Source organism: Streptomyces sp. NPDC059355, assembly GCF_042752335.1.
Classification (GTDB): domain Bacteria; phylum Actinomycetota; class Actinomycetes; order Streptomycetales; family Streptomycetaceae; genus Streptomyces.
Genome location: NZ_JBHYXN010000010.1, coordinates 112,763 through 221,151 on the forward strand (window position 1 = coordinate 112,763; position 108,389 = coordinate 221,151).

A 108,389-nucleotide genomic window follows, 5' to 3' on the forward strand; every position below is an offset into this window, starting at 1 on the left:
GCCCGCCGCCGGGTGACCGGTCCTGGGGGTGCCTCCAGTACGGGGCGCCTCCCGTACGGGGGCGTTCCCTACGGGGGCACTCCGTACGGGGGCGCCGTCACTCCTCGATGGCGCCGCCCATCCGGCGCAGGTGCCGGCGGAAGGTGTACGAGGGGTCGGCGTCGCGCAGGACCAGGTAGTCGGCGAAGGCCGTCTGGCTGCGCAGGGTCTCGCCCGAGCGGATCCGGCGGGCCTGTTCGCGCTCGGTCTCGCGGATCGCGAGCGCGGTGTCCAGCACCTCCTCGACCCGGTCGGCGGGCACGAACAGCACCCCGTCCGCGTCGCCGAAGACGAAGTCCCGGCCGTCGACGAGGTGCGGCCCGAAACGGGCGGTGACCAGCGCCTGCGGCTCGCGCTCGTCCAGCCGCACCGGTCCCGCCGGATGGCTTCCGTAGCTGAAGACGGGGAAGCCGATCTCGGCCAGCTCGGGCGTGTCACGGTGCAGTCCCCACACGACGAGGCCCGACAGGCGGGCGGTCTCGGCCTCGAGCGCGGTGAGGTCGCCGATGCAGGCCTCGTCCGTACGGCCGCCGTTGTCGACGACCAGGACGTCGCCGGGCTCGGCGGATCCGTAGGCCTCCAGGAACACGTCGACGCTGCCGTAGTGGCGCGCCGGCAGCGCGCGGCCCGCGACCCGGTGGCCGGGCAGCACGGTGCGGATGCCGGGCGGTGCCACGCGCAGCGGCACACCCGTACGGACGCAGGCATCGGCCACGAGCGGCGTGGACAGGTCGGCGAAGGCCTTCAGCATGCCGTCTCCCCTTCATCTCCCGAACGGACGGCTCGGATCAGCCACCGCCCCCCCATGGTGCCCTCCCGGTCGTCCGGGCGTGGGGGTTCGGGACGGGGAGTCACGGGATGTCGGTGTCGGAGGGTTCCGCTTCGTAGGTGTGCGGCTCGTCCCCCTGCCATTCGACGAGCTCCGAGCCGCCGAGGACCATGTCGTCGGGGTCGGGCACGCCGGCCCGGCGCAGGAACTCGATCACGTCGGAGTCCTCGAAGGCCAGGCCGAGGACGGTGTCCCGGCCCTCGGCGCGCAGGGAGACCCGGCGGCCGCCGGCCGGGGCGATCGGGTGGACGAGGATCGGCGTGTGGTGCATGGCCCCAGCCTCCGCCCGGACGGCCGGGCCCGCATCCGGGCACGGGTCCGGGCACAGGTCCGGGCACAGGTCCGGGCACAGGTCCGGCGCCGGGCGGCGAGCCGGTCCGGGCGGGTGAGACCGGTTCACGCGGCCGAGACCGGCTCGGCCGAGGCGGGCTCACGCGGCCGCGACCCGGCCCCGCCGAGACCTGCTCACTCGGCGGCGATGCGGCCGCCGAGCCATTCCAGTGCGGGCGGGATCTCCCGGCGCCACGTGTTGAAGCCGTGGCCGCCGCTGTCGAGCGTGATCGACGAGACGCGCGCCGGCGCCTTCACCTTCGCGACGAACTTCTGCGTGTCCTTGTAGTTCGGCTCGCCCTGCATCGAGCTCGCCACCAGGAAGGAGGACTTGCCCTGCGGCAGGTTGTCCAGGCTCCACAGCAGGTCGGATCGTTTCTCCTCGGCGGTGTTCCCGTGGAAGAGATCACCGGAGTCCTTGTCGAGCTCCGGCTTGTAATCCGTCGACAGGCCCACTCCGGCCGCGTAGTGCTCCGGGTGCTCCAACGCCATCTTCAGCGCGCAGTAGCCCCCGGTGGAGTCCCCGATGACGGCCCAGTTCGAGGGCGAGGTGCCGACGCGGTAGGCGCCCGAGACCGCCTTCGGCAGGTCCGTACCGAAGAAGGTCTCGCTGAGCGGGCCGCCCGGCACGTCGACGCACTGGCTGTTGCGGGTCGGGATCACCGAGGGCTGCATCATCACCAGGACCATCGGCGGCATCTTCTTCTGCTTGGCGAGCCTCCACGCCGTCTTCGGGTAGTCCAGCCCCTTGAGCAGGTTCTCCGCCATCCCCGGGAAGCCGGTGAGCACCACCGTGGCGGGGAACTTCCTGTTCTCGTTCCCCTTCTGGAAGTACTCGGGCGGCAGGTACACGTACGCCTGCACCACGGCCTTGGACCCCTCGCCGCGCACGGTGATCTTCTCGATCTCGCCGCCGATGCGGGGCGTTCCGCCGCCGGGTACGTCCGTGGGCTGCCGGCCGAGGACGCGGACCGCCGCGCCTCCGGGCACGTCCTGGCCCATGGAGGGCATCGACCGCTCCGCCCCGGCGAGGTCCGCCCAGGAACCGTAGAGCAGGAAGGTCCGGTTGGCGGTGAGTCCGACGGAGGCGAGCAGCAGCACCTGGAGCACCACGACGACGCCGACCCGGCCGAGCACCGGCCGCCCGCCCCGCCGGCCGAGGCGTGGCCACAGCCACACCGCGGCGGCGAAGGCCAGCACCGTGGCGAGGAGGACGAGGATCAGGAGCGTGCTGCTGGTGAGACTCACGGATCAGGGGGACTCTCTACGCTGGCCGGTTCGGCGCGGACCTGCGGTCCGGCGGCGCCGCCTGTGCGGGCGCACAAGGCTAGACCGCAACGGGGTCCGATCCGTTCCACACCGTTCACAGGAGAACGGGAATCCGCCGGAATGCTCACATACTTTTCGCCATCCCGGCCTGCGCCGACGGGTGCTGGTCACCCTGTGCGCCCTCGCGCTGCTACGACTCGGCCGGAACCTGCCGGTGCCGGGCGCGGGCGTCTCGGCCATGGCCTCCGCGGCGGACGCGGCGCGGCGAACTCCAGCCAATCGCTTGACATGGGCCTGACATTTCAAGGTCCCTGTGGGACCTTCCCTGGCGTGTCTCGAAAGCTCTCTCCCCGGGCCGGCGCGGAAACCGCCTCCGTCGGGCCGGGCGCACGCCGGCGAGGCCCCCCAAGGCCCCGCTTCACACCCCACGAGGACGTGGCGAAGAGGAGCGACAGCATGAAGATCTCGACATGGCCGGGCGCTGCCGTACTGGCAGCAGCGGTGATCGTCGGCGGAGCGACGTCGGCGACGGCCCTCGGCCCCACCGCGGACCAGCAGCTCGACGGCGTCATCGTCGTCGCCGGCAACACCTGTACGTGGACCAACGCACGCACCAGTGCCAACCCCCCGGGCGCGCTGACCGTCGACCGCACCACCATCAACACACCCGGCGGCAACCTCGCCTGCAACGGCGGCATCACCGCCTCCCTCAACAACAACCCCGCGTTCACCTTCGACGACGCCGCCGGCCTCGCCAGGACGGACGCCATCGACATCACGGGCAAGATGAGCTTCATCTCCTGCCGCTACAAGGCCACGAACATCACGTGGAACCGTGACGGAGCCACCCGCAAGTACGTCAACCAGGCCTTCACCGCGACCAAGACCTCGGGCAGCTTCCTGTGCCCCGGCTCGGTCACGACGGCGGCCGGTGACGCCTCGATGCTGTTCCACTGACCCCGTACGTGCCGCGGCCCCGCCCGGGGTCGCGGCACACCGACGCGGACCGGGACGGTCAGGGCCGGATCTCGAGGGTGCAGCACTTGACGCTGCCGCCGCCCTTGAGCAGTTCGGACAGGTCCACGCCGATGGGGTGGAAGCCTCGTTCGCGCAGCTGCCCGGCCAGCTCCTCGGCGGCCTCGGGAAGCACCACGTTCAGCCCGTCGCTGACGGCGTTCAGCCCGAACACGGCGGCGTCCTGGGCGGATACGAGCAGTGCGTCGGGGAAGAGCGCCTCCAGCAGGGCGCGACTGCCGGGGGCGAAGGCCTCCGGGTGGTACATGATCTCGTCGCCGTCGAGCACGGCGAGCGCCGTGTCGAGGTGGTAGTAACGCGGGTCGACCAGCTCCAGGCTGATGACGGGCCGGCCGAAGAACGCCTGCGCCTCCCGGTGGCCGCGCTCGTCGCTGCGGAACCCGTGTCCGGCCAGGACGTGGGCGGCCGTGACCAGGAAGTCGCCCTCACCCTCGTTGACGTACCGGGGGTCGTGCAGCTCGGTGAAGCCGTTCTCCCGGAACCAGTCCAGGTACGCGGGCCCCTCGGCGACGCGCTCGGCGTTGCGGAAGCGGGCGCCGAGGACGCGGCCGTCGACGACGGTGGCCCCGTTGGCCGCGTACACCATGTCGGGCAGGCCGGGTACCGGGTCGATGAGCTCGACGGTGTGCCCGAGCTCGCGGTACAGCTCGCGCAGCCGCTCCCACTGGAGGACGGCGAGGCCGACGTCGACCGGCTTCCCCGGGTCCATCCAGGGGTTGATCGCGTACACCACCTCGAAGTGGGAGGGGCGGCACATCAGGTACCGGCGCGGGCGCCGTGCGCGCGGCCGGGCGGACGGCATCGGGGCAGAGGTCATGGTCGCTCCCGGGCGGGGGCCACGGTGGTGGCCGGTGTGAGGGGGTCTTCTCAGGCCGAGCTTGCGCGCCCCGGACGAACCCCGGATGAAGGCCGCGCGACCGCCGGGGGCGTACCGTACGAGCTTCCCGAGCGGCTGGGCGTCGGCCGACAACTCCGGGGCGGAGCACCTGGCGGCCCGCACAGCAGCAGCCCCGCCGAATAGGGTCTCGGCAGGGCTGCGTGCTCATGGATTTCCACCTGCCCAAGGCCCGATCCAGCCAGGCTTCAAACCCGCTGATCACCACTTCCAGCCGCGCCTCGAAATCTGCGAGTGAGGACACCACGTCCTACCTGTACTACGCGACGCGTTCGCAGACCGTGGACGGCCCGAGGACCTCAACGGCGACGGGAACCGCGACATCCGGACCGTCGACTCCCGGGGCACGCTGCTCATGTACGCCGGCCAGGGCGCCGCGGTCGACAACCCCGTCGAACTCACCGTCGCCTGCCCCGCCAAGAACCCTGCCATCGGCTGCGACTACGGCGACGACTGGAACGGCGACGGCATCCCCGACCTCTGGCTGCGCGACGACGCCACCGGTGACCTGCTGCGCACCCACCTACGGCAGCAAGGGTGGCGACGGCAACGCGGACCCCACCACCTGGGGCAACGCCGCGGGCCGCGTCAAGATCGCCTCGGGCCTGGAGCAGGCGGCCTTCCCGGCCATCGGCACCTCGGGCGACGTCACGGGCGACAAGCTCGCCGACCTGTGGCCGTCAGCGCCAGCCGGCAGCTCGCCACCCTCGCCGGAACCGGCACCGCCCAGCCGCTGAACGTCACCGGCATCAGCCAGACGCCGGCGTTCCTCGGCAACCTCTCCGCTCCCGCCGCGCAGTGGAAGCTCACCGGGCAGAGCGGCGGCATCACGCCGAGCGCCGTGGGCGACTACCCCGCGACCACGAGCGGGGTCACCCGGCCCACCGCGACCGTCGGCGGTCGCCGCACCGCGTACGCGGCGTTCGGCGGCGGCCAGGCGACCATGACCACCAACAAGTCGGTGATCGACACCCGCAACAGCGCGTTCACCCTCTACACCGACCCGGCCACCAAGCAGTGGCGGTTCGCCCTGGCCAAGGGCGACGTCGACGGCCGGGCCTACGACTGGTCGGACCGCCCTGATGAGCCTCTACGTCAACGGCGCCCTCGGCGCGACCGGCCACCACATGGCCTCCTCCAGCCCGGCCCCCAGCGGTTCGCTCGTGTCCGGCCGCTACAAGGTCAGCGGCGCTCCCGACTACTCCGGGGGCTTCAACGGCGGGATCAGCAGCCTCGCCGTCCATCCCTACGCCGCCTGCCCGGCCGCCCCCGGAGCCACCGGCTCGATGTCCTTGGCGGCCGAGCCGAGCCACTGCCTGGACGACGACAACGGCCGCACCACGGACGGGAACAAGATGCAGGCCTGGGACTGCACCATGAACACCGCCCTCCCGGGCGGCCGACGCCACTTTGACGACACTCCCCAGTGCGCTGCGACGGCTGATGCCGAAAGCACGCGAAACCGCCCCCGGCAGCGGCTGCCGGGGGCGGTTTCACCTGGGTGGCGGGAGGGAGCTCAGGACTGGCAGAGGGCGCGCTCGTGGTCGATCGTGGCCGTCGCGCGGGAGTACTGCCACTGCGGGGCCAGGAGCTGGGCGTTCAGCTGGGCGGCCGCCGCCGGGCTCTCCACCACGTAGCCGAAGTCCTGGAGCCACGCCGGGTAGAGGTTCTTGGAGCCGATGTAGAAGGCCGAGTCGTCGACGGAGACCACCTTGTGGTGCTGCGCGTACGGGTGGCCGTCGGCCCACGTCGGGCTCTGGGAGCTGCGGAAGGTGGCGAGCTGGAGGTTGGAGCACATGGTCGCCTTGGCCGCGCCCTGGTCACCGGTCAGCAGGGCGAGGCGGTCGCGCAGGGTGTCGCTGATCTCCGAGAGCGACTTGATCTGGGAGTAGCCGCCGCTGCCCACGGCTCCGCGGTTGGCGGGGTCGCTCACGACGATGCGGACCTTGACGCCGGCCGCCATCCGCGCGGCGAGGGCGTCGTAGACGCGGATGTCGTAGCGGGGCAGTGGCGGGCAGGTCGCGTTCACGTCCTGCTGGGAGATCTCGATGTGCCGGTTCGCGCTGGAGATCAGCGTCCGCAGGGCGCTCTCCTCCGGGTTGACCGTGTCATAGTCGCGGTCGGCGTTGGTGTTGTCGTGCAGGCCGACGACGCACTTGGTGTCGGGGGCGCTGGGCAGCGTGGGCCGGAAGGCCGACGACGGGTCGTTGCGCTTGATGCCGACGCCGAGTCCGCCGACGGCGACGGCCGGTACGTCGCCCGGGGCCGGCGCGGGCGTGGCGGGGGCGGTGTCCCTGGCCATCGCGGGCATGCAGGCGGCGTTGTTGGAGGAGGCGAACCAGACGCTGGCGATGTTGCTCTTGTTCTGGCAGGTCCAGGACCACAGCTCGTCCAGGTAGCGGCCCGCGGACGCGGCGGCGGGGCCGCGCAGGGCGAGGTCGACGTCGGCGACCGGGTGGGCGGTCTCCAGGTAGTCGTCCTTCCAGTCGTTGATGCCGCCGGTGATCACGGACTGGCCGTCGACCACGAGGAGCTTGGAGTGGTTCCAGGAGAACGCCGTCTTCGAGGTGGTCATCGAGGCGACGTTGAGGTCGACGTTGCGGGCGTCGGCGCCGAGCTTGGCGACGAGCTCGTCCCGGTACTTCGACGGCAGTACGTTCAGGTGGTAGACCGGTGCGGCGCCGACCAGCACGCGCACCTTGAGCTTGTTGCCGCGCGCGGCCGAGGACTTGAGGCCCGAGACGATCGCGTCCTGGAACGCCCCGTTGGGGAACGGCGCCAGGGTCGATATGTCGACGGTGCGCGTCGCCTGGGAGATGTTCTGCGTCATCTTCGAGAGCAGCTGCTCGGTCCCCGGGCGCGTGGTGCACTTGTCATCGCCCCAGCAACCGGGGGTCTGCAGCAGCCAGTCGGCGCCGCCGGGCGTCGAGGCGTCGAGGACGTTGCCGGCGGTGCGTTCCCACACCTGGCCTTCGAGGCCGGGGGAAACCTGGCGCAGGGTCTGCTCCACCGCGTCGAGGTGGGGCGCCGCGGCGGCCCCGGAGCCCGCCGCCGGGGCGGCCGAGGCCGGGACGGCGGCGAACAGCGCCAGCAGGGCCGCCGGTACCGCCGCGCGTGCGGCGAGAACTGACGGTCGGTGAGCGGACGGGCGGCGGAGGGAGGGGGTATGGCGGTGCACGGTGACTTCCTTGCGAGAGGGATCGCCGTCGCCGCGAGGGGGCGACCGGCAAGATCAACTCGCGGAAGTTACCACCGGGTTGGAAGTGCGGGAAATTCGCGTATATCGGATTCGGCCATCACGATGCGGGCGACACGCACGACCCGGCCGAAAGAAGCCGATCTGGCCGGATTGGACAAGTGGTCGATGGAACGACCACGATGATGCGCGCTAGATCGCGGCAGCTCAGGGGGGCAAAACGGATACATGGTGATGTTCCTCCGATCCATCCGCTACGTCCCCGTTTCCGACACCGGAAAGTTTTCGCCATGAGCTTCGGCGACCCGAACAACCCGTACGGCCAGCAGCCCCCGCAGGGTCAGCCCGGCTACCCGCAGCAGGCCCCGCAGGGCGTGCCCCCGCAGTACGGCTACCCGCAGCAGCCTCCGCAGGGGGTCCCGCCGCAGTACGGCTACCCCCAGCAGGCCCCGCAGCAGACCCCGCCGCCGTACGGCGCCTACCCGCCGCCGGGCATGCCGGGCATGCCGGGCATGCCGGGCTCGGGCATGCCTCCGCTCGCGCACTGGGGTCAGCGCTTCGGTGCGTACCTGCTCGACGGCCTGATCATCGCGGGTCCGATGTACGCCCTCGGCTTCATCGACCTGGCCATCAGCAGCGACCCCGCGAACTCCGGCCCCGGCGTGTTCTTCATGATCGGCTGGCTGTACGCGCTGGGCATGGCCATCTTCCAGCTCTACAAGGAAGGCACCACGGGCCAGACGATCGGCAAGAAGGTCGTGGGCATCAGCCTGCGCCGCGAAGCCGACGGCGCCTTCCTCGGGTTCGGCATGGCCTTCGTCCGCAAGCTGGCCCACGCCCTCGACGGCATCCCCTGCTACATCGGGTTCCTGTGGCCGCTGTGGGACGACAAGAAGCAGACCTTCGCCGACAAGGTGTGCAACACCGTCGTCATCCAGGTCCCCAAGGGCTGAGTCTCAAGGGCCTCGTGCCCACGGGGTGAGGCCGCCCCTCCCCCCTCTCCTCCCCCCACCGCCCACCCGGCAGCGGAGCTCCTCCGCCGCCGGGTGGGCGCGTTCGTCGGTTCGGCGGTACGGGCGGCAGGCATCTGGCGCCCCGTCACCTCCCTTCCCCGCCCCGCCCCGCCCCGCCCCGACGGCGTCATCGGGCTGGCCGGATCCCGCCGGTCCGGTCTCCGCCGCGTTCGCGGCCGACCACCACGCCCGCGCAGCGCGCCCGGTTCGGGGACAGCGCGCTGTACCGGACGAGCCGACCGCACGAGGCAGCCGACCGGGCCGAGCGGGTTGTCGGTACGCCCTTGCGCGCCGTCGCGGACGCGCAGCCGCTCGCGGACGCGCAGCCGCTCGCGGGCGCCCCTACGTGAGCGGGGCCGGTCACTCCCCCGGCCGGCCCGGGGCGAGCCGCTCGACGACCTCGGCCAGTTCCCCGCACACCCGCTCGATCTCCGTGCGGATGTTGTTCTGCTCGGTGACCAGCGCGGACAGCAGCAGCGCGGTGAGGGCCGCCGAGCCGTTGAGCGCCTGGAGGTTGACCATGACCTCGACGAGGGTGTGGTCGGCGAACGGACCGGCCTCGTCGGTCGCCGCCGAGATCGCCAGGACGGACACGAGCAGGACGCAGGGCGCGCTGCCGGCCAGTTGGAAGCGTACGGCCGACCAGATCAGCAGGGGGAAGACGAGGAAGAGCAGCGACAGGGAGCTCCGCGTGGCCACGAGGACGACGGCCCCGGCGGCCAGGGTCAGCCCCACCCCCTCGGCGACCCGGTAGGCGTCCCGGGGCATCCGCACCCGGGGTACGACGAGCAGCAGCGGGGTCAGCACCAGCACGCCCATCGCGTCGCCCGCCCACCACGCCGACCACACCGGCCAGAACCCGGAGGGCGCCAGGGTCCCGGTGGCCACCAGCACCGCGGCGCCGATGGTCGCGCTGATCAGCATCGGCACCAGGCCGCCGAGGAACACCAGGGCCAGGCCGTCGCGCAGCCGGTCGATCTCGACGCGGAAGCCCACCCGGCGCAGCAGCAGGTACGCGCACACCGGCGCGAGGGTGTTCCCGGCGATGATGCCGAGGTCGGCGAGATGGAAGGTGGCGAGGTGTTCGATGGCGAGGAACGTTCCGAGGGCGATGCCCGGCCAGATCCGCAGTCCGAACCAGAGCAGAGCGGCGACCGCGATGCCGGTGGGCAGCCACAGGGGCGTCACCACCGCACCGTCGACCACCACGCGCAGCAGGAGGCCGATCCGTCCTGAGGCGTAGTAGGCGGTGGCGACGATGAGGATCCCGAGAAGAGTTCCGCCGACACGTCGCCATTCCTCGGTGCGCACCACAGCATCAGACAACAACCGCCGCCTCCGGGCGGGCCGTGACACGCGCTAGGTCGTGTCCGCGACGTGGCGCCGTGCGCCCGCGGGACTTTGGCGACACCCCCTAACGGCGCGGGGGTCCTGCCGCGTCGTGGCTGAGGACGAGCACCGCCGCGTCGTCCGCGTGGCCGGTGGAGTCCGCCACCTTCATGATTTCGGCGGCGATCTCGTCGGGGGCGGAGCCCGCCGCCTCCCGCACCACGCGGGCCACCCGGGCCAGTCCCACGTCGATGGGGAACGAAGGCCCCTCGACCACGCCGTCGGTGAGCAGGACGATGGAGCCCGCCTGGTCCAGCCGGCGCCGGGTCACCGTGTACCGGGCCCCGGGCTCCACTCCGAGCGGCAGGCCGCCCTCGTCGTCGGTGATGCCGTAGCGGCCGTCGACGGTGGCCCAGACGGAGGGCACGTGTCCGGCCCGGGCGCTCTCGAGCACCCGGGTCTCGGGGTCGAAGCGCAGCAGCGTGCAGGTCGCGAAGAGCTCGCAGTCCATCGACAGCAGGACGTCGTTGGCCCGGCTCAGTACCTCTCCGGGGTCCACGAGGACGGTGGACACCGCACGCACGCCTACGCGGACCTGCCCCATGAAGGCGGCTGCCTCCACGTCGTGCCCCTGGACGTCGCCGATGGAGAAGGCGAGCCCGCCTCCGGACAGCCGGAAGCCGTCGTACCAGTCACCGCCGATGTCCAGGCCGTGGCGGGCGGGTACGTAGCGGGCCGCGCTGCGCAGCCCGGGCAGGGCGGGCAGGGAGCCGGGCAGCATCTCGCGCTGCAGGGCCTCGGCGAGCTCCACCCTGGCCACTTGCAGCTCCGCCCCCGCGCGGGCACGGGCGGTGAGCCGTCCCAGGGTGCTCAGGAGGTCGGCTGCGCTCACCGACTTCGGGGGTCGGCGCGGGGTCATGGACCGCTCGCGGGTGCATCCATAGGTCCTGCTTACGTCCCTGCTCTCGGCACTCGGATCCCGGCTTTCGCGGTGGGCGCTGCGCCGGAGAGCCGAGCACATCATATTTCCGCCGTCCGGGGGTCGCGAGAGATGCGCCCCTGGGCCCGGCACCGGCCCGGCCCGACCACAGGGCGTGAGCTATGTTTGAAGACGAGTGACATGAGAGGGAGGCCCATCGGTGTCATCGGGGCAGCAGGCACGCGCACAGGCGGCTGCGATCACGCCGAGTGGGCAGGCGCCGCCGGTCCATGAACGGGCCCCCGGCGACCGGGTCCGCGCCCTCTTCGACGGCCACCGGCTGTCCCCGGGGCAGCGGCGCATCGCCCAGTACCTGGTCGACCACCTGACCGAGGCGGCGTTCCTCTCGATCACCGAGCTCGCCGAGCGGGTGGGGGTCAGCCAGCCGTCGGTGACACGTTTCGCCACTTCTCTCGGCTTCAGTGGCTATCCGGCCCTGCGCGACGCCCTGCAGCCGATGGCGCTGAGCGCGGTCGCGGGCTCCCCGGAGAGCCGCGAGCAGTTCCGCCGCAACGAGCTCCAGGCGGCCGTGGACGCCGAGATCGTGAACCTGGAGAACGTCCGGCGCCTGCTCGCCGACACCGACCAGGTGCTCGACATCGGCCGCGAGCTGGCCCGCTCGGTGCCGCTGACCGTCCTGGGCCTGCGGATCTCGGTCTCGCTCGCGGAGTACTTCGCGTACGCGGCACGGCGCATCCACCCCGATGTCCGGCTGGTGACACGTGGTGGCAGCGTCGCCTACGACGCGCTGCTCCAGTCCCGGGAAGCCGGCGGGACCTGGGCGCTGGCCTTCGCGATGCCCCGGCACGCCAAGGAGACCCTGTCGGCGCTGCGGGCGGCGCGCAGCGCCGGGCTGAAGATCGCGCTGATCACCGACACCACCCTGGGCCCGCTGGTGGACGAGGCGGACGTGGCGCTGACCGCCGGGACGGGTGCCCGGCTGGTCTTCGACTCGTACGCGGCTCCGGGGATGCTGTCCGCGGCCCTTCTTCAGGCCATGGCCGACGCGGATCCCGAGCGGACGCAGGCGCGGCTCGAAGGGTACGAGCAGGTCGCCGACCAGCACGGCTTCTTCCTGTAAGGCCGATTTTCAACCGGTACGGGACAGTCCACTTTCACGCCACGCAGGCGTATGTAATTTTTCATTCTCTTGTCTACTCGACGGTATATATGTTTACTGAGCAGCGCGCCGGATCCACGGACGCCAAGGAGGGCGACCCCACGCCCTCCCAGAACGGACACCCGCGCGGGACGGCTCCTCCTCACGCCCCGCGCCGGGTGCCCGTTCCCGGCACCGGTATCCACCAGAGCGCTTGTGGCGGCCTCGGTCAACCCCTGGGCCGAGGCCGCCCACCAACGTCTCGATCAGAGTTCCACACCACTCGGAAGCGACGAGAATGCGCCAGACGGCCTCCACCACGCTCAGCCCCGACTGGCCCTGCCAGGTCAAGACCCCGGGCACCCACGACTGGGAACGCACGGCCATGCGCTGGCTGCGGGATCTGCTGCCGGCCCGTTACGGCAGCTACTCGACGCTGACCCGCAGCCCCGTCCTCCTCACGCGGCACGCCCAGCTCCAGCTCCAGCACGAGATGCGCGCGGTCCGGGTCGCCCTGGAGACCAGCCGGGCCGAACTGCCCTCGATGGGCGTGGCCGAGACCGTCATCGAGAGCTCCATCCGGATGTACGCCGTCGAGCTCCAGCAGCTGGGCCGCCTCTCCCGCGCGGTACGCCTGGTCGGCGACGCGCTGCGCGTCACGCAGAGCTGACGCCGCTTCCCCTCCACGGGACCTGACCGCGGCGGGCATAGACAGCCCCGAGGTCGAGCACGTCTTCGGCGATCCGATCACCCGGGCCCGCGCACTCGCCTTTCGCGCCCACCCCGCTGCCGGACCTCGCCACCCCGCGGCTGCGGGTGCACCAGCGGCGCGTGCTGCCGGCCCGAAACAGTGACTTACCTCCCAAGCGTGACCTCCGGAGCGGTCCGTCGTTGAACACGGCGGTCAAGCGAAGTGCACCAGTGAAGTCCCGGGTCTCCCCGCGAGGCCCGGGACTTCGCTTGTGCGGACCCCGCGCCGGCCCCGGACGGGGTCGTCGCCCCGGGCCCGGAAGGTGCCCCGACCCTGTGCGGCCCGGGCCCCTGGGACGGAACTCGCTGGTCAGGGGGGACGGAGGGTGACAGACTGGGACGGCTTCAGGTCGACCCAGGAGGACACATGGCAGAAGAGTCGGACACCCCGCAGGACGAATCGCCGGCCGAGGAGGCCAAGCGCAGGTTCCGGGAGGCCCTCGACCGCAATGCCCGCAGTGCCCACGCACGGCAGGCTCACCAGAGCCGGGCCAAGATCCAGGGCGCCAGCGGTGGCGCCGGCGGCAAGAACAAGAAGACCCGCCGCAAGACGGGCTGACCGCCCGCGGCCGTCTCCACGGCCTGCCCTGAAGATGTCGGACGAAGGGGCCGTCTCCCGCTCACAGAGCAGGAGACGGCCCCTTCGCGCGTCCCCGGCCACGGTGGACGCGCTGGGCCACTCGGGTGACAGCGGATAACCAAGCGCGCGGATTGCAGTTGATCAGCTCGTCCCGCCGGGGGCAGCCATCCCATGCAACAGCGCTACAGAAGGAAAATCCTCATGTTCAAGAAGCTCATGGCCACCACTGCGGTCACCGCCTCCGTGCTGGGCCTCGGTGCCGCGGTTGCCGCCCCGGCGATGGCGATCGGCAACGACAACGGCGTCAACACCGTCAACGGCAACGACTCCGCGCAGATCTACGGCAACCAGGAGACCAAGGGCGCGATGAGCCCGCAGCTCAGCGCGGTCCAGGGCTCCCTCAACAAGGTCTGCGTCGGCCTGCCCGCGAAGGTCAACGCCCAGTCGCTGCTGGCCGTCCTCGCCAACATCGGCGTCCAGGACGTCAACGTCCTGTCCAACCCGATGAACCAGCAGTGCACCGAGAACTCCACCCAGGCCAAGGGCGACGAGTCGCTCTCCCACATCGTGGACAACATCCCGGTCCTCTCCGGCAACCTCTCCGCCGGCAGCTGACCGCTCCTGGTCGACCGGCAGGGCCCGTACGCGCGATGGCGCGTACGGGCCCTGCCCGTTTGCCGGAGCGGGCGCCCCGGATGTTGTCCGAAACGGATGAATGATGGTCTAGACCTTGACAGGTCCAGACCAGCTTCGCTTCAGTGGCCAGGAATGCCCCCCACGGCAATTCCCCCCACTGAAGGAGCAGTTACGTGATACGTGCGCTTCGCCGCCGAGCCCTCGCCCTGGCCGCCGCCGCGGCCGCCACCATCGGCCTCGCGGTCGCCCTCCCCGCCTCGCCCGCCTCCGCCGCAGCCGCCTGCGTCTCCCCGTGGTCCTCGTCCGCCGTCTACACGGGCGGCATGAGCGCCTCGTACAGCGGGCACAACTGGCAGGCCAAGTGGTGGACGCAGGGCGAAACGCCCGGCACCACCGGGCAATGGGGCGTCTGGTCCGACCTCGGCACCTGCGGCGGTGGCGGCGGCCAGGACCCGGACCCCGGCAATCCGTCCGGATTCGTGGTATCCCAGGCCCAGTTCAACCAGATGTTCCCGAACCGGAACCCCTTCTACACGTACAACGGCCTGGTCTCGGCCCTGTCGGCGTACCCCGGCTTCGCCAACACCGGTGACGACACTGTCAAGCGGCGCGAGGCGGCGGCGTTCCTGGCGAACGTCTCGCACGAGACGGGCGGGCTCGTGTACATCGTCGAGCAGAACACCGCCAACTACCCCCACTACTGCGACGCGAGCCAGCCGTACGGCTGTCCCGCCGGGCAGGCCGCCTACTACGGCCGAGGCCCGATCCAGCTCAGCTGGAACTTCAACTACAAGGCCGCGGGCGACGCCCTCGGCATCAACCTGCTCGCCAACCCGTACCTCGTGGAGCAGGATCCGGCCGTCGCCATGAAGACCGCCCTCTGGTACTGGAACACCCAGAACGGCCCGGGCACCATGACCGCCCACGCCGCCATGGTCAACGGAGCCGGGTTCGGCGAGACGATCCGCTCCATCAACGGCTCCCTGGAGTGCAACGGCGGCAACCCCGCCCAGGTCCAGAGCCGGATCAACGCGTACCAGTCCTTCACGCAGATCCTGGGCGTGAGCCCGGGCGGCAACCTCGGCTGCTGAGGCCGCCATCGCCCCTGCCGCCCTGCACGCCCTCAGCGGGTGCGCAGGGCGGTGGCCAGCTGGGCCCGGGAGCGGACGTCGAGCTTCTGGTAGATCCGCGTCAGCCGGGCCTCGACCGTCTTGACGCTCACGAACAGCTTCGCGGCCGCCTCCTGGTTGCTGGCACCCTCCGCGACGAGCAGGGCGAGCCGGGTCTCCGCCTCGGTCAGCGCCGCCAGCACCACGGCCGGACCGCCGCCCGGGGCGGGGGCCGGCTCCCGGTTCTCCGCGGCGAGTTCGGCCCAGGGCTTCGCACCGGCCGCGGTGAACACCTCGGCGGCGGCACGCAGCGCGGCGCGGGCGGGGGCGCGCCGGCGCCGGCGCCGCTCCACCCGGGCCAGGGCGAGCAGCGTACGGCCCCGCTCCACCGGGAGCTCGAGCGCCGCGAACCGCTGCGCCGTGGCCTCCAGCAGGTCCACGGCGGCATCGGCCTCGCCGTGCGCGGACAGGCACAGGCCCCGGGCCCGGTCCAGCGCGGCGACCACCCCGGTACGCCCCAGGCCGAGGGCCACCGTACGGACGGCTTCGAGCAGTTCGGCGGCCTCGTCGGGTGCGTCGGCGGCCACCAGCGCCTCGGCCAGCTCTCCGTGCCAGCGCAGGATCGAGGGGTCGACGACCTGCTGGGCCTCCTCCAGTTCGGCCACGCGGCGCAGGGTGGCCACGGCTCTGGCGGCCTCCCCCGTCGCCAGCTCCGTCAGGCCGAGTGCGTACAGGCTGCGCGAGAGGAAGACCTGGTCGTGCTCCTCCTCGGAGGCCTGGATGCCGCGCCGGGCATAGCCGGCGGCACGGGCGAAGCTGCCGCCCATGGCCTCGGCCATCGCGGAGGCGTACCAGGCGGGGCCGGGCGAGAGGCCCGCCTCGATGGTGAGTTCGAGGCCGCGGCGGGCGTGCGCGGAGGCGGACGTACAGCGGCCGCGGCGCAGTTCCACCTCGGTGAGGCTGCGCAGGACCTCGAAGACGTCCTCGGCGGATCCGGTGCGCCGGACGGCGGGGAGCAGGACGAGGAGCTGACGCCGGGCGTCGTCGAGGCGGTCGTCGAACAAGGCGTGTCGTACGTCGAGGTACTGCGGCGCGTTGCGCATGCCGAGCGGCACCTCGGGGGCGGGCAGGGCCAGGGCCTCGGCCAGGATGTCCTCGGCGTCGGGGTCCCCGAGGATGCGGCCCATCCGGGCCCGTACGGTCAGGGCCATGGCCTCGGCGACCTGGTCGCCGCCGCGGGCGGCGAGCTCGCCGGCCTCGGCCGCGGCGTCGCGGGAGCGGACCGGGTCACCGTCGCTGAGGTTGTACTTCGTGGCGATCCGCAGCTGTACGGCCGCCTGGAGGGCGGGATCCCCGGCGGCGTCGTCCATGGCGTACGCGAAGGTCTCGTCGAGGGCGGCGAGGGCCTGTCCCGCGGCGTCGATCACGGCGAGCCGGGCGCGTACCCGGTCGGCGGGCGAGGCGTCGCGGGCCAGTACCGCGCGGGTGGCGCGGCGGGCGAGGTCGGCGCGGCCGGCCCAGCCCGCGTCCTCGGCGGCGGCGACGAGGCGGGCCAGTTCGTCCCCGGGCCGGTTGGTCGGCGTACGTTCGGCCGCGAGCAGGCCGAGCTCGGCGGCCAGGGCCCGCTGGCCGCGTCTGCGGCAGGCCGCGGCGGCCTCGGTGATCTCGGCGGCGAGCCACTCGTCGGGGGTGTCCACGGCCAGGGCGCGGTGGCGTACGGCCTGGACGGGGTCGTCGACGGCGGCGGCGAGCGCGGAGTGTCCGGCGGCGCGCTCCGGCCAGCCGGCGTCGGCGGCCAGGGCCATGGGCAGGGCCCCGGCGGTGAAGGCGACGGCGCCGTCCTCCCCCACGGTGACCAGCGCGGCCCGTTCCGCTTCGGCGAGTTCGGCCTCGGCGTCGGGGCGTCCGGCCCGGCGCAGCAGTGCGGTGGTCGGGCGGGCCGCGAGGGCGGCGAGCAGCAGGGTGCGGCGGGCGGGGGCCGGGGCTTCGGCCAGGAGCCGGCGGGCGACCTCGCGGGCCTGGCCGGACAGGGGCAGGGGGTCGGCGTGGTGGGCGCTGGCGTCGCGGGCCTCGGCGGCTTCGGCGAGGGAGTGGCCGAGGGCGAGGGCGAGGCGCGGGTTGCCGCCGCTGGCCTGGTGGATGCGGCCGGCGAGGCGGGCGGGGAGGCCGTGGCGGGCGAGGAGTTCGGCGACCTCGTCGGCGCCGAGCGCGGGGACGCGGATCGCGGGGGTGCCGGGGCCGCACAGGGGGCCGCCGACGGGTGCGCCGCCCTGGACGCATTCGGCCACGAGGACCCGTACGCGGGGCGGGGTCAGCCGCAGGGCGAACCGGAGCAGATCGGTGCTTTCCGCGTCCAGCCACTGGGCGTTGTCGAGGACGAGCAGGACAGGGGTGCGGGCGGCGAGGGTGCGCAGGACCTCGACGACGGCGAGGCGCAGCGCGACGTGGTCGCGGCCGGCGCGGGGCGCGTCGGTCTCGCGGCGCAGGAGGGCGATGGCGGTGCGCTGGGGTCCGGAGAGCCGGTCCAGCGCGGCGCCGGGCACGAAGGCGAAGAGCGCGGCGGCGGAGGCCTCCGGTATCCACTGGTCGGCGGCCTCGGGAGCGAGGCGGAGCACGGTCTCGTGGCGGGCCGCGGCAGCGGCCGCGACGGCCCCGGCCACCTCGGTCTTGCCCGCGCCGGCGGGTCCGGTGAGGAGTGCCCGCCCGTGCGCGGTCAGGGCACGTTCGACCTCCTTGATCAGTTCACCGTGTCCGACGGTCGTGTCAGCGTTCCCCGTCGCCGCCACCACGCAACAGCCACCAGCCTCTCGTCCCCACTTCTGTGCATGTCCTGTGAGACGCGACAATACGAGGTCGGATGCCGGGTGGACCCGGATTGTGACGCAGAATTCAGTCAGCTGTCAGGAAACGGCTGCGGACCTGCCGATACGAGGTGTATCGGCAGGTCCGCGGGCTCATCGGTCCGTACTGGCGCGGCCGGCCGGGTGCTGCTGACCGGCGCGGGTTTCAGGTGCTCAGAAGCCGAGGCTCCACGAGTCGATGAAGCCGGTGTCGCCGCCCGCGTTGTCGTTGACGCGGAGCTTCCAGGTGCCGTTGGCGACCTCCGAGGAGGCGTTCACGGAGTACTGCTGGTTGATGTTGGCGGTGCTGCCGCCCGCGCGGTTGTGCAGGGTGTAGACGGAGCCGTCCGGGGCGACCAGGTCGACCTTCAGGTCACCGATGTACGTGTGCACGATGTTCACGTTCACCTCGAGCGCGGCCGGGGCGTTGCCCGCGACTCCGCTGACGGTGATCGGGCTCTCGACGGTCGTGTTGTCGAGGATGTTCACGTTCGTACCGTTCTCGAAGCCCGGGGCGGGCGTCGAGGTGACGGCGGCGATGGTCGCGGCCGCGTCGGCGATGCCGGTGCCGCAGCCGCCGGTGCAGGTGCCGGGCAGCGGGCGGGCGTTGGCCTTGATGGCCGACTCGACCTGCGCCGGGGTCAGCGAGGGCTTGGCGGCGACGACGAGCGCGGCGAGGCCCGCGATGTGCGGGGCGGCCATGCTGGTGCCCTGGTAGGGCTTGTAGATCTCCGAGCCCGGGGTGGTGGCGCCGTTGTTCAGCGTGGAGAGGATGCCGTTCTCGGGGGTGGTGACGGTGCCGGGCGTGTCGGTGGCGCGGCGGGTCTCACCGCCCGGGGCGGAGACGTCGACGCGGCTGCCGAAGTTCGAGTAGAACGAGCGGTCACCGGTGCGGTTGGTGGCGGCCACGGAGACCACGTTGTTGCAGCTGGCGGGCGAGAAGCCGGCCGCGTCCGCGTTGCTGTTGCCGGCGGCGACCACGACGGTGGTGCCACGGGCGACGGCCGCGTTGATGGCGTTCTGGTAGCTGGCGGTGCAGGCGCCGGAGCCGCCGAGGCTCATGTTGATGACCTTGGCGGGGGTGGCGTTCGCCGGGACGCCCGAGACGGTGCCGCCGGAGGCCCAGGTGATGGCGTCGACGATGTCGGAGGTGGTGCCGCCGCACTTGCCGAGCACGCGGACGGGCTGGATCTTCGCGTTGTACGCGATGCCCGCGACGCCCTTGGCGTTGTTGGTGGCGGCGGCGATGGTGCCCGCGACGTGGGTGCCGTGCCAGGAGGAACCGCTGGCCGGGGAGCCGGTGCCGCACTCGCCGGCCGCGCTCCAGTCGCCCGCGTCGGCGGGGTTGTTGTCGCGGCCGTTGCCGTCACGGGCGCCGGTGGCGTCGGAGATGAAGTCGTAGCCGGCGACGATGTTCGAGGCGACGTCGGAGTGGGTCACGTAGCCGGTGTCGATCACGGCGACGGTGACGCCGGAGCCGGTGGTCTTGTCCCAGGCGGCGGGAACGTTCATGCCGCCGGTGGGCTCGAAGAGGTCCCACTGCTTGGCGTACTCGGTGTCGTTCGGGGTGGCCATCGCGTAGGCGCGGGAGTCGGCCTCGACGTACGCGACGTCCGGGTCGGCACGGAACTGGGCCATCACGTCGGCCGCGGCGGCCGGGGCGACGGAGCCGCCCAGGTTGACGAGGGCGGCGCCGGTGCCCAGACGGCGGTCGAACTTCGCCTTCTTGCCGGCCTTCTTGCCCTTGGCGGTCGCGTCGTCGGCGGCGGCCTTGTTGGAGCTGGCCTCGGTGGCCGAGGACTTGTAGCCGACGATCAGGTTCTGCACCGGCGCGGCGTCCGGAGCGGCCGGCGCCCCCGCGGCCGGCAGGGTGGCGGCGGCCGGAGCCGGAGCGGGCTCCGAGCCGGCCAGGGCGACGGAAGCGGTGGCGGAGCCGGCGAGCAGGGTGACGGACATCGCCACCACGGATATGAGCCTGCTTCGTCTCGTTGCGTGCACTGTCTTCCCTTTCGCGGGCCCGGTTCCGGGCAAGCCGGAGCGGGCGGTTGAGCAGTGTGGGAGGTGAACCGGCGGCTACGGGGCCGGGGACGGGTCGGTCAATCCCGTCCCGGCCACCGCTGCTCGCCGCGCTGTCCCGGCCGCTTCGGCGGGGCTGGGGCAACGGCGGTGCGGGCGATCCACCCGCCCGGACGGCTTCACACCATGTGGGGTTGGCGCGGGGTCCGTTCGGAGCGGGAGAGATCGCCGGTGGGCAGACAGTAGGCAACGCGGGGATGAACCCGATACAGGGAAAACCCTTGTCCGCACCCCTGCCGCCCCCCTACACCTCCCCCGGACCCTACCCCCCGCCCCCACGCCCCCGACCCCCAGGTCCCCCGTATCCCACGGGCCTCATGTGAGGCAGGACGAACCACTCGAACCCGGACAGCCGGAAGCTCCCGGCCGCAGCCGGGAGCTTCGGTGCCGCACGGCCGTCCCGGGTTAAGAGAGCGGCCGTACGGAAGGGCGTCCGTGCAAGGTCATGCGCATCGCGGCATCAGCGGGACGGGCACACGCGGCCTCCCGGTCCGCCCTGGAGGTACGCCGCCCGTTCCTTCGCGGTGAGGTCACGGCCGACGGCGTGACAGATCTCTTGGACGGCAGACGCGGGCGAGGGGAGCGAGGCGCTCCACAACCGCACGGAGTCATCGGCGCTGCCGGCGGCGACGGTCCGCCCGTCGGGGCTGAACGCCACCGCTGCCGTCTCTCCGGCAGGATTGGCATACGTGACCAGGGTCTTGCCGGTGGCCACGTCCCACAACCGCACCTTCGTATCGGCGCTGCCGGTGGCGAGCGTCTGCCCGTCCCGGCTGAACGCCACTCCGTACACCGCGTCGGTGTGGCCGGTCAGCGTGGCGCGTACCTTGCGCGTCGCCACGTCCCAGAGCAGCACGGTGCTGTCGTCACTCCCGGTGGCAAGCATGTCCCCCTTGGGCCGGAACACTACTGAATACACCGGTCCGTCGTGACCAGTCAGCTTGGACATCGCGTGGGTGTGTACGTCCCACAACCGCACGATGCTGTCGGTGCCGGCGACGGCTAGCGTGTCCCCGTCGGCGCTGAAGGCCATGGACGTCACCGACATCTCGTCGGTGTCGCGGAATTCGTCACGGACCTCGCGGGCGTCCACGTCCCACAGCAACACCTTCGCGTCACGACCCCCGGTGACGAGGGTGCGCCCGTTGGGACTGAACGCCACGGCGCCCACCGCGTCGTCGTGACCTCTCAGTGGGGGGCGCATCTCGCCTGTGGCCACATTCCACAAACGCACGGTGGTGTCGTCGCTCCCGGTGGCGAGAGTGCTTCCGTCAGGACTGAACGCCACCGCTTTCACCGCCCCGGTGTGGCCCTTCAGGACGTGCAGGACCTTGCTTTTGCCCACATCCCACAAGCGCACCGTGTGGTCATCGCTGCCAGAGGCGAGAATGCCCTTCACGGAGCTGAAGGCCACCGCTTCCACCCCCTCGATGTGGCCCTTCAGGACGTGCAGGACCTTGCTTTTGCCCACATCCCACAAGCGCACCGTGTGGTCATCGCTGCCAGAGGCGAGAATGCCCTTCACGGAGCTGAAGGCCACCGCTTCCACCCCCTCGATGTGGCCGTTCAGCGGAGCGCGGTTCTGCCCGGTGGCCACGTCCCAGAGACGCAGGGTGGTGTCCTTGCTGCCGGTGGCGAGGGTGCGTCCGTCAGGGCTGAACGCCACGGATTGCACCGTGTCGGTGTGCCCGGTGAGAGTGGCGCGGGACGTGGCCGTGGGCACGTCCCACAAGCGCACCGTGTTATCGGCACTGCCGGTGGCAAGAGTCCGGTTGTCGGGGCCGAACGCCACGGATTGCACCGAGTCGGTGTGGTCGGGCAGTATGGCACGGCGCTTGCCGTCGGCCACGTTCCACACCATCGCCGCGTTGTCGTCGCTGCCCGTGGCGAGGGTGCGCCCATCAGGACTGAACGCCACCGAGAGGACCGTGCCGGTGTGGTCGGTCAGCTTGGCGCGGGGCGTACCGGCCTTCACGTCCCACAGCCGCGCCGTCATGTCGAAACTCCCCGTGGCGATCTTGCTCCCGTCGGGGCTGAACGCCACGGCGTCCACCGGCTCGGTGTGACCGGACAGGGTCTTGCGCCATGCGCCCGAGTGCACGTCCCACAGCCGCACCGTCTTGTCGGAGCTTGCCGTGGCGAGGGTGCGCCCGTCCGGGCTGAACGCCACCGAGTTCACCTCCGCACCGTGACCCTTCAGGATGTCGCGGACCTTGCCGGCGGCCGCGTCCCACAACAGCACGGTGCCATCGGCGCCGGCGCTGGCGACGGTCTTCCCGTCAGGGCTGAACGCCACCGACCACACCGTGCCCGTGTGAGCCGGCAGGCGCAGCCGCAGCGGGAGGGCTGCCGCGTCGTGAAGGCTTTCGACGGACTCGGGGGTCGGGCTGGTGCGGTATGCCTGGATGGCCAGCAACGCGGCCACGTCGGGGTTCGTACTCATCAGCGCACCGGCCTTGGTGGCGAGCTGCCGTGACGACGCCGCGTCACCCCTGGCGTCGGCCGTGTGCCACTGCCAGACGGCTCCTCCCACGGCCACGAGGGCGAGGGCGAGCAGCCCGGCCGGGATCATGTTGAGGCGTCTGCTGCGCCGGATGACGGCCTGTTGGCGCTCCTGACTCGCGGTGAGGAAGGCTGCGACGTCGCCGGGCAAGTGCCGCTGGTGCGACCATTCGAGGCCTTCCGCAAGTGCCGTTCCCGCAAGGAGGTCCCCGGGGTTGCTGCCTTCCACCCAGCGCGCGCGCCGTTCACGGGTGTGCTCGAACCACTCCCGGAAACGGTGGTCCTGGCTGACCCACTCGCGCAGCGTTCCCCAGTCCTGGATGAGTGCGTCGTGGATCAGCTCGGCGACGGGCGGCCCGGCCGGGACCTCGGGTCGGCCGGGAGTGCGGGGCGTGTGCGTCGTGATGATGCGGTGATGGGTGAGGGCCGCCATCACCTGGTCGAAGGACTCACCCCCGTCGGGCGGGGCGTCCGGGTCTGCCGCCAGCTCGCGCAGTTCGTGGAGCGGGACCTGGGCGCGGATGGCGGGGATGTGGTGGGCGACGTCCGCCGGCCGCACCAGGGAGGTCAGGATCCGCTGGGCGATCGGCCGGTCCTCCGGGGGCAGCTGGTTGAGGGCCGTGTCGCAGAACGTGGTCAGGCTGCCGGTGACCCCGCCGATCCGCCGGTAGGCGTCGTGGGTGAGGTACCCGTCCTGGCGCCGCTGCCACAGCTGACTGAGCGTCAGCTCCAGCAGGGGCAGCACCGTGACGGGTGCCTGGCGGGCGGCGCCCTGCTCCGGGCTGATGGCCAGGACGTCGCTGATGATCTGCTCGGGCAGCCCGTGCTGGAAGTGGGCCCCCATGTCCTGCGCGGGCAGCGTGATGATGTCGTGCAGGTCCTGCTGGCTCAGGGCGCTCGGCACGTTGAGCAGACCCGGCATCGCCGCCTCCAGCATGCGGGCCAGCGCGGCCAGCTGGGGGTAGAAGTCGTCGCGCATGATCAGGATGACGCTGAGCTCGGCCTGTGACTGGACCGCCGCGGTGATCTGGTTCGTGGCGGCCAGCCGGCGCTCGTGCTGCGGGCCGGCGGCGGACTGGGCGAGCAGCTCCTCGAACTGGTCGATGACCAGGACGACGCGCTGGTACGAGGGTTCGGCCTGCAGCTTGCGGGTGACCGCCGCGGCGATGCCGAGCGTGGTGGTCTCCGGGAGGCCGGCGCGCTCGATCTCTACCAGGAGGTCCTCCCGAGGCCGGGCGAGGACCGGCAGCCACCGGTCGCTCCCCGGCAGTTCACCGGCTGCCAGCGCGGGTAGCACCCCGGCTTCGACCAGGGACGACTTGCCCGAGCCCGAGGGCCCCAGCAGCAAGGTCAGCCGCTGCTGCTGCGCCAGGTTGGCCAGCACCTGCCGCACGGCGTCCGTCCGGCCCTCGAACCACCGGACCTCGTCCGCGGTGAACGCCTCCAGCCCCTGATAGGGGCACACGTCCTGCTCGGCCAGGCCGGGCCAGACCTCCCGCAGCACCTGGACGGGGGTGACGTAGGCGATGCCCTGCCCCCGCTCGTACACGTCCGGGGCGGCGATCTCGGTGAGCATGCCGATGACCAGGCCGGTCACCTCGTCGACCACCGGACCGCCACTGAATCCGGTGGTCAGGTCGTTCGCGGCGGTCAACTGGAGGTGTTCGCCGCCGCCCTCGATGGCCGGCAGCAGGTCGCCGGCCACTCCGAAGCCGAAGTGGCCTCCCGGCGGGGCCTGGGCGGGGAACCCGAACGAGCGCACCTGGTGGCCCCGGCAACCTGCCGCGGAGCCCAACGGCAGCGCATCGACATCCGCCGGGGCGCCGCCCAGGCGCACGATGGCCACGTCCTCGCCCTCGGGAGGCCGCCAGGCCTCCTCCAGAACGTGTCCCTCGACCCGGGGCGCGCCGGCCGCGTGCGGGAAGACCAGCTGCACGCTCGCGCCCGGCCCGGATCCGGCCACGGTGACGACGTGCGCACAGGTGGCCAGGATGTCCTCCGCCACCAGGAAGCCCGCCCCGGCCACCTGTCCGTCGGATCCCAGGATCTGGGCCACGGCGGGCGGCAGCCACGGCCTACCGTCCCGCTCCGGCCCGGGCCCTGCGGTGCCCATCGGGATCAGCCCCCGCCCTCGTGCGGATCCGGAGGGTCGGGATCCTTCCGCGTCCACGTCATGGTCACGTTGAGGTGGCACTGGGCGCCGGTCTTGGTGATCACGGCCCCCGCCTCGACCGCGAGGTCGACGCCGAACCCGACGACGATCTGGTCGGGCCGGGCCTTGCGCAACTGTTCGAGCGTGACACGCGCCGCCTCCGTGACCGGCACCAGAGCCTCTTGCAGGGTCTCCGGGAGTTGGTGGATCGCCTCGCCGAGACGGCCGGCCTTCACCGGCCCCTCCAGCCCGGCCGGGGCCTCGATCAGGAGACTGCCCCCGCCGTCCAATGGAATCCGCGCCAGAGGTGCCACGACTCCTCCTCTGCCTGACGAACGCACCGCGGCCGCCGCCCCTTGGGACGAAGGGCGTCAAAGCGCCCGGCAGCCGAGGGGAACACGCCGTGGGGTCGGAGGCACCAGGTAGCGAGCGGGAGGGCGATGGCCTGCTGGCCGCCCATGCGGTCGACGCTCGCGTACGGACCCTCTACCGGTCGTAACCATCATCGGCGCATCCGTCACGTGCCGCATCCCGGGGCTTACCCGTCCGAGGTCACAGGCCCTTCGGAGCGGCCGCCGCCCGGGTCCGCTACAGCGGCGGGGAGCCGTGGTGGGTGCGGAAGTAGGTCCAGCTCGTCTCGTTGGGCTCCGTCCACTTCTCCGGGGCGTGGGCGTACTCCGGGTGACGGGCCGCGATGTACGCGCGGGTGCGCTCCGGCACCTCGGCGTACGAGCCCAGCTTGTGGCCGCGGCAGTGGAAGGTGAGGCCGCCCTGGCGCTGCCCCTGCTCCATCCACGGCATCCACGGGGACATCCGCGTCCAGGACATGGTGCTCGGGACGCTCGGCTCGTCGGTGGTCAGTACCGTGGCCGGCGCGAAGAACTGGAAGAGCTCCAGCGCCCGGTACGTGTCGTCGGCGGAGTTCAGCGGGTAGTCGGCGACCGGCAGCGGCGACGGGTAGGCGAGCGGGATCTCCAGGCTGAAGCAGACCTGGTCCCCGAGCTCGGTCAGCGGGACCGGGAAGGGCCGCAGCCTCAGATTGGCCGGATCGTTCCAGATGTGGACGACCGGCTTGTCCTCCCAGGTCTCCAGGATCTCCCGGGTCTGCGGATCCAGGAAGAAGGCGGCCTCCCGGGTGAGCAGTTGGAAGCCGTCGGTCTCCGGGTCCAGGACGAGCCGGGCGACGTTGAGCCCCTCGAAGCCGAAGAGGCGCCGGTACGGCTGGTCGGGGGCCCAGGAGTAGATGTCCCCGGACCACCGGAAGGTCACCTCGCCGCCGTCGAGTGAGGCGCGGGTGCGGGCGAACGCGTGCAGGAGCTGGGCGGGTGTCATGCGGGTTACTCTGCGCAGTCCGAGAGCGGCTCGGCAAGGTCGCGGGCCGCCCGGCGGCGGGCCTGCGCCCGGCATCCGGGATGCCAGGTTGACGCTGCGGCGCGCAGCGGCGACCGTGACCCGCATGCGGAACGAACGCCAACTGCTCACACTGCTCGTCTGCCTGGTGCTCGGCATCGGGCTGACGGCCGCCGTGCTGGGCGCCACCCGTGCCTCGGGCCCTGACGGGACCTCGCATTCCGGGACGAACTCCCGCGACTACGTGGACATACGGGACGTACCGTCCGGCCCGCGCGAACCGTCGGCGACCGGACCCGACGCCTCGACGGGCACCGTGACGGTGGACTGCGGGCGCAACGAGGAACGCCACTACAACGAGGACAACATCGTGGTGTCCCCGGGGCTGCGTTCCGGCGCCCACCACACCCACGCGTACGTGGGGAACCTGACCACGGACGCGATGTCGACCGACGCCTCCCTGGCGGCCGCCGCGACCAGTTGCCGCGGCGGTGACCACTCCACGTACTACTGGCCGGTCCTGCGCCGGACGGACCGGGCGGGCAGCAACCCGCACGAGGGCTCCGCCGGGCACGGCAACGCGGGCGAGATCCTGCCCGAGGCGGCCGTCTCCGTGGAGTTCCGCGGCAACCCGGTGGTCAAGGTCGTGCCGATGCCGCGCTTCCTGCGCGCGATGACCGGCGACGCGGTGGCGTACACCGCGCCGAGCGAAGCCGACGTACGCGCCCGCTGGGGCTGTTCCGGCTCCCCGGACCGGTCCACCACCCGCTATCCGCGCTGCCCCACCGGCGAGCGCCTCACCCGTACGCTCGTCTTCCCCAGCTGCTGGAACGGGCTGGACACCGAGAGCCCGGGGCACCGCGCGCACCTCCTCTTCCCCGCGGCCAACGGGGTCTGCCCGCAGGGCACGTTCGCCGTGCCCCAGCTGCGCATCTCCCTCGCGTACGACGTGCCGGCGGGGGCTCCGGTCGCCGTCGACTCCTTCCCCGAGCAGCGGCACAGCCCGAAGACGGACCACGCGATGTTCGTGGACGCCAAGACGGACGCGCAGATGGCCGCCGTCGTCGGCTGCCTCAACGCGGGGCGCGTCTGCCGCACCTGAGCACCGTCACGCACGAGTGACGGGGGTCACATGAACCGGGTCCCGGCGGGGCGCGTGTTCTGACCGCACCAGATGGGCGAGGAAGACGGAGAGGGTGAGATGGCCGGACCAATGTGGCCCCGTACACGGCGGGGATCGACCGATGAGGCACTGATCAGGTCGGTGTACGAGGAGCATGGCCACGCCCTGCTCGCGTACGCCACCCGGCTGACCGGAGACCGGGCCACCGCCGAGGACGTCGTCCAGGAGACGCTCATACGCGCCTGGCGGCATTCCGAGGTGCTGGTCAACGGGAAGGGTTCGGTGCGCGGCTGGCTGCTGACGGTGGCCCGCAACATCATCACCGACCGCTACCGGGCCAAGGCGGCACGCCCCGCCGAGGTTTCCGGGGACGCGGCCGCTCCCCCGGTGGAGCTGGACCACGCGGATTCCATCGTGGACACGATGACCGTGCTGGGCGCTCTCGACCAGTTGTCCCCGGAACACCGGGACGTGCTGAAGGAGCTGTACTACCGCCAGCTGAGCGTGGCCGAGGCGGCCGACAGCCTCGGCATCCCGGCGGGCACGGTCAAATCAAGGGCGCACTACGCGCTGAAGGCACTGCGCGAGGTGTTCCGCCAAGGCGGGACCACGGAGGGCCGAGCGGGCAATCGAATGGGCAGGCCGCCCCGGCAGGGCGCTGGACTGCAGGAGGTGGTGGCATGAACCGGCAGCGGCACGAGGAGGAGGAGCTGCTCGGCCCGTACGTTCTCGGCGTCCTGGACGCGCATGAGATCTATCGGGCCGAGGCGCACATGAGCGGCTGCGTGCAATGCCGTGAGGAGGTGACCGCGTTGCGCGAAATGGAAGCGGCGTTGGGCGAGGTGCCCTCGGAGGCCTTCCTCGACGGACCGCCACAGGGCGGCGATCTGCTGCTCCAGCGCACGCTGCGGCAGGTGCGGGGCGAGGCGGCGGGCGAGCGGCGCCGCCGATGGGGCCTCGCGGGACTGGCCGCGGCGGCCTCGCTGGCCGCCGTGTTCTGGGCAGGGGCGCAGATGGGCTCGGCGGACGGCACGCCGGTGGCCCTGCCGCCGACGCCCTCGCCGTCGGTCTCGGCGCAGCCTTCGCCGCCGCCGGCGGGTACGAAGGTGGCCTCGGCGACCGATGCGCGCACGAATGCGCGCATGACCGTGCAGGTGACACCGGCGGCCAAGTGGGTCCGGGTGCACGCGGCCGTGGCGGGGATCCCGCCGGGCGAGCGCTGCCTGCTGATCGTGGTCGGCAAGGACGGCAAGCGCACGTCCGCCGGCAGCTGGGTCGTCGGCAGCCAGAACGGCGAGGGCAAGGGCGCGTCGCTGGACGGCTCGGCGGCGGTGGACCCGACCGACGTCAAGGAGGTCGTGGTCGAGAACGAGTCGGGCAAGCGGTTCGTGTCGGTGCCCATGCCGGTGTGACCACCAGGACCCGCGGTGCGACCACCGGAACCCGCGGCGTGACCGCCGGCTTTCCCCGCGGTGACGCGCGTACCCGGCATCGCGTAACGGAGCCCGGGCGGCCGTGAGAACGGCCCGCCCGGGCTCCCCGCCGTCTTCGGGCCGGCGCCCCCGGCGCACCCTTCCCCAACCGGACCGATCATCACATTGCGCTCCATGACATCCTGTGACGTCACAACTCGCCGGACGGGATCGGCGGACGTCCGGGGAATATGGGGAAGGTCGATGAGGCTCTGCTTCCTGGTGGAGGAGCACTACCGCCACGACGGCATGCCGAACGAGGTGATCCGGCAGCTGACCGCATGGGGACACCAGGTGGACGTGGTGCGGCCGGGCGGCTCGCTGCTGCGCATGGGCGAGGTGGTGGCCTCGGGCGCGCACGACGCCTGGGTGCTCAAGACCGTGTCCGGCGGGCCCGGGCTGACCCTGCTCGAAGCCGCGGCCGCGGCCGGCATGGCCACCGTCAACGACGCCCGCTCGATCCGGGGCGTACGGGACAAGGCGCTGGCCGCCGCCATCGGCCGGACCGGGGGGCTCCCGATGCCCGCGACGTACGCCGTGGCGCGGCCGGAACTGCTGCGGGAGATACCGGCGGCGGAGTACCCGCTCGTCGTGAAGCCGGCGGACGGCAGCTCCGGGCGGGGCGTGCACCTGGTGTCCGCGCCCGGGGAGCTCGAAGCACTGCTCCCGGAGCTGGCCGGCGAGCACATGCTCATCGCCCAGCCGTACGTGGCCAATTCGGGCACCGACATCAAGGTGTACGCGGTCGGCGGGGAGCTCTTCGCCACCGAGCGCTGCTCGCCCCTGCACCCGGATCCCGCAGTGCGGGAGCGGCGCGTGCCGCTGTCGGCCGAGGTGGCCGCGATCGCCGCGCAGGTGGGGGCCGTGTACGGGCTCGACCTGTACGGGGTGGACGTGCTGCTGGGTCCGGACGGGCCGGTGGTGGTGGACGTGAACGACTTCCCGAGCTTCCGCCAGGTCCCGGACGCGGCGGCCCGGGTGGGACGGGCCGTGCTGGGACTGGCCCGGGCGGGCAGCCCGGCGGCGGCTTCGGCCTGCCGTCCGCCGGCTCACGGACTGCCCCTGGCGATCCCGGCGCAGGCGACCGCGGCGCAGGCTTCGGTGGCTCCCGCCTCGGTGACGCCGGCGTCCGCGCGGGCCGGCGAGGCCGCCCTGTGAGGATCTGCCTGGTCACTCCGGAGCCCGGCCATCCGCTGCTCGCCGCCGCGGCGGCGCTACTCGAAGCGGCCGGGCACCGGGTGGAGTCGCTGGATCCGGATGCTGCGGACGCGGCCCCCGGCGACCTGGCCGACGCATACCTGCTGAAGGCGCGGACGCCGCGGGCGCTGGACCTCGCGCGGGAGCTGGAGCGGCGCGGGGCCCCGGTGGTGAACTCGGCGGCGGCGACCGCGCTCTGCCAGGACCGCACGCGGATGGCGGAGCTGGCCCTGAGCGGCGGTCTGCCCTTCGCGGGCACGCGTACGTACGACTCGCTCGCCGCCTGGGCGGCCGGCGCGGCGCTCGGCGGCTCGCCCCTGGTGGTCAAGAGCCGGCACAGCCGCCGGCACGACCTGGTCGCCCAGGTCGACGACGGCGACCGGCTGCGCGAGCTCGCGGACGCCTGGCCGCAGGAGCCGGTCGTGGTGCAGGAGTTCGCGCCCAACAGCGGCTGGGACCACAAGCTGTGGGCCATCGGCGACCGGGTGTTCGCCGCTCTGCGCCGCTCCGAACTCGCACCGGAGGGCCGGGGTCCGACGCGGCCGCTCGCCCCGGCCGAACTGCCGCCCGGCTGGGCGGACGTGGTCCGCCGCACCGGCGAGGTGTTCTCGCTCGACGTCTACGGAGTGGACCTCATCGACACCGGCGACGGCACTCCGCTCATCGTGGACGTCAACGCCTTCCCCGGAATCCGGGGCCAGGCCGGCGCCCCTGAAGCCCTGGCGGCCCTCGCCCTGGACCGGGCCGCGGCTCCTCGCTGATCCCCTCGTCCGAGGACCGGACAGGGGGAATCCGCCGCACCGGGGCGTGTCGGCGGGCCGGAGCCGGTGCGGGCGCCGTGAGGATCGGCGGATGGGCGTCGTGCTGCCGGTCTTCTTCGCGCTGTTCGCGGCGCTCAGCAACGCGCTGGCCACCGTGCTCCAGCGGCGGGCCGCGCTCACCGTGCCGCAGAGCAAGGGCTTCCGCTTCGGGCTGGTCCTCGATCTGCTGCGGCGGCCCGTGTGGGTCGCCGGCATCCTGGCGGTGATCGCGGCCGGGGTGGGGCAGGCCGCGGCGCTGGCGACCGGCGCGCTGGTCCTCGTACAGCCGCTGTTCGTACTGGAGCTGCCGCTCGCGCTGCTGATCGCCTCGCTGCTGACGCGCCAACGGCTGCCGCGGGCCCTGTGGCTGGCCGTGGCGGGGGTCGTGGCCGGGCTCGGGGTGGCCATGGCAGCGGCCTCCCCCGCCGGGAACCGGACGCACGTCCCGGCCGACCGGTGGATCCCGGCCCTCGTGGCGTGCGCGGCCGTCGTCGCGGCCTTGGCGGTGGCCGGGCTGCGCCGCCCGCCGGGGCGCGCCCGGGCCGGCTGCCTCGGCGCGGCCACCGCCGTCTGCTACGCGATCACGGCCGCCCTGATGAAGCATTCCGTATTCGTGCTGACCGAGCACGGCATCGTCGGGTTCCTGACCGCGTGGCAGACGTACGCCTTCGGCGCGACCGGCATCTGCGCCCTGCTGCTGCTCGAACACGCCATGCAGGGCGGACCGCTGGTCGCCTCGCAGCCCGCGCTGACGCTGGGCGACGCGAGCGTCAGCGTCGCACTGGGCGTGGTCCTGTACGAGGAGCACCTGCGGACGGGCTGGTGGGTGCTGCCCCAGCTGCTGGGCGTGGCGCTGGTCTGCGTGGGCGTGGTCGCCCTGGCCCGGGCGGGTACGGGCGCCCCCTGACGCGGCGCCGCCCCGCGGGGGTAGCGTGCGGGCGGGCAGTCGAGTGGAGGGCGGTTCCCATGCGCGCGGTGGTGTTCGAGCGGTACGGGCGGCCGGCCGAGGTCCGCGAGGTGCCCGATCCGAGCCCGTCCCCGGGCGGGGTGGTGGTGCGCGTCGAGGCGACGGGGCTGTGCCGCAGCGACTGGCACGGGTGGATGGGGCACGATCCGGACATCGTGCTGCCGCACGTGCCCGGGCACGAACTCGCCGGTGTGGTGGAGGCGGTGGGCTCCGCGGTGGTGGGCTGGCGGGCCGGGGACCGGGTCACCGTGCCGTTCGTATGCGCCTGCGGGAGCTGCGCCGACTGCGCGGCCGGGGAGCAGCAGGTGTGCGCGCGGCAGACGCAGCCCGGGTTCACGCACTGGGGGTCCTTCGCGCGGTACGTGGCGCTGGAGCACGCGGATGTCAATCTCGTGGCCGTGCCGGAGGAGCATTCGTACGCGACGGCCGCCGGGCTGGGCTGCCGCTTCGCGACGGCGTTCCGGGCCGTGGTCGCACGGGGGCGGGTGGCGCCGGGCGAGTGGGTCGCCGTGCACGGGTGCGGCGGGGTGGGGCTGTCGGCCTTGATGGTCGCCGTGGCGGCCGGGGCGCGGGTGGTCGCGGTGGACACGGCGCCGGGGGCGCTGGAGCTGGCGCGGGAGCTCGGCGCGGCGCACTGCGTGGACGCACGGGCGGGCGGTACCGCCGAGGCCGTTCGGGATCTGACGGGCGGCGGCGCGCACCTCTCGCTCGACGCGCTGGGCTCGCCGGCGACCGCGGCGGCCTCGGTGGCGGGCCTGCGCCGGCGCGGGCGGCACGTACAGGTGGGGCTGCTGCCGGCAGCGGCGGGGGAAACGGTACTGCCGATGGAGCGGGTGATCGGCTGGGAGTTGGAGGTCCTCGGCAGCCACGGGATGGCCGCGCACGCGTACCCGCCGATGATGGAGCTGGTACGGTCCGGCGCCCTGCGTCCCGACCGGCTGGTCACCGCGACGATCGCCCTGGACGCGGCCCCCGCCGCCTTGGCCGCGATGGGCACGGCGCCCGGGCGCGGGGTCACCGTCATCCTGCCGGGAGCGTCCGCGCAGGGCTGAGCTACGCTCTGCGCGCATTGACCGGATCGTGTTCCAGGAGGTGGCCGGTGGGCGTCAGCCCTTACGGCAGAGTGCCGATGTCCGTGACCGCGCTGCTGGCGGGCGGCCTGCTGCTCGGCGGCTGCTCCGGCGGCACGTCCCCGGCACCGGAGCAGTCCGGTTCACCGACGCCGGGTACGAGCGCCGCCCCGACGGCGACGGCCTCGCCGACCGCGGCGTCGCCCACGGCCACGCCCGCCGCCGCCCCCGCTTCCGCGGAGCCGGCCGAGACCCCGGACCCGACGGCCACCCCCGGCGCCCGCCCGAAGTCCCCGCCCCCGTCGCGCGCCTCGCAGATCCCGCAGAACCCGAACCGCGGCCCCAACCCCCCGCCGGCGCCGACGCACGTCCCGACGCCGAACTGGACGCCGTGGAAGCCCGATCTCAAGGACCCCTCGATCCCGACCTACACCATCGCACCGCTGCCCTAGGAGCCGCCGGGTCAGCGGATTCCGGCGTCGGGGTGCGCGGCGTCCCAGTCCCGGCGGGCTCGCGCGATGGCATCGCGGTGTTCGGCCGACCAGTCGGCGAGGGCCTTCACCAGATGCGTGAGGCTGTGGCCCGTCGGGGTGAGTTCGTACTCGACCTGCGGCGGCACCGTCGGGTGCACGGTCCTGGTGATCAGGCCGTCGCGTTCCAGCCGCCGTACGGTGAGGGTGAGCATCCGCTGCGAGATGCCGGGCACGGCGCGCTGCAGCTGCCGGAACCGGCGCATGCCCTGGGCCAGTTCGACGACGACCAGGACCGACCACTTGTCGCCGATCCGGTCGAGCACGTCACGGATCCCGCAGTCCTCGTGCTCGTCGCCGCAGCTGACGACGGGTGGGGTGGTTACCGCCGTGTGCCCTGCTGACATGCAAGTGCCTCCTTACGCCCTCCGGGGCGAACCCGCAGGATGAACCCGGTTACCGAAGAGAACCTACCGGAACGGGAAGACCCTGATGATCTTGGTTACCGGCGCCACCGGCGCCCTGGGCTCGCTGATCGCCGAACGGCTGTCCGGCCGCGGCGACACCGTCCTCGGAACGCGCGATCCCCGGCGTCTCCCGGCTTCGCTGCCGGTCCGCCGCATCGACTTCGACGACCCCGGCACCCTCGTCGAGGGCTTCGCGGGCGTGGACGTGCTGCTGCTGGTCTCCGCGGGCTACGGCGAGGACGACACCGTCATCGCCCGGCACGGCGCCGCCATCGACGCCGCCGAGAAGGCCGGTGTCGGGCAGGTCGTCTACACGAGCCTGACCAGCGCCGGCGATCACCTCCCCTTCGCCCTGCCGCACCGCTGGACCGAGCGCCGGCTCCGGGAGAGCTCCATGCACTGGACGGTCCTGCGCAACGGTCTCTACGCGGAGTTGCTCGCCGCGATCGCGGCGCCGTCCGAGGACGGCCGGATCACGGCACCGCTCGGCGAGGGCCGGCTGGCAGCCGTCGCACGCGCGGATCTGGCCGACGTCGCGGCACGTGTGGCGGTGGAGGCGCCCGCCCATGCGGGACGCGTCTACGAGCTCGTCGGCGAGCAGGCCGTCGGCGGCGCCGATCTGGCCCGCGCTCACGGGCCGCACGTCACGTACGAGCCCGGGACGCTCGCCGGGGCCCGCGCGCGCGTCGCCGCTTCCGGCGCCGAACTCTTCCAGGTGCCGATGCTGGTGGGCACGTGCTCCGCCATCGCCGCCGGATTCCTGTCCCACACCGCCGGTGACCTGCGCCGGCTCCTGGGGCGCGCTCCCCGCTCCCCCCTCACGGCGGCCCTCGGGTAGCTAGCCCTCCGTCAGGCCGGTGATCTCCTGGACGTGGTGGAGGCTGGGGGTCTGGAGGACCGCGTGGAGCTGCTGGAAGAGCTGGCGGGCCGCCACCGCGTTCCAGTCGGCCGGCAGGAGTTCGCTCGGCAGGCCCGGGTCGAGGTACGGGAGGCGGCGCCACTGCGTGAGCAGCGGCACGTAGTGGCGGAAGGCCTCGGCCTGGTCGGGCTCCCCCTCGGCGGCCAGGCGCGCGGCGACGGGGGCGTACGTGTCGGTGAAGGCCGCGTACTGGGTCTGGATCGCCGGGAAGTCCCACCAGTCGCTCACCGTCTGCGCCAGGTCGCTGAAGGCTGCGTAGTCGGCGGCGAACAGGTGGACGTACTCGCTGAGGCCCAGCCGTACGAGCATCACTCGGGCGTCTTCGAGCAGCCGCCCGGGGGCGAGCCACACACCCGGCGCGATGTTGCCGAAGCCGAGCCAGGTCAGCCGGGTGCGCAGCTGGTAGCGGTGGGAGCGCTCGGACTCGGGTACGGAGAACACCGCCATGGCCCAGCCGTCGGCCAGGTCGGCGGGTTCGAGGCTGGCGAAGATGCGGCGGTCGCCCTCGTCGAAGACGGGGTGCACGGCCGGGCTGAGCCGGTACCCGGTGGCGCCCCGGCGCTCCGGTTCCAGCACGCCGCGCTTCTTGAGCCGCGAGATCGCCGACCGCACCGCCGGGCCGTCGACGTCCAGCTCGCCCATCAGCGTGATCAGGTCCGCGATGGAGATCCAGCCGCCGAGGGGGCGCAGGAACGCTCCGTAGACCGTGTTGATCAACGAGCTGGGCCTGAGGGGGCTGTCCGACATGATCGCCTTCCGTAGTGCGCGGTCGCGATCATATCGAGCGCCTCCCCCCAGGGCCCCGGCCCCTACTGCGGAAGCGGCGTCCGTGCGTACGCGCCGGAGAGCAGATGGCCCGCGCCCGGGGCCACCGCCGGCAGGTCCAGGGCGCGCAGCATCTGGTGGGCGGTGCAGACCGCCGCCGACACCACCGGCTTGCCCAGCAGCTGTTCGGCCTCCTCGATGGCCCCCAGGGAGGGCATCTGCACGCATGCGGAGAGCACCACCGCGTCGGCGTCCGCGTACTCCAGCGCGCGGGCGAGCCCGGGCAGCTTCGCCGGGTCGTGGGCGGCCACGTCGAGATTGTCCGGGATCTCGAGGGCCTCGTAGTCGAGGACCTCGATGCCCTCGTGGGTGAGGTATTCCACGACGGTCCGCGTGAGCGGGCGCATGTACGGGGCGAGCAGGGCGATCTTGCGCGCGCCCATGGTGTGCAGTCCGTGGACGAGGGCGCCCGCGCTGGTGACGACGGGTGCGGGGGCGCCGTTCTCCACCGTACGGGTGTGCAGGCGCCGCTCCGAGGTGCGGTGGTAGCCGAGGCCCATGCTCATGATCGCGACCAGGCAGGCGTACCCGAGCACGTCGACGCGGGCGTCGGACAGCTCCACCGCGCAGCGGTCGGAGTCGGCGTCCATGGCCTTGAGCTGTTCCGGTGTCACATGGGTCATGCGCATCCGGCTGGAGTGGAAGGTGAACCTCTCGTCGGGCAGGACCGCCTGGCGGGCCCGCAGGATGGCGGGGACCTCGGTCTCCATGGTCACGTTCGAGCTCGGCACGATCTGGCCGATGCGGTAGGTGCGGGGCGGCACGGGTACTCCTCGGTGCTTGCTCGGCGTACGGGGATCAGCGGTCGACGGGGATCAGCGGGCGTCGACGACCGGGTTGGCCAGCGTGCCGATCCGCTCGACGGTCGCCTCGACCGTGTCGCCCGGAACCAGGAACTCCGGCGGCACCATGCCGGCGCCGACCCCGGACGGCGATCCCGTCGCGATGACGTCGCCGGGCTCCAGGGTCACGCCGGAGCTGATGTCGGCGATGAGGCGGGCTACGGGGAAGAGCATGTGCCGCGTGTTCGACTTCTGCTTGGTGACGCCGTTGACGCGCAGCGAGAGGTCGAGGTCCATCGGGTCGGGGATCTCGTCCGCCGTGACCACCACCGGGCCGAAGGGCGCGTACGAGTCCTGCCCCTTGGAGAAGAACCACTGGCCGGAGCGGCGCTGGTCGCGGGCGCTGATGTCGTTGACGATGCTGTAGCCGAAGATGTGCCCGTACGCGTCCTCCTCGCTCACCCGGAACGCGGTCCGGCCGATGACGACGGCCAGTTCGCACTCCCAGTCCAGCTGCCGGGTGAGGTCGCCGTTGTGCAGGATCGGCGCGCCGGGGCCGGTGACGGCGGTGGCGGGCTTGCTGAACAGGACGGGGCGGGGCGGGAGTTCCTTGTCGGTGTCCAGGCTGCGGCTGGACTCCTCGACGTGTTCGACGTAATTGAGGCCGACGCCGATGATCTTCCCGGGGCGCAGCGGGGCGGCCGGGGTGACGTCCGCGAGCCGGTGGACGGCCCCGGCCGGGCGGGCGGCGGGGTCGGCGTCGACGAGGCGCCGGGCGGTCTCCTGGGCGGCGGGGCCCGCCTGGACGAAGGCCAGCAGATCGCGCGGGAGGTCGACGCCGGCGTGGTCGGCCAGGACTCCGAGGTCGAGGACGAGGCCGTCGACGTCGGCGCCGAGGCGGGGCGCGGAGTCGCCGGCGGCGGTGGTGGTGGTGAAGGTCAGCAGACGCATGGTGGGGCTCCTCTGGGTGGTCAGGCGGTGGCGGTCGGGGAGGCGGGCGGCATCGGCTGGTGGCCGCCGTTGTCCGGGTACGCCTCTTCTCGGTGGAAGCCGAGCGAGCGCATGACCGGGAAGTCGTTGAAGGAGAACAGGCAGGCGTCCTCGGACCGGTCGAGGTTGTGGTGCTCGTGCCAGGCCCAGGAGGGGACGCAGAAGATGTCGCCCTGGCGCCATTCGAAGCGCTGCCCGGCGATGACCGAGACCCCGTGCCCCTTGGCGGCCGTGTAGATCACCGAGCCGGTGTGCCGGTGGGCGCGGGTGGCCTGACCGGGGCGCAGCAGCTGCATGTGGGCGCCCATCGTGGGCATCACGGAGCCGCCCGTGACCGGGTTGGTGTACTCGGCGATGATCCCGTCGTACGGGGAACCCTCGCTCGCCTTGGCGAGGCCGAGCAGGGCCTCGTACGTGGGCTCCCAGGGGTAGGCGAGCAGCGGCGAGTAGGGCCGGCTCCAGCGCTCCGAGCCGTACGGGAGCAGGTTCGCGGCGTACTCGAGCACGGAGGAGTTGACCACCTTGCCGGGCGTCTGGTGGAGCTCGGGGTGGACCTCGTAGAACCCGGCGTCCAGGGCGTTGACGAGCGGGATGTCGAGGCCGTCCTGCCAGATGACGGGCCCGTCCTCGCCGTCGTTGCCGTGCTCGTGCCAGGTGCCGTTGGGGGTGATGGCGAAGTCGCGCGGGCCGACCCGCAGCTTCTGGCCGTCGACGATGGTCCAGGCGCCGGTGCCTTCGTGGACGAAGCGCAGGGCGGCGGCCTGGTGGCGGTGGGCGGTCATGGCCTCGCCGGGGCCCATGATCTGGAGCCCGGTGTAGAGGAGGCCGGCCGCGGCGCTGACGTCCTTGCGGCCGGGGTTCACGAGCATCACGACGCGGCGGCCCGCGTCGTCGGCCTTGACCATGCCGAGGGCCTTGTGGACGAGGGGCCGCAGCTCCTCGTAACGCCACAGCACGGGAACGGACTTGGGCTGCGGGTACCAGGGCTCGATGTCGTTGGCGACGGTCCACAGGGCGCCGGCGTCCAGGGCTTCGAGCTCGCCGTAGTACGCGGTGAGCTCGGGGGTGTCGGAGACCCGGGCGCGGCCGAGCATGGTGTCGTCCTGCTCGATGGTCATACGTCCTCCTCAGGCGTGGTGATCCGGGGGCCGGCGGGCGGCGCGGTGAACGTCACCGGCAGGCGGGGGCGGTTGTCGACTTCGAGGCGGAAGATGTCGAAGCGGTTGTAGTGGCCGGTGATGTCGTGCATCTGCTTGGGCTGGATGCACCGGCCGAGGTCGATCTCGCCGTAGACGATGCCCTCGTCGTCGACGAGCGGTTCGGTGACGGGGCGGCCGTCGGGGCCGAAGATCCCGGACAGGGCGCTGCGGGGCCGCCGGAACAGGGCGCGCAGCTCCTCGTCGTCCCCGGCGAGCAGGTCCACGATCTCCGGGGAGACGGTGGAGCAGGCGACGACGGAGAAGACCTTGCCCTCGAAGCTGTGGGCGGCGGTACGGACGGCGATGGCGTCGGCCATGTCGTAGTCGGCCGGGGCCACGGGCAGGGCGATGTAACAGGAGGCGTGGACGAGTTCACCCTGCGCGAGGAGGGCGAACCGGGCCAGCGTGTTGGTGTTCTCGCCGCAGGCGAGGGCGCCGACCGGGCCGACGGAGGTGGGGTGCACGCGCAGGGAGCTGCCGTCGCCGCCGGTCCACGTGAGCTTCTCGGCCCAGGTGGGCACCAGTTTGCGGTGCACGCCGAGGAGCCGGCCGTCGGATCCGATGGTGAGCAGGGTGTTGTAGAGGACTCCCAGGCTGTGCGCGGCTCGCTCGTTGACGCCGATGACGAGGACGACCCCGTACTGGCGGGCCGCCGCGCGCAGGGCGTCCACGTACGGGCCGGGGACGTCGACCGAGGCCCGCTGGAGGCGCTCGAACCAGGGCGAGCCCTGGACGGGGTTCATCGTCCAGTTCCAGTACGGGTAGCCGGGGACGAACACCTCGGGGAAGACGACGAGTTCGGCGCCGTTCCCGGCTGCCTCGGCGATCAGCGCGATGGCCTTGTCGACGGTGGCGGCGGGGTCGAGGTAGACGGGCGAGGCCTGGACGGCCGCCGCCGTGAAGCGGGGCAGGTGGCTCAGGGGCAGGGGCGGGCGGCCCGGGGCCGGGGCCTTCGGGTGCGTGCCGTTCGGGGGCGGGGTTTCCATCGGGGGTCTCCTCAGTTGGCCGGCGCGGTGGCGGCGAGGCGCGGCAGCCAGCGCTGGTGCACCGGCGCGGCGGGCCGGCGCAGCAGCTCCAGGCGCGGCGGGACCCGGTCGGTGCGGGCTGCGGGCGGTCTGCCGCTGCCCGCCTGCCAGCCGGGCGCCCAGGGCGCGGCGGGCCCGCGGTAGCCCTGCGCGGCCGCCGCGTGCAGGGTCCACAGCGGGTCGTGGAGCTGGGCCCGGCCCACCCCGCAGAGGTCGGCTCGGCCGGCCAGGATGATCGAGTTCACGTCGTCGTACGTGGAGATCGCGCCGACGGCGATGGTGGGCACCCCGGTGGCGTTGCGGATCAGGTCGGCGTACGGGGTCTGGTAGCTGCGGCCGTAGCGGGGCCGCTCGTGGGAGACGACCTCGCCGGTGGAGACGTCGATCCCGTCGGCGCCCGCGTCGGCGAGGGCCCGGGCGATCGCCACGGCGTCGGCCTCGCCGAGGCCTCCCTCGGCCCAGTCGGCGGCGGACATCCGGACGAGCAGCGCCTTGCCGGCGGGCCACACCTCCCGTACCGCGTGCAGCACTTCGAGCGGGAAGCGCAGCCGTCCGGCGAGGTCGCCGCCGTACCGGTCGGTGCGCAGGTTGGTCAGCGGCGAGAGGAACCCGGAGAGCAGCTGTCCGTGCCCGTACTGGAGTTCCAGTACGTCGAAGCCGGCCCGGTCGGCGCGCTGGGCCGCGCGTACGAAGTCCCGTACGACGAGGTCCATGTCGGCCCCGGTGGCTTCGCGGGGGATCGGGCTCCGCTCGTCCCAGGCCACGGCGGAGGCGGCGATCGGCGGGCCGTCCCCGGCGGCGGCCCGGCGGCCGGCGTGGGTGAGCTGGACCCCGAGGCAGGTGTCGGACTGGCCGTGGACGAAGTCGGTGATCCGCCGCCAGGCGGCCTCCTGCTCGTCGGTGTACAGGCCGGGGCAGCCGGGGGTGGCCCGGGCCCCGGCGCTGACGGCGGTCATCCCGGCGAGGACGAGGCCGGAACCGCCGAGGGCCTGGGTGCTGAGGTGGACGAGGTCGAAGTCCCCGGGGACGCCGTCGCGCGCCGTGCCGAGGGCGGTGGGCGGCACCACGACCCGGTTGCGCAGCAGCAGTCCGCCGAGGGGGAAGGGACGGAACATCGGCGGCACGGGAGCGGAGGAGTTGACGGCGGTGGTGAACTCCTCGTCGCGCACCCGCAGGTTGTCGTAGGTGACGCGGCGACTGCGGGTCAGCAGGTTGAAGGCGAACTGCGGCGGCTCCTGGGCCGTGTAGCGGCCGATGTTCTCGAACCATTCGAGGCTGGCCTGGGCGGCGCGCTGGGTGGATTCCACCACCGGGCGGCGCTCGCCCTCGTACGCGGCGAGCGCGCCCGGCACGTCCGGGTGCTCGTGCAGACAGGCCGCCAGGGCCAGGGCGTCCTCCATGGCCAGCTTGGTGCCGGAGCCGATCGAGAAGTGGGCCGTGTGCGCGGCGTCCCCGAGCAGGACCACGTTCTCGTGCCGCCAGGTGCGGTTGCGCACGGTGGTGAAGCGCAGCCACTTGGAGTTGTTGGGGAGGAGCCGGTGCCCGTCCAGGTGTGCGGCGAGCAGCTCCTCGCAGCGGCCGATGCTGTCGAGGTCGCTGGTGCCGGGCGGGTGGTCGCGGTCCGCGAACTCCGCGAAGCCCGCCCGCCGCCACGCGGCCTCGTCCATCTCCACGATGAAGGTGGAGCGGGTGGAGTCGTAGGGGTAGGCGTGCACCTGGAGGGTGCCGAAGTCCCGCTCCTCGACGAGGAAGGTGAAGGCTTCGAAGACCTTGTCGGTGCCGAGCCACATGTAGCGGCCGGACCGTTCGTCCAGGTCGGGCCCGAAGGTGTCCGCGTAGGCGGCGCGGGTGGCGGACCTTACGCCGTCGCATGCGACGACCAGGTCGTACGAGGCCGCCAGCTCGGAAGCGGGCGGGGACTGCGTGCGGTAGCGGACGTCCACGGCGAGGGCGGCGCAGCGCTCCTGGAGGATCCGCAACAGCTGCCGGCGGCCGAGGGCGGCGAAGCCGTGGCCGCCGGAGGTGAGGGTCCGGCTCCGGTGGGTGACGTCGATGTCGCTCCAGCGGGCGAACTCCGCCGACATGGCCGCGTAGATCTCGGGATCGGCCTGCGCGATGCCGTCGAGGGTCTCGTCGGAGAAGACGACCCCGAAGCCGAACGTGTCGTCGGGGGCGTTGCGCTCCCAGACGGTGACGTCCCAGTGGGGGGAGAGCTGCTTGGCCAGGGCTGCGAAGTACAGCCCGCCGGGCCCTCCTCCGATGACTGCTACGCGCACGGCGTACCTCCTAGTGGTTCCGGAACAACATATGGCGCGGATTTAGCGACCGTCAACAATGCTCTACATCTCTCGTGGGGCGGGCGAAGAGCTCGGGCGCCTGCGGGCCCGATTTCGTCAGCACCTCGCGTACGTCGGCGGGCCAGGGGGTGGTCCCGGTCGCGCGGGCGGCGGAGTGGGCGATGACCATCCGCCCGGTGGCGGCTTCGACGCCCTCCTCGCCCTGGACCGTGAACACGTACGTCAGGGAGCTGGAGCCGACCTTGGCGACGCTCAGCTCGATGCGCACGGCCTCGCCGAACCACAGGCGGGCCCGGTAGTCGGCCTCGAAGTGGACGCGCGGGGTGCTGCCGAAGAGGTGCGCCAGACCCAGGCGGCGCAGCAGCACGGCCTCGGCCGCTTCGACCCACCGCACGACGGTGGAGTGGTGGTAGTGCCCGGCGGCATCGGTGTCGGGCCATTCGACGCGGCGCTCGATGACCACCCCGGGCAGGTGCGGGACGAGGGCCTCGGGGCAGCCGGCGGCGCAGCCGGCTTCGGCGGCGGGTTCGGCGGCGGGTTCGGCCGTGTCTTCGGTCGGCGCCTGAGCGGGCGCTTCGACGGGTTGCGGGTGCTGCGCCCGGGCCGGATGCGCCGGCGCCGAGGCGGAGGCCCGGGCCCACTCGCGCAGTTCGCCGCGCTGGAGCTTTCCGTTGCCGGTGCGCGGGAGCCGCGGGACGAACTCCACGGCACGGGGGTACTTGTACGGGGCGATGGCCCCCTTGACGTGGGTCTGGAGCTCCCGGGCCGTCGCCTCGTCGGCCGGGACCCCGGCGCCGAGCACGACGTACGCCTTGACCAGCATGCCGCGCCGCTCGTCGGGGGCGCCGACGACCCCGCACTCCTCGACGTACGGATGGGCGGCGAGGGCCTTCTCGACCTCCGGGCCCGCGATGTTGTACCCCGAGGAGACGATCATGTCGTCGCTGCGGGCGACGTACCAGTAGTAGCCGTCCGCATCCCGGACGTAGGTGTCGCCGGTGATGTTCCAGCCGTTCCTGACGTACGCCGTCTGGCGCGGATCGGCGAGGTAGCGGCAGCCGGTGGGACCGGTGACCGCCAGCAGGCCGGGCTGCCCGTCGGGGACCGGATCGCCGTACCGGTCCACCACCGCGGCGCGGAACCCGGGTACGGGCCGGCCCGTGGCTCCGGGCCGGATGTCCCCGTCGGCCGCGGAGATGAAGACGTGCAGCATCTCGGTGGCGCCTATGCCATCGATGATGCGCAGCCCGGTGGCGGCGTGGAACTCCTCCCACACGGCGGCGGGCAGCGCCTCACCGGCGGACACGCAGCGGCGCAGCCCGGCCAGTCGGCCCACCGCACCGGCCGCCATGATCGCGCGATAGGCGGTGGGCGCCGTGAACAGGACGGTCACACCGTGCGCGGCGACCAGGTCGGCCAGCTGCTCCGGGGTCGCCTGCTCGATCAGCAGGGTCGCGGCCCCGACGTGCAGCGGGAAGACCACGAGCCCGCCGAGCCCGAAGGTGAAGGCGAGCGGCGGCGTGCCCGTGAAGACGTCGTCGGGGCGGGGCTTGAGCACGTGCCGCGAGAACGTGTCCGCGTTGGCGAGGACGTCGCGGTGGAAGTGCAGGGTCGCCTTGGGCCGCCCGGTCGTGCCGGAGGTGAAGGCGATCAGCGCCACGTCGTCCGCGGCGGTGGGGACGGCGGCGAACACGCCGCTCTTGGCCGCGCAGCGCGCGGTCAGGTCCATGACGCCGGGGCCGCCGTACGTGAGAACCGGCAGGCCCTCGGGGCTCCGGGCGACAGCGGTGGCGAGTTCGTCGACGTAGCGGTGGTCGCACACGGCGACGGTCGGGCGGCTGATCTCGGCGAGCTCGACGAGCTCGGCGGCGCGCAGCAGCGGCATCGTGGTGACGGCGACGCCACCGGCCTTGAGGACGCCGAACCAGGCGGCCACGAGCCAGGGGTTGTTGGGGGCTCGCAGCAGGACGCGGTTGCCGGGCACGAGGCCGAAGTCCTCGGTGAGCACCTGCGCGACCTGGTTGGCGCGCTGCTGGAGCTCGCCGTACGTCCAGCGCTCGGTCGGGGTGAGGAGGCACGGGCGGTCGGGGCCCCAGCGCTCGACGGCTTCGTCGAGCAGGCGTGCGGCGCAGTTGAGGCGGTCCGGGTAGTCCAGTTCGGGAAGGTCGAAGTGGAGTTCGGGCCAGAGGGGGAAGGCCGGCAGCCGGTCTCTGCAGAAGGAGTCGGCGTGGGCGGAAGGGGAGAGCTCCATGGGGCGGCACCTCAATCAGGGAGCAGCGGGGGAGATGCATGGAAGTTATCTCGATATTTTTACGTCCGTCAACATTCCTCGATATCTGGATGCGCACCGGAGCCCTGCCCGACCCTCGCCAGACCCTCGCCAGACCCCTGCCGAACCGGCTCCGGGAGGCTCCGGCGCACGCGCGGACAGGTTCAGGCGACGGGCAGGAGCACGCACGCACAGGCGCCGAACTCTCCTGCCACGACGTGGAGTTCACCGCCCGCCTCGACCGCGAGCAGCTGGACGATCAGCAGTCCGCGACCGCTTTCGGAGTCCGGGTCGACCTCCTCCGCGGGATTCGGCAGCCGGGGCGGCCGGACACCCTGATCGGCGACCTCCAGCCGCAGCCACCCCCCGTCGAGGGCCAGCCCGATCCGCATCCGGCCACCGGCGGCGGCGTGCTGGACGACGTTGCCGGCGAGCTCGCTCACGGCCAGCAGCAGGACGTCCGCCACCTCGGCGCGGACCGGCCAGCCCGCCAGGACGGCCCGAACGCGGGTTCGCAGCAGCGGGACGGCGGCCGGGGTGGGCTCCGCCACCCAGTGGGCGGAGGCCCGGACGCGGAGCGCGGTCGGGGCGCCCCCGATCGGGACGCCCCAGGCCGGGGTGCCCGCCGGGGCACCGGGGGCCGACGCACTCGCGGAGGCGCCCGCGGCGCTTGTCCCGACGGGGAGGGTGGCGGTGGTGAGCATGACGTGCTCCCGGAGAGGGAAGGCGACGCCGCTGCGAGTGTCTCGTGTAACTACGTGGAAACTCAGATGCCCCGTGGGCTTGTGGTCAGCGGAAATGCGTCGCTAGAGTTGTGATTACACGTGTAACACGCTAAGCCTCCCCCGGTGCCCGCGCAAGCATTTCGGACAAAACGTTACGAAGCCTGGGCCGCCCGCACCGGACCCGCCGGCCGCCGAGGCCGCACACCGAATTGGGAAGAGCTCGATGACGCAATCTCCCCCGGCCGAGTTCGACATCGCCGACATGACCTGGCCGCCCCCGCCGTACCAGCGGCCCGTCCCGCCCGTGACCGGCGCGGACGGCATACGCCGCTTCGACGGGATCACGTACGCGACCACCCCCGGCTACCGCCCCCGCCTCCTCGACGTACAGCTCCCGGCGGGCGAGGGCCCCTTCCCGGCGGTCGTCTGGATCCACGGCGGCGGCTGGCTGGACGGCGACCGGCGCTACCCGCCGCCGACCGTGCCCGCCGCCCTGCTGCACGGTGCGGTCCTCGGCGCGGGGCTGGCCCTCGTCTCCGTCGACTACCGGCACAGCCTCGAAGCCCCCTTCCCGGCGCAGCTGCACGACGTGAAGGCCGCGATCCGCTACGTGCGGCAGTTCGCCCCGACCCTCGGCATCGACCCGGAACGGATCGGCGTCTGGGGCGAATCGGCGGGCGGTCACCTGGCCGCGCTCGCCGGCCTCGTCCGCCCCGGCGGCACCGACGCCGAGACCCTGGCGGCGCTGGAGGGCTCCCACGGGGTCGGCTCCGGCGACACCGGCGTCCTGGCCGTCGTCGACTGGTACGGGGTCCACGACCTGCCCGCCCTGGCCGCGCACCCGCTGCCGATGCCGACCGGCGCCGAGTTCCCGAACCCGTACGACGCCCTGCTGGGCGTTCCCGCGGCCGAGCAGGCGGAGCCGGCCCGGGTCGCGAGCCCGGTCACGTACGCCGTCCCCGGCTCGAACCCCCCGCCGTTCCTGCTGGTGCACGGGACCGCGGACGGGCTCGTCCCGTACAGCCAGAGCGAGACCCTGGCGGAGGCGCTGACGGGCGCGGGGGGCGAGGTGACGCTCCAGCCGGTGGCGGACGCCGACCACATCTTCCTCGGCTCCCCCGACATCCCCGCGATCGTCGCGCAGAGCGTGGCGTTCCTGGCCCGCCACCTGGGTGCGGGGGCCTGAGCCCCACCCCGATCCCGCTGGTGTCCCTCGTGGGGGCGCGGTCCGGCCGCGCCCCCACGCGTACGTCGAAAGGCAGTCATGTCCCGGCACACACTCACTCCGCCGCGTGCCGCCGCGGGCGGGCCGCAGGCGGCGGACCCGCGCCGCCGGCCCGGCACCCTGCTCCTGGCCGTGCTGTTGCTCGGCTCGGCCGCGGCACTGGCCCTCACCGTCCGCGCGGACGTCGTGAACCCGCCGTTCCAGGGCGCCGACGAACGGTGGCTGGACTGGATGGGCGGCCCGCACGACGGGTTCCCCGCGGCCGTCGCGGCCGTCCTCAACTGGTTCGGCGGCCCGTTGGGCGTCGTCGTACCGCTCTCGCTGCTGGTCTTCCTGCTCGTCCGCAGGCGCTGGGTCTCGGCCGGCTTCCTGCTCGGGGTCTACCTGGTGGGCAGCATGCTGGTGGTGCAGGGGCTCAAGCACCTGGTGGACCGCCCGCGCCCGGCGGACCCGATGGTCCGCGTCGACCACGGCTCTTTCCCGTCGGGCCATGCGGCGGGGGCGGCCCTGCTCGTCGTCCTGGTCGGCGTCCTGCTGGTCCCGGCCGCCCGGCGGCGGGCATGGTGGGTCGGCGGCACGGTGTTCACGCTGGCCATGATGTGGAGCCGCACCTGGCTGCACGCCCACTGGCTCAGCGACACGGTGGCGGGAGCGGCGGCAGGCGCCGGGGCCGCACTGCTGGCGTGGTGGGCCTTCTCCCCCGCCCTCGCCCGGGAACACGACCGCATGCCGCGGCCCCGAACCTGATCCGCCGGACAGGCCCTCAGGCCCTCAGGCCCTCAGGCCGTCTCGCTCCTGGCGCGCCCTTCTCCGGCCATGAACCGCCAGACCAGGGCGTGCCCCAGGACGATCAGTCCGATCAGCAGCAGGGCTTCGGCCTGGATGGGGCGCAGGCCGACGTGGCCGGCGAGTTCGGGACGGGCGCCGACGACGGCGATGAGGGCGTAGAGCAGTGCGGCGCCGGCCTGCTGCCAGGTGACGAAACGGTCGCCCCGGGCGCGGGCCAGCAGCCGCAGGGTGCACACGCAGCCGACCGCGGAGAGGGCGACGAAGGCCGCCCGCCAGACCTGCGGCTGCTCGGTGCCGCCGACCTGCGCGAAGAGACCCATCAGGGCGGGCAGCAGGAACGAGAGGTAGATCCCGCCGACGACGCGCCGCGGGGAGGGGTCGCTCATCCAGGCCGCATGGCTCTGGACGACGTTCCACCACAGGCCGACCAGAGTGAAGCAGGTGGCGGAGAAGAGGGCGTAGAAAGTACTGACATCCATGGACCACGAGGGTGGCAGCGGGTCCGGGCGCGGCGGGCCTTACACGCCCTGAGACGGCCCCGCCCGCGCCGGGACGGCCTACCCGGCGTCACCCGGAACCCGCCCCGACGGCGTCCCGTGCCGCGCCGACGGCGGGCACGCGGGTCCGTCAGGAGGTGTCGCGGTGGACGAGGAGCGCCTCTACGGCGGGGACCGGGGGCGTCGTCCCCGTCTCGATCAGCTCGTGCAGGGCGTCGGCGACGCGCGTCGGCGAGGGCAGGTCCAGGCGGACCGTGGTGAGGGCCGGCTGCTGGAGGGCGGAGAGGACCAGGTCGTCGGAGCCGACGATCGCGACCTCGTCCGGTACCGCGATGCCCTCGGCCTGGAGGGCGTGCAGCAGCAGCGTCGCGTACTCGTCGTTGTACGCGAAGACGGCGTCCAGGCCCAGGCTCGGCCAGCGCCGGGCGAGGGTGGTCGCGGACTCCCGGGTGTACGCGAGCTCCACCGGGGTCACCGTCGCCATGTGCCGGGCGGCGACCGACTCGGCCCCCGCGAGGCGCGGGCGGGCGAGGGTGCCGAGACCGCGTTCCTGGGGCAGGACCACGCCGATCCGCTTCCGGCCCCGGGCGATGAGGTGCTCGGCGGCGGTGGCGCCGATGTCGGCGTGGTCGAAGCCGATGGTGTGGACGCCCGCCACCGGGCGGGCGGCGAACGCCAGCAGGCCGCGCACCCCGGCGCGGCTCAGCAGTTCGGCGGCCTGGGGGGTGAAGCGGTCGCCGTCGAGGGCGATGACGGCGGCCGGGCGCAGCTCGGCCCAGGCGCGGGCCGCGTCGAGGGGATCCTCGAAGCGGCCCGCGTGCAGGACGGCCGTGTAGCCGTGCCGGTCGAGCTCGCTGTGCAGGTCGTCGACCCAGTCGCTGACGAGGCGGCCGATCGCGGAGATCGAGGCGGGCATCAGGACGAGGTTGCTGCGCCCGGCGCGCAGGGACCGGGCCGCGGCGTGCGGTACGTAGCCGAGCTGCCGGGCCGCGTCGAGCACCCGCGTACGGGTGGCGGCGCTGACGCGGTGGCCGGGGGTGTCGTTCAGCACGAACGACACGGTGGCGCGTGACACCCCGGCCAGCCGGGCGACATCCGCGCTGGTGATCGACACCGGTGACGCGGGGCTGCTCGTCACGCCGGCCTTGGGCTCCCTGGGCATGGTCCTCGGTGCTCCTCGGGTAGACCGTCCACCTTTCTCCCCAGGTTACACGAGTTAGATCATTGGACCCCGCGGGCTTCGTGCAGGCGGCGCGAGGCTCCGGCGAGGTCGTCGAGGGCGGTGACGGCCGAGTCGAAGCGCATCGTGGTCCGCGTCTTCGCGTCGTACTGCGGCCACTGCGGCATGCCCGGGTGGTTGGGGTCCCCGGTGCGGACGAACGCGATCCACGCCCGGTGCATGGTGCGGGCGAGGCCGTCGCGTACCGCGGGCGCGAGCCCGGCGAGGAAGGGCGCGTGCGACCACTGCTCGAAGTTGTCGAAGACGAAGGGGAGTTCGAGGCAGTGCGCGGCGCCGAGCCGGCCCTCGTAGGCCGCCGCCTGGAGGTCGAACTGGTAGGCCCACACGGGGTGCTCCGATTCGGCGCGGGCCTCGGCCAGCGCGACGGAGGGGACGCGGAAGAGTTCGTCCGTGATCAGGTCCATGAGGACGTCGGCCGGGCGGGCGCCGGCGCGGGCCGCCTCGTACGCGGCGTAGACCGCCGGTGCGGCCTCGGCCCCGAAGGTCTCGGCGATCCGGCCGGTCACCTGCTCCCTGGTGGCGGCCGCGTACCCCTCGTCGAGGCCGAAGCCGAAGTTGACCTCCTCGCGGGTCCAGCCGATCATGACGTCGACGACGGCCGCGGCCCCGTGCAGCAGGGCCTCGACCGGGTGGCGCCCGAGGGTGACCCCGTCGACGACGGGCAGGAACGGCGTCGGCCAGTAGCCCCAGCGCATCGTACGGGCGAAGAGGCCGCCGGTCGCGCCGATCAGGGCCGGCCAGGGCAGGGCGCGCAGCCCCTCCGCCGTCTCGGCGCCGGCCAGCTCGCGGAAGGCGGCGGTGCGCTGCCGGTAGGCGTCGGGGTCGGGGAGGTCCAGCCCGAAGGGCGGGCTCTGCAGGATCACCCGGCGGATCAGCCCTGCGGCCCGGGGGTGTCCGGCAAGGGCGGCGGTGGAGACGGCGCCGCCGGACTGGCCGGCGACCGTGATGTTGTCGGGGTCGCCGCCGAAGGAGGCGATGTTCTCCCGCACCCATTGCAGGGCGGCGAGCTGGTCGGAGAGCCAGGGGTTGGCCGCCTCGTCGTCCTCGTCCGGGGAGAAGTAGCCGAGCGGCCCGATGCGGTAGTTGATGCCGACGAACACCAGGTCGCCGTCGCGCGCGAAGGTCGCGCCGCCATAGCCGGGCAGCGAGCCCGATCCGGACACGAAGCCGCCGCCGTGGATCCACAGCAGCACCGGCCGGCGGGCGTCGTCCGCCCCGGGCGTCCAGACGTTGAGCGTGAGGCAGTCCTCGTCGAAGGGGGGTGACCCGTGGCCGCCGAGGACCGGGTCCCCGCCTTCCGTGTACATCTGCGGGGCGCTGGGGCCGTCGGTGCTCGCGTCGCGGGTACCGCTCCAGCCGGGGTGCGGGCGGGCGGGCCGCCAGCGCAGGTCGCCGACCGGGGGCGCGGCGTACGGGACGGCCCGGAAGACGGAGAGCCCGTCTTCGAGCGCCCCGCGCAGTCGCCCTGCGGGGAGGTCGACTTCGACCACGGGCGGCGGAGTGCGGTGCTCGGTGTGTGCCATGGGGCCCTTCCTTCGTCGTTCCGGGGGCCGGCGGCTGCGGTGGACGCGCGCCGGCCCCGGTCACGAGACTATGGCGAATATTGGACGACCGTCAATGATTCTCGATATCCATGATGGCCTCCGGCACTCACAGCCACAGACTGTCGGCCGCCATCCGTTCGGCCTCGATCCTCAGCAGCGGCTCGAACGCCCTCCACAGCAGCATGCAGCTGCCTGCGCCGGCCAGCGCCCCGGCGACGGTGTCGCTGAGCCACTGGGCGTGCAGCCAGGTCCGGCTGAACATCATGGTGACGACGTACAGCACCGCGAAGAGCCACCACCAGCGTCGGGCCCGCGGGGGGAACACCAGGACGCCGGCCACGAACACCAGCGTCACGGCACTGAACACCTGACCGGAGGGGAACGAGCCGTCGGTGACCAGGACCCACGGATGCGGCGGCCGGGGACGGTCGACGAACTGCTTGAGCGGGAGCACGACGAGGACGTTCGTCACGATGCCGGCGGTGAAGGCGAACAGCCCCGACCGCCAGCGCCCGTAGACGCAGAGGCAGCCGATCAGGCCGAGCGGGAGGACCGTGCCGAGCGGGCCGCCGAGCCGGTCGAGGACGCCCGCGAATCCGGAGAACACGTCGCCGCGCGAGCTGTGCAGGGACGCGGCCCAGCGGTCGTCGAGCCCCTGGAAGGAGGGCCGTTCGGCGACGGCGATCACGAAGCCGATCAACAGCGCGCAGAGGAGGAGGGCGGCCCCGACGGCGACCGAGTGGCGGGGCGGGGGCGCCGGGAGGTGATGCCGGCGAGCGGGGATCAGGGAACGGGAAGCGCGGTGCGCGGGCGGGGGCACGGCGGAGGGACGTGGCATGACGGGCCTTTCACGGTGGTCTCCCCGGGCGGTGGGGGCACGCGGGGAGCAGGCAGGCACGGAGCGGGGTCGGGGCTTCGGGGGGCTGGAGCGGGGGCCGGGCCCGACAGCGGGGATCGGGGCCTGAGAAACGGGGCCGCGGACCAGGGCACGGGAAACCGGGATCGGGGATCAGGGCCTGCGAAACGGGGATCGGGGCCCAGGGGTGCGGGCTGGAGGCCCGCGGACCGGGCAGCGGACCGGCGGACCGGGAGGTGACGCAGGAGACCGGGGATTCGGGGTACCGGGCAGCCGGCCGCGGGGTCTTCCGGTGAGCGGCGCGGGGAGTCGACGCGACGCGGCACGGAGTATTGCGGATCGGTGACCATCGCCACAAGCACAAGAGGGATTTCGGACACAACAGCCCTGCTCAGTGGCCTTGAGGGAGTGGTTACACGTCCTCGCAGCAAGAACCTCACCTCGATCACGATCAGCACACCACCCCACCTCAACCTCTAGCGGGGCTCCCGAATGGGTGCTACACAGTGTCCAAGCGCCGAAGGTGACACGTGTAACAACATCACGTGAACGAACTGCGATCGCCCGCCGGGCCACCCCCGGGGCGCCGCCACACCCGCCACACCCGCCACACCCGCAGGTTGCGCCCCTCTCCCGCGCCGCACCTCCGCTCCCCCCTTCTCGCTCCGTCCCCCGAGGAGTCGTCATGGCCCAGAACGAAACCATCGACCCGCCCGCCCAGGCGGATGCGGAACCTCCCCGCCAGCGTGCGCTCCTGCCCCTGCTGCTGGTCGCGAACTCCGCTCTGCTGGCGGTCTACATGGGCGTCGGGTCGATCCTGCTGCCCACCCAGGTCGCGCAGATCGACCCCGCCCACAAGGTCGCCGTACTCGGTGTGATCGGCGGGATCAGCGCGGTCTTCGCGACCGCCTTCAACCCGATCGCCGGCGCCCTCTCCGACCGCAGCGGCCGCCGCAACCCCTGGATCCTCGGCGGCGCCTTCGCCTCCCTCGCCGCCCTGGCCCTCGTCGGGTACGCGACCACCGCCCTGCTCGTCGGCATCGGCTGGTGCCTCGTGCAGGCGACCATGAACGTCTACCAGGCCGCGGTCACCGCGATCGTCCCCGACCGCGTGCCCGTCGCCCGTCGCGGTACCGCGTCCGCGCTGGTCGGGCTGGGCCTGCCGATCGGCGGCACGGTCGGGGTGCTGATCGCCTCCGCGACCGCGGAGCACCTCACCACCGGGTACCTGGTCTTCGGCGCGATCGTCGCCGTCTCCGCACTGCTGCTCACCACCCTGTGCCGGGACGTGCCGCGCACCGGCCCCGCCCCGGCCGCCGTCTCGAAGCGGGCCCAACTGGCGGCGTTCCTCTCCGCGTTGGCGAACCACGACTTCCGGTGGGCGTTCATCGGCCGGGCCCTGATGGTCCTCGGATACTTCTCCGTCGTCGGCTACCAGCTGTACATCCTGGACGACCACATCAGCCTGCCCGGCGGGCTGACCCCGCCCGGCGCGATGGCGGTGCTGACCCCCGTGTCGATGGTCGCGATGGCACTCTCGACCGTGGTGGGCGGGATGCTGTCCGACCGGTGGGACCGCCGCAAGGTGTTCGTCGGCGTCTCGGCCGCGCTCGCCGGGCTCGTCATGGTGGTCCCCGTGATCAGCCCCACCTGGACCGGCATGCTCGTCTTCAGCGCGCTCAACGGGCTTGCCTTCGGCTGCTTCATGGCCGTCGACACCGCGCTCGTCACGCTGGTCCTGCCCCGGGCCGAGGACGCCGCCCGCGACATGGGCGTCCTCAACATCGCGAACGCCGGGCCGCAGATCATCGCCCCGTTCGTCGCCTCGGCCGTCGTGACCACCCTCGGCGGATACACCCCGCTCTTCCTCGTCGGCGGAGCCCTCTCGCTGGTCGGCGCCCTCGCGATCCTCCCGATCCGCAGCGTGCGCTGACCGTCCTCCGGTCACCCGCCGACCACCCGCCGATCCCCCGTCCGGGCCGCCGCTTCCCGCACCGCGGCGGCCCGGCCCCCGACTCCGGCGGGCGCATGCCGAGGGTCGTGCGCCCGCCGGTCCCCACCCACCGCACCCTCACCGCACCCCAGCGCATTTCGCCTCCTTCCCTCCCTTCTCCAAGGAGCCCTCTGTGAGACGCAAGCGAGTCCTGCCGCCGACCGTGCTCATCCTGTGCACGGCCGCCCTCGCGGGTACGGCCCCCGCGGTCGCCTCGCCGCTGACCGCGCCCGCACCGACCGCGGCAACTCCCGCGGCCCCGCTGCGCATCCTGCTCACGAACGACGACGGGTACAACGCACCCGGCATCCGCAAGGCGTTCGAGCGGCTGACCGCCGCCGGTTACGACGTCACCATCGTGGCCCCGCTCACCAACCAGAGCGGCACCGGCACGAAGACGATGAGCGCCCCCACCATCGCGGTGAAGCACCCCGAGCCGAAGGTGTGGGCCGTCGACGGCACTCCCGGCGACTCCGTGCTGTTCGGCCTCTCCGAGGTCTTCGAGGGGCACGCCCCCGACCTGGTGGTCTCCGGCACCAACTTCGGCCCGAACGTCGCCGGTCTCGCCACCCATTCCGGTACGGTCGGCGGCGCCGTCGCCGCCCTCGAGAGCGGTGTCCCGGCCATCGCCCTGAGCACCGGCGGCCTGGCCGTTCCCGACCCCACCGCGACGGTCAACGCGATGGGTCCCACCATGGACTTCGCGGTCAAGCTGATCGACCGCCTGCGCACACGGGCGAGGTCCGGACCGCTGCTGCCCAAGGGCGTCGGCCTGAACGTCAACCACCCGGTCGTCGGCGCGGACGGCAAGGGCACCGCCGCCGGTGTGGCCGCGACCTTCCAGGACCCGCAGGCGCCGCTCCAGCCGGACTTCACCGACTCCGGGGACGGCACCTGGAAGGTGGACGTGCGGTTCCGCCCGCAGCCGGCCGCCAAGGGCGGTGACGTGGAGGCGGTGAACGCGAACAAGATCGCCATCAGCCCGATGAACGCCGACTGGAACGCCGGACCGGCCGAGTTCGCCGTCACCGCGGCTCTGGTGGCGGGGGTCCGCCCGTGAGCCGACCGCGCACGGGCGCGGTACGGTCACTGCTCGCCGCCGCCTGCGCGGTGGCGGCCCTGATCGCCTCGGCGCTCCCCGCCGCGGCGGCCACGGGGACTGCGTCCGGCGGATCGGGCGGATCCCCGCGCCCGCAGGTCACCGTCGGGCAGGGCGTGCTGCGGGGGCGGCCCGTCGAGGGGTCCGGCGCCCAGGAGTTCCTCGGTGTCCCCTACGCCGCTCCCCCGGTCGGGGCCGCCCGGCTGCGCCCGCCTCGGGCGCCCAGCCGCTGGAGCGGGGTCCGCGAGGCGGTCGGACAGGCCCCGGCCTGCCTGCAGTTCTCGCCGTTCGGGCTGCGCGATCCGGCGGCCGTCAGCGAGGACTGCCTGTACCTCGACGTGTACCGGCCCCGTACGGCCCGGGCCGGAGCCCGGCTGCCGGTGATCGTGTGGCTGCACGGGGGCGCGTACAGCCAGGGCACGGGCGCGCAGTTCGGCGGGGGCACCATGGCCGAACTCACCGGCAGCGTCGTCGTCAGCATCAACTACCGTCTGGGGCAGCTCGGTTACCTCGGGCTGCCCGAGATCACCGGCCAGAACGCGCAGCGCTCCGGTTCCTTCGGGCTGATGGACCAGACGGCCGCGCTGCGCTGGACGCGGGAGAACATCGCCGCGTTCGGCGGGAACCCCGGGAACGTCACGGTCTCCGGGCAGTCGGCCGGCAGCGGTTCCGTCTGCGCGCTGCTCGCCGCGCCTTCCGCGGCCGGCCTGTTCCACCGGGCCGTGCTGCAGAGCGGTCCGTGCACCCTGCTGCGTACGCCGGACGGCGCGCGGGCCGAGTCCGAGGCGCGGGCCTTCGCCGCGGGCGCGGGCTGTACGGATCCGGGCGCACTGGCGGCGTGCCTGCGTGCCGCTTCCGGTGCGGCGCTGGTCGAGGCGGCCCGTACGGTGCCCACCTCGGGTCCGGCGTCCGGTGACGGGCTGCTGCCGGTCGATCCGGCGACGGCCATCGGGAGCGGGAACTGGAACAAGGTGCCGGTGATGATCGGGAGCACCCGGTCGGAGGCGCGCCTGTTCGTGGCGCTGACGCAGCCGTACCTGACTCAGGAGCAGTACACCGCGCAGGTCCTGGCGGGGTACGGGGCCGCCGGGCCGGAGGTGCTCGCCCGGTACCCGGTGTCGGCGTACGGATCTCCGTACCTGGCGCTGTCGGCGGTCACGACGGATTCGACGTTCGCATGCCAGACGGCCTGGACGGCGCAGCTGTTTGCCGCTCAAGTCCCCACGTACGTATACGAGTTCGACGATCCGAACTCGCCGACGCTGTACGGGGCGCAGGTACCCGGCCTCGACGAGTCGAACGCGCACAGCGCGGAGCTGGCGTACCTGCACGACTTCACCATGGGCGAGCGCCCGCTGACGGTTGATCAGGTCTCGCTCGCGACGCGGATGAAGCGCTACTGGGGGGCGTTCGCGCGCTACGGAGCCCCCGTGGTGCCGGGGCAGACGGCGTGGCCGCCGGCCAGGTCCGGGGCCACGGTCCTCACCCTGAACCCCGCGGCGACGCGGACGGGCACCTCGTTCGGGTCGGACCACCAGTGCGCGTTCTGGCGGACCCGGCCGCCCAGGTCCCTCTGACCGGCCGGCCGCGGCCACGCCCCGGGATCCCCGCGATCCCGGGGCGTGGCCCCACCGCCGTATCCGGGTACGGCGGGCGGGCGGGCGGCGTCGAGCGGTCCGCCGTGAGCGGTCAGGGCCGGGCCAGGGCCGTGCGCAGCGTGTCGATCGCGAGGCCGATGGCGAGACCCGCGGCCCGGGTCTCGCGCAGCGCGTTCAGCATGACGAAGTCGTGGATGGTCCCCTGGACGCGCAGCGCGGTGACCGGGACTCCGGCCCCGCGCAGCTTGGCGGCGTACGCCTCGCCCTCGTCGCGCAGGACGTCGGCCTCGGCGGTGATCACGAGGGCGGGCGGCAGCCCGGTGAGCTGTTCGGTGGTGGCGCGCAGCGGGGAAGCGGTGATCTCGGCGCGCTGCGCCGCGTCGGTCGTGTACTGGTCCCAGAACCACTGCATGCCCTCGCGGCGCAGGTAGTGGTCGGTGGCGAACTGCCGGTAGGAGTCGGTGTCGAAGGCGGCGTCGGTGACCGGGTAGAAGAGCACCTGGTGGCTGAGGCGGACATCGCCGCGCTGTTGGGCCATCAGGGTGAGGGCGGCGCTCATGTTGCCGCCGACGGAGTCGCCCGCGACGGCGAGGCGGCTGCCGTCGAGGTCCTTGCCGCCGCCCTCGCGGACGACCCACCGGGCGACGGCGTAGTTCTGCTCGATGGCGACGGGGTAGCGGGCCTCGGGCGACAGGTCGTACTCGGGGAAGACCACGGCCGCGCCGGTCCCCACGGCCAGCTCGCGCACGAGCCGGTCGTGGGTCCGGGCGTCGCCGAAGACCCAGCCCGCGCCGTGGATGTACAGCACCACGGGGAGCGGGCCGGTGGCTCCGCGCGGGCGCAGGATGCGGGCCCGGACCTCGCCGGTCGGGCCGCCCGGCACGGTGACCCACTCCTCGTCGACGGCGGGCAGGGTGACGCCGTCGCCGCTCTGGAGGTCGTCCAGCGCCTTGCGGGCGTCCTCGATGGGAAGCTCGTACAGGAACGGCGGCTTGGCGGTGGCGTCGGCGAACGCCTGGGCGGCGGGTTCGAGTACGGGCTGGTTCGTCACGATCGGGGTTCTCCTCGTATGGTCCGTCACGGATCATTCCGGTTCGCCCTCCAGGATCACACCGACCACCACGCCCGGCCGGGAGCCGGTCACACCACGGCGTGTGGCGCGGTCAGGCCCGGCGGCGCAGCATTTCCAGTGGCGGGTACGCGAGGAGTTCCGCCCGGAATTCCTTGCCGAACGCGCGGATGCCCGCTTCGGACACTTCCAGCGGGACCCAGCCGGCTCGGTGAATCCGGCCGCCCGCAGACACGCCTCGTGGACCTCGCGGCGCGGGGCCGTGGAGACGATGCTGATCGGCCGCGGGTCGAGGAGGGCCATGACCCGTACCCGCGGGCCCGTCTCGATCTCCTCGCCGGTCGGCTCGCAGCGGAAGCCGTACGTCTCCAGGGACGGACAGCCGAACCCCGCACGGGCGCGCTTCAGACGCTGCCGGTACGGGACTTGCGGCGGCGGAGGGTGAACACGGCCGCCACGAGGGCGACGAGTACGGCCGCCACCGTCAGCAGCCAGGCCGGGATCCCGCCGACGGTGATCAGTTCTCCGTGGTAGATCACCTTGCGGTACGGGGTGTCGGCGGCGGTGGCGCGCAGTTCGTGGTCGCCGTCGATGCGGGCCGGTTCCGGGAACTCCTGGTCGATCGCCGTCAGGAACGCCGGCTTGCCGCCGGTGAGCGTGGCGAGGCCGTCCTGCGGGGTGACCGTGCCGGCGAAGGTGACCTTCGGCTCGGAACCGCCGATCGCGGAGGCGGGCTCCATCCGGTGGTCGGCCAGGACGTACAGGCCGAGCGACTGCGGGGTCCTGGCCAGCCGGGACAGCCGCATCGGGTAGACCAGCCGGTCGCTGTCGAAGCGGATCTTCAGCGGGTCGAGGGCGCCCTTCAGGGTCTTGCCCGCCTCGCGGGGGGCGAGGCGTACGGCGACGTACTCCCACTTCTGGTCCACGTACGGCTTCAGCTCGGCGGAGAGCCCGTCGGGCAGCTTGAAGCCGTTGGCCTCCAGCCACGTGCGCAGGGCGCCGGGGTCGGTCGCGGTCAGGCGCGCCACGTCGAAGTCGCCGAGCTGCTCGCGGCCCACGACGCCGACCGCGGGATCGCCCGAGCCGGGCAGCGCGGCACCCACGGAGTCGCCCGTCGTGGAGGAGAACGGCCAGTCCCGGTCGCGCGGCCAGAAGTAGCCGCGGGTCTTGTACTCGGGCCGGGTCAGCCAGGTCAGCTGCCGGAACATCTCGGCGTCGCCCAGCTCCACCGTGGCCCGCCCCGGCACCGGCATGATCCAGGCCGCCCGCGGAGCGTCCCCGCGGACGACGAACCGCATCACGATCTGTTCCGTACGGCCGTCGAAGCGCACGACGGAGGTCTCGCGTTCGACGCCGATCCGGGCGTAGCCCTCGGGGATCATCGCCCCGCAGCCGCACGCGTACGCCGGGCTGATCAGGGATCCGAGCTGCGTCGCGAGCAGGGCCAGCAGGAGGGCGGCGATTCTTCGTTTCATCCACACGGGGTCTCAGACGAAGGCCTCCGTGATCCGGTTCCGGCCGGGCGGTCACAGGCCTGTTCCGACTCGCGGAACCCCCTGGTCAGGCCGGTTCCCGATCCCCATACTGCTCGCATGAGAGGGACGGACAACACGCCGCGCAGCAGCCCCCTGGTGCCCGACGCGGTGGGGGCGGAGATCGGCCGGCACGACTGGGAGGGCGTCACCTGCGGTTGCGGCCGGAGTGCGGGGCATCTCGTGGACACGCTGTGGGCGGCGGCCGAGGGGCATCCGGCCGCCTTCCGCGCCCTGGAGGGCCACGCCTTCCTGTCCGGCCGCCTGCACCCGCCCGCGCCCGCGGTGTGCGGGGTGCTGATGGCCGTCTGGTCGGCGGGCCCCCCGCGGCTGGCCACCCGCGAGGCGCTGCTGTGGACCCTGCTGTCCCTGCTCGGCGCCGAGGACGACGGGTCCTCGCACGAGGCCGGGCTGTACGGGCAGTGCGCGGCGTTCGTCCGCGCCGGTCTGCCCTCGCTGCGCCACGCGGCGGCCGCCGCTCCGGGCACCCCGACGGCCGCCTACGTGGACGGCGTGGTGGAGTTGCTCGGCCTGGGCTCCTGACGGTCCGTCCGGTCCTGCCGCGGAACACCCGCGACGGCGCCGAGACAGCTCCGCAGCAGCTCGGGGGTGACCTCCTCCAGGGACTGCGCGAAGGTGCGTACGGGCGAGGCCGGCACCTCCAGCAGCGACGGCACCACCAGCACCCCGCATCCGGCGGCCTCCGCGGAGGCCGCGCCGTCCGGCGAGTCCTCCACCGCCACGCAGTCCCGTACGTCGGCGCCGAACCGCTCGGCGGCGCTCCGGTAGGGGTCCGGGTGCGGCTTCGTCCGGTCCGTGTCGTCGGCGGACAGGGTGAACGCGAACGGGACATGGGCCAGCGAACCGCCGACGACCGAGTCGACGACCAGCCGCGGCGAGGCGCTGACCAGGGCGAAGGGCACGCCCTCCGCTTCGAGCGCGGTCAGCAGCCGCTGGGCGCCGGGCCGCATCGGCGCCCCGGCCTCGACCCGGTCGAAGAAGTCCGCGGTCAGGGCCCGCGCCACCTCGGACGGGTCTCCCCCTCCTGAGACCCGTACGAGGTGGGCGGCGGTGTCCTCGACGGCGCGGCCGACGACCTCGGGGGCGTCCGCGTCGGTGAGCACGTGGCCGAGGCCCTGCGCGACGCGCTCGGTGGACCGCCACCACAGCACCTCGGTGTCGACCAGGGTGCCGTCCATGTCGAACAGGACGGCGGCGAGGCCGCTCACGCGGACCGGGCCACGACGAGCACCGGGCGCTCGGCCAGGCCCACGGCGGCCCGCGCACCCGGCGCCAGCTCTCCCGCGTCCCGCGAGGGCAGGTCCGCCTTGACGGAGGTGCCGCCGGGCAGGTCGAGGTGGAGCCGGGTCACGGCGCCGAAGAAGGACGCGGAGACCACGGTGGCCGTGCCCTCGGGGTCGGCGGTCGCGGTGACGTTCTCGGGCCGGACCAGCACCTCCACCTCCCGCGTCGCGGTCGGGACCGGGCCGTCGACGGGCAGCCGGGCGCCGGCCACCTCCACCCGGCCGGAGTCGGTCAGCCGTCCGGGCAGCCGGTTCATGGTGCCGACGAACTCGGCGACGAACGGCGTCGCGGGGCGCTCGTACAGCTCGGCGGGGGCCGCGCACTGCTCCAGGCGGCCGGCGTTCAGGACGGCGACCCGGTCGGCCATCGACAGCGCCTCCTCCTGGTCGTGCGTGACGAACACGGTGGTGATGCCGAGGGAGAGCTGGAGCCGGCGGATCTCGTCGCGCAGGTTGGCCCGTACCTTGGCGTCGAGCGCGGAGAGCGGCTCATCGAGCAGCAGGACGCGGGGGCGCAGGGCCAGGGCGCGGGCGAGGGCCACGCGCTGCTGCTGGCCGCCGGACATCTGGTGCGGGTAGCGGTCGCCGTGGTCGGGCAGGCCGACCAGGTCGAGGAGTTCGGCGGCGCGCTCGCGGCGTTCGGCCGCGCCGACCTTGCGCACCCGCAGGCCGAAGGCCACGTTGTCGCGGGCGCTGAGGTTCGGGAAGAGGCTGTACGACTGGAAGACCATTCCGGCGTCGCGGCGGTTGGCCGGTACGCGGGTGATGTCCTGTCCGTCGACCAGGACTTCACCGGAGTCGGGCTGCTCGAAGCCCGCGACCACGCGCAGCGCGGTGGTCTTTCCGCAGCCCGACGGGCCGAGCAGGGCGACGAGTTCGCCCGGCTCGATGGTCAGGTCGAGCCCGTCGAGGGCGACGGTGGAGCCGAACGCCCGCCGCAGGCCGCGGAATTCGACGCGCGCGCCCGGCGCGGGGTCCGCGGACCGCTCGGACTTCCCGGCCGCGGGAAGGGTGGTGGACATGGAGGTCAGGACTCCTTGCGGGAGGTGGGGGACGTACGGGGGGCGGAGGACGCCGTGGCGGGGTTGGTCCCGGCCCGTGAGAGGACGAGCAGCAGCAGCCAGGTGATGAGCAGGCTGAGGATGGAGACGGCGACCGACATCCGGGCGTGCGCTCCGGAGATGGTGACGATCCACACGGCGAAGGGCCTGAAGCCCAGCAGGGAGGCGATGGTGAACTCGCCGAGGACCAGCGCCAGGGTCAGGAAGGCCGCTCCGGCGAGCGAGGCCCGCAGGTTGGGCAGCAGCACGCGCAGGACCACGTACGGCCAGCTCGCGCCGCAGCTGCGGGCGGCCTCGACCAGCGTCGGCACGTCGATGGCGCGCAGGCCGGCGTCGAGCGAGCGGTAGACGAAGGGCAGCGCCAGCACGGTGTACGCGAGGACCAGGACGACGGGGAACCGCTCGTTCTGCACGGCCAGGAAGGTCTGGTACAGCGGAGTCCGCGACAGGTGATCGGGGCCCCAGCGCAGCACGGTGGTGATCCCCGTGACCAGCGCGATGGGCGGTACCACCAGCGGCAGCATGCACATCACCTCCACGACCGGGCGCAACCGCGGCGAGCCGAGGCGTACGGCGACCAGCGCGGGCACCGCGAGCAGCAGCGACGTCGCGATGGTGGCGGCGGCGAGCCCGAGGGAGAGCAGCATGCTCTCGGTGAACCCGTCGGCGGCGAGGAGCTCGGTGTACGCCTCGAAGCTGATGCCCTGGCCGGGCACGTGCACGGTGAAGACGAAGGAGGCCAGGAGCGGGACGAGGAAGTACGCGCCCGCCGGCAGGAGTACGGCGGCGCGCCAGACGCGGGGGCGGGGGCGGCGGCGCGGGGCGCGGGTCCGCGCCGTGGCACCGGCCGGCGCCGCCCCGGAGTCCGGGGAGGTGCCCGCGGCGTCCGGGGCGGTCGGCGCGGGCGTCGGGGTCATCGCAGCCATCGGGCGCTCCGTCGCTGGAGGGGCAGGTAGACCGCCATGACGAGGCCGGCGATCAGGATCATGTCGAGGCCGAGGGCGAGCGCCACGTTCTCCTGTCCGGTCAGTACGTTGCCGGACAGCGCGTCGGCGATCTTGAGCGTGACCAGCGGTACGGAGCCGCCGACCAGGGCCGCGGCCGTGGCGTGCGCGGCGAAGGCGGTCCCGAAGAGCAGCACGAACCCGCCGAGCAGGGAGGGCGCGAGCACCGGCAGTCCGACGTGGCGCCAGAACTGCCGTCCGGTGGCCCCGTTGTTCTGGGCGGCCTCGCGCCACTGCGGGCGCAGTCCGTCCAGTGCGGGGGCGATCACGAGCACCATGAGCGGGATCAGGAAGTACAGGTAGACCACGGTCAGGCCGGTGAAGGAGTACAGGTTCCAGCCGAATCCGGTGAGGTCGGCGAGCTGGGTGACGACTCCGGAGATGCCGACGGTGGCGATGAACGCGAACGCGAGCGGCACGCCGCCGAAGTTGGCGAGGACGCCTGACGCCGTCAGGGCGGCGCCGCGCAGGGCCTGCGACCGGGAGGTGACCACGGCCTGCGCTATCAGGACCCCGAGCACGCCGCCGATCAGTGCGGTGAGGGCGGAGAGCTGCACGCTGCCGATCAGCGAGTCGAGGTACGGGCCCTGGAGCGAGCGCGAGAGGTGCTCGCCGGTCAGCCGGGTGGCGCCGGACGAGAGGTCGGTGCGGGTGACCGCGCCGAACGCGATGGCGCCGAGCGGGATGCCGAAGCAGAGCCCGGTGAAGGCGAGGAGCGGGAGGGCGGCGAGCCAGGTGCGCGGGCCGCGCCGCCGGCGGCGGCTGGTGGTGCTGCCGCCGGCGGTCCCCTCCGGGTGGGAGGTGGGGGTGGAGGGGGACATCAGGAGAGGGCCTTGTCCCACTTCTCGGCGAGGGTGGCCTTGGCCTTGTCCAGCTCCGCGGAGGCGGGGAAGGCGGGGGTGCCCTGGATCTGCGGGAGCTTGGCGGCGGCGTCCTTGTCGACGGTGCCGTCCTGGGTCAGGACGGGGAGCAGGACCGCGCGGGCGTGGCCCTTGAGGTACAGGTTCTGGCCCTCGGCGCTGTACAGGAACTCCATCCACAGGCGGGCGGCCGCCGGGTTCGGGGCCTCCTTGTTGACGGCCTGCGAGTAGTACTGGGCGTAGACGCCGTCGGTGGGGACGGCGACCTTCCAGTCGACGCCCTTGCCCTTGAACTGCTCGGCGTAGCCGGCGTTCAGGTAGTCCCAGTCGATGGAGATGGGCGTCTCGCCCTTCTCGACGGTGGCCGGGGTGGACTCGACCGGGATGAAGTTGCCGCTCTTGCGCAGCTGTCCGAAGAAGTCGATGCCGGGCTGGATGTCGGCGAAGGAGCCCTTGTTGGCGAGGGCGGCCGCGTAGACGCCGCCGAAGGCGGAGCCGGACTTGGTCGGGTTGCCGTTGAGGGCGACCTTGCCCTTGTACTCGGGCTTCAGCAGGTCCGCGAAGGTCGTCGGGCAGTTCGGGATCTTGGCCGCGTCGCAGCCGATGGAGACGTAGCCGCCGTAGTCGTTGTACCAGCGGCCGTCGGCGTCCTTCTGGCCGGCCGGGATCTTGTCCCAGGCGGTGACCTTGTACGGGGCGAAGAGGTTCTCGGCGGCGCCGCTGCGCGCGAAGGCTATGCCCAGGTCCATGACGTCGGGGGCGCGCTTCTGGCCCTTGCGGGACTTCACGGCGGCGATCTCGTCGGCGCTGGAGGCGTCCGGGTTCTCGCTGTTCACCTTGATCTTGTACTTGGCCTCGAAGGCCTTGATGATCTCGCCGTAGTTCGCCCAGTCCGGCGGCAGCGCGATGACGTTGAGCTGGCCTTCCTTCTGGGCGGCCGCGACGAGGGCGTCCATGCCGCCGAAGTCGGCCGCCGAGGCGGCCGCGCCCGGCTGGACCTTGGACTTGCCGTCGCCGGCGGCACCGGTGGCCTTGTCCGGAGCGGCGCCACACGCGCTGAGCGTGGTGAGGACGGCGGCGCTGAGCAGTACGGCTGCACCACGGCGAGCGGAGGAACTGAGCACGGTCTCTCCCGGAGACGGGTTCCTGACGGGGGTCGACTTGTCTGAACAAGTTGGCTCCAGTTCGCCGGTCCCCGCTATACGGAAGATGAACGGGGACTGGACCGCGGGGCACGAGTCGAGGAAGAGACGAGATTGACCGAAAGAAGCCGTGACAGGGAGGGTGTAATGATCTTCAACGCCCTGGTTGGCGGACACGTCGGGTTACGGTCGACGGCGTCAGGCGACACCCGGTCGACAGCGTGGGGGGCGGAGTACGGCATGGGCACGATCCGGTATCTGGAGATCGCCGACGCGCTGCGCACGGCGATCCTCTGCGGCGAGTACGCGGTGGGCGCCCAGCTGCCCTCGGAGAGCGATCTGGCCGCCCGCTGGTCCGCCTCGCGCGGAACCGTCCGGCAAGCCGTGGCCACGCTCGCCGCGGAGGGGCTGATCGGCTCCCGGCAGGGCGCCCGGAGGATCGTTCTGCGCCACGAGCGGCGGCACAGCTTCGGCGAACTGAACAGCTTCGCCCAGTGGGCCGAGGGGCTCGGCCAGGAGGTCACCAGCCGCTTCCTCTCCCGGGTCCGCCGGCCGGCCACCGCCGAGGAGGCGGAGCGGCTCGCGCTCGCGCCGGACACCGGGATCCTGGCCGTGGTCCGGCTGCGGCTGCTCGACGGCGAGCCCACCATGGTGGAGCGGACCGCGTACGCCGACTGGGTCGCGGCCGCGGTCGAGGCGCTGCCGGACGACGTCCGCTCGGTGATGGACAGCCTCGCGAACGAATCCGGGATCGTCGCCCACTACGGCGAGCACCTCATCGACGCGCTCGGGGCCGGCAGCGAGGACGCGCGGCTGCTGGAGATCCGGCGCGGGAGCCCGCTGCTGCGCCAGCGACATGTCTCGGCCACCGCCACCGGTCGACCGATCGAGTGGACGGACGACCGGTACCGTGCCGGCAGCGTCACGTTCAGTGTGAGCAACTCGGCGGTAACCACTCCCCTGGAGCGCCGTACGGGCGAGGGATGAGGGGGCGTGGATCAGAGATCAGAGGGCGGCTCCGGCCGCTTCGTCGATCGCCCCCGGCAGCCAGTCCGCGACCCGGCGGAAGCGGTAACCGAGGCCTTCCGCCCGGCTGTTGTCGAGTGCGTAGTCGCGGTCGAAGGAGAACGGCGAGGCGGCGGCGCCCGCTTCGACGGTTCGCAGGCCCGCGGGGCGGCCGACCCGCTCGGCGACCAGCGCGCACAGTTCCAGGACGTCGAGCGACCCGTGCGAGGCCGCGTCGACCGCGCCGGTGAAGGACTGCCCGGCCGTCCACTGCAGGAACCGGGCGATCTCGTGGTGGTGGATGAACGAGGTGGCGTACGGGGCTTCGTGGACGTCCACCGGGGTTCCGGCGGCGATCCGCCCGGTGTAGTGCGCGAGGCGTCCGGTGAACTCCTCGCGGCCGCCGCCGAGTACGTGCGCGGTCCGCACGGCGGCGAAGGCGAACGGGCCGCCGCCCTGCCCCGGCTCGCCGAGGACGGCCTCGGCCTGCCGCTTGCCCTCGGCGTAGGCCCGGGCCTCGGGGGTGGGCGGCGCCGGGTCGTAGACCTCCATGGTCGAGGTCATCACGTACCGCGCGGTCCGGCCGGCGAAGACCCGGCGGGCGACGGCGGCTTGGAGCGGCGTGTAGCAGACCTGGTCGACGACGGTGTCGAAGGTGCGGTCGCCCAGGGCGGCGCGCAGCCGCCCTTCGTCGTCGCGGTCGGCGACGAGGCGGCCGACGCCGGGCGGCGGGGCCGCGGAGCCGCGGTTGAGGACGGTGACCTCGTCGCCCGCATCGCGCAGGAGGGTGACCAGGTGCTTTCCGAATTACCGGCTTCCGCCGATGACGAGAATCTTCTGCATGGGCTCGACTGTGCCGCTGTATCGTCCCCAGCAGAACCGATCACCTGCTGTACGGGTATGAAGGAAAACTGATGATCGACGTGCAGCGGCTGCGCATCCTGCGGGCCGTCGCCGAGCACGGCAGCTTCAACAGGGCGGCCGCCGCCCTGCTGCTGACCCCCTCCGCGGTGTCGCAGCACATCGCCTCGCTGGAGCGGAGCCTGGGCCACCCGGTGGCGGTGCGCAGCACGCGCGGGGTCACCCTGACCGAGCCGGGGCGGCTGCTGGTGGAGGCCGCGGAGACGATCTCCGCGGAGCTGGACCAGGTCCGCCACGAGATCGACCGGCTGACGGCGGGCCGGCCCCGGCTGACGGTCGCCACGTTCACCAGCGGCGGCCGCCGGCTGCTGCCCGCGGCGCTGGCCCGGTTCGTGGCCGTCCACCCCGATGTGGAGCTGACCGTACGGGAGGCCGAACCGGAGACCGCGGTCCCGATGGTGCGTACGGGCTCCGCCGACCTCGCACTGGCCTACCACTTCGACGGACCGCTGCCCCTGCGGGCCGGGCTCGACTGGACGCCGCTGATGGACGACCCGCTGTGGCTGGCCCTGCCGCGCGAGCACCGGCTCGCCGGCCGGGACTCGCTCGGCCTGACGGAACTGGCCGCCGAGCGCTGGGTACTGGGCTGCCTCAAGACGGAGGCCCATCTGCGCCGGTACGCGGAGCGCGCGGGCTTCGACCTGCGGGTGGCCGCCTCCACCACCGACTACTTCTTCGCGCAGACCCTGGTCGCGGCGGGCGTCGGCGTCGCGCTGATCCCGCAGGTGTCCCTGTCCCCGGATGCCGCCGTGGCCCTGGTGCGGATCGAATCCCCGCGCCCCGCCCGCCACATCGGAGTGGTCACCCCACGCCGGCGCCGCCCGCACCCGCACGTACAGGCACTGGCGTCGGCGCTGGCCGAAGCGGTGGAGCGGTGAGCCGGTCAGACGTCCGAGGCCTCTGAGGCGTCCGAGGCGTCCGAGGCGTCCGAGGCGTCCGAGGCGTCCGAGGCGTCGACGATGCGGCCGTCGCGCAGTTCCACCACGCGGTCCGCGAGTTCGATGAGGGCCGGGTCGTGGGTGGCCACCAGGGCGGTCACTCCCTCGCTGCGGACCACTGCGCGCAGCAGCTGCATGATCGAGCGGCCCGTCTCCGAGTCGAGCTGACCGGTGGGCTCGTCGGCGATGATCAGGGCCGGCTCGTTGGCCAGGGCGCGGGCCACGGCGACCCGCTGCTGCTGGCCGCCGGAGAGCTCCCCGGGCCGCTGCTCGGCGTGTTCGGCGAGGCCGACCAGTGCGAGCAGGGTGCGGGCGCGTTCCTCGCGCTGCTTCGCCGGGATCTTCCGCATCCGCATCGGGACGCCGACGTTCTCGACCGCGGTCAGGACGGGGATCAGCCCGAAGGACTGGAACACGAAGCCGATCCGGTCGCGGCGCAGCGCGAGTAGGCCTTCTTCGTCCAGTCCGGCGAGATCGGTGCCGTCGAGCACGACGCTGCCGCCTGTCGGGGTGTCGAGGCCGCCGACCAGGTTCAGCAGGGTCGTCTTGCCGGAGCCTGAGCGGCCCTTGAGTGCGGTGAGCCGGCCGCGTTCGACCTCGAACGACACCCCGCGCAGGGCGTGCACCTCGCGCTCGCCGCTGCCGAAGCTGCGCTGGACGTCGTGCGCCACGACCATGGGCGGCTGCGCCGTGTCGACCTGGTTCTGCGTCATGGTGTGGACTCCCCCTGGAATCTGCCGACGATCGCCGCTGCGGCCAACGCAACCGCCTCAATCGCCCTCAATCGCTTCGTTTCGAATTTGTTCATCCGCCCCACCCTTCGCGCAAGCCCCTTCCGTCGCACGTTCGAATCTGACAGCATCGTCCGCTATCCGGTGCCAACGGTCCGGATGGGGGAGGAAAACGGCACATGCTCGGCTTCGTCGTGCGTCGGCTGCGCGGGCGAGTGCCGCTCGCGGCCGCCGTGCTGCTGACCGTACTGATCACCACGACCGTGCTGACCGCACTGTCCGCGTTCACCCGCGGCGTGGGCGAGGCCGGGCTGCGCCAGGCCCTGCAGGGTCCGGACCGGGCCCGGACCACCGTCCTGGTGACCGGCGAGCACACCACGGCCGACCGCGGCAAGGACGACGAGGCCGTACGGGCCTTCGCAGGCGAGCTGTTCGGCCGGCTGCCCGTCGCCGTCGAGAGCGTGGCGCGCAGCCGTTCGTACGGGCTCCCCGGCGCGCGCACCCCCGGCCGGGACGCCGACCTCACCCTGCTCGCCGCCCTCGACCACGCGAACGTGAAGCTGCTGGCCGGCCAGTGGCCCGAGGCCGTCGGCGCCCCGGGCGGCCGGACACCGGTGGCCGTCCCCCGGGCGGCGCTGACCCGGCTCGGGCTGAGCCCGCAGGCGCTGCCCGCCGAGGTACGGCTCGACGACCGGTACGGCGGCGCCCCGCTGACCGTGCTGGTCACCGGCGTCTACCGGGCGGCCGACCCCGAAGCGCCCTACTGGCGGCTCGACCCGCTGGGCGGCCGGGAACTCCAGGTCGGCAGTTTCACCACGTACGGCCCGCTGCTCGTGGACGACACGGCCTTCACCGCGGGCGGGCTGGTGCAGAACAACCGCGGCTCGCTCCTCACCCCTGACCTCGCCACCACCGGCAGCTCCGAGGCGGAGGCGATCCGCGACCGTACGGCCGCGGCCTCCGAAGCACTGAAGCGCACCAAGTCCCTCCAGGCCAGGACCGAACTGCCGGAATTCCTCGGCGAACTGGCTTCGGCCCAGCTGGTCGCCCGCTCCACCCTGCTCATCGGCGCGCTGCAGCTGGCCGTCCTGGCCGGAGCCGCTCTGCTGCTCGTCGCACACCTCCTGACGGAGCGCCAGGAGGGCGAGCGCGTGCTGCTCGCCGCCCGCGGCGCCTCCCGCCGCCGCCCCGGCGCGCTCAGCGCGGCCGAGGCACTGCTGCTCGCCCTGCCCGCCGCCGTCCTCGCGCCGCTGCTCACCCCGCCGCTGCTGCGCCTGCTCGGCGGGTTCGGCCCGCTCGCGCGGGTGCCGTTCAACACCTCCGGGAGCTGGCTGCTGTGGCCGGTCCCGGCCGCCTGCGCCCTGGCCTGCGTGCTGCTGGCCGCGCTGCCCCCCGTACTGCGCGGGGTCGCGGCAGCGGCCCTGCGCCGCAGCGGACGCCGTCAGGCCCTGGTCGCCGGGGCCGCCCGCTCGGGCGCGGACCTGGCCCTGGTTGCCCTCGCCGCGCTCGCCTACCAGCAGCTGTCGCAGCACAGCGGCGACGGGCTCACGGCCGGCCCGGCGGCCGACGGCGCACCGATCGGCGTGGACCCGGTGCTGGTGGCCGCGCCGACGCTGGCCCTGTGCGCGGGCACGCTTCTGGTGCTGCGGCTGCTGCCGTTCGCCGCGCGGCTGGGCGGGCGGATCGCCGCCCGGGGCCGCGGACTCGGCCCGGCGCTCGTGGGCTGGCAGCTCGCGCGCCGGCCCGGGCGGGCCACGGGGCCCGTACTGCTGCTCGTACTCGCCGTCTCCAGCGGGGTCCTGGCCCTCGGCCAGCACACGGCCTGGTCCGCGTCCCAGCGCGACCAGGCGGAGTTCGCCACCGCCGGGGGACTGCGGATCTCCGGCAGCGACCTGCCCGCGATGGGTCAGGGCGGCCGGTACGCGGCGCTGCCCGGCGGCGAGGGCGTGATCCCGGTGATCCGGGGGCCGCAGGAGCTGCCCGGCGGGCGGGCCGCGCAGGTGCTCGCGCTGGACGCGGCGGCCGTGGCCGAACGGGTGCCGCTGCGCGCCGACTTGCGTGACGGACGCGGGATGCGGGAGCTCTTCGCACCCCTGTCGGCGCCGGCCGCCTCCGGCGCGGGCGGCATCGCCCTGCCCGGGAAGCCGCAGCGCATCGACCTCGACGTGGAGCTGCGGGTGTCCGGCCGTGACAGCGGTCATCCCGGGATCGGGCTGCTGGTGCGCGACCGGTTCGGGCTGACCTACCGGACCTCGATGGTCCAGCTGCCCGCGACCGGCGCCGCCACCGCCTCGGTGGACCTCGGCGCGCTGACCGGCGCCCCGCTCGGTTCCGCCGCGGCTCCGCTGACCCTGGCCGGGATCGCGGTGTCGTACGGCTCGGGCGAGGAGGGCTCGGACTTCGGTGCGGGTGAACCCGGCACCGGCGCCGCGGAGTTGACCGTACGCCGGGTGGCCGCGGCCGACACCTCGGCCGGCCGGGCCGAACCGGTGGCGGCCGCGGCCGGCTGGACGCTGTCCGCACCCGCGCTCACCGACGGCTCCCCCGCCGCGGAGCTGCTGCCGGGCCCGCAGGACGGCTCGGAGCTGCTGAAACTGCGCTACCGGGGCGGCCACGAGGCCAAGGCCGGAATCCAGCTGGCACTGACCCCGCCCGGTACGCAGGGCGCCGCCGAGGTGCCGGGGATCGCCACCCGCGCCTACCTCGCCGGGGTCGGCGCGACCGTCGGCGACCTGATCCCCGTACCGCTGGGCGGCGTCTCGGTGCCGGTGCGGATCACGGCCGCGATCGGCTCGCTGCCCGTGGCCGGGGACACCGCTGTCGCCGTCGATCTGGGCACCGTGGGGCGCCTGTTGGCTGCGGGCGGCGCACGGGAACTGCCCGCGCCCACCGAGTGGTGGCTGCCCGCGAAGTCCGCCGCCGACACCGCTCCGGCCCGCGCCGCCGCCGAACTGCGGGCCGGCGCCGGGGTACAGCAGGTACGGCTGCGCGAGGAGGTGGCCGCCGGGCTGCTGGACGACCCGCTGAGCGCCGGCCCGCAGAGCGCGCTGGCCGCCCTCGCCGCCGCCTGCGCGGTACTGGCGGCGATCGGCTTCGCCGCCTCCGCGGCGGCGGGCGCCCGCGAGCGGGCCCGGGAGTCGGCGGTCCTGCTGGCGCTCGGTTCGCCCGGGCGGACCCTGGCCCGCACGGCGGCCGCCGAGAGCTGCCTGCTGGTCGGGCTCGGCTGCGCCGTCGGGGTCGGGCTGGGCGCCGCGATCGTCCATCTGGTGGTGCCGCTGGTGGTGCTGACGCCCGCCGCGCGCCGACCGGTACCGCAGGTGATCGTCGACCTGCCGAACGGCACGACGCTGCTGCTGACCGTCGCGATCGCGGCGGTGCCGCTGCTGTCGGCGGTGCTCGGCGGCCGCCGCGACCGGAACGTCTCGAACGCGGCCGCCCGGCTGCGGTACGTGGAGGAGCTGTGACCAGGCCCGCAGACACCCCGGACAGCGCGCGGCACGGCGCACCGGACAGCCCGCCGGGCCACGCTCCGGCGTCCGGTCCCGCCCGAGGGAGCGGGTCCGGGCCCGCGGCCCCGTCCGTGACACGGACCGGCGCCCCGTCCGCCGTGCGGCCGGCGCCGTGGGTGCGGACCCGGCTGCGGTCTGCGCCGTCGAGCGCCCTGCTCGCCGCGGCCCTCGCCTTCGTCGCCGTACTGCTGGCGGCCTCCCTGCCGCGCGCCGTGGACAGGGGCGCCGATCAGGCGCTGCGCTCCTTCCTCCACGACCGCGGTCCCGTCGCGACGAGCCTGCTCGCCACCTCCACCGCCCGGTACGGGAACCAGACCCCCGAGAACCTGGACTCCGTACGGAACGCGCTGCTCGCCCGTACCGGCTCCGGCTTCGCCATCGCCCCCACGGGCGTCGTCCACGGCACCCAGGCGTCCAAGCAGCGCGGCCTCGCCAACCCCGGACTGCCCAGCCCCGACGGCGTCCCGCCCCGGATGGACCTGCTGTACCTGCGGGAGGCCGCCGCGCACACCGAGCTGGTGGAGGGGCGCTGGCCGAGCGGCGGCGCCCCGGGCGGGCCCGTGCCGATCACACTGTCCCAGCAGGCCGCCCAGACCCTGGGCGTCCGGGTCGGCACCGTGCTGGAGTCCTTCGCCAACAACTCCGAACCGATGAGCGCCGAGATCGTCGGTCTCTACCGGGCCACCGACGAGGACGACGTCTTCTGGGCCGGGCTGCCCTGCCTCACCCGTGCCTGCCAGGCCAACACCTCCACCGTGCCCCCGCAGCGGTACTGGCAGACCGGCGCCCTCGTCGGGCCCGACGGGCTAGACCGGCTCGGGCCGTGGGGCGAGGGCGCCGAGGACTTCTGGCGGCTCCCGGTGGACACCGGCCGGCTCCGCGCCGACCTGCTGCCCGACGTCGCCCGGGAGATCTCCGCGTACGTGGGCGGTCCGACCGCCTCCGCCCTGCGGAGCAGCACCCAGCGGAGCGATCTGCGGATCACCTCCCGGCTTCCGGATCTGTTCAAGCAGGCCGGGGCCCGGCAGCAGGCGGTCGCGCCGCTCGCCGCGATCGGCCCGGCGGGGGTCGCCGGGGTGGCGGCCGTGGTGTTCTGCCTGGCCGCCGCGCTGACCGGGGACCGGCGGGAGTCGGAGCTGCGGCTGCTGCTGGCCCGCGGCGGCTCGCCGCGCGGGATCGTCGGCCGGCTGCTCGGCGAGGGCGCGGTGACCGTTCTGCCCGCCGCCGCCCTGGCGACCGCCCTCGCCCTGTGGCTGCTGCCGACGCCACGCGGGACCGCGGCCCTGCTCGCGGCCGCCGCCGTCACCCTGCTGGCGTTGCTGGCCTTTCCCGTACGGGCCGCCGTACTGCTGTCCGCACGGCGGCGCGGGCCGGCCCCGCGGCGCCGGCTGGTGGCCGAGCTGCTCGCCGCCGCCGCCACCGCGGCGGCCGTGTTCGAGGTCCGCCGGCGCGGGGTCGCGCCCGCCGGCGAGGGCCTGGATCCGCTGCTGGTCGCCGCCCCGCTGCTGCTCGCGCTGTGCGGCGGGCTGGTACTTGCCCGGGTCCAGCCCGTCCTCGTCGGGGCACTGGCCCGGGCGGCCGGGCGGCGGCCCGGCCTGATCGGCTTCCTCGGCCTGGCCCGCGCCGCCCGCGGCACCGGCGGCCGGGCGCGCCCCTCGGTGCTGCCGCTGATCGCCCTGCTGCTGGCCGTCACCACGGGCGGGTTCGGGGCCACGGTGCTGGACGCGGTGGACACCGGCCGGCTTCGGGTGGCCCGCCTCGCCGTCGGTGGAGACGTCCAGATCTCGGCGCCGTACGGGAACGCCCTGCCCCCGGCGATGGCCGAGGCCGCCGCCGCGCTGCCCGGCGTACGGACGTCGGTCGGCGTGTGGACGGACGACAAGGCGTTCGTGTTCGGCACCGTCCAGGGCTCCACCCAGGTCACGGTGGTCGTCGCCGATCCGGTGGCGTACGCGGAACTGGCCGGGACCATCGGACGCGGGCAGTTCGACCCCGCGCTGCTCGCGAAGGACTCCGGCGCCGGCGCCCCCGTGCCGGCGCTGTTCAGCAGCGACCTGGCCAAGCTGGCGGAGGCCGGCACCTACCGGCTGTCGTTCGGCGACGGCGGCGAGCTGCAGATCGACTCCGTCGGCGTGGTCGAGGGGACCCCGGTACGGCCCGGGGCGGGCGGCGCCGTGGTCGTCCTGCCGGCCGGGCCGACCACCGCACGCCTGCCCAAGACCGGGCATCCCGAGCGGTGGCTCGCGACCGGAGCGGTCGACGGGGACCGGCTGCGCGAGGCCGTCCGGGCGACCGCCCCGGCGGGGACCGCCGGGCGCTTCACCGTCCGTACCAGCGCCGACACGGCCGCCGAGCTGGGCAGCGACCCGCTGCAGCGGTCGGCGGGCCGGCTGTTCTGGGCGTCGGTGGCAGGGGCCGCGGGCTTCGCGCTGCTGGCCGTCCTGCTCACGCTGGTACGGGCGGCGCCCGAACGCGCCGCGCTGCTGGCGCGGTTGCGCACGATGGGGCTGCGGCCCCGGGACGGCATCCGGCTGATCCTGACGGAGGGGCTGCCGCAGGCGCTGGCCGCCACCCTCGGCGGGGCGCTCGTCGCGGCCGCGGCCGTCGCCCTGCTGGGCCCGGCCATGGACCTGTCCGCCCTCGTCGGCTCCACGGTGCCGACGGGGCTGCGCCTGACGGCGCCGCCCGTGCTGACCCAGGCACTGGGACTGGCCTTCCTGGTCACCGTGGCCGTGCTCGCCGAGGCGGCGATATCCGGGCGGCGCCAGATCACCACCGAGTTGAGAGCGGGAGACGAGCGTTGAACAGCGACCAGCCGACCTACGAAGAGCTGCGCCGGCAGGCCCTGGCCGCCGCCGCACCGCGCACCGGGCGCGCCGACACCGCCATCGCCTGCGACCGCCTGGTCCGCATCTTCAGCGCCGACGGGGTCGAAGTGCAGGCGCTGCAGGGCCTGGAGCTGACCGTGCAGCGGGGCGACCTCGTCGCCCTGGTCGGCGCTTCCGGCAGCGGCAAGTCCACCCTGCTGAACATCCTGGCCGGGCTGGACGTCCCCACGGCCGGTTCGGCCACGGTCGAGGGCTTCGACCTGCTCGGGATGTCGGCGAAGGACCGGCTCCGCTACCGGCGCGAGGCGGTGGGCTTCGTCTGGCAGCAGACCGCCCGCAATCTTCTGCCATTCCTGACGGCAGCTCAGAACATCGCCCTGCCGATGCAGTTGAAGGGACGGCGCGGTCGCGGCGGCGCGGCGGCCCGCCAGGCGGACCGGGTCACCCGCCTCCTGGAGGCGCTGGAGATCGCCGATCTCGCCGACCGGCGTCCCGCCGAGCTCTCCGGCGGCCAGCAGCAGCGGGTGGCCATCGCCGTGGCCATGGCCAACGACCCGGCGGTCCTGCTGGCCGACGAGCCCACCGGCGAGCTCGACTCCGAGACGGGAGCGGCTATCTTCGAGGCGTTCCGCACCGTCAACCGGGAGCTCGGCGCCACGGTGGTCATCGTGACGCACGACCCGCTCGTCGCGGGCGAGGTCCGCCGTACGGTGGCGATCCGCGACGGCCGCACCAGCAGCGAGGTGCTGCGCCGCACGGTCACGGACGAGCACGGCGCGGAGTCGGTGAGCGAGCGCGAGTACGTGATGCTCGACCGGACCGGCCGCGTGCAGCTCCCGCACAAGTTCCTGGAGGCCCTCGGCATGGAACACCGCGTCGCGGTCGACCTGGCCGCGGACCACATCGAGGTCCGCCCCGACACCGCGGAGGACCCCGACGGCCTGCCCGCCTGAGCCGCAGCACGGGTCACCGGAGTGACCCCCCGGCCCGGGGAGCCCCGGCCCGCGCGATGCCGCGCCCGGTGAACGAACTGGTGGGCGTCACTTCCGTGGGGCGGGTGTCGTTAGGGCCTCGGGGTTGACTCTGGGGGCGAAGGGATGACGGAATGCGGCAGTTTCCTCTGGAGATGCACCAGATGGCACCGGGACGGGTCGTCGAGTGGCGGTTGCGGTCCACGGCCGGGCCGGCGCCGGACACCGGCGGCACGGGCGATGCGCCACGCGGTGTGCCGGCCGATGCGGCGGGCCGGAGGGCTTCGTTCAACCAGGACAAGCACTTCACCGTCGCCGAGGAGAGCCGCGGAGCCGACGATCCCGTCGCGTCCTGGATCGCGGTCACCTTCGAGGTCAAGGGCGTGCTGGACGAGCGGGCCCTGACCCGTTCCCTGCTGGCCTTCGTGTGTCGGCACGAGGTGCTGCGGTGTGAATTCCGGCGTCTCGCAGGAGAGTTGGCGTGCGAGCCGATCGCCGCCGCCGAACTCGCCCTCGACGCCGTACCCGTGGCCGACTTCGACTCGTCCGAGGCCCTGCGCGGCTTCCTCGTCGACCGGTTCAAGCGCAGCATCGACACGCTGTCCTGGCCGCTGTTCACCATGGGCGCCGTCCTGCGCGAGGACTCCACGACCGTCTACCTGGCCTTCGACCACATCGTCTGCGACGGCCTGTCGATGCCGACCGTCGTGCACGAGGTGCAGAACGGGTACGAGGCGCTGTGCCGCGGCGAGGAGATCGACCTGCCGCCCGCGCCGAGCTACCTGGACTTCGCCGAGGAGCAGCGCCGCCGCTACCTCTCCATCGCCGCCGACGACGAACGCCTCGGCTACTGGAAGTCGTTCATGGCGCGCGGCGGCGGCGAGTTCTTCCCCCGCTTCCCGCTCGAGCTCGGCGTGGAGCCGGACCGGATGTACCCGATCGTCAACGAGGCCTCGCCGCTGCTGGACGCGGCCGAGGCAGAGGTGTTCGAGAAGGCCTGCCGTGTGGTGGACGGCAAGCCGTTCATGGGGGTCCTGGCGGCCGTCGCGGTCTGCCTGCGCGAGGCCGGCGGACCCGGCGTGTACCGGGGCTTCATGCCGGTCAGCGAGCGAGGCCGGGCCGGCTGGGCGAACTCGGTGGGCTGGTTCGTCAACACCATGCCCATCGAGTTCGACGCCTCGCCGGGCCGGGACTTCGCCCAGGTCATGGCGGCGGTGCGGGCCGGTTTCGGCGAGATGATGGAGCACATCGACGTGCCGTTCGTACGGGCCTGGCAGCTGCTGGCGCCCGCCGAGTTCGCCGCCCGCTCCTGGCCGTACCCGGTGAACTTCTTCTCGTACATCGACATCCGCAAGTGTCCCGGCGCCGAGCGGCACGGGGACTGGCGGCCGACCTCGCACGTGTGGTCGGCTCGGGCCAACGGCGCCTGCTCCTGGTTCCAGCGGGACGCCGACGGTCTGCACATGAACTCGATCTACGTGGACACCGCCGCCGCGCGCCGCACCATGGACGACTTCCAGGAGGCGCTGCGCGCGACGGTCCGGGAGATCGCCCGGCACGGTTCCTTCCGGCGGCCGGTGGCCCTGACCGCGCCGCGCCGCCCGCTCGGCGCGTCCCGGAACGGCGCGGCGCCGTACGCGCCGTCCACCGGCCGCTCCTGACGATGCCGGCCGCCCGTGGTCACACGCGGGCGGCACGCCCCAGCAGCAGGGCCCGTTCCCGGGCGTTGTGCGTGAGCGAGGCGGCGCGTTCGAACTCCGCCCGGGCTTCCTCCCCGCGGCCCAGCCGCTCCAGCAGGTCGCCCCGTACGCTCGGCAGCAGGTGGTAGGAGCGCAGGGCCGGCTCGTCGGCCAGGGCGTCGACCAGCGGGAGCGCGGCTTCGGGGCCCTCGGCCATCGAGACGGCGACCGCCCGGTTGAGCTCCACGACCGGTGACGGGACCAGCTCGACGAGCCGTCCGTAGAGGGTGGCGATCGTCGCCCAGTCCGTGTCCTCGTAGCGGACCGCCTCCGCGTGGCAGCCGGCGATCGCGGCCTGTACGGAGTAGGGGCCGCTCCCCGCGTCCCGCATGGCCAGGGCGCCGCGGCGGATCAGCAGCCGGTTCCACTTCGACCGGTTCTGGTCGGCGAGCAGCACCGGCTCGCCGTCGGGGCCCGTACGGGCGGAGATCCGGGAGGCCTGGAACTCCAGCAGCGCCGCCAGCCCGTGCACCTCGGGCTCCTCGGGCATCAGGCCGGCCAGGACCCGGGCCAGCCGGAGGGCGTCCTCGCACAGGGCGGGGCGGACGAGGTCGTCGCCGGCGGTCGCCGAGTAACCCTCGTTGAAGATCAGGTAGATGACCTCCAGGACGGAGGCGAGCCGCTGCTCGCGGTCGGCTCCGTACGGGACTTCGAAGGGAACGCCCGCCTTGGCCAGGGCCCGCTTCGCCCGGACGATGCGCTGGGCGACGGTCGGCTCCGGGGCGAGGAAGGCCCGGGCGATCTCCTGGGTGGTCAGCCCACCCATCAGGCGCAGGGTGAGCGCGATCCGGGCCTCGGTGGCCAGGACGGGGTGGCAGGCGGTGAAGATCAGCCGCAGCAGGTCGTCGTCGATGTCGTCCGGGGCCGCCGGCTCGGCGGGCGGCGGTACGTCCTCCAGGGTCCGGCCGACCTCGGCGAGCTTGCGGGCGTACGTCTCCTTGCGGCGCACGAGGTCGATCCCGCGGTGTTTGGCGGTGGCCATGAGCCAGGCGCCCGGCTTGTCCGGGACACCCGACTCCGGCCACTGTTCCAGGGCGGCGACCAGCGCGTCCTGGGCGATCTCCTCGGCGATGCCGACGTCGCGCACGATGCGCGCGACGGCGGCGATGATCCGCGCCGACTCGATCCGGAACACCGTCTCGACCGCCTGGGTCGCATTCACTGCCGTCACGGCCACCCATCAGAGCAGCCGTGACGAGGCAGGGCAAACGCGGCGCGGATCGCGGCGCGGTCAGCCCCCGTCGATCTGGCGCAGCTCGGCGCCGACCGTCCACTCCTCGGGGTGGATCTCCAGGAACCGCTTGGTCCACTCCAGCGCCTCGGCCTTGTCCTTGGCCTGGAGGATGGCGTAGCCGCCGACGACCTCCTTGGTCTCGGTGAAGGGCCCGTCGGTGTAGCTCAGCTTGCCGCCGGACCAGGTCACCCGGGTCCCCTCGGAGGTGGGGAGCAGCCCTGCGGTGTCGAGCATGACCCCGGCCTTGGTGATCTCCTCCATCAGCGCGCCCATGCGCTCCCCGAACTCCGGCGGGAACTCGGTGTTGGCGGGCAGGGCCTGCTCGTCGATACGGATCATGGAAAGGAAGCGCGGCATGGTGACTCCTCGGCCGGACGGGCGGGGGCTTTCCCCACCTCTCACTGGTTCGTCGAACGGGAGGCGCCCGGATCGACAGTCCCCCGGAGATTTCTTCAAAAAGAATCTTCCGGGCCGAACAGCGCTACCGGCGAGTAGGATCGCGGGCTCCGGCCCCTCCGAGAGGACCTTCCGATGCCGCGCACCCCCTCTTCCCCCGTACTCCTCGCCGGCCTGCTGGCGACCGCGGGCGTCGCCCACGCGGTCGCGCCGAAGCAGTTCGACGCCACCGTCCCGAGCGCCCTGCCCGGCACCGCCCGGCAGTGGACGTACGCGAGCGGCGCCGCCGAGCTGCTGCTGGCCGCCGGGGTCGCCCACCCGCGGACCCGCCGAGTGGCGGCCCTGGCCGCGGCGGCGTTCTTCGTCGGCGTGTTCCCCGCGAACGTGAAGATGGCCGTCGACGCGAGACGGCGCACCCCCGCCGTCCGCGCCGTGACGCTCGCCCGGCTGCCCCTGCAGGTCCCGCTGGTCCTGTGGGCACGGAACGTGAGCCGGGGCGCCGCCGGCTGACGGTTCGCACCCACCCCGATCACGGGCTGTCGCCCGACCAGTCCCAGTGCCCCGGATCGGCCGCGCGGCGCCGGTAGTGGGTGCGGCCGCCGGCTCCGTAGCGCCCTATCTCGGTGGGGAGGCGGGCCTCTTCGGCGAGTTGGCGCGAACTCCAGCCCGTGATGTCCAGGAGGAGCCCGTCCAGCGGACCGCCCACGAGTTCGCCGTAGCGGCGGCCGGGGCGCGGGCCGGGGTCGGGGTCGTCGTGGTCGGCGCCGTAGACCCGGCGCCTGAGCATCCTGTCGTCCATGGGCCCAGCTTCACAGCCACCACTGACAACGGGCACCGGGGCGTGCGCTCCACGGCGGCCGCCGCCGCTCCCTGACCCGGCCTGATCGACAAGACACCCCTAGCCTTCGAGCAGCCCCTGCCCGACGTACTCCCCCGGCGCGGCCCCGCCCGCCACGGCGAACAGGGCGGACGCCTCGTGCTCCGTGTACCGCGCGAGGGCGTCGCCCCGGGACAGCCGCTGCTGGACGGGGACGAAGCCCGTACAGGGATCCGCCTGCCAGGCGACGAAGAGCAGCCCCGCGTCCGGTGCGCCGTCGGGGCGCAGGCCGTCGTAGTACGACCATCCGCGCCTCAGCATCGTCGCTCCGGCGCGGCCAGCCGGATGTGGGCGTTGGTCGCGATGACCGGGATCCCGTCCGGCCGGGCGGCGTCCAGGTCCACCGGGGTGCGCTCGGTGCCGCCGGTCAGCGGGGCCCCGTCGGCCACGCGCCGCCCGACGGCCTCCTCGCGGTGGTGGACGGGCAGCCCCTCCCAGGTGTCGAGGAGCATCCGGATCCGGCGCACGACCACGTACGAGCCCCCGGCCAGCCAGGCCGGCGCGTCCGGGCCGGTGACCAGGATCCGGGCCCGCTGGGCGGGGTCCTCGGCCGGGACGGGGTTGGCGGTGCCGTCGAGCTGGCCCATCAGGTTCCGGTGGGTACCGGAAGCGGCCTCCGCGCAAGCCGGGGCTCCGGGCGGCCGGGTGAAGCCGGACATCACCCAGCGCGTCCGCGCCGCGCCCCGGGCCAGCCGCTGCAGGACGCGCAGCGCGTGCACGGCGACGAACGGGTCGTCGGCGCCGATCTGCACGAACAGGTCCCCGCCGGAGCGGGCCGGATCGAGCCGGTCGTCCGTGAAGGCGGGCAGCGGGGCGAGGGCCTGCGGCCGGGCCGCGGCGAGTCCGAGCCGGTCGAAGAGGCCCGCCCCGAAGCCGAAGGTGACGGTGAGCGAGGCGGGCCCGGCGTCGAGGGCGACGCCGGTGTCACCGTCGGCCCCGGACCCCTCCCCGGCACCGGCAGCCGTACCCGCGCCGGCACCCGTACCCGCGCCGGTCGCGGCCGGCGGCTCGCCGCGGCTCATCCGGGCCGCCGCCCCGGTCCAGCTGCGCAGCAGGGCGGCCGCCCGGGCCCGGTCGGTGTCGGGCCCGAGGTCCAGTGCGGCGAGGTGCGCGTACGGCTGGCGCCTGGTCAGGATCCCGGCCTGGTGCGGGCCGTGGAAGGGGATGACGGCGGGCGGCCGCCGCTCCCCGGTCCGGGCGCCGGCCCCGGACGTGGTCAGTACGGCGCCGCCCGCGGCCAGGGCGGCCAGTCCCCCGGCCGCGAGCAGGGTCCGGCGGGCGACCCGGGACCGGCCGCAGGACGGACCGCTCCCGCCCGGTTCTTCGGCCTCCTCCACCGTCACTTCACCCCGTCGACCACCGGGTCGACGACCCCGACCCACAGCTGGTTCAGCTCGGACACGTACCGGCCGCCCTTGGTGTCCTGCGGGACGACCAGCCGCGGTCCGGCCGCGTCGTCGAACGGCACACCGTCCTCGGAGACCGCGAGCAGGATCTGGCTCTTGGCGAACCCGGGGTCGAGTTCGGCCCAGGCGAAGACGGCACGGTAGTCGCCGCCCCCGGTCGCCGCGACCACCCCGCGCAGCTGGCCGTTCTTCTTGCTCTGGTCGAAGCGCGGCTCCGCCGTCTTCAGCACCTCGTACAGCGGCACGCCCGCGTACGTGTGCTCCTGGTCGCCCTTGGCGCTGGTGAACTTCACCGGCGCCGAGCTCTGGGGCAGCTTGCGCAGGTCGGCGAGGGTGAGGGTGTAGGGCTTGCCGACCTCGCCGCCGACCCGCACCTCGCCGGGCTTCAGCGGCGCGGCGGAGGCCTGCGCGGAAGCGCCGGCCGAAGCCGTGGCGGAAGCGGGGGCGGAAGCCGCCGCTCCCGTCTTCGCGTCCTTCCCGTCCTTCCCGTCCGCCGACGTCCCGCAGCCCGCGAGGACCAGCGCGCCCGCCGCGAGCGCGAGGCCCGCTCTCCGAAGACTCCCGTGACGTTCCATGGACGACCCCTCCCCGACACGCCGATCAACTACCTCGCAGATGCAAGGTGATCAGCCCTCTTGTGGCGAAAATGCCGTGCGCAACATACATGAAGTCCCGCATCTGCCCTATCCCGTGAAATCCGCCCTGGAGCATCGGCCGAAAGGCCCGTCCGCAATCCCGGCAAACGCCCCGGCCCCTTGGCGGAAACACCCGTTCCGGACAGGAATTACGGCGCGGCGGACCCGGCGGCGATGATGGGGGCCCACCCACGCATCACCCGTTACACGGAGCAGGAGCACCGCCCATGGCACGTCGGGTACACCAGCCGCTGGAGAACCAGGAGTTCGACTTCATCCTCGGCATGACCGAGGGGCCTGTTCTCGCCTACTTCATCGGGACCTGGCCCAAGGCCCTGGAGGCCTGCCGGGCGATGGACGCGCTCGTGTCCGAGGTGGCCGAGGAGTACGGCACGCGCCTGACGGCCGTGCGCACCGACATGACCCGCTGCCCGGAGGCGACCAGGCGTTTCGCCGTGACCGGCGCCCCCACGGCCGTCCTCGTCAAGGGCGGGGAGGCCGTGGCGAGCCACGGCGGAGCGATGAGCGGCGCCGAACTCCGCGCCTTCCTGGAAGCCCACCTCTGAGCGTCGCGGCGGCCGCGGGGCCGGATGGGCCAAAGTGGGCTATCTGGCCGAAACTGGCATAGGTCAGATAGGTGCCTTGGGCATGTAATGGATTCCGGCGAGACGGACCCACGGAACCATGCTTACGAGGTGCTGCATGTCAGAGACCGTTGCCTTTCCCCAGGACCGAACCTGCCCCTACCACCCGCCGACCGCATACGACCCGCTCCGCGAGGGCCGGCCGCTCTCCCGCGTCACCCTCTTCGACGGCCGCTCGGTCTGGGTGGTCACCGGGCACGCCGAGGCGCGCGCCCTGCTCTCCGACGGGCGGCTCTCCGCCGACCGGAGCAACGAGGCCTTCCCCTCTCCCACGAAGCGGTTCAAGGGGCTCACGAACCGCCGCACGGCCCTGCTCGGCGTCGACGACCCCGAGCACAACGTCCAGCGCCGCATGCTCATCCCGAGCTTCACCCTGAAGCGGACCGCGGCCCTGCGGCCCGCCATCCAGGAGACCGTGGACCGGCTCATCGACGAGATGGTCGCCAGGGGCCCGTCGGCCGAACTCGTCAACGACTTCGCCCTGCCGGTCCCCTCGATGGTGATCTGCGCCCTGCTCGGAGTCCCGTACGAGGACCACGAGTTCTTCGAGGGGGCGTCCCGACGGCTCCTGCGCGGCCCCGAGCTCGCCGACGTGGAGGCCGCGCGGGACCAGATCAACGGCTACCTGGCCGACCTGATCGAGCGCAAGCGGACCGACCCGGGCGACGGGCTGCTCGACGAGCTCGTCGCGACCCGCCTGGAGACCGGCGAGACCGACGTCGAGGAGCTGGTCGCGCTGGCCGCGATCCTGCTGATCGCGGGCCACGAGACCACGGCGAACATGATCTCGCTCGGTACGTTCACCCTGCTGAGCCATCCCGAGCAGCTGACCGAGCTGCGCGCCGACCCGGCGCTCATCTCGGTGGCCGTCGAGGAACTGATGCGCTTCCTGTCCATCGCCGACGGAATGCTGCGCGTGGCCGTCGAGGACATCGAGATCGGCGGAGTGACGATCCGTCCGGACGACGGGGTGATCTTCTCCACCTCCGTCATCAACCGGGACGCGGCCGTGTTCGAGCGGCCGGACGCACTGGACTGGCACCGCTCCGCCCGGCACCACGTCGCGTTCGGCTTCGGCGTCCACCAGTGCCTCGGACAGAACCTGGCCCGCGCCGAGATGGAGATCGCCCTGGGGACGCTGTTCGCACGGCTGCCCGGGCTGCGGCTGGCGGCCGAGCCGGAACGGATCCCGTTCCGACCCGGCGACACCATTCAGGGCATGATCGAACTCCCCGTGGCATGGTGAGGAACATGCCGCCACAGCGCATCGACATCAAGACGGACATCTGCATCGGCGCCGGGCAGTGCGCCCTGGCCGCGCCGGACGTGTTCACCCAGGACGACGACGGCTTCAGCCAGGTCCTCCCGGGCCGGGAGGACGGCAACGGCAGCCCGCTGCTCCGCGAGGCCGCCCGCGCCTGCCCGGTCGCCGCCATCAGCATCAGGGAGGAGTGACCGCGCCACCGGAAGTGGCGAGTTCACGGGAGCCCGTGCGGCTCAGAGCAGGGCTACGGCCCGGCGCTCCAGCTCCAGCGAGCGGTCCACGAGTTCGGCGCATTCGTCGAACAGGTCCCGCCGCGCGGCGGCGTCGGAGTCCGGGTCGGCCGTACGGGCCGAGGCCGCCAGCCGCGACCAGTGTCCGGCGGAATCCCGCAGGAGCGCGGCCGCCTCCGGCCGCCCGGCGAGGTCGAGGAAGTCGGCGTACAGCGGCCGGGTGGCGCCGGGGGCGGTCCACTCCTCCTCCAGGCAGGCGTACAGCCGCCCGGTGCCGGCCCGGAAGGCCTCCGGGCCGGCGAACCGCCGCTCCCAGCCCGTCTTCGTGGTCCGGTCGCGCAGCTGCGCGGCCAGCTTCTCCATGCCGGAGAAACCGAAGTTGACGTCGAACTGGTTGCCGAGCACCGGACCGGTGAGGCGGGTGACGGTCGCGGCGACGGCCCCGTCGACGTCCGGCTCGCCCTCGGCCGGCCCGGTGGGCACGATGAGCTGGTGGCGGCCCTTGCGGTGCGCGGTCCAGGCCGCACCGAACTCCTCGCGGTCGATCCGGTAAGGGGTCTCGGCCCCGTCCTCGATCAGCAGGTCGTCGCCGTCGTAGCCGGCGATGACGACGGTGTACGGGTCGGCGCCGACCATCTCCGCGTCGGGGTCGGCCTCGTGCCAGGGCAGCGACGACCGGTCGACGACGCAGAAGGCGGGCTGGCCGCCGTCGAGCGCGGCGCGTACCCGACCCCAGCGGGGTTTGGTGGCGCGCGTGGCGTCGTAGGGGATGTGCAGGCGCCGCAGCGCGACCTGCACCCAGGGCTCGGGATGGGCCTGCGCGACGATCGTCGCGATGGGCGCCCGGCCGGCGTACTCGAACACGAAGTACATGAAGCCGATCCCGCCGGCCAGGCCCGCGATCAGCTCCTCGTCGTGGGCGCTGCCCAGGGCGTGGCGGATCAGGGAGGCCTCGCGATGGCGTCCGGTTCCGAAGTCTTCGTACACGAGCACAGTCATGCGGTCAGCCTAGCCGCGCGCGGCCCGTGGACCCGACGGCAACTTCCTGTACAGTTGTCCAGGAAGTTGCCCCGCTGACGCTGCCCCGGCAGCCCGCGAAACGGAGGTGACCGTGCACACGGTCGCTCAGGTCCTCATAGGCGTCGTCGCCGCCCTGCACGCGTACTTCCTGGTCCTGGAGATGTTCCTGTGGCAGCGGCCGCCCGGCCGGGCCCTGTCGGGCTTCGACGAGGACCTCGCCCGCCGCACCGCGCCGCTCGCCGCCAACCAGGGCCTCTACAACGGCTTCCTGGCCGCCGGCCTGGTCTGGTCGCTGGTCATCGACTCGCTCGCCACGCAGGTCTTCTTCCTCGCCTGCGTGATCGTCGCCGGGCTGTACGGGGGCGCGACCGCCAACCGCCGCATCCTCCTCGCCCAGGCCCTGCCCGGCGCCCTCGCCCTGGGCGCGGCGCTGCTGGCCGCGTGAGCCGGGGGCCCGTGGGCCCGGGACTCGATGAGCCCGCGGACCGCATGAGTCCGAGCGCGAGCACCGCATAAGCTCAAGGGCCGATGAGCCTGGAGAACACATGAGCCCCGAGGACCCGCGCACCGCCCGCACCAAGGCCCGGCTGCGCGAGAGCCTCCTCGCCGAGTGCGCGGACCGGCCGCTCGGGGAGGTCAGCGTCTCGGCGGTGGTCCGCCGGGCAGGGGTCGGCCGCGCCACGTTCTACCTGCACTACGAGGACCTCCCGGCGCTGGCCGTCGACGCCTGCGCCGATGTGGTGCACGCGGCGGTCGACGCCCTGCACGCCTGGCAGACGGAGCCCGGGGCGCGGGCCCCGGCCCGGCCCCCGGCCGCACTGGCCGGCTTCCTCGCCGACGCCGCCGCACACGGGACCCTGTACCGCACCCTGCTCCTGCCGGGCGGCGGCGGCCCGCTCGGCGAGCGGCTCCACCGGGAGCTGCGCGCCCGGGCCCGCGCCGAGCGCACGGCGGCCGGCGCCCCGCACGCCGACCTGGTCGCCTCGGCGGTGGCCGCCACCTTCACCGGGATCCTCGCCGACTGGCTGCACGACAGCGTCCCGGGCTCCCCGGCCGAGCTGGCGGACCACCTCTGGCCGCTGCTGCTGGCCCTGCACCGCGCGGGCTCCGCGTAGGCCGTGACCTTCGGATCAGGGCGGGCCCGTGACAGCCATGAGCCCCGCCGGACCGACCGACGGGGCTCATGTCACGGGCTGGGCTCGTGAAGTGGCGTCACAGTGGCTTCACCGAAGAGGGACCACGTTTTCCGCCTGCGGACCCTTGGGGCCCTGAGTGACGTCGAACTCGACCGACGCGCCTTCCGCCAGCTCCTTGAAGCCGGTGCTCTGGATGGCGGAGAAATGCACGAACACGTCGGGGCCGCCGTCGTCCTGCTGGATGAAGCCGAACCCCTTCTCCGAGTTGAACCACTTCACGGTGCCTGTTGCCATCAGTACTGATCCTTCTCAACGTTCCACGCGGGCCGCACGTGGGGTGCAGCCGGTTCCATCCTGCCCACACGTCACACCGAGCACACCTCAGGCGCGGCCGATCGGGGCGGCTTCGAACTCCTGACCGGCCAATTCGGCGGGCCGGGGCCGGCGGGCCGCCGCGGCCCGGCGCGACCCGCCAGCCCGGCAGCCCAGGCAGTTCGCGTGCCCGGTACGCGCGGCGGTGTCCCGGGTGCGCCAGTCCCACTCGGCGCGGGGGCGGGGGCCGCTGGGCTTGCCCCAGCCGGCGAGGTGCAGGGCCCAGGTGACGGCGCCGGCCACCGCGACGAGGCCGAGGCCTAGCCAGATGCCGGGGGCCCAGGCCGCGCACAGGGCCGCCCCGGCTCCGGTACAGCCCAGCAGGGCCAAGGCGGTGCCGGTCCAGCCGGCGACCGTGTGCCCCATGTCGACGTCTCCGTGCGCGCTCATGATTCTCCCCAGACGGACGGGCGGCAGTAGGCTCGAAAGGCGAGATGTCTTAGTGAACAAGATAAACATCTCACGAGCTAAGTTACTTAGACACTAAGGAGTATCTGCGTGCAGGGCAAGTCCCGCCCCGCGGCCACGGCCCAGGAGGCGCTGTCGCGCATGGACCGGTACGTCGCGCTGGGCCTCATCGGCCAGCAGGAAGTCGCGCAGCTGCTGGGGCTGAACGTCACCGACCTCACCTGCCTGGGCCACATCCTGGGCGCCGGGGACTCCCCGCTGGGCGCCGGTGACCTCGCGGAGCTCACGAACCTGACCACCGGCGCCGTGACCGGGGTGCTCAACCGCCTGGAGCGGGCCGGATACGCCCGCCGGCAGCCGGATCCCGCGGACCGGCGCCGGGTGCGCGTGGTGGCCGACCCGGCGGCCGCCGCCCGAGTCTTCGCCGTGTACGAGCCCTTCTACGCCCGGCTCGGCGCGGTGTTCGCGCAGTACTCCCCCGACGAGATCGCCGTCATCGCCGACTGGTTCGCGCGGGCGACGGTCGAGATGACCGCCCATCTCGCCGAAGTACGCAGCGGACGGCTCGGCCCGGCGGCCCCGTAGCGCCCGCGTCGCCGTAGCGGCCCCGTGGCGCGGCGGCCCCGATGGTAAAATTCGTCTTTTCACGTCTCACGGAAGGTTCTGCATGAAGAACCCGTCGGTTCACGGGCGCTTCGGCATCAAGGCCGGAGCCAAGGCAGGCCCCAAGGGCGGTGCGAAGTCGGGCGGCAAGACCCCCCGGACGGCCCCCCTCCGGGGTGAGTTCGCGATGCCGAAGACGGTCGAGCCGGCGCTGCCGCCGGTGGAGGCCTTCTCCGAGCTCGACCTGCCCCGTGAGCTGGTGAAGACGATGACCGACCTGGGGGTGACGCAGCCGTTCCCGATCCAGGCGGCGACGCTCCCCAACTCGCTGGCCGGCCGGGACATCCTCGGCCGCGGCCGGACCGGCTCCGGCAAGACCCTGGCCTTCGGCCTGGCCCTGCTGGCGCGCACCGCCGGCCGCAAGGCCGACCCGAAGCGCCCGCTCGCCCTGGTCCTCGTACCGACGCGCGAGCTGGCGCAGCAGGTGACCGAGGCACTGACGCCGTACGCCCAGGCCGTGGACCTGCGGATGGCCACCGTGGTCGGCGGGCTGTCGATCGGCAAGCAGGTGGGCTCGCTGCGCACCGGCGCCGAGGTCGTCGTGGCCACCCCCGGGCGCCTCAGCGACCTGATCGGACGGCGCGACGTCCACCTGGAACGGGTGAAGATCACCGTCCTCGACGAGGCCGACCAGATGTGCGACATGGGCTTCATGCCGCAGGTCACCGAGATCCTGGACCAGGTGCACCACGCCGGGCAGCGGATGCTGTTCTCGGCCACCCTGGACCGCAATGTGGACCAGCTCGTGCGCAGCTACCTCAAGGACCCGGTCTCCCACACCGTGGACCCGTCGGCGGCCTCGGTGAGCACGATGGACCACCACGTGCTGCACATCCACTCGGCGGACAAGTACTCGGCCGCCACCGAGATCGCGGCGCGCGAGGGCCGGGTGCTGATGTTCCTGGACACCAAGCACGGCGTGGACCAGTTCGTGAAGCACCTGCGGGCCATGGGCGTACGGGCGGAAGGGCTGCACAGCGGCAAGTCGCAGCCGCAGCGCACGCGCACGCTCTCGCAGTTCAAGACCGGGGCCGTGACGGTCCTCGTCGCGACGAACGTCGCCGCGCGCGGCATCCACATCGACGACCTGGACCTCGTCGTGAACGTGGACCCGCCGGCCGACCACAAGGACTACCTGCACCGGGGCGGCCGTACCGCCCGCGCGGGCGAGTCCGGCAAGGTCGTCACCCTGGTCACCCCGAACCAGCGCCGGGACATGGTCCGGCTGATGGCCGAGGCCAAGATCCGGCCGACCACCACCCAGGTCCGCTCCGGCGAGACCGCGCTGAGCCGGATCACCGGGGCCAAGGCCCCGTCCGGGGTGCCGCTGGCGGGCGCCGAGCCGACGGACGCCAAGGGCCGTCCCTCGGGCACGGACCTCGGCTTCCGCGGGATCGGTACGCGTCCGGGCCGGCCGGGGGTGGGCAAGGAGTCCCGCAAGACCTCGGAGGCGCGCAAGCTGGCCGAGGCGCGGCGCGCGGCCCGGGTCCGCAAGGGCGGCTGACGCCACCGCCCGACGCCACCTCGACGTGTACGGTGCCGGCCCCCGATGCGGGGACCGGCACCGTACCCGTGTCCGCGGGCGGGCCGTGTCGCGGTCAGCCGCGGCGGCGGCGCCGCCAGGCCACGATCGCGCGGGTGAGCACGGGCGGGAGCAGGTCCTTGGCCAGCCTGCGCCAGGTGGTGCCGGCCCGCGGCCGGGGTCCGGGCTGGTGCCCCGGCGGCGGCACGGGCGCCGCGACGGGCTCGGGTGCCGGACGCAGCGGCTTCGGGGGCGCCGGCGGGACGGCCCCCTCGTCACCGATGCGGACCAGGGACTGGCCCGACACCAGGTCGACTCCGTGCCACAGGTCCTCGCGGCCCTCCAGCCAGGTGAGCAGCTCCGCCTGGTACGGCGCCGCGTCGTCCCAGGTCGCGTACAGCTTCGAGCCGGAGACGCAGATGAGGTGCAGCTCGCCGGTGGCCACCGCCGCCCAGACCGCGGCGGCGACGCCGGGGCAGTGCTCCGAGCGGTAGTCGTCGAAGACGACGACGGCGCCCGGGGCCGCGACAACGCGCGAGGAGGCTATGTCCTGGACGACGTGCTCGTAGAGGTGCGAGGCGTCGATGTGGACGAACCGGCAGCTGGCCGGGCGCACCCGGTCGGCGACGACGAAGGTCGGCGCCTGGATGATCGTGGGGAGCTCCTCGCGGAAGGCCAGGTAGTTCGTCTCGAAGCCGCGGCGGGTGAGCGTGGGGTACGAGTCCTGCATCTCGGCGAGATTGGAGTCGTCCGGCGCGGGCGAGTCGAACAGGTCACAGACCGTGAACTTCTCGCCCTCCCCCAGGTACCCCCCGAGGAAGATCGCGCTCTTCCCCATGAACGCGCCGAGCTCGAGAAGATCGCCCGGCTTCTGCTCCGCGCCGCTGCGGCGGGTCAGGAACCAGTCGAAGAGCACCTGGTCATAGCCCGAGAACCAACCGTTGACCTGGTCGTACGCGGTGGGTGCGGGCGGGGCCGGCTCGCCGTCGGGGGTGGTGACGGGAGCTTGGGAAACGTGCGACACGGAGAGCAGCCTCCAGTGGAACGGCATCGGAATCAACGCTGATACCCGGCCAGGTAGGCCGACCTTAAACCCCCGAACGGCCGTGTGACGAGACTCTGTGCGAAGCGGATAGAACCGCTGCCGCCGATCTCCCCTCTTACTCCCGATTGACCCTTTCTTCCCGACGGGATCCCCGCCGGGAAACCCGCCGTGCTTCCCTCGGCGCTTCCCCCGGCGCTTCCCCCGGCGCTTGCGCCGCGCTCACGACCGGACTCAGCCGGTGACGTTCCTCCGCCGCAGGCGCGCGGCGGCGGCGCTGCGCACGCGGTGGGTGCGGGCCGCGGCGGCGAGCTGGTCGAGGGCCTCGTACGAGCTCAGCGACTGGGCGGCGGTGCGCTGGCACCAGTCGGAGGCGGCGGTGAGCTCGGCCGCGGACCACGGCTCGCCGTCGGCGATGGCCTTGAGCAGGATCCATTCGCGCAGCCGGCGGGCCGGGAAGGGACGGGCGCCGATCGCGGTGCCCATGGCGCGGGCCCAGCCGGGGAAGCCTGCGTCGGCCAGCAGTTGGGCGGCGCGGCGGTCGAGGTGGGTGACCACCGCGCTCTCGGCCATCACCGGGTCGCGATCGCGCAGTACGGCGGCCACGGCCTCCGCCTCGCCCGCCCCGAGGGCCGCGGCGGCCAGGGCGTCGAGGTGGCGGGCGTAGCGCCAGTGCTCTGGCACGGTGGCCGCGACCTCGGCCCGTATGTGGTTCTCGCTTCTCCCCATGCACCCATTCCACACGACCCCGGTGAACCCCCGACGCCCAGGGGTGCCTCAGCCCGGGGGCGCCGGCAGCGGGGCCCCGGAGCCGACCGGACGGAATCCGACCCGTACGTCGTCGCGGCGGCGCATGGCGCGGTGCACCCGGGGGTGGTCGGGGTCGTCGACCTCGCGCAGCTCCAGCGGCGGGTCGCCGGGCAGCGGGCCGGCGACGGTGAGCAGGTCGATGGTGAGCAGGTCGATGGTGTCGGTGGTGCGGCCGGTGCGGTCCGGCAGGGCGGCGAGGAACCGCGGGCGCATGGTCGCGGCCGGCGCGTCGCATGCGAGGCCGGCGAGGGCGGAGCGCACCCACTGCGGGTCCTCGTCGGTGAAGACGACGGAGTGCGCGGTGAAGGCGATGACGCCCGCGTCACGCGGACTCGGCTGAGGCACCATCGTCGTCCCGCCGTCGGCCGGCGGGTACTGCCCGGCGGCCGCCGCGGCCAGGATCTCCCCGAGCGCGCCGGGCGTACGTCCCATGCCCGTCACACCTGCTCGAAGTGGAAGGACTTGATGAAGCAGTCCCGGGGCTGGCCGACGGCGAAGAAGATGCAGTCCACCAGCGACTGGGCGGTCAGCGGGTCCTTCGCCGTGCGCGGGGCGCCCTCCCATTCCGGGGACAGCGGGTCGTGGTTGTCGAAGTCCGGCGGGTAGAGCGAGATGACGCGGACGCCGTGCTCGCGCAGCCGGCGGGACAGGATCCCGGTGAATCCGGCCTGGGCGGATTTGGCGGCGTAGAAGGCGTCGTGCGCGTCGGAGCGGTGGTGGCCGCTCTCGCCGCAGCCGGAGACCATCGTCACGATGTCGGGCTTGTCGGAGTTCAGGAGCAGCGGGAGAAAGGCCTTGGTGACGAGGACGGTGCCGGTGGCGCCGGAGGCGAGGGTGTCGACGACGTCCTCGTCGGAGGCGGTGAGCAGGTCCGGACCGTGCTGGTAGCGGGAGCCGTTGTTGAGGAGCACGTCGACGCGGTCGGTGCGGGCGGCCACCGCGGCCGCGAACTCCCGTACGGAGGCGGGGTCCGCGAGGTCGCACGCGTACGCATGGACCCGGTCGGCCTCATGGCCCTGCGCGAGGATCTCGTCGCGGACGCGTGCGGCCGCTTCGAGGGTCCGCGCGGAGAGGTGGACCTCCGCGCCCCGGGCGGCGAACCGAAGGGCGAGGGTCCGCCCGAAGTCCCGCCCGCCGGCGGTGATGACGACGCGGTGATGTTCAAGCCCCATGGCTGCGCTCCGGATTCCGTGGTCGACACACGTACATGGTCGCAGCCGAGCCGTATGCCAGTTCGGCGGGGCGGCGTGCTCGACCCGGGGCACGGCCCTGCTCCGGCGCGGTCAGCGGCCGAGGCCCTCCTCCGGGAGTTCGGTGAGGGGGGTGCGCGGCGGGGGCGGGATGCGCAGGCGGGCGCGCGCCTCGTGGACCGCGGCGAGTTCGGCGTGGCCGGCCGGGCCCCAGTCCGCGAGCTCGCGGACCTGCTCCGGGGTGGCCAGCAGGCGCGCGTACGCCGGGTCCGCGGCCGGGACCGGGGAGGGCAGGCGGGCCGCCGTCCGGGGATGGGCCGCCCCGTCGGCGTCGCGGTAGCCGAGCGGGGTGGAGTCCGCCGTCGGGGGCGGGAGGTGCACGGCGCCGGTGGCGCGGGAGACCAGGAGCAGGACCCGGCCGTCGGGCGCGAACAGCCAGGCCGAGGGCTCCCGTACGGGCAGGCCCGCGGGTACCGGGCCGGGGTGCCAGGCGCCGTGGAGCGGGGTGCGGCGGGCGCGCAGGACTCCGAGCCGGTCCAGGGCGGTCGGCAGGGTGGGGTGGCCGTCCTCCAGCAGGGCCGGGCCACCGCCGTTGATGCGGGCGCACAGCGCCGACAGCGCGCGGCGGGCGTCGCCGGGGTCCATCAGGGCGGGCAGGTCGGCCGGTTCGGCGAAGTGGATGCCGGTGATCTCCTGCGGCGGGAGGCGGATCCCGTCGATCCGGTCCGGGGTCCAGGTGCCGCCGTCGTACACGTGCAGGATCTCCCCCGGAAAGCCCATCTCGGGCGGGATGCCGGGGGTGTCGGCCGGGATCCAGTCCACCGCGAGTCCGCGCGGGTAGCGGCCGTCCACGCCGAGTTCCTCCCGCACTTCCCGGGCCGCGGCGGCGGCCGGGGCCTCGCCCGCGTCCACGGCGCCGCCGGGCAGCAGCCGGTCCGGGCGGTAGTCGACGCTCTGCACGAGGACCCGCCCGTCGGTGTCGGTGACCAGGACGACGGCTCCGGTCCAGAGCGCGGCCCGCGAAGCCCCGTACTCCTGCGGGGTCATCCACGTACCCGGCCCGCCGCCCTCGTCTTCGGTCAAGGCCTCGTCGGTCAGCTGCGGCATCGGCACTCCGTTCACCGTGGTGGCACCCTCGGCCTGTGCAACAGCCCTGACGGCCCGGGGGTTACGCCGTCGAAGCACTCCGATCACTGACCGCCGCTTTGCCACCCCTATACCTCCTTATTACCTTGTTACTTCCCCGTTGATACGTTCGTCTCGCGGACTGGCGGCATGGAAACCGCCGGTCCGACCACGTCACCGGACCCGCCCCGGACCCCGCCGGACCCCGCCTGCCCATCGAGGAGAGACAGAAGGATGCGACGCGCTTCCCGTACGGACACGGACGCGGGCGGGGCCGACAGGGCCGCCCCCGCCCAGCGGTGGAGCGCGCCTGCCGTCGCGGGCGTGGCCGGCGGAGCCGCGGCCCTCGGCTTCGGCGGGCTGTACGCCGCCGGGCTGCTCCTGGCCGGAGAGGAGATCGCCTCCGGCACCAAGGTCCGCGGAGTCGACATAGGCGGGCTCGGCCGGACCGAAGCCGGCCGGCGCCTGGACGCGGAGCTCGGCCCGGCCGCCGCGGCCCCGCTCGGGCTGCGCATCGGCGAGCGCACCGAGCGGGCCGAACCGGCCGCGCTCGGACTGTCGTTGGACACCGCCGCCACGGTCGGCCGGGCCGCCCGCGCCGGCTCGGACCCGGTCAGCGTGATCGGCCGGCTCTTCTCCTCCGGCGACCCCGATGTCCGCCCGGTGGTCCGCCTCGACGAGAAGACGGCCCGTGCCGCCCTCGACGGGATCGGCAGGAAGACCGGGCAGGAGGTCCGCGAAGGCACCGTCACCTTCGAGAAGGGCAAGGCCGTGCCGGTGCCCCCGGTCACCGGCACGGCCCTGGACGTCGAGCGCTCCCTGGCCGCCCTGCGCGAGGCCTACCCCCGTACCGGCCCCGCCGACCCCCTCGAACTCCCGGTCCGCCGGACGGAACCCCGTATCGGACAGCAGGAGACCGACCGGGCCCTGAAGGAGCTCGCCGAGCCCGCGGTGTCGGCCCCCGTCACGCTCACCACCGGCGGCAAGCACATACCGATCGGCCCGGCCCTCCTCGCGCGCCACCTCTCCCTGAAGGACGACGGCGGCGGCCGCCTGGCCCCCGCCCTCGACGCCAAGGCCCTGCTGGCCGACCCGGCCTTCGCCGATCCGCTGCGCCAGGCCGTCCCCCGCCCGGCCGAGGCGAAGCTCCGGCTCGACGGCGCGGGCCGGGTCACCGTCGGCGAGGAGGGGCGCGCGGGCCGGCAGGTCACCGAGCAGGCCCTGACCGCGGCCGTGCTGCCGCTGCTGACCGGGAGCGGCGCGGCCGCCCGTACGGGCGAGGTCGCCACCGAGGCGGTCCAGCCCAAGCTCACCCGGGACACGGTCCAAAGGCTCGGCATCAAGGAGAAGACGTCCTCCTTCACCGTCCGCTTCGAGCCCGCCGCGTACCGGACGACCAACATCGGGCGGGCGGCGGAGCTGATCAACGGATCGCTGGTGCTGCCGGACGAGACCTGGAGCTTCAACCGGACCGTCGGCGAGCGCACCAAGGAGAACGGCTTCGTCGACGGCCTGATCATCAACAACGGCCAGTACGAGAAGGCATCCGGCGGCGGGGTCTCCGCCGTCGCGACCACCGTCTTCAACGCGATGTTCTTCGCGGGCGTCAAGCCCGTCGAGTACGGGGCCCACTCCTTCTACATCGAGCGCTACCCCGAAGGCCGCGAGGCCACCGTCGCCTGGGGCAGCCTCGACCTGCGCTTCGCCAACGACTCGGGCAAGGCCCTCTACATCCAGGCGGAGGCGACCGACACCTCCATCACCATCACCTTCCTCGGCACGAAGAAGTACGAGGAGATACGCGCGACCCAGGGCCCCCGGACCAACGTCAAACAGCCGGCCACCCGCACCGGCACCGGGCCCAAGTGCGAACCGCAGTCCCCGCTGGAAGGGTTCGACGTCACCGTCGACCGCGTGTTCGTGCAGGGCGGCCAGGAGGTCAAGCGGGAGACGCTGAAGACGCGGTACACGCCGCGCGACAGCGTCACGTGCGGATGACGGGGGCGCCGACTGCGGGAACGGGGATCGGGGCGGGCGGCGGCGGGCGGCTCGCCGCCGTCGATGCCGTCCGCGGACTGGCCGTCCTCGGCATGTTCGCCGTGCATGTCGGCCCGGGCCCGCGACCCGAGGGCGCCGGGTACCTGATCGTCGCGGCCGACGGACGGGCACCGGCGCTGTTCACCCTCCTCGCCGGGTTCTCGCTGGCCCTCGCACAGCGCGGGCGCGCCCCCGGCGAGCAGCCGGACGGCTGGGCACGGCGCTACCGCCCGCTGGTGATCCGCTGCGCGATCCTGGCCGGGCTGGGCCTGCTGCTGGCCGCCCTCTGGCCGGGGATCCTGGTCATCCTGGCCTTCTTCGCCGTCTACTTCCTCGCCGCCGAGCCCTTCACCCGGCTGTCCACCCCGGTGCTCACCGCCGTCGCCGGGATCTCCGTGGCGGCGGGCCCGCTGCTCTCCTTCCTGCTCGGCCCGGTGTTCGGGTACGAGGCCGCCGGGCGCGGCGCGGTCCCCGAACTCACCGCCCTGACCGGCTGGGAAGGGCTGGGCCGGATGCTCGGCGAGCTGCTGCTCACCGGCGCGTATCCGCTGGCCACCTACTTCCCGTACGTCCTGGTCGGGCTGGCGCTCGGCCGGCTGTGCGATCTGCGCGAAGGCCGGGTGGCCCGGCGGATGGCGGTCTGGGGCGCGGCCGCGGCGGCCGCGGGCTACGGCACCGCCTGGGTGGCCACCCATGTGCTCGGCGGCCGGGAACGGCTGCTCGACGTGATCGCGGCCCGGCATCCGGAGGCCCTGGGGACGGCCGATCCCGTACGGGAGGTCCTGCGGGGGCAGTTCGGCGCCGTGCCGAGCACCTCGTGGGACTGGCTGCTGGTGGCGGACCCGTACAGCCAGACTCCGCTGGAGACGGTCGGCAACGCGGGGGTGGGCTGCGCCCTCATCGGGCTCTTCGTGCTCGCCGCGCGCGGCCCGGCCGGAGCGCGGCTGCTGCGGCCGCTGACCGCGCTCGGGGCGATGGCCCTCAGCGCATACGTCCTGCACGCCCTGGCCCTGGCCGGACCGGCCCACGGAGCCGCGTCCTGGGGTGCGCTGGCCGGCTTCGCGGGTGTGGCGCTGGCGGCGTCCTGGGCCTGGGAGTGCCACTGGGCGGACAGCCCGCTGCGCCGTGGCCCCCTGGAACACCTCCTCCGCCTGGCCACCCGGGGCCGCCGGGCCGCGTAGCCCCCGTGCCCGGCGGGCCGTCACCCGTGTGTGTGACGGTGCGTAGGCGGGAGCGGCCGGCGTACGGCAGGGTGGGCGGATGCAGTTGCGCCGGGTGGTTCTGCCCCTGCCCCTGATCCTCGCCGCGGTGGCGCTGGCCTCCGGGTGCGTGACCGTACGGCCGGACCGGACCGCGGAGGCGGCCCGTACGACTCCGGCCGCGGACCGGACGGCGGGCCCGGAAGCGCCGGTCGAAGCCCTGCCGTTGGGGCGGCTGCCCGCGTCGGAAACCCCGTCGGCCCCCGCGCCGGAGCCGGCCGCGCCGGCCGCGGCGCAGGCCGAGCAGGACCGGCCGCCGCTGCCCCGGGCCGGCGCTCGCGCGCCGGTGCGGCCGGTGCGGCCCGTACGCCCCGCCCCGGCGCCGAAGCCCCGCAAGCGCCCGCCCGCACCGTCGAAACCCCGGCCCGGGCCGGGGCGCACGTACGACATGGCACCCCTGTGCGAGGCGGCCAAGGGCACGGTCTCCCCGTCCATCGTCGCCCTGTGCCACTAGGGATGTCCTTCGGATCAGGGCGGATCATCCGTGTGGACTCGGCCCGGCTGCCGGGTGGTGGGGGGCCGGTTCGCTTGGATGGGCGGCGCGGGTCCGACCTGAGACCCGTACCGCCCCCACCCCCCAGGGAGTCGCCATGGCGAAGATCGCCCTGTTCGGCGCGACCGGCACCATCGGAGCCCGTGTGCTGCGCGAAGCGCTCGACCGCGGCCACCAGGTCACCGCGGTGGTCCGCGACCCCGCGAAGCTCGCGGATTCCGGAGCCGAGGTGGTGCGCGGCGACGTCCTCGACCCGCATTCCGTCGCCGAGGTGGCCACCGGCCGGGACGTGGTCGTCAGCGCCGTCGGCCCGGGCTCCGGGGACGCGGGCGTCCTCGTGACCGCCGCCAAGTCCCTGATCGGCGGCGTCTGCACGCTCGGCCCGGACGAGCCCCGCCCCCGGGTGATCGTCGTGGGCGGGGCGGGCTCGCTGCGCACCCCCGGCGGGCCGCTGGTCTGGGACACGGCGGGCGTCCCCGAGCCGGTCCGCGCGCTCATGCACGCCCACGGGGAGGCCCTGGACTTCCTGCGCACCGTGCCCGTCGAGGAGGTGCGCTGGAGCTGCCTGAGCCCCGCGGCACAGATCGCGCCGGGCGAGCGGACGGGCACGTACCGGCTGGCCCTCGACGACCTGGTCGTCGACGAGGCCGGCGGCGGCAGCCACATCTCGGCCGAGGACTACGCCGTGGCCCTGGTCGACGAGATCGAGCGCGACGCGCATGCGGGCAAGCGGTTCACCATCGGCTACTGACCGGGCGGCGTGTGCGGGGCGTGCGCGGCGTTCGGTGCGTGCGCGGCGTCCGCCACGTCCCCCGCATCCTCCGCGTAGGTCGCCGTGAGTTCGGCGCCGAGCCGGGCCAGCCGCTGCCGTACCTCCGGCGGCTCCAGGACCTCGACGCTCGCCCCCAGCCCGGCCAGGTGGGCTGCCAGGGCCTTGGCGGCCGGGCCGTCGACCCACACCTCGGTCCAGCCGTCGGGCAGCGGACCGCCGACGCGGACCCGGCCGCCGAGGAGCCGTTGCAGCAGGGCCAGCGCGCCGGGGTGCACGCGGGCTCGCGCGGTCACCGCGTACATGCCGTCCTGGAAGGCGCCGGCCAGGGTCTGCCAGGCCGTGGTGAGGTCGAAGCCGGGCGGCCGGACCACGGGTTCGCCGGTCGGTTCGACGGAGGTGACCCGGCTGAGCCGGAAGGTGCGCAGGCCCTTGTCGGTACCGGCGACCAGGTAGTCCACTCCCGCCTTGGCGACGAGCCCGAGCGGGTCGACCGTGCGCTCCCCGGCCGGTTTGCCGACGCCCGCGTACCCGAGGCGCACCCGGATCCCGTCGACGACAGCGCCTTGGAGCGCCGAGCGGTGGGCGGCATCGGCCGTGACGGCGTTGCGGGACCAGTCGGTGGCGTCGACGACCTTGGCGCGGGTGGCGGCCTCGGCCTCCGCACGCAGGGTGGGCGGCAGGGCGCGGACCAGCTTGCGCAGGGTGGTGCGCAGTTCGGGAGTGGCCGCCAGGGGCCCGGTGACGAGGAAGAGCGCCCGGATCTCGTCGGCTGTCAGGCCGGTGAGGTTCGTACGGGCCCCGCCGACGAGGGACCAGCCGCCGCCGCGGCCGCGCTGCGAGTAGACGGGGATGCCGGACGCGGCCAGGGCCTCCAGGTCACGGCGCGCGGTGCGCTCGGACACCTCCAGTTCGGCGGCCACTTCGGGGACGGTGACGCGGCCCCGCTCCTGGAGGAACAGCAGGGTCGCCACCAGCCGGTCGGCTCTCATGTGCCTCTTCCTCCCGCGTCACCGTCGGCGCCGTCGCCGCCGTTCCGCTTCATTCTCTTCGGAAAACTGGCCAGAAGGTGGCCAGTTTGGCTTCCAGGATGAACACATGAACGAGACCAAGCAGCTCATCGAGACCACCTCCACCGACACCGTCACCGACTCCGACGCCGAAACCTCCGTCGCCTCCTTCGATCCGCGGCTCGACCTCGCCGCGGCCGTCGAGCTGGCGGGCCGTACGCTGGCTGCCGTCCGGCCCGAGCAGTACGACGCCCCCACCCCTTGCGAGGAGTTCGACGTACGGCGGCTGTCCAGCCACCTCGTCGGCGTCGTCCGCCGGATCTCGGTGATCGGGCGGGGCGAGGACCCGTTCAGCGTCCCGTCCTTCGCCGACGAGCTCGCCGACGGTGCCTGGGCGGCGGCCTGGGAGCCGGGGGCCCGCGAGGTCGCGGAGGTGTGGGCGGACCCGGGCATCCTCGGCCGGCAGCTGCGCCTTCCGATGGGCGAACTGCCGGGTGCGGCCGCCGCGGCCGTCTACACCCACGAACTCACCGTGCACACCTGGGACCTGGCGAGGGCGACCGGCCAGCACCCGGACTGGGACCCGGCCCTGATCGAGCGCGTGATCGGCGTCGTACGCCGTGCGCTGCCGGCCGAGACCCGCGGCGGGCGGATCCCGTTCGCCGAGGTCGTGACCGTGGACCCCGACGCCCCGGCCATCGACCGGCTGGTGGCCTGGGCGGGTCGTCGGCCCTGACCGCCCGAGGCGCCCGAAAGCCCGAGGGCCCAAGTGCCGGAGGGCCCGCGTTAATGATTGGATGACCCGGCTCCGGATACCTAGAGTGACGACGAACCCCGTCGTCATCGCAGGAGCCGGTCATGCGCACGCACTACCCCCGCACCCCGCACCTGCCCTGGTCCCCCGGGGCGGCGGCGGACGACGTGCGCGCCGCCGGGTTCGGGGGGCCGGCCGGGTGCGAGGTCGTGGTCACCGAGAAGCTCGACGGGGAGAACACCACCCTGTACGCGGACGGCCTCCACGCCCGCTCGCTCGACTCCGGCCACCACCCCTCGCGCGCCTGGGTCAAGGGCCTCCAGAGCCGGATCGGCGCCGGCATACCGGCGGGGTGGCGGGTGTGCGGGGAGAACCTGTACGCGCGCCACTCGCTCCCTTACGAGGACCTCGACAGCTGGTTCTACGGGTTCTCGGTGTGGGCCGGCGAGCACTGCCTGGACTGGGACCGGACGGTGAGCTTCCTGCACGGCCTCGGAGTGCCCACCCCGCGCGTGCTCTGGCGGGGCGTCTACGACGAGCGCGCGCTGCGCAGGCTGCGGCTCGACACCGCGCGGCAGGAGGGGTACGTCGTAAGGACGGTCGCCTCCTTCGCGCGGGCGGACTTCGGGCGGTACGTCGCCAAGTGGGTGCGCGGCGGCCACGTACAGACCGACACGCACTGGATGTACGCGCAGGTCGTGCCGAACGGGCTCGGTCCGCAGGCCCCGCTGTGGGCGGTGCGCTCGGGTTCCGAGCCCGATGCGGCGCAGCTGGCGGCCGCGCTCGGCCCGGAGCCCGCGCCGGGCGGCGGAGCCGAGCCGGTCGCCTCGGGAGCCGGCCCGGTTTTCGCGGGAGACGGCCCGGTCGTCGCCGGGGTCGAGCCGGTCGTCGCCGAGGTGGCGGGCCGGCTCGACGCGTCGGGGCGCACCGGCGAGGCCCGGCTGGCTGGCGTACTGGCCGCCGTACTGCACCGCGCGCCGCGGGCCCGGATCGGGGCGCGGCTGGCGGCGGGGCCGCTCGGGATGCCGCTCGCCCGGCGGGTGGCCGACCTGGTCGGGCTCCACCCGTACCTGCAGCGGCCGTTCCCGGACGAGGGCCGGCGGGCCGGTCTGGTCCGGATGGCCCTCGCCGCCGATCTCGGGGTGCTGCACGCGCTGGCGGGGGCGGCGGCCGCGGGCGATCCGGAGGCGCGCGAGTGCGTCGAGTGGTCCGCGCTGTACGCGGAGGAGGCGGGGCTGCTCGGCCCCGATCCGCTGGGTCCGCTGCACACCGGGCTGCGCGACGCCCTCGGGGCGCTCGGCGCCGACGCGGCGGACCGCTGCTGGGCGGAGGCCCGGGAGGCGTTCGGACGGGGCGGGGTCTCCACCGCCGAGGAGGCGGTGGCCGCGACCTGGCGGTGGCGGGACGGGCGCTTCCCCCGGCTGGTGCAGCTGTGCGGGCCCTCGGGCAGCGGCAAGAGCACGTACGCCCGGAGTCTGCCGGGCGTGGCCGCGTACATCGGTCTGGACGATCTGCGTGCCGCCCGGAGCTCCCGCGGCGACCAGCGGGCCAACGCGGACGTGCTGCGCGAGGGCCTGGCCAGGCTGGACGCGGCGCTGGCAGCCGCCGCGGACACCGGCGGCACGGTGGTGTGGGACGCGACCTCCCTCACCGAGCAGCAGCGTGGCCTGGCCGGTGCGGTCGCGCGGCGCCGCGACGCGCTCGTCACCCAGGCCGTCGTGCTGGTCGAGGAGGCGGAGCTGGTCCGGCGCAATGCCGTGCGGCCCCATCCCGTACCGGCGGAGGTACTGGCCACCCAGCTGCACCGGTTCAGCCCTCCGTATCCGGGGTTGGGGGCCGCCCACCGCATCCGGTACATCGGGGCGGGCGGGACGGTGGAGGACACGGCGGGGAGCATCGGGGCGGGGACACGGACGGCTCCGACGGGTGCGGGTGCGGGTACGGCAGTGGCAGTGGCAGTGGGCGAGGACGGCTGATGCGCACGAGTGAGGAGCTCTACCACCAGGTCCGCTGGGACCCCCGCTTCGATCCCGCGCGCTTCGTGTTCGGGCTGCACCAGCGCGGGGCCCCGCCGAAGCGGGTCCCGCTGCCGTCCTTCGTGCCGGGCGGCGACATCCCCTGGCACCGGGTGCGGTTCGTCGAGGCCGACGGCGAGCTCGTCTGGGACCGGGCGAGCGGCGTCGACCACATCGACTCCACCGAGGCCGGCCGGATCAGTGAACCGCGGCTGCTGCGGGCTCCTTTCTTCACCGCTCGGACCCCGCACGCGTGGGATCCGGCGGACGGCGGCGCCTGGCGGCCGGCCGAGACCGGACCCGTGGCACCGGACCCCGGCCCGGGGCCGCGGCGCGTACGGCTGCTGACCTGGAACACCCTGTGGGACCGGTACGACGCTCCGCGCATCGACACCGCGCGGCGCAGGCCGTTGCTGCTGGCCGACCTGGCGGCCGCCGATGCCGATGTGATCGCCCTCCAGGAGGTCGAACCGGCCCTGCTCGACCTGTTGTTGGCGCAGCCTTGGGTGCGCGCCGGGTACACGGTGGGCACCGATCCGCGCGGGAAGGACGTCTCCGCGAGCGGACTGCTGGTGCTGAGCCGGCTGCCCGTACGGGAGGCGGGACTGCACCTGCTGGGGCCGCACAAGGCGGTGTCGGCCGTGACGGTGGACACCGCGAGCGGCCCGCTCGTCGTGGCCTCGGTCCACCTGACGAGCGACCACACGGAGAACGGCGCCGGGCGGCGCGGCATCGAACTGACCCGCATCGCCGAGGGGTTGAGCGGCATCGAGGCGGACGCGGCGCTGCTCGGCGACTTCAACGACGGCCGCTCCGGGCCGGAGGGTCCGGCTGCGGCGCTGGGCATGCGGGACGCCTGGAGCGAAGTGCACGGGGCGCAGGACACCACGCCGACCTTCGATCCGGTGGCCAATCCGCTGGCCGCGGTGGGTTCGCTGTCGGGACGGGCCGGCCGGCTGGACCGGGTCCTGCTGCGCTCGGCGGGGGCCCGGGTGCGGGAGGCGGACCTGCGCGGCGACACCCCGGGCCCGGAGGGGCTGTTCATCTCCGACCACTTCGGGGTGGCGGCGGTGGTGGACTTCGGCGTACGGGGTGACGGGCGCGCGGTGCTCGACGTACGGGCGACCGCGCGGACGGCGGTGGCCTGGCTGCCTCCGCACGATCCGGCGGTCGAGGAGCTGCGCCGCGCGCACGACCCGGCGGTCCGCCGCTGGCCGGCGCACGTGAACCTGCTGTTCGGCTTCGTACCGGAGTCCTCGTTCGAGGCGGCCCTGCCGCTGCTGGCCGAAGTGGCCGCGCAGGCGGCGCCGTTCACGGCCCGGCTGGCCGGGGTGCACAGCTTCGGGCACCGGGAGGACGCCACGCTGTGGCTGGACCCGGCCGCCGCCGGCGAAGAGCCGTGGCAGCGGCTGCGGCAGGGGCTCGCGGAGCGGTTCCCGGGATGCCGGGGGCGCGAGGGCTTCACCCCGCACCTGACGCTGGGCCGCAGCCGGGACCCGCAGCGGGCGCGGGCGGAGTTCGCCGCGCGACTCGGCGGGACCGGGGCCGGGGCCGGGGCCGGGGCCGGGACCTCCGCCCGGGTCGGGGAGCTCGCGGTGCTGTCCCGGCGGGGGGACGGGCCGATGCGGGTACGGGCGACGGTGGAACTCGGCACCGGCACCTGGCGCTGGGTACCGGAGCCGGAGACCCGGCCGGCAGCGCCGATGCTGGAGGCCGAAGCCCTCACCGCCCGGATCGGGCGGGCGCTGGGCGACGGAGTGGTGCACCTCGCCGGATCCCGCCGCATGGGCTGCGCCCTGCCCGGGGCGGACCTCGACCTGGTCGCGGCCCTGCCGGGCACGGCCGCGATCGCGGAGGTACGGGAGCGGGTCGCGGCGGCGCTTCCGGAGGCCGGGCGGCTGCGGGAGGTCGTCGGCGCGCGCGTGCCGGGGCTGCGGCTGCGCGCGGCTTCCGGACCGGACGTGGACCTGGTGGTCGTCGCCACGGGCACGCTCGATCCCGCGCGGGCGGTGGAGCACCGGGCGGAGCTCGGCGAGGCCGCCGCGATCGCGCTGGGCGCGGTGAGCGACGCCGACGCGGTACGGGACTTCGTCGGCGCCGAGCGGCATGCGGAGTTCGCGCGGCTGGCCCGGGAGGTCAAGGCGTGGGCCCGCGCCCGGGGGCTGGACTCGGCGCCGTTCGGCGGACTGCCGGGGCTGGCCTGGACGGTGCTGGCGGCGCGTACGGTCCGCGAGGCGGTGGACCTGTCCCCCGCGACCCTGCTCCGGGAGTTCTTCGGGACCTGGGCCGCCTGGGACTGGCGCGACCCGATCGCCCTGCACGGCCCGTCGCCGTCCCCGTCCCCCGGCCCGGGCCCGAGCCCGTACGACCCGGTCACGGTCCTGACTCCCACCGAGCCGGTGCGCAGCTGTACGCCGCAGGTCGGCCCGGCGCTGCGCGATCTGCTCGGGCGGGAGCTGTACGAGGCCTGGGAGTCACCGGAGGCCGGTCTGCCGCCGCTGCACCGCCGGCACGCGGCGTGGGCGGTGGTCACCGTACGGGGCGCCACTCCCCCGGAGTTCGAGGAGGCCCTGGGCCGGATGCGCGGACGGATGCGCGCCCTGCTCGGCGCCCTGGAGGCCGGAGGTGTCGGGGGCGTGCACGCCTGGCCCCGCCCGTTCGAGCTCGGCGACACCGTGGCCCGGTACGCGATCGGTCTCGGCGCCACGCCGCCCGACGCGGCGCGGCTGGCCGCGCTGTGCGCCCCGTGGGCGGCGCCCTTCGCGGGCGTCGAGGTCACCTGGGCGGAGTGCGGGGCGGTCCCGGCCCTCTCCTGAACCGGGCGCTCCCGGCCGACAAGTATCGAACGCACGGCAGCACCCGCCTTCGGGAACGAAGCCATTCCTCGAATGCCCCCGACCGCTCCGTCCCGCCCGGCGGGCGCGGCGGGACGGAGCGGTCAGGAGCCTCAGTAGAGCCCTGTGGCTTTTTTTCGTCAACACTTTTCACAAGGATTGAAGAAACCCCAAGTTCACAGGCTTGAAAGCCAGTTGACACCCCTCCCGGCCTTCACTTCATGAACGCTGAACCCCTTGACGGTCCTCGCGGCGGCGCAGTTCACTCACGCTTCGATCCCCCGGATCCAAGACGTCAGGAGTGCCCCCCCATGCCTCGCCTCTCCGACCATCCACCACGCCTCACCGCGGCCGCCCTCACCGCCGCCCTGATCGCGGCCCTCCTCGTGCTGCTCCCCGGCAGCGCCGCCCAGGCCGCGCCCGTCCTCCTCTCCCAGGGCAGGCCCGTCACCGCCTCCAGTCAGGAGAACGCCGGCACACCCGCCTCGGCCGCCGTGGACGGCGACAACGCCACCCGCTGGTCCAGCCAGTTCGCCGACCCGCAGTGGATCCAGGTCGATCTGGGCACCCCCGCCCTGCTCAGCCAGGTCGTACTGCGCTGGGAGACCGCGTACGCGAAGGCGTACCGGATCGAGCTGTCCACCGACGGCGCCGCCTGGAGCACCGCCTACTCCACGACCTCGGCCACCGGCGCGGTCGCCACCCACGACATCGCCGGCACCGCCCGCTACGTCCGCGTGTACGGCACCCAGCGCGCCACCCAGTGGGGCTACTCGCTGTTCGAGTTCCAGGTCTTCGGCACTTCCGGCAGCGGCCCCGCCCTCCCCGGCGGCGGCGATCTCGGCCCCAACGTGATCGTCTTCGACCCGTCGACGCCGAACATCCAGGGCAGGCTCGACGAGGTGTTCCGGCAGCAGGAGTCGGCCCAGTTCGGCTCCGGCCGCTACCAGTTCCTGTTCAAGCCGGGCACGTACAACGGCCTCAACGCCCAGATCGGCTTCTACACCTCCATCTCGGGTCTGGGCCTCAGCCCCGACGACACCACCATCAACGGCGACGTCACGGTCGACGCGGGCTGGTTCGGCGGCAACGCCACCCAGAACTTCTGGCGTTCGGCCGAGAACCTCGCGCTCAACCCCGTGAACGGCACCGACCGCTGGGCCGTGTCCCAGGCCGCGCCCTTCCGCCGGATGCACGTCAAGGGCGGCCTCAACCTCGCCCCGGACGGCTTCGGTTGGGCATCCGGCGGCTACATCGCCGATTCGAGGATCGACGCCCAGGTCGGCAACTACTCGCAGCAGCAGTGGTACACGCGCGACAGCTCGATCGGCAGCTGGGGCAACGGCGTCTGGAACCAGGTCTTCTCCGGGGTCCAGGGCGCGCCGGCCCAGTCCTTCCCCAACCCGCCGTACACCACGCTCGACACCACGCCCGTCTCCCGGGAGAAGCCCTTCCTCTACCTCGACGGATCCGAGTACAAGGTCTTCGTCCCGGCCAAGCGCGAGAACGCGCGCGGCACCTCCTGGGGCAACGGCGCGCCGCAGGGCACCTCGCTCCCGCTCAGCCGCTTCTACGTCGTGAAGCCGGGCACGACCGCCGCGACGATGAACCAGGCGCTGGCCCAGGGCCTGCACCTGCTCTTCACCCCCGGCGTCCACCACGTCGACCAGACCCTCCGGGTGAACCGCGCGGACACGGTCGTGCTGGGCCTCGGCCTGGCCACGCTCGTCCCCGACAACGGGGTGACCGCGATGAAGGTCGCCGACATCGACGGGGTGCGGCTCGCCGGGTTCCTGATCGACGCGGGACCGGTCGACTCGCCCAGCCTGCTGGAGGTCGGCCCGGCCGGCACGACCACGGACCACGGCGCCAACCCGACGACCGTGCAGGACGTGTTCGTCCGGGTCGGCGGCGCCGGCCCCGGCCGGGCGGACGTCGGCATGGTGATCAACAACCACGACACGATCGTCGACCACACCTGGATCTGGCGGGCCGACCACGGAGACGGGGTGGGCTGGGAGACCAACCGCGCCGACTACGGATTCCGCGTGAACGGTGACGACGTACTGGCCACCGGGCTGTTCGTCGAGCACTTCAACAAGTACGACGTCCAGTGGAACGGCGAGCGGGGCCGCACGGTCTTCTACCAGAACGAGAAGGCGTACGACGCCCCCGATCAGGCGGCGATCCAGAACGGTTCCACCAAGGGCTACGCGGCCTACAAGGTGGCCGACTCGGTGACCGTCCACGAGGGCTGGGGCCTGGGCAGCTACTGCTACTACAACGTGGACCCGACGATCCGTCAGGATCACGGATTCCAGGCACCGGTGAAGCCGGGCGTGAAGTTCCACGACCTGCTCGTCGTCTCGCTCGGCGGCAAGGGCCAGTACGAGCACGTCATCAACACCACGGGCGCCCCGACCTCGGGAACGTCGACGACCCCGTCCACGGTCGTCTCCTTCCCCTGACCCCAAGGCCATTCGGCTCCGGGAGGCCGGGTCTCCCGGAGCCGAATGCCCCAACCTCGCCCAATCGGTGTGCAGGGCACGGGCGTTCTGTCGGAATTCGCTTCCGGCGGGGCGTGCGCGCGCGAAGGGTCGTCTACTACCAAGTGATCGACCCACGCGTCGCGACGTACGAGGTCGCCAGCTACATCCAGGCCATCGAGCAGCTCACCGTCACCACCCTGCGCGACATCGTCGGCGGCATGGACCTGGAACGGACCCTGGCCTCCCGCGAGGAGATCAACGCGGGCCTGCGCGGAGTCCTCGACGAGGCCACCGGCAAGTGGGGCATCCGCGTCAACCGCATCGCGCTCAAGGCGATCGAGCCGCCGATCTCCATCCAGGATTCGATGGAGAAGCAGATGCGCGCCGACCGCGACAAGCGCGCCGCGATCCTCCGGGCCGAAGGCGTCCGACAGGCCGACATCCTGCGCGCCGAAGGAGAGAAGCAGGCGGCGATCCTGCGCGCGGAGAGCGACGTGGCGGTCGCGGAGATCCACCGCCGCACCGCCCGCCCGGCGGCTCCGGCCAAGGCTCCCGTACGGCCCGTGCAGCACGATCCGCTGCTGCCGGGCGACCCCCGGCGCATCGGCCGCTACCGGCTGACCGCCCGGCTCGGGGAGGGCGGGATGGGGACGGCCTACCTGGGGCTGTCGCCCGGTGAACGGCGGGTGGCGGTGAAGGTCGTACGGGCCGACCTGGCGGCGGATCCGGGGTTCCGCAAGCGGTTCGCGCGGGAGATCGACTCGGTGCGCAGGGTGGGCGGCTTCCACACGGCGCAGGTGGTGGACGCCTCGTCCGAGGGAGAACAGCCCTGGCTGGTGACGGAGTACATCCCGGGCCCGTCCCTGGCCGCCGTCCTGCGGGAGTACGGGGCCCTTCCCGCCCGGACCGTGCGCACCCTGGCGCTGGGGGTGGCCGAGGCGCTGGAGGGGATCCACGCCCGCGGGATCGTCCACCGCGATCTGAAGCCCGGCAACATCATCATCGCGGAGACGGGTGCGCGGGTGATCGACTTCGGTATCGCACGGGCGGTGGACGCCACCGCACTGACCCGGACGGACTACTTCGTCGGCACCCAGGGCTTTCTCGCCCCGGAGCAGCTGACGGGGGCCCCGCTCACCCCGGCCGTCGACGCGTACGCGTTCGGGATGGTGCTGGGCCACGCCTGCGGGGCCGCGCCGATCCCCGCCCGGAACCGCGCTGGAGTCGGCCCTGCGGCCGCTGCCCGCCGACCTGTCGGCGGTCGTGAGGGCCTGCCTCTCACCCGACCCGGCGGCCCGTCCGGGCCCGGCGCAGATCCTGGAGCGCCTGGGCGGCGGGGACGGGAGGGCGGCCGGGGACTGGCTGCCCCCGGCCGTTCGGACGATGGTCGGTCTGCACAACCTGCCTACCAGCACAGCTGGTTGAGGAGGCGTCAGACCTCTACGACGATCTTTCCGGCGGTGCGGCCCGTCTGACTGAGTTCGAAGGCCTCCGCGAGCTGCGCGAGCGGGAAGGTCTTGGCGACCGTGACCTTGAGCTTGCCGCCGTCGGCGAGCCGGGCCAGCTCGGCCAGGCCCTCGGCGTCCGGCCGGACCCACATCCACTGGCCTCCGGCGCCGAGCACCGTGGGGTCGGCGATGGAGGCGTGCCGGCCGCCCTTCGCGAGGACGGCCTGGGTGACGTCGAGGACACCGCCGACGAAGTCCGCGACGACGGTGACCCCGTCGGGGGCGAGCGCGCGCACCCGGTCGACCAGGCCCTCCCCGTACTCCACGGGCTCGCAGCCCAGTTCGCGCAGCCGGTCGTGGTTGCGCGGGGAGGCGGTGCCGATCACCCGGGCGCCCAGCGCGCCGGCGATCTGCACACCGAAGGAGCCGACGCCGCCCGCGGCCCCGTGGATGAGGACGACGTCGTCCTTGCCGGTGGCGAGCCGGGTGAGCAGCTGGTACGCGGTGAGCCCGGCCAGCGGCAGGCCGGCCGCCTCCTGCCAGGAGAGCGAGGCGGGCTTGGCGGCGGCGGCCCGTACGGGCACGCTGACGTACTCGGCGAAGGTCCCGCCGTGCACGTAGTCCTTGCGGGCGTACGCCATGACCTCGTCGCCGACCGCGAACTCGGGTGTGTCGATGCCGACCCGCTCGACCGTGCCGGCGACGTCCCAGCCGGGGACGACCGGGTACATGACGTCCATCAGGGGGTCGAGCCCGCCCGCCATGATCTTCCAGTCGACGGGGTTGACCGAGGCGCACTTGACCCGGACGAGGAGCTCGCCGGGGGCCAGCTTGGGCATCGGCAGTTCGGTCTCGGTGAGCACCTCCGTTCCGCCGTACGTCTCGTACGCCATCGCCCGCATGGTGTCCTGGGACATCTACCCGACCTCTCCGTGTGCCATGAGCCGCCAGCTGCTGGAAGCAGCGGTTTCCCATCCCATCACGAAAGGCCGTGCCCGCCCCGAGAAGCGGGGCGGGCACGGCGCGGCGCGGCGCGGGGAGCTGCGGTCTCACAGGGCCCGGTGCGCGGCGATCACCTCGGCGTAGCGGCGGCCGCTGGTCTTGATCGTGCGGCGCTGGGTGGCGTAGTCGACGCGGACGAGGCCGAAGCGTTTGATGCCCCTATAGATGTCAAGCAGCAACTGGGGTGGGTCCTGTCTGGTCAGAGGGGGCACGTGTCGGGACGATGAGTCGGTAGATCTCTCGTG

The 108,389-nt window shown here is 73.6% G+C and carries 96 protein-coding genes and 4 pseudogenes; 48 read left to right on the top strand and 52 right to left on the bottom strand.

Annotation, left to right across the window (positions count from 1 at the left end):
* Positions 1 to 97 precede the first annotated feature (97 nt).
* The 3 genes from ACFXGI_RS12620 to ACFXGI_RS12630 all read right to left on the bottom strand — a co-directional run bounded on the left by ACFXGI_RS12620 (position 98) and on the right by ACFXGI_RS12630 (position 2,446).
* Complete coding sequence (locus ACFXGI_RS12620; protein ID WP_384705396.1) at positions 98 to 790, bottom strand: RraA family protein; 693 nt, start codon at positions 788 to 790, stop codon at positions 98 to 100.
* 100 nt (positions 791 to 890) lie between these two features.
* Positions 891 to 1,139 (bottom strand): hypothetical protein, encoded by a 249-nt coding sequence (locus ACFXGI_RS12625; RefSeq protein WP_384705397.1) that lies wholly within the window; start codon positions 1,137 to 1,139, stop codon positions 891 to 893.
* Positions 1,140 to 1,333: 194 nt separating this feature from the next.
* Positions 1,334 to 2,446, bottom strand: coding sequence for an alpha/beta hydrolase (locus ACFXGI_RS12630; protein WP_384705398.1), 1,113 nt, complete (start codon positions 2,444 to 2,446; stop codon positions 1,334 to 1,336).
* A 477-nt stretch (positions 2,447 to 2,923) separates the two neighbouring features.
* Between ACFXGI_RS12630 and ACFXGI_RS12635 the strand changes: the two genes are divergently transcribed.
* The gene (locus tag ACFXGI_RS12635; RefSeq protein WP_384705399.1) at positions 2,924 to 3,424 is read left to right on the top strand and encodes a hypothetical protein; all 501 of its coding nucleotides are present in this window, start codon (positions 2,924 to 2,926) and stop codon (positions 3,422 to 3,424) included.
* Positions 3,425 to 3,482: 58 nt separating this feature from the next.
* Here the strand turns inward: ACFXGI_RS12635 and ddaH are convergent, their stop codons facing one another.
* Entirely contained in the window at positions 3,483 to 4,319 is an 837-nt protein-coding gene (ddaH, locus tag ACFXGI_RS12640) for a dimethylargininase (RefSeq protein WP_384705400.1), read from the bottom strand.
* 581 nt (positions 4,320 to 4,900) lie between these two features.
* On the opposite strand from ddaH, the gene ACFXGI_RS12645 reads away from it, so the two are divergent.
* A complete protein-coding gene (locus ACFXGI_RS12645; RefSeq protein ID WP_384705401.1) occupies positions 4,901 to 5,134 on the top strand; it encodes a hypothetical protein in 234 nt (77 codons plus the stop codon).
* 112 nt (positions 5,135 to 5,246) lie between these two features.
* On the opposite strand, the gene ACFXGI_RS12650 is transcribed toward ACFXGI_RS12645, so the two are convergent.
* Together ACFXGI_RS12650 and ACFXGI_RS12655 are read right to left on the bottom strand one after the other, a co-directional pair.
* Complete coding sequence (locus ACFXGI_RS12650) at positions 5,247 to 5,387, bottom strand: hypothetical protein (protein ID WP_384705402.1); 141 nt, start codon at positions 5,385 to 5,387, stop codon at positions 5,247 to 5,249.
* A 526-nt stretch (positions 5,388 to 5,913) separates the two neighbouring features.
* A complete protein-coding gene (locus ACFXGI_RS12655; RefSeq protein WP_384705403.1) occupies positions 5,914 to 7,575 on the bottom strand; it encodes a phospholipase D-like domain-containing protein in 1,662 nt (553 codons plus the stop codon).
* 308 nt (positions 7,576 to 7,883) lie between these two features.
* Here ACFXGI_RS12655 and ACFXGI_RS12660 point away from each other — a divergent pair, with 308 nt between their 5' ends.
* Positions 7,884 to 8,546: an RDD family protein gene (locus ACFXGI_RS12660; RefSeq protein WP_384705404.1), complete on the top strand. Its 663-nt coding sequence runs from the start codon at positions 7,884 to 7,886 to the stop codon at positions 8,544 to 8,546.
* 420 nt (positions 8,547 to 8,966) lie between these two features.
* Here the strand turns inward: ACFXGI_RS12660 and ACFXGI_RS12665 are convergent, their stop codons facing one another.
* Complete coding sequence (locus tag ACFXGI_RS12665; RefSeq protein ID WP_384705487.1) at positions 8,967 to 9,920, bottom strand: MASE1 domain-containing protein; 954 nt, start codon at positions 9,918 to 9,920, stop codon at positions 8,967 to 8,969.
* A gap of 100 nt (positions 9,921 to 10,020) precedes the next feature.
* Positions 10,021 to 10,854, bottom strand: a complete 834-nt coding sequence (locus tag ACFXGI_RS12670) for a PP2C family protein-serine/threonine phosphatase (protein ID WP_384705405.1) — start codon at positions 10,852 to 10,854, stop codon at positions 10,021 to 10,023.
* 220 nt (positions 10,855 to 11,074) lie between these two features.
* Between ACFXGI_RS12670 and ACFXGI_RS12675 the strand changes: the two genes are divergently transcribed.
* From ACFXGI_RS12675 to ACFXGI_RS12695, 5 genes are all read left to right on the top strand, one after another.
* Positions 11,075 to 11,995, top strand: a complete 921-nt coding sequence (locus ACFXGI_RS12675; RefSeq protein ID WP_030160961.1) for a MurR/RpiR family transcriptional regulator — start codon at positions 11,075 to 11,077, stop codon at positions 11,993 to 11,995.
* 316 nt (positions 11,996 to 12,311) lie between these two features.
* Positions 12,312 to 12,683 carry a hypothetical protein gene (locus tag ACFXGI_RS12680; protein ID WP_030860856.1) on the top strand — a complete coding sequence of 124 codons (372 nt, stop codon included), beginning with the start codon at positions 12,312 to 12,314 and terminating at the stop codon, positions 12,681 to 12,683.
* A 447-nt stretch (positions 12,684 to 13,130) separates the two neighbouring features.
* Entirely contained in the window at positions 13,131 to 13,322 is a 192-nt protein-coding gene (locus tag ACFXGI_RS12685; protein ID WP_384705406.1) for a DUF5302 domain-containing protein, read from the top strand.
* Positions 13,323 to 13,544: 222 nt separating this feature from the next.
* Complete coding sequence (locus ACFXGI_RS12690) at positions 13,545 to 13,958, top strand: rodlin (RefSeq protein ID WP_384705407.1); 414 nt, start codon at positions 13,545 to 13,547, stop codon at positions 13,956 to 13,958.
* 194 nt (positions 13,959 to 14,152) lie between these two features.
* Positions 14,153 to 15,070, top strand: coding sequence for a glycoside hydrolase family 19 protein (locus ACFXGI_RS12695; protein ID WP_384705408.1), 918 nt, complete (start codon positions 14,153 to 14,155; stop codon positions 15,068 to 15,070).
* A 32-nt stretch (positions 15,071 to 15,102) separates the two neighbouring features.
* Here ACFXGI_RS12695 and ACFXGI_RS12700 read toward each other — a convergent pair whose 3' ends face one another.
* The 5 genes from ACFXGI_RS12700 to ACFXGI_RS12720 form a co-directional block, all read right to left on the bottom strand.
* Positions 15,103 to 17,877, bottom strand: coding sequence for an AAA family ATPase (locus tag ACFXGI_RS12700; protein WP_384705409.1), 2,775 nt, complete (start codon positions 17,875 to 17,877; stop codon positions 15,103 to 15,105).
* Between the two features lie 225 nt (positions 17,878 to 18,102).
* Positions 18,103 to 19,884: a S8 family serine peptidase gene (locus tag ACFXGI_RS12705; protein ID WP_384705488.1), complete on the bottom strand. Its 1,782-nt coding sequence runs from the start codon at positions 19,882 to 19,884 to the stop codon at positions 18,103 to 18,105.
* A gap of 580 nt (positions 19,885 to 20,464) precedes the next feature.
* Entirely contained in the window at positions 20,465 to 24,562 is a 4,098-nt protein-coding gene (locus ACFXGI_RS12710) for a trypsin-like peptidase domain-containing protein (RefSeq protein WP_384705410.1), read from the bottom strand.
* Between the two features lie 62 nt (positions 24,563 to 24,624).
* The gene (locus ACFXGI_RS12715; RefSeq protein ID WP_053694095.1) at positions 24,625 to 24,972 is read right to left on the bottom strand and encodes a CU044_2847 family protein; all 348 of its coding nucleotides are present in this window, start codon (positions 24,970 to 24,972) and stop codon (positions 24,625 to 24,627) included.
* 274 nt (positions 24,973 to 25,246) lie between these two features.
* A complete protein-coding gene (locus ACFXGI_RS12720; protein ID WP_384705411.1) occupies positions 25,247 to 25,990 on the bottom strand; it encodes a DUF1838 family protein in 744 nt (247 codons plus the stop codon).
* Between the two features lie 124 nt (positions 25,991 to 26,114).
* Here ACFXGI_RS12720 and ACFXGI_RS12725 point away from each other — a divergent pair, with 124 nt between their 5' ends.
* The 8 genes from ACFXGI_RS12725 (at position 26,115) to ACFXGI_RS12760 (ending at position 33,089) form a co-directional block, all read left to right on the top strand.
* Complete coding sequence (locus ACFXGI_RS12725; RefSeq protein WP_384705412.1) at positions 26,115 to 27,110, top strand: DUF1996 domain-containing protein; 996 nt, start codon at positions 26,115 to 26,117, stop codon at positions 27,108 to 27,110.
* A 99-nt stretch (positions 27,111 to 27,209) separates the two neighbouring features.
* Positions 27,210 to 27,815, top strand: coding sequence for a sigma-70 family RNA polymerase sigma factor (locus ACFXGI_RS12730; RefSeq protein ID WP_384705413.1), 606 nt, complete (start codon positions 27,210 to 27,212; stop codon positions 27,813 to 27,815).
* Positions 27,812 to 28,543, top strand: a complete 732-nt coding sequence (locus ACFXGI_RS12735) for an anti-sigma factor (protein ID WP_384705414.1) — start codon at positions 27,812 to 27,814, stop codon at positions 28,541 to 28,543. The genes ACFXGI_RS12730 and ACFXGI_RS12735 overlap by 4 nt, the downstream gene beginning before the upstream one ends.
* Positions 28,544 to 28,807: 264 nt before the next feature.
* On the top strand, positions 28,808 to 29,761 hold the full coding sequence (locus ACFXGI_RS12740) for a RimK family alpha-L-glutamate ligase (RefSeq protein WP_384705415.1): 954 nt from the start codon (positions 28,808 to 28,810) through the stop codon (positions 29,759 to 29,761).
* Complete coding sequence (locus tag ACFXGI_RS12745) at positions 29,758 to 30,561, top strand: RimK family alpha-L-glutamate ligase (RefSeq protein ID WP_384705416.1); 804 nt, start codon at positions 29,758 to 29,760, stop codon at positions 30,559 to 30,561. The genes ACFXGI_RS12740 and ACFXGI_RS12745 overlap by 4 nt, the downstream gene beginning before the upstream one ends.
* A gap of 91 nt (positions 30,562 to 30,652) precedes the next feature.
* Positions 30,653 to 31,507 (top strand): DMT family transporter, encoded by an 855-nt coding sequence (locus tag ACFXGI_RS12750; protein WP_384705417.1) that lies wholly within the window; start codon positions 30,653 to 30,655, stop codon positions 31,505 to 31,507.
* Positions 31,508 to 31,566: 59 nt separating this feature from the next.
* Positions 31,567 to 32,619 (top strand): zinc-dependent alcohol dehydrogenase family protein, encoded by a 1,053-nt coding sequence (locus ACFXGI_RS12755; RefSeq protein WP_384705418.1) that lies wholly within the window; start codon positions 31,567 to 31,569, stop codon positions 32,617 to 32,619.
* A 47-nt stretch (positions 32,620 to 32,666) separates the two neighbouring features.
* Positions 32,667 to 33,089 carry a hypothetical protein gene (locus tag ACFXGI_RS12760; protein ID WP_384705419.1) on the top strand — a complete coding sequence of 141 codons (423 nt, stop codon included), beginning with the start codon at positions 32,667 to 32,669 and terminating at the stop codon, positions 33,087 to 33,089.
* Between the two features lie 11 nt (positions 33,090 to 33,100).
* Here ACFXGI_RS12760 and ACFXGI_RS12765 read toward each other — a convergent pair whose 3' ends face one another.
* Complete coding sequence (locus ACFXGI_RS12765; RefSeq protein WP_384705420.1) at positions 33,101 to 33,514, bottom strand: winged helix-turn-helix transcriptional regulator; 414 nt, start codon at positions 33,512 to 33,514, stop codon at positions 33,101 to 33,103.
* Positions 33,515 to 33,599: 85 nt separating this feature from the next.
* On the opposite strand from ACFXGI_RS12765, the gene ACFXGI_RS12770 reads away from it, so the two are divergent.
* Positions 33,600 to 34,412, top strand: coding sequence for an NAD(P)H-binding protein (locus ACFXGI_RS12770; protein ID WP_384705421.1), 813 nt, complete (start codon positions 33,600 to 33,602; stop codon positions 34,410 to 34,412).
* Here the strand turns inward: ACFXGI_RS12770 and ACFXGI_RS12775 are convergent, their stop codons facing one another.
* The 9 genes and pseudogenes from ACFXGI_RS12775 to ACFXGI_RS12815 form a co-directional block, all read right to left on the bottom strand.
* The gene (locus tag ACFXGI_RS12775; protein ID WP_384705422.1) at positions 34,413 to 35,240 is read right to left on the bottom strand and encodes a PaaX family transcriptional regulator C-terminal domain-containing protein; all 828 of its coding nucleotides are present in this window, start codon (positions 35,238 to 35,240) and stop codon (positions 34,413 to 34,415) included. It lies immediately after the preceding gene.
* Between the two features lie 62 nt (positions 35,241 to 35,302).
* Complete coding sequence (locus ACFXGI_RS12780; protein ID WP_384705489.1) at positions 35,303 to 36,028, bottom strand: Asp/Glu racemase; 726 nt, start codon at positions 36,026 to 36,028, stop codon at positions 35,303 to 35,305.
* 105 nt (positions 36,029 to 36,133) lie between these two features.
* Positions 36,134 to 37,051, bottom strand: a complete 918-nt coding sequence (locus ACFXGI_RS12785; protein WP_384705423.1) for a fumarylacetoacetate hydrolase family protein — start codon at positions 37,049 to 37,051, stop codon at positions 36,134 to 36,136.
* Between the two features lie 20 nt (positions 37,052 to 37,071).
* Entirely contained in the window at positions 37,072 to 38,208 is a 1,137-nt protein-coding gene (locus tag ACFXGI_RS12790; protein WP_384705424.1) for a cupin domain-containing protein, read from the bottom strand.
* On the bottom strand, positions 38,205 to 39,275 hold the full coding sequence (locus ACFXGI_RS12795) for a carbon-nitrogen hydrolase family protein (RefSeq protein WP_384705425.1): 1,071 nt from the start codon (positions 39,273 to 39,275) through the stop codon (positions 38,205 to 38,207). Before ACFXGI_RS12795 ends, ACFXGI_RS12790 begins: the two co-directional genes overlap by 4 nt.
* An 11-nt stretch (positions 39,276 to 39,286) precedes the next feature.
* A complete protein-coding gene (locus ACFXGI_RS12800; protein WP_384705426.1) occupies positions 39,287 to 41,590 on the bottom strand; it encodes an FAD-dependent monooxygenase in 2,304 nt (767 codons plus the stop codon).
* 52 nt (positions 41,591 to 41,642) lie between these two features.
* Positions 41,643 to 42,074 (bottom strand): thioesterase family protein, encoded by a 432-nt coding sequence (locus ACFXGI_RS12805; protein WP_234435532.1) that lies wholly within the window; start codon positions 42,072 to 42,074, stop codon positions 41,643 to 41,645.
* Between the two features lie 171 nt (positions 42,075 to 42,245).
* Positions 42,246 to 43,862: pseudogene (locus ACFXGI_RS12810) on the bottom strand (AMP-binding protein); the annotation flags it as partial.
* A 182-nt stretch (positions 43,863 to 44,044) separates the two neighbouring features.
* Positions 44,045 to 44,584: an ATP-binding protein gene (locus ACFXGI_RS12815; protein WP_384705427.1), complete on the bottom strand. Its 540-nt coding sequence runs from the start codon at positions 44,582 to 44,584 to the stop codon at positions 44,045 to 44,047.
* 244 nt (positions 44,585 to 44,828) lie between these two features.
* Between ACFXGI_RS12815 and ACFXGI_RS12820 the strand changes: the two genes are divergently transcribed.
* Together ACFXGI_RS12820 and ACFXGI_RS12825 are read left to right on the top strand one after the other, a co-directional pair.
* The gene (locus ACFXGI_RS12820) at positions 44,829 to 45,791 is read left to right on the top strand and encodes an alpha/beta hydrolase fold domain-containing protein (RefSeq protein ID WP_384705428.1); all 963 of its coding nucleotides are present in this window, start codon (positions 44,829 to 44,831) and stop codon (positions 45,789 to 45,791) included.
* Positions 45,792 to 45,869: 78 nt separating this feature from the next.
* Positions 45,870 to 46,577: a phosphatase PAP2 family protein gene (locus ACFXGI_RS12825; RefSeq protein WP_384705429.1), complete on the top strand. Its 708-nt coding sequence runs from the start codon at positions 45,870 to 45,872 to the stop codon at positions 46,575 to 46,577.
* Positions 46,578 to 46,609: 32 nt separating this feature from the next.
* Here ACFXGI_RS12825 and ACFXGI_RS12830 read toward each other — a convergent pair whose 3' ends face one another.
* The 4 genes from ACFXGI_RS12830 to ACFXGI_RS12845 all read right to left on the bottom strand — a co-directional run bounded on the left by ACFXGI_RS12830 (position 46,610) and on the right by ACFXGI_RS12845 (position 50,738).
* Positions 46,610 to 47,098: a hypothetical protein gene (locus ACFXGI_RS12830; protein WP_384705430.1), complete on the bottom strand. Its 489-nt coding sequence runs from the start codon at positions 47,096 to 47,098 to the stop codon at positions 46,610 to 46,612.
* A 148-nt stretch (positions 47,099 to 47,246) separates the two neighbouring features.
* On the bottom strand, positions 47,247 to 48,278 hold the full coding sequence (locus tag ACFXGI_RS12835; RefSeq protein ID WP_384705431.1) for a LacI family DNA-binding transcriptional regulator: 1,032 nt from the start codon (positions 48,276 to 48,278) through the stop codon (positions 47,247 to 47,249).
* Between the two features lie 59 nt (positions 48,279 to 48,337).
* A complete protein-coding gene (locus tag ACFXGI_RS12840) occupies positions 48,338 to 49,879 on the bottom strand; it encodes a carboxylesterase/lipase family protein (RefSeq protein ID WP_384705432.1) in 1,542 nt (513 codons plus the stop codon).
* A 127-nt stretch (positions 49,880 to 50,006) separates the two neighbouring features.
* A complete protein-coding gene (locus ACFXGI_RS12845) occupies positions 50,007 to 50,738 on the bottom strand; it encodes a phosphatase PAP2 family protein (protein WP_384705433.1) in 732 nt (243 codons plus the stop codon).
* Between the two features lie 703 nt (positions 50,739 to 51,441).
* Here ACFXGI_RS12845 and ACFXGI_RS12850 point away from each other — a divergent pair.
* The 3 genes from ACFXGI_RS12850 to ACFXGI_RS12860 all read left to right on the top strand — a co-directional run bounded on the left by ACFXGI_RS12850 (position 51,442) and on the right by ACFXGI_RS12860 (position 55,425).
* A complete protein-coding gene (locus tag ACFXGI_RS12850; protein ID WP_384705434.1) occupies positions 51,442 to 52,689 on the top strand; it encodes an MFS transporter in 1,248 nt (415 codons plus the stop codon).
* Positions 52,690 to 52,882: 193 nt separating this feature from the next.
* Entirely contained in the window at positions 52,883 to 53,809 is a 927-nt protein-coding gene (surE, locus tag ACFXGI_RS12855) for a 5'/3'-nucleotidase SurE (RefSeq protein ID WP_384705435.1), read from the top strand.
* A complete protein-coding gene (locus ACFXGI_RS12860) occupies positions 53,806 to 55,425 on the top strand; it encodes a carboxylesterase/lipase family protein (protein ID WP_384705436.1) in 1,620 nt (539 codons plus the stop codon). Before surE ends, ACFXGI_RS12860 begins: the two co-directional genes overlap by 4 nt.
* Before the next feature lie 112 nt (positions 55,426 to 55,537).
* Here the strand turns inward: ACFXGI_RS12860 and ACFXGI_RS12865 are convergent, their stop codons facing one another.
* On the bottom strand, positions 55,538 to 56,497 hold the full coding sequence (locus ACFXGI_RS12865; RefSeq protein WP_384705437.1) for an alpha/beta hydrolase: 960 nt from the start codon (positions 56,495 to 56,497) through the stop codon (positions 55,538 to 55,540).
* 422 nt (positions 56,498 to 56,919) lie between these two features.
* Positions 56,920 to 57,990 carry a DUF2330 domain-containing protein gene (locus ACFXGI_RS12870; protein ID WP_384705438.1) on the bottom strand — a complete coding sequence of 357 codons (1,071 nt, stop codon included), beginning with the start codon at positions 57,988 to 57,990 and terminating at the stop codon, positions 56,920 to 56,922.
* A gap of 117 nt (positions 57,991 to 58,107) precedes the next feature.
* On the opposite strand from ACFXGI_RS12870, the gene ACFXGI_RS12875 reads away from it, so the two are divergent.
* Positions 58,108 to 58,590 (top strand): hypothetical protein, encoded by a 483-nt coding sequence (locus ACFXGI_RS12875; RefSeq protein WP_384705439.1) that lies wholly within the window; start codon positions 58,108 to 58,110, stop codon positions 58,588 to 58,590.
* Here the strand turns inward: ACFXGI_RS12875 and ACFXGI_RS12880 are convergent.
* Genes ACFXGI_RS12880 through ACFXGI_RS12900 form a run of 5 tightly spaced genes read right to left on the bottom strand, consistent with a single transcriptional unit; the run spans position 58,548 to position 63,400 of the window.
* Positions 58,548 to 59,276, bottom strand: a complete 729-nt coding sequence (locus tag ACFXGI_RS12880; protein WP_384705440.1) for an HAD family hydrolase — start codon at positions 59,274 to 59,276, stop codon at positions 58,548 to 58,550. The genes ACFXGI_RS12875 and ACFXGI_RS12880 overlap by 43 nt on opposite strands.
* Positions 59,273 to 60,373, bottom strand: coding sequence for an ABC transporter ATP-binding protein (locus tag ACFXGI_RS12885; protein WP_384705441.1), 1,101 nt, complete (start codon positions 60,371 to 60,373; stop codon positions 59,273 to 59,275). The genes ACFXGI_RS12880 and ACFXGI_RS12885 overlap by 4 nt, the downstream gene beginning before the upstream one ends.
* 5 nt (positions 60,374 to 60,378) lie before the next feature.
* The gene (locus tag ACFXGI_RS12890; RefSeq protein WP_384705442.1) at positions 60,379 to 61,338 is read right to left on the bottom strand and encodes an ABC transporter permease; all 960 of its coding nucleotides are present in this window, start codon (positions 61,336 to 61,338) and stop codon (positions 60,379 to 60,381) included.
* The gene (locus ACFXGI_RS12895) at positions 61,326 to 62,237 is read right to left on the bottom strand and encodes an ABC transporter permease (RefSeq protein WP_384705443.1); all 912 of its coding nucleotides are present in this window, start codon (positions 62,235 to 62,237) and stop codon (positions 61,326 to 61,328) included. Before ACFXGI_RS12895 ends, ACFXGI_RS12890 begins: the two co-directional genes overlap by 13 nt.
* Positions 62,237 to 63,400: an ABC transporter substrate-binding protein gene (locus tag ACFXGI_RS12900; RefSeq protein ID WP_384705444.1), complete on the bottom strand. Its 1,164-nt coding sequence runs from the start codon at positions 63,398 to 63,400 to the stop codon at positions 62,237 to 62,239. Before ACFXGI_RS12900 ends, ACFXGI_RS12895 begins: the two co-directional genes overlap by 1 nt.
* 258 nt (positions 63,401 to 63,658) lie before the next feature.
* On the opposite strand from ACFXGI_RS12900, the gene ACFXGI_RS12905 reads away from it, so the two are divergent.
* Positions 63,659 to 64,405 carry a GntR family transcriptional regulator gene (locus ACFXGI_RS12905; RefSeq protein ID WP_384705445.1) on the top strand — a complete coding sequence of 249 codons (747 nt, stop codon included), beginning with the start codon at positions 63,659 to 63,661 and terminating at the stop codon, positions 64,403 to 64,405.
* Between the two features lie 18 nt (positions 64,406 to 64,423).
* On the opposite strand, the gene ACFXGI_RS12910 is transcribed toward ACFXGI_RS12905, so the two are convergent.
* The gene (locus ACFXGI_RS12910; RefSeq protein ID WP_384705446.1) at positions 64,424 to 64,987 is read right to left on the bottom strand and encodes a hypothetical protein; all 564 of its coding nucleotides are present in this window, start codon (positions 64,985 to 64,987) and stop codon (positions 64,424 to 64,426) included.
* Between the two features lie 48 nt (positions 64,988 to 65,035).
* Here ACFXGI_RS12910 and ACFXGI_RS12915 point away from each other — a divergent pair, with 48 nt between their 5' ends.
* Both ACFXGI_RS12915 and ACFXGI_RS12920 read left to right on the top strand, forming a co-directional pair.
* Positions 65,036 to 65,338 (top strand): hypothetical protein, encoded by a 303-nt coding sequence (locus tag ACFXGI_RS12915; RefSeq protein ID WP_384705447.1) that lies wholly within the window; start codon positions 65,036 to 65,038, stop codon positions 65,336 to 65,338.
* Positions 65,338 to 66,222: a LysR family transcriptional regulator gene (locus ACFXGI_RS12920; protein ID WP_384705448.1), complete on the top strand. Its 885-nt coding sequence runs from the start codon at positions 65,338 to 65,340 to the stop codon at positions 66,220 to 66,222. The genes ACFXGI_RS12915 and ACFXGI_RS12920 overlap by 1 nt, the downstream gene beginning before the upstream one ends.
* A 5-nt stretch (positions 66,223 to 66,227) precedes the next feature.
* Here ACFXGI_RS12920 and ACFXGI_RS12925 read toward each other — a convergent pair whose 3' ends face one another.
* The gene (locus tag ACFXGI_RS12925; protein WP_384705449.1) at positions 66,228 to 66,995 is read right to left on the bottom strand and encodes an ABC transporter ATP-binding protein; all 768 of its coding nucleotides are present in this window, start codon (positions 66,993 to 66,995) and stop codon (positions 66,228 to 66,230) included.
* Positions 66,996 to 67,192: 197 nt separating this feature from the next.
* On the opposite strand from ACFXGI_RS12925, the gene ACFXGI_RS12930 reads away from it, so the two are divergent.
* The 4 genes from ACFXGI_RS12930 to ACFXGI_RS12945 all read left to right on the top strand — a co-directional run bounded on the left by ACFXGI_RS12930 (position 67,193) and on the right by ACFXGI_RS12945 (position 75,982).
* Complete coding sequence (locus ACFXGI_RS12930; protein WP_384705450.1) at positions 67,193 to 70,477, top strand: FtsX-like permease family protein; 3,285 nt, start codon at positions 67,193 to 67,195, stop codon at positions 70,475 to 70,477.
* A 116-nt stretch (positions 70,478 to 70,593) separates the two neighbouring features.
* Complete coding sequence (locus ACFXGI_RS12935) at positions 70,594 to 73,326, top strand: FtsX-like permease family protein (protein ID WP_384705451.1); 2,733 nt, start codon at positions 70,594 to 70,596, stop codon at positions 73,324 to 73,326.
* Positions 73,323 to 74,303 (top strand): ABC transporter ATP-binding protein, encoded by a 981-nt coding sequence (locus ACFXGI_RS12940; RefSeq protein WP_384705452.1) that lies wholly within the window; start codon positions 73,323 to 73,325, stop codon positions 74,301 to 74,303. Before ACFXGI_RS12935 ends, ACFXGI_RS12940 begins: the two co-directional genes overlap by 4 nt.
* 152 nt (positions 74,304 to 74,455) lie before the next feature.
* Positions 74,456 to 75,982, top strand: coding sequence for a condensation domain-containing protein (locus ACFXGI_RS12945; protein ID WP_384705453.1), 1,527 nt, complete (start codon positions 74,456 to 74,458; stop codon positions 75,980 to 75,982).
* A gap of 19 nt (positions 75,983 to 76,001) precedes the next feature.
* Here ACFXGI_RS12945 and ACFXGI_RS12950 read toward each other — a convergent pair whose 3' ends face one another.
* Positions 76,002 to 77,222: an RNA polymerase sigma factor gene (locus ACFXGI_RS12950; protein WP_384705490.1), complete on the bottom strand. Its 1,221-nt coding sequence runs from the start codon at positions 77,220 to 77,222 to the stop codon at positions 76,002 to 76,004.
* 69 nt (positions 77,223 to 77,291) lie between these two features.
* On the bottom strand, positions 77,292 to 77,651 hold the full coding sequence (locus tag ACFXGI_RS12955; RefSeq protein ID WP_030864852.1) for a YciI family protein: 360 nt from the start codon (positions 77,649 to 77,651) through the stop codon (positions 77,292 to 77,294).
* 174 nt (positions 77,652 to 77,825) lie between these two features.
* On the opposite strand from ACFXGI_RS12955, the gene ACFXGI_RS12960 reads away from it, so the two are divergent.
* On the top strand, positions 77,826 to 78,200 hold the full coding sequence (locus ACFXGI_RS12960) for a hypothetical protein (protein WP_384705454.1): 375 nt from the start codon (positions 77,826 to 77,828) through the stop codon (positions 78,198 to 78,200).
* Positions 78,201 to 78,219: 19 nt separating this feature from the next.
* Here ACFXGI_RS12960 and ACFXGI_RS12965 read toward each other — a convergent pair whose 3' ends face one another.
* The 3 genes and pseudogenes from ACFXGI_RS12965 to ACFXGI_RS12975 all read right to left on the bottom strand — a co-directional run bounded on the left by ACFXGI_RS12965 (position 78,220) and on the right by ACFXGI_RS12975 (position 80,548).
* The gene (locus tag ACFXGI_RS12965) at positions 78,220 to 78,489 is read right to left on the bottom strand and encodes a hypothetical protein (RefSeq protein ID WP_384705455.1); all 270 of its coding nucleotides are present in this window, start codon (positions 78,487 to 78,489) and stop codon (positions 78,220 to 78,222) included.
* Positions 78,490 to 78,588: 99 nt separating this feature from the next.
* A pseudogene (locus ACFXGI_RS12970) lies at positions 78,589 to 79,910 on the bottom strand (Dyp-type peroxidase).
* Positions 79,907 to 80,548, bottom strand: a complete 642-nt coding sequence (locus ACFXGI_RS12975) for a molybdopterin-dependent oxidoreductase (protein ID WP_384705456.1) — start codon at positions 80,546 to 80,548, stop codon at positions 79,907 to 79,909. The pseudogene ACFXGI_RS12970 and the gene ACFXGI_RS12975 overlap by 4 nt, the downstream one beginning before the upstream one ends.
* Before the next feature lie 287 nt (positions 80,549 to 80,835).
* Between ACFXGI_RS12975 and ACFXGI_RS12980 the strand changes: the two genes are divergently transcribed.
* The 3 genes from ACFXGI_RS12980 to ACFXGI_RS12990 all read left to right on the top strand — a co-directional run bounded on the left by ACFXGI_RS12980 (position 80,836) and on the right by ACFXGI_RS12990 (position 82,707).
* Positions 80,836 to 81,174, top strand: coding sequence for a thioredoxin family protein (locus ACFXGI_RS12980; RefSeq protein WP_384705457.1), 339 nt, complete (start codon positions 80,836 to 80,838; stop codon positions 81,172 to 81,174).
* Between the two features lie 136 nt (positions 81,175 to 81,310).
* Complete coding sequence (locus tag ACFXGI_RS12985) at positions 81,311 to 82,498, top strand: cytochrome P450 (protein WP_384705458.1); 1,188 nt, start codon at positions 81,311 to 81,313, stop codon at positions 82,496 to 82,498.
* Positions 82,499 to 82,503: 5 nt separating this feature from the next.
* Complete coding sequence (locus tag ACFXGI_RS12990) at positions 82,504 to 82,707, top strand: ferredoxin (RefSeq protein ID WP_384705459.1); 204 nt, start codon at positions 82,504 to 82,506, stop codon at positions 82,705 to 82,707.
* Between the two features lie 42 nt (positions 82,708 to 82,749).
* Here the strand turns inward: ACFXGI_RS12990 and ACFXGI_RS12995 are convergent, their stop codons facing one another.
* Positions 82,750 to 83,745 carry a BtrH N-terminal domain-containing protein gene (locus tag ACFXGI_RS12995; protein WP_384705460.1) on the bottom strand — a complete coding sequence of 332 codons (996 nt, stop codon included), beginning with the start codon at positions 83,743 to 83,745 and terminating at the stop codon, positions 82,750 to 82,752.
* A gap of 112 nt (positions 83,746 to 83,857) precedes the next feature.
* On the opposite strand from ACFXGI_RS12995, the gene ACFXGI_RS13000 reads away from it, so the two are divergent.
* Together ACFXGI_RS13000 and ACFXGI_RS13005 are read left to right on the top strand one after the other, a co-directional pair.
* Entirely contained in the window at positions 83,858 to 84,211 is a 354-nt protein-coding gene (locus ACFXGI_RS13000) for a DUF1304 domain-containing protein (RefSeq protein ID WP_384705461.1), read from the top strand.
* Positions 84,212 to 84,311: 100 nt separating this feature from the next.
* A complete protein-coding gene (locus ACFXGI_RS13005) occupies positions 84,312 to 84,881 on the top strand; it encodes a TetR/AcrR family transcriptional regulator (RefSeq protein WP_384705462.1) in 570 nt (189 codons plus the stop codon).
* Between the two features lie 108 nt (positions 84,882 to 84,989).
* Here the strand turns inward: ACFXGI_RS13005 and ACFXGI_RS13010 are convergent, their stop codons facing one another.
* On the bottom strand, positions 84,990 to 85,196 hold the full coding sequence (locus tag ACFXGI_RS13010) for a cold-shock protein (RefSeq protein ID WP_384705463.1): 207 nt from the start codon (positions 85,194 to 85,196) through the stop codon (positions 84,990 to 84,992).
* A gap of 87 nt (positions 85,197 to 85,283) precedes the next feature.
* On the bottom strand, positions 85,284 to 85,664 hold the full coding sequence (locus tag ACFXGI_RS13015) for an HGxxPAAW family protein (protein ID WP_384705464.1): 381 nt from the start codon (positions 85,662 to 85,664) through the stop codon (positions 85,284 to 85,286).
* A gap of 108 nt (positions 85,665 to 85,772) precedes the next feature.
* On the opposite strand from ACFXGI_RS13015, the gene ACFXGI_RS13020 reads away from it, so the two are divergent.
* On the top strand, positions 85,773 to 86,267 hold the full coding sequence (locus tag ACFXGI_RS13020; protein ID WP_384705465.1) for a MarR family winged helix-turn-helix transcriptional regulator: 495 nt from the start codon (positions 85,773 to 85,775) through the stop codon (positions 86,265 to 86,267).
* Between the two features lie 82 nt (positions 86,268 to 86,349).
* Positions 86,350 to 87,849 carry a DEAD/DEAH box helicase gene (locus ACFXGI_RS13025; protein WP_384705466.1) on the top strand — a complete coding sequence of 500 codons (1,500 nt, stop codon included), beginning with the start codon at positions 86,350 to 86,352 and terminating at the stop codon, positions 87,847 to 87,849.
* Positions 87,850 to 87,943: 94 nt separating this feature from the next.
* Here ACFXGI_RS13025 and ACFXGI_RS13030 read toward each other — a convergent pair whose 3' ends face one another.
* From ACFXGI_RS13030 to ACFXGI_RS13050, 5 genes and pseudogenes are all read right to left on the bottom strand, one after another.
* The gene (locus ACFXGI_RS13030; RefSeq protein ID WP_384705467.1) at positions 87,944 to 88,891 is read right to left on the bottom strand and encodes a class I SAM-dependent methyltransferase; all 948 of its coding nucleotides are present in this window, start codon (positions 88,889 to 88,891) and stop codon (positions 87,944 to 87,946) included.
* 252 nt (positions 88,892 to 89,143) lie between these two features.
* Positions 89,144 to 89,638 carry a hypothetical protein gene (locus ACFXGI_RS13035; RefSeq protein ID WP_384705468.1) on the bottom strand — a complete coding sequence of 165 codons (495 nt, stop codon included), beginning with the start codon at positions 89,636 to 89,638 and terminating at the stop codon, positions 89,144 to 89,146.
* A gap of 99 nt (positions 89,639 to 89,737) precedes the next feature.
* Positions 89,738 to 90,151 (bottom strand): annotated as a pseudogene (locus ACFXGI_RS13040) (GNAT family N-acetyltransferase); the annotation flags it as partial.
* Between the two features lie 5 nt (positions 90,152 to 90,156).
* Positions 90,157 to 90,891 carry an SDR family oxidoreductase gene (locus tag ACFXGI_RS13045; RefSeq protein ID WP_384705469.1) on the bottom strand — a complete coding sequence of 245 codons (735 nt, stop codon included), beginning with the start codon at positions 90,889 to 90,891 and terminating at the stop codon, positions 90,157 to 90,159.
* Between the two features lie 111 nt (positions 90,892 to 91,002).
* Entirely contained in the window at positions 91,003 to 92,016 is a 1,014-nt protein-coding gene (locus tag ACFXGI_RS13050; protein WP_384705470.1) for an NUDIX domain-containing protein, read from the bottom strand.
* A 252-nt stretch (positions 92,017 to 92,268) separates the two neighbouring features.
* Here ACFXGI_RS13050 and ACFXGI_RS13055 point away from each other — a divergent pair, with 252 nt between their 5' ends.
* The 4 genes from ACFXGI_RS13055 (at position 92,269) to ACFXGI_RS13070 (ending at position 96,574) form a co-directional block, all read left to right on the top strand.
* Positions 92,269 to 94,032, top strand: coding sequence for a VanW family protein (locus ACFXGI_RS13055; RefSeq protein WP_384705471.1), 1,764 nt, complete (start codon positions 92,269 to 92,271; stop codon positions 94,030 to 94,032).
* A complete protein-coding gene (locus tag ACFXGI_RS13060) occupies positions 94,029 to 95,252 on the top strand; it encodes a DUF418 domain-containing protein (RefSeq protein WP_384705472.1) in 1,224 nt (407 codons plus the stop codon). Before ACFXGI_RS13055 ends, ACFXGI_RS13060 begins: the two co-directional genes overlap by 4 nt.
* A gap of 79 nt (positions 95,253 to 95,331) precedes the next feature.
* Positions 95,332 to 95,784 (top strand): hypothetical protein, encoded by a 453-nt coding sequence (locus tag ACFXGI_RS13065; RefSeq protein ID WP_384705473.1) that lies wholly within the window; start codon positions 95,332 to 95,334, stop codon positions 95,782 to 95,784.
* A gap of 136 nt (positions 95,785 to 95,920) precedes the next feature.
* Positions 95,921 to 96,574: an NAD(P)-dependent oxidoreductase gene (locus ACFXGI_RS13070; protein WP_384705474.1), complete on the top strand. Its 654-nt coding sequence runs from the start codon at positions 95,921 to 95,923 to the stop codon at positions 96,572 to 96,574.
* Here the strand turns inward: ACFXGI_RS13070 and ACFXGI_RS13075 are convergent.
* Positions 96,568 to 97,584, bottom strand: a complete 1,017-nt coding sequence (locus ACFXGI_RS13075; protein ID WP_384705475.1) for a helix-turn-helix transcriptional regulator — start codon at positions 97,582 to 97,584, stop codon at positions 96,568 to 96,570. The genes ACFXGI_RS13070 and ACFXGI_RS13075 overlap by 7 nt on opposite strands.
* 106 nt (positions 97,585 to 97,690) lie before the next feature.
* On the opposite strand from ACFXGI_RS13075, the gene ACFXGI_RS13080 reads away from it, so the two are divergent.
* The 6 genes and pseudogenes from ACFXGI_RS13080 (at position 97,691) to ACFXGI_RS13105 (ending at position 107,169) form a co-directional block, all read left to right on the top strand.
* Positions 97,691 to 98,338: a TIGR03086 family metal-binding protein gene (locus tag ACFXGI_RS13080; RefSeq protein WP_384705476.1), complete on the top strand. Its 648-nt coding sequence runs from the start codon at positions 97,691 to 97,693 to the stop codon at positions 98,336 to 98,338.
* Between the two features lie 122 nt (positions 98,339 to 98,460).
* Entirely contained in the window at positions 98,461 to 100,332 is a 1,872-nt protein-coding gene (locus ACFXGI_RS13085) for an RNA ligase family protein (protein ID WP_384705477.1), read from the top strand.
* Positions 100,332 to 103,187, top strand: coding sequence for a poly(A) polymerase (locus tag ACFXGI_RS13090; RefSeq protein WP_384705478.1), 2,856 nt, complete (start codon positions 100,332 to 100,334; stop codon positions 103,185 to 103,187). Before ACFXGI_RS13085 ends, ACFXGI_RS13090 begins: the two co-directional genes overlap by 1 nt.
* A gap of 329 nt (positions 103,188 to 103,516) precedes the next feature.
* Positions 103,517 to 105,673: a discoidin domain-containing protein gene (locus ACFXGI_RS13095; RefSeq protein WP_384705479.1), complete on the top strand. Its 2,157-nt coding sequence runs from the start codon at positions 103,517 to 103,519 to the stop codon at positions 105,671 to 105,673.
* Between the two features lie 128 nt (positions 105,674 to 105,801).
* Positions 105,802 to 106,186 (top strand): annotated as a pseudogene (locus tag ACFXGI_RS13100) (SPFH domain-containing protein); the annotation flags it as partial.
* Positions 106,171 to 107,169 carry a serine/threonine-protein kinase gene (locus ACFXGI_RS13105; RefSeq protein WP_384705491.1) on the top strand — a complete coding sequence of 333 codons (999 nt, stop codon included), beginning with the start codon at positions 106,171 to 106,173 and terminating at the stop codon, positions 107,167 to 107,169. The pseudogene ACFXGI_RS13100 and the gene ACFXGI_RS13105, both read left to right, overlap by 16 nt.
* Here the strand turns inward: ACFXGI_RS13105 and ACFXGI_RS13110 are convergent.
* Together ACFXGI_RS13110 and ACFXGI_RS13115 are read right to left on the bottom strand one after the other, a co-directional pair.
* Positions 107,127 to 108,044 carry an NADP-dependent oxidoreductase gene (locus ACFXGI_RS13110; protein ID WP_384705492.1) on the bottom strand — a complete coding sequence of 306 codons (918 nt, stop codon included), beginning with the start codon at positions 108,042 to 108,044 and terminating at the stop codon, positions 107,127 to 107,129. The two genes, ACFXGI_RS13105 and ACFXGI_RS13110, sit on opposite strands and share 43 nt — an antisense overlap.
* A gap of 147 nt (positions 108,045 to 108,191) precedes the next feature.
* On the bottom strand, positions 108,192 to 108,323 hold the full coding sequence (locus ACFXGI_RS13115; RefSeq protein WP_384705493.1) for a hypothetical protein: 132 nt from the start codon (positions 108,321 to 108,323) through the stop codon (positions 108,192 to 108,194).
* Positions 108,324 to 108,389: the final 66 nt, after the last annotated feature.

Excerpts from the sequence above, each read along its gene's own strand:
- ACFXGI_RS12795 (WP_384705425.1), bottom strand. The coding sequence starts at position 39,275 with ATGGAAACCCCGCCCCCGAACGGCACGCACCCGAAGGCCCCGGCCCCG.
- ACFXGI_RS12755 (WP_384705418.1), top strand. The coding sequence starts at position 31,567 with ATGCGCGCGGTGGTGTTCGAGCGGTACGGGCGGCCGGCCGAGGTCCGC.
- ACFXGI_RS12920 (WP_384705448.1), top strand. The coding sequence starts at position 65,338 with ATGATCGACGTGCAGCGGCTGCGCATCCTGCGGGCCGTCGCCGAGCAC.
- ACFXGI_RS12995 (WP_384705460.1), bottom strand. The coding sequence starts at position 83,745 with ATGACTGTGCTCGTGTACGAAGACTTCGGAACCGGACGCCATCGCGAG.
- ACFXGI_RS13010 (WP_384705463.1), bottom strand. The coding sequence starts at position 85,196 with ATGGCAACAGGCACCGTGAAGTGGTTCAACTCGGAGAAGGGGTTCGGC.
- ACFXGI_RS12680 (WP_030860856.1), top strand. The coding sequence starts at position 12,312 with ATGCGCCAGACGGCCTCCACCACGCTCAGCCCCGACTGGCCCTGCCAG.
- ACFXGI_RS12660 (WP_384705404.1), top strand. The coding sequence starts at position 7,884 with ATGAGCTTCGGCGACCCGAACAACCCGTACGGCCAGCAGCCCCCGCAG.
- ACFXGI_RS12625 (WP_384705397.1), bottom strand. The coding sequence starts at position 1,139 with ATGCACCACACGCCGATCCTCGTCCACCCGATCGCCCCGGCCGGCGGC.
- ACFXGI_RS12850 (WP_384705434.1), top strand. The coding sequence starts at position 51,442 with ATGGCCCAGAACGAAACCATCGACCCGCCCGCCCAGGCGGATGCGGAA.
- ACFXGI_RS12820 (WP_384705428.1), top strand. The coding sequence starts at position 44,829 with ATGACGCAATCTCCCCCGGCCGAGTTCGACATCGCCGACATGACCTGG.
- ACFXGI_RS12825 (WP_384705429.1), top strand. The coding sequence starts at position 45,870 with ATGTCCCGGCACACACTCACTCCGCCGCGTGCCGCCGCGGGCGGGCCG.
- ACFXGI_RS12635 (WP_384705399.1), top strand. The coding sequence starts at position 2,924 with ATGAAGATCTCGACATGGCCGGGCGCTGCCGTACTGGCAGCAGCGGTG.
- ACFXGI_RS12895 (WP_384705443.1), bottom strand. The coding sequence starts at position 62,237 with ATGTCCCCCTCCACCCCCACCTCCCACCCGGAGGGGACCGCCGGCGGC.
- ACFXGI_RS13095 (WP_384705479.1), top strand. The coding sequence starts at position 103,517 with ATGCCTCGCCTCTCCGACCATCCACCACGCCTCACCGCGGCCGCCCTC.
- ACFXGI_RS13065 (WP_384705473.1), top strand. The coding sequence starts at position 95,332 with ATGCAGTTGCGCCGGGTGGTTCTGCCCCTGCCCCTGATCCTCGCCGCG.
- ACFXGI_RS12720 (WP_384705411.1), bottom strand. The coding sequence starts at position 25,990 with ATGACACCCGCCCAGCTCCTGCACGCGTTCGCCCGCACCCGCGCCTCA.
- ACFXGI_RS13060 (WP_384705472.1), top strand. The coding sequence starts at position 94,029 with ATGACGGGGGCGCCGACTGCGGGAACGGGGATCGGGGCGGGCGGCGGC.
- ACFXGI_RS12750 (WP_384705417.1), top strand. The coding sequence starts at position 30,653 with ATGGGCGTCGTGCTGCCGGTCTTCTTCGCGCTGTTCGCGGCGCTCAGC.
- ACFXGI_RS12840 (WP_384705432.1), bottom strand. The coding sequence starts at position 49,879 with ATGGCACACACCGAGCACCGCACTCCGCCGCCCGTGGTCGAAGTCGAC.
- ACFXGI_RS12925 (WP_384705449.1), bottom strand. The coding sequence starts at position 66,995 with ATGACGCAGAACCAGGTCGACACGGCGCAGCCGCCCATGGTCGTGGCG.
- ACFXGI_RS12890 (WP_384705442.1), bottom strand. The coding sequence starts at position 61,338 with ATGGCTGCGATGACCCCGACGCCCGCGCCGACCGCCCCGGACGCCGCG.
- ACFXGI_RS12775 (WP_384705422.1), bottom strand. The coding sequence starts at position 35,240 with ATGTCGGACAGCCCCCTCAGGCCCAGCTCGTTGATCAACACGGTCTAC.
- ACFXGI_RS12735 (WP_384705414.1), top strand. The coding sequence starts at position 27,812 with ATGAACCGGCAGCGGCACGAGGAGGAGGAGCTGCTCGGCCCGTACGTT.
- ACFXGI_RS12845 (WP_384705433.1), bottom strand. The coding sequence starts at position 50,738 with ATGCCACGTCCCTCCGCCGTGCCCCCGCCCGCGCACCGCGCTTCCCGT.
- ACFXGI_RS12785 (WP_384705423.1), bottom strand. The coding sequence starts at position 37,051 with ATGCGTCTGCTGACCTTCACCACCACCACCGCCGCCGGCGACTCCGCG.
- ddaH (WP_384705400.1), bottom strand. The coding sequence starts at position 4,319 with ATGACCTCTGCCCCGATGCCGTCCGCCCGGCCGCGCGCACGGCGCCCG.
- ACFXGI_RS12765 (WP_384705420.1), bottom strand. The coding sequence starts at position 33,514 with ATGTCAGCAGGGCACACGGCGGTAACCACCCCACCCGTCGTCAGCTGC.
- ACFXGI_RS13045 (WP_384705469.1), bottom strand. The coding sequence starts at position 90,891 with ATGGGGCTTGAACATCACCGCGTCGTCATCACCGCCGGCGGGCGGGAC.
- ACFXGI_RS12910 (WP_384705446.1), bottom strand. The coding sequence starts at position 64,987 with ATGACCTCGACCATGGAGGTCTACGACCCGGCGCCGCCCACCCCCGAG.
- ACFXGI_RS12815 (WP_384705427.1), bottom strand. The coding sequence starts at position 44,584 with ATGCTCACCACCGCCACCCTCCCCGTCGGGACAAGCGCCGCGGGCGCC.
- ACFXGI_RS12930 (WP_384705450.1), top strand. The coding sequence starts at position 67,193 with ATGCTCGGCTTCGTCGTGCGTCGGCTGCGCGGGCGAGTGCCGCTCGCG.
- ACFXGI_RS13075 (WP_384705475.1), bottom strand. The coding sequence starts at position 97,584 with ATGAGAGCCGACCGGCTGGTGGCGACCCTGCTGTTCCTCCAGGAGCGG.
- ACFXGI_RS13085 (WP_384705477.1), top strand. The coding sequence starts at position 98,461 with ATGCGCACGCACTACCCCCGCACCCCGCACCTGCCCTGGTCCCCCGGG.
- ACFXGI_RS12835 (WP_384705431.1), bottom strand. The coding sequence starts at position 48,278 with ATGCCCAGGGAGCCCAAGGCCGGCGTGACGAGCAGCCCCGCGTCACCG.
- ACFXGI_RS13035 (WP_384705468.1), bottom strand. The coding sequence starts at position 89,638 with ATGGGGAGAAGCGAGAACCACATACGGGCCGAGGTCGCGGCCACCGTG.
- ACFXGI_RS13015 (WP_384705464.1), bottom strand. The coding sequence starts at position 85,664 with ATGAGCGCGCACGGAGACGTCGACATGGGGCACACGGTCGCCGGCTGG.
- ACFXGI_RS12770 (WP_384705421.1), top strand. The coding sequence starts at position 33,600 with ATGATCTTGGTTACCGGCGCCACCGGCGCCCTGGGCTCGCTGATCGCC.
- ACFXGI_RS13025 (WP_384705466.1), top strand. The coding sequence starts at position 86,350 with ATGAAGAACCCGTCGGTTCACGGGCGCTTCGGCATCAAGGCCGGAGCC.
- ACFXGI_RS13070 (WP_384705474.1), top strand. The coding sequence starts at position 95,921 with ATGGCGAAGATCGCCCTGTTCGGCGCGACCGGCACCATCGGAGCCCGT.
- ACFXGI_RS12885 (WP_384705441.1), bottom strand. The coding sequence starts at position 60,373 with ATGTCCACCACCCTTCCCGCGGCCGGGAAGTCCGAGCGGTCCGCGGAC.
- ACFXGI_RS12790 (WP_384705424.1), bottom strand. The coding sequence starts at position 38,208 with ATGACCATCGAGCAGGACGACACCATGCTCGGCCGCGCCCGGGTCTCC.
- ACFXGI_RS13005 (WP_384705462.1), top strand. The coding sequence starts at position 84,312 with ATGAGCCCCGAGGACCCGCGCACCGCCCGCACCAAGGCCCGGCTGCGC.
- ACFXGI_RS12955 (WP_030864852.1), bottom strand. The coding sequence starts at position 77,651 with ATGCCGCGCTTCCTTTCCATGATCCGTATCGACGAGCAGGCCCTGCCC.
- ACFXGI_RS12980 (WP_384705457.1), top strand. The coding sequence starts at position 80,836 with ATGGCACGTCGGGTACACCAGCCGCTGGAGAACCAGGAGTTCGACTTC.
- ACFXGI_RS12870 (WP_384705438.1), bottom strand. The coding sequence starts at position 57,990 with ATGAAACGAAGAATCGCCGCCCTCCTGCTGGCCCTGCTCGCGACGCAG.
- ACFXGI_RS12985 (WP_384705458.1), top strand. The coding sequence starts at position 81,311 with ATGTCAGAGACCGTTGCCTTTCCCCAGGACCGAACCTGCCCCTACCAC.
- ACFXGI_RS13090 (WP_384705478.1), top strand. The coding sequence starts at position 100,332 with ATGCGCACGAGTGAGGAGCTCTACCACCAGGTCCGCTGGGACCCCCGC.
- ACFXGI_RS12705 (WP_384705488.1), bottom strand. The coding sequence starts at position 19,884 with ATGTCCGTCACCCTGCTCGCCGGCTCCGCCACCGCTTCCGTCGCCCTG.
- ACFXGI_RS12990 (WP_384705459.1), top strand. The coding sequence starts at position 82,504 with ATGCCGCCACAGCGCATCGACATCAAGACGGACATCTGCATCGGCGCC.
- ACFXGI_RS12620 (WP_384705396.1), bottom strand. The coding sequence starts at position 790 with ATGCTGAAGGCCTTCGCCGACCTGTCCACGCCGCTCGTGGCCGATGCC.
- ACFXGI_RS12740 (WP_384705415.1), top strand. The coding sequence starts at position 28,808 with ATGAGGCTCTGCTTCCTGGTGGAGGAGCACTACCGCCACGACGGCATG.
- ACFXGI_RS13055 (WP_384705471.1), top strand. The coding sequence starts at position 92,269 with ATGCGACGCGCTTCCCGTACGGACACGGACGCGGGCGGGGCCGACAGG.
- ACFXGI_RS12780 (WP_384705489.1), bottom strand. The coding sequence starts at position 36,028 with ATGGAGACCGAGGTCCCCGCCATCCTGCGGGCCCGCCAGGCGGTCCTG.
- ACFXGI_RS12875 (WP_384705439.1), top strand. The coding sequence starts at position 58,108 with ATGAGAGGGACGGACAACACGCCGCGCAGCAGCCCCCTGGTGCCCGAC.
- ACFXGI_RS13050 (WP_384705470.1), bottom strand. The coding sequence starts at position 92,016 with ATGCCGCAGCTGACCGACGAGGCCTTGACCGAAGACGAGGGCGGCGGG.
- ACFXGI_RS12725 (WP_384705412.1), top strand. The coding sequence starts at position 26,115 with ATGCGGAACGAACGCCAACTGCTCACACTGCTCGTCTGCCTGGTGCTC.
- ACFXGI_RS12730 (WP_384705413.1), top strand. The coding sequence starts at position 27,210 with ATGGCCGGACCAATGTGGCCCCGTACACGGCGGGGATCGACCGATGAG.
- ACFXGI_RS12670 (WP_384705405.1), bottom strand. The coding sequence starts at position 10,854 with ATGACCCCGCGCCGACCCCCGAAGTCGGTGAGCGCAGCCGACCTCCTG.
- ACFXGI_RS13080 (WP_384705476.1), top strand. The coding sequence starts at position 97,691 with ATGAACGAGACCAAGCAGCTCATCGAGACCACCTCCACCGACACCGTC.
- ACFXGI_RS12945 (WP_384705453.1), top strand. The coding sequence starts at position 74,456 with ATGCGGCAGTTTCCTCTGGAGATGCACCAGATGGCACCGGGACGGGTC.
- ACFXGI_RS12685 (WP_384705406.1), top strand. The coding sequence starts at position 13,131 with ATGGCAGAAGAGTCGGACACCCCGCAGGACGAATCGCCGGCCGAGGAG.
- ACFXGI_RS12690 (WP_384705407.1), top strand. The coding sequence starts at position 13,545 with ATGTTCAAGAAGCTCATGGCCACCACTGCGGTCACCGCCTCCGTGCTG.
- ACFXGI_RS13110 (WP_384705492.1), bottom strand. The coding sequence starts at position 108,044 with ATGCGGGCGATGGCGTACGAGACGTACGGCGGAACGGAGGTGCTCACC.
- ACFXGI_RS12905 (WP_384705445.1), top strand. The coding sequence starts at position 63,659 with ATGGGCACGATCCGGTATCTGGAGATCGCCGACGCGCTGCGCACGGCG.
- ACFXGI_RS12830 (WP_384705430.1), bottom strand. The coding sequence starts at position 47,098 with ATGGATGTCAGTACTTTCTACGCCCTCTTCTCCGCCACCTGCTTCACT.
- ACFXGI_RS12960 (WP_384705454.1), top strand. The coding sequence starts at position 77,826 with ATGCCGCGCACCCCCTCTTCCCCCGTACTCCTCGCCGGCCTGCTGGCG.
- ACFXGI_RS12975 (WP_384705456.1), bottom strand. The coding sequence starts at position 80,548 with ATGGAACGTCACGGGAGTCTTCGGAGAGCGGGCCTCGCGCTCGCGGCG.
- ACFXGI_RS12965 (WP_384705455.1), bottom strand. The coding sequence starts at position 78,489 with ATGGACGACAGGATGCTCAGGCGCCGGGTCTACGGCGCCGACCACGAC.